The 114,098-nt window shown below is 48.3% G+C and carries 103 protein-coding genes and 1 tRNA gene (1 of these 104 cut by a window edge); 101 read left to right on the top strand and 3 right to left on the bottom strand.

Annotation, left to right across the window (positions count from 1 at the left end):
* The 28 genes from KIB08_RS01430 to KIB08_RS01295 form a co-directional block, all read left to right on the top strand.
* Window positions 1-2,858: efflux RND transporter permease subunit (locus tag KIB08_RS01430; RefSeq protein WP_303988614.1), on the top strand; the 2,858-nt coding region annotated here is incomplete at its 5' end.
* A 103-nt stretch (window positions 2,859-2,961) separates the two neighbouring features.
* Window positions 2,962-3,885: a manganese-dependent inorganic pyrophosphatase gene (locus KIB08_RS01425; protein WP_303988611.1), complete on the top strand. Its 924-nt coding sequence runs from the start codon at window positions 2,962-2,964 to the stop codon at window positions 3,883-3,885.
* A 39-nt stretch (window positions 3,886-3,924) separates the two neighbouring features.
* Complete coding sequence (gene pcrA, locus KIB08_RS01420) at window positions 3,925-6,126, top strand: DNA helicase PcrA (protein ID WP_303988608.1); 2,202 nt, start codon at window positions 3,925-3,927, stop codon at window positions 6,124-6,126.
* A gap of 3 nt (window positions 6,127-6,129) precedes the next feature.
* Window positions 6,130-8,142: an NAD-dependent DNA ligase LigA gene (ligA, locus tag KIB08_RS01415; protein WP_303988605.1), complete on the top strand. Its 2,013-nt coding sequence runs from the start codon at window positions 6,130-6,132 to the stop codon at window positions 8,140-8,142.
* A 61-nt stretch (window positions 8,143-8,203) separates the two neighbouring features.
* A complete protein-coding gene (gatC, locus tag KIB08_RS01410) occupies window positions 8,204-8,488 on the top strand; it encodes an Asp-tRNA(Asn)/Glu-tRNA(Gln) amidotransferase subunit GatC (RefSeq protein WP_024049166.1) in 285 nt (94 codons plus the stop codon).
* A gap of 15 nt (window positions 8,489-8,503) precedes the next feature.
* Complete coding sequence (gene gatA / locus KIB08_RS01405) at window positions 8,504-9,964, top strand: Asp-tRNA(Asn)/Glu-tRNA(Gln) amidotransferase subunit GatA (RefSeq protein WP_303988601.1); 1,461 nt, start codon at window positions 8,504-8,506, stop codon at window positions 9,962-9,964.
* Window positions 9,964-11,406 carry an Asp-tRNA(Asn)/Glu-tRNA(Gln) amidotransferase subunit GatB gene (gene gatB / locus KIB08_RS01400; protein ID WP_303988599.1) on the top strand — a complete coding sequence of 481 codons (1,443 nt, stop codon included), beginning with the start codon at window positions 9,964-9,966 and terminating at the stop codon, window positions 11,404-11,406. The genes gatA and gatB overlap by 1 nt, the downstream gene beginning before the upstream one ends.
* A gap of 3 nt (window positions 11,407-11,409) precedes the next feature.
* Entirely contained in the window at window positions 11,410-11,706 is a 297-nt protein-coding gene (locus KIB08_RS01395; RefSeq protein ID WP_303988596.1) for a hypothetical protein, read from the top strand.
* 107 nt (window positions 11,707-11,813) lie between these two features.
* On the top strand, window positions 11,814-12,533 hold the full coding sequence (locus KIB08_RS01390) for a segregation and condensation protein A (protein WP_303988594.1): 720 nt from the start codon (window positions 11,814-11,816) through the stop codon (window positions 12,531-12,533).
* A complete protein-coding gene (gene scpB / locus KIB08_RS01385) occupies window positions 12,505-13,038 on the top strand; it encodes an SMC-Scp complex subunit ScpB (RefSeq protein WP_303988592.1) in 534 nt (177 codons plus the stop codon). The genes KIB08_RS01390 and scpB overlap by 29 nt, the downstream gene beginning before the upstream one ends.
* Window positions 13,010-13,738: a pseudouridine synthase gene (locus tag KIB08_RS01380; protein WP_303988591.1), complete on the top strand. Its 729-nt coding sequence runs from the start codon at window positions 13,010-13,012 to the stop codon at window positions 13,736-13,738. Before scpB ends, KIB08_RS01380 begins: the two co-directional genes overlap by 29 nt.
* A complete protein-coding gene (locus tag KIB08_RS01375) occupies window positions 13,731-14,975 on the top strand; it encodes an NAD(P)/FAD-dependent oxidoreductase (protein WP_303988589.1) in 1,245 nt (414 codons plus the stop codon). Before KIB08_RS01380 ends, KIB08_RS01375 begins: the two co-directional genes overlap by 8 nt.
* Complete coding sequence (gene cmk / locus KIB08_RS01370) at window positions 14,972-15,649, top strand: (d)CMP kinase (RefSeq protein ID WP_303988587.1); 678 nt, start codon at window positions 14,972-14,974, stop codon at window positions 15,647-15,649. Before KIB08_RS01375 ends, cmk begins: the two co-directional genes overlap by 4 nt.
* Window positions 15,586-16,233 (top strand): lysophospholipid acyltransferase family protein, encoded by a 648-nt coding sequence (locus KIB08_RS01365; RefSeq protein WP_303988585.1) that lies wholly within the window; start codon window positions 15,586-15,588, stop codon window positions 16,231-16,233. Before cmk ends, KIB08_RS01365 begins: the two co-directional genes overlap by 64 nt.
* A 3-nt stretch (window positions 16,234-16,236) precedes the next feature.
* On the top strand, window positions 16,237-18,213 hold the full coding sequence (locus KIB08_RS01360) for a bifunctional 4-hydroxy-3-methylbut-2-enyl diphosphate reductase/30S ribosomal protein S1 (RefSeq protein WP_303988583.1): 1,977 nt from the start codon (window positions 16,237-16,239) through the stop codon (window positions 18,211-18,213).
* Window positions 18,214-18,295: 82 nt separating this feature from the next.
* Window positions 18,296-19,630, top strand: a complete 1,335-nt coding sequence (gene der, locus KIB08_RS01355) for a ribosome biogenesis GTPase Der (protein WP_303988581.1) — start codon at window positions 18,296-18,298, stop codon at window positions 19,628-19,630.
* A complete protein-coding gene (plsY, locus tag KIB08_RS01350; RefSeq protein WP_303988578.1) occupies window positions 19,627-20,235 on the top strand; it encodes a glycerol-3-phosphate 1-O-acyltransferase PlsY in 609 nt (202 codons plus the stop codon). The genes der and plsY overlap by 4 nt, the downstream gene beginning before the upstream one ends.
* Before the next feature lie 19 nt (window positions 20,236-20,254).
* Complete coding sequence (locus KIB08_RS01345) at window positions 20,255-21,265, top strand: NAD(P)H-dependent glycerol-3-phosphate dehydrogenase (protein WP_303988575.1); 1,011 nt, start codon at window positions 20,255-20,257, stop codon at window positions 21,263-21,265.
* Between the two features lie 45 nt (window positions 21,266-21,310).
* Complete coding sequence (gene rsmD, locus KIB08_RS01340) at window positions 21,311-21,865, top strand: 16S rRNA (guanine(966)-N(2))-methyltransferase RsmD (protein ID WP_034436513.1); 555 nt, start codon at window positions 21,311-21,313, stop codon at window positions 21,863-21,865.
* Window positions 21,866-21,869: 4 nt separating this feature from the next.
* The gene (gene coaD / locus KIB08_RS01335) at window positions 21,870-22,355 is read left to right on the top strand and encodes a pantetheine-phosphate adenylyltransferase (protein ID WP_303988571.1); all 486 of its coding nucleotides are present in this window, start codon (window positions 21,870-21,872) and stop codon (window positions 22,353-22,355) included.
* 13 nt (window positions 22,356-22,368) lie between these two features.
* Window positions 22,369-22,851, top strand: a complete 483-nt coding sequence (locus KIB08_RS01330; protein ID WP_303988568.1) for an ATPase — start codon at window positions 22,369-22,371, stop codon at window positions 22,849-22,851.
* Between the two features lie 119 nt (window positions 22,852-22,970).
* The gene (gene leuS, locus KIB08_RS01325) at window positions 22,971-25,439 is read left to right on the top strand and encodes a leucine--tRNA ligase (protein WP_303988566.1); all 2,469 of its coding nucleotides are present in this window, start codon (window positions 22,971-22,973) and stop codon (window positions 25,437-25,439) included.
* A gap of 117 nt (window positions 25,440-25,556) precedes the next feature.
* Window positions 25,557-26,042, top strand: coding sequence for a transcriptional regulator NrdR (nrdR, locus tag KIB08_RS01320; protein WP_303988564.1), 486 nt, complete (start codon window positions 25,557-25,559; stop codon window positions 26,040-26,042).
* Window positions 26,039-27,112, top strand: coding sequence for a dipeptidase (locus tag KIB08_RS01315; protein ID WP_303988562.1), 1,074 nt, complete (start codon window positions 26,039-26,041; stop codon window positions 27,110-27,112). The genes nrdR and KIB08_RS01315 overlap by 4 nt, the downstream gene beginning before the upstream one ends.
* Window positions 27,112-27,675 (top strand): D-sedoheptulose-7-phosphate isomerase, encoded by a 564-nt coding sequence (locus KIB08_RS01310; RefSeq protein WP_303988560.1) that lies wholly within the window; start codon window positions 27,112-27,114, stop codon window positions 27,673-27,675. Before KIB08_RS01315 ends, KIB08_RS01310 begins: the two co-directional genes overlap by 1 nt.
* A complete protein-coding gene (gene rfaE1 / locus KIB08_RS01305) occupies window positions 27,659-29,122 on the top strand; it encodes a D-glycero-beta-D-manno-heptose-7-phosphate kinase (protein ID WP_303988558.1) in 1,464 nt (487 codons plus the stop codon). Before KIB08_RS01310 ends, rfaE1 begins: the two co-directional genes overlap by 17 nt.
* Before the next feature lies 1 nt (window position 29,123).
* Window positions 29,124-29,639 carry a D-glycero-alpha-D-manno-heptose-1,7-bisphosphate 7-phosphatase gene (locus KIB08_RS01300; RefSeq protein ID WP_303988556.1) on the top strand — a complete coding sequence of 172 codons (516 nt, stop codon included), beginning with the start codon at window positions 29,124-29,126 and terminating at the stop codon, window positions 29,637-29,639.
* Window positions 29,630-30,670 (top strand): glycosyltransferase family 9 protein, encoded by a 1,041-nt coding sequence (locus KIB08_RS01295; protein ID WP_303988555.1) that lies wholly within the window; start codon window positions 29,630-29,632, stop codon window positions 30,668-30,670. The genes KIB08_RS01300 and KIB08_RS01295 overlap by 10 nt, the downstream gene beginning before the upstream one ends.
* 11 nt (window positions 30,671-30,681) lie before the next feature.
* Here KIB08_RS01295 and KIB08_RS01290 read toward each other — a convergent pair whose 3' ends face one another.
* Complete coding sequence (locus tag KIB08_RS01290) at window positions 30,682-32,043, bottom strand: MATE family efflux transporter (RefSeq protein ID WP_303988552.1); 1,362 nt, start codon at window positions 32,041-32,043, stop codon at window positions 30,682-30,684.
* A gap of 162 nt (window positions 32,044-32,205) precedes the next feature.
* On the opposite strand from KIB08_RS01290, the gene KIB08_RS01285 reads away from it, so the two are divergent.
* The 18 genes from KIB08_RS01285 to KIB08_RS01200 all read left to right on the top strand — a co-directional run bounded on the left by KIB08_RS01285 (window position 32,206) and on the right by KIB08_RS01200 (window position 52,116).
* The gene (locus KIB08_RS01285; RefSeq protein ID WP_303988551.1) at window positions 32,206-33,300 is read left to right on the top strand and encodes an efflux RND transporter periplasmic adaptor subunit; all 1,095 of its coding nucleotides are present in this window, start codon (window positions 32,206-32,208) and stop codon (window positions 33,298-33,300) included.
* Between the two features lie 8 nt (window positions 33,301-33,308).
* A complete protein-coding gene (locus KIB08_RS01280) occupies window positions 33,309-34,007 on the top strand; it encodes an ABC transporter ATP-binding protein (protein WP_303988549.1) in 699 nt (232 codons plus the stop codon).
* Between the two features lies 1 nt (window position 34,008).
* On the top strand, window positions 34,009-35,217 hold the full coding sequence (locus KIB08_RS01275; RefSeq protein WP_303988547.1) for an ABC transporter permease: 1,209 nt from the start codon (window positions 34,009-34,011) through the stop codon (window positions 35,215-35,217).
* Between the two features lie 12 nt (window positions 35,218-35,229).
* The gene (locus tag KIB08_RS01270) at window positions 35,230-35,670 is read left to right on the top strand and encodes a PaaI family thioesterase (RefSeq protein WP_303988544.1); all 441 of its coding nucleotides are present in this window, start codon (window positions 35,230-35,232) and stop codon (window positions 35,668-35,670) included.
* Window positions 35,663-36,094, top strand: coding sequence for a PaaI family thioesterase (locus tag KIB08_RS01265; RefSeq protein ID WP_303988542.1), 432 nt, complete (start codon window positions 35,663-35,665; stop codon window positions 36,092-36,094). The genes KIB08_RS01270 and KIB08_RS01265 overlap by 8 nt, the downstream gene beginning before the upstream one ends.
* Before the next feature lie 12 nt (window positions 36,095-36,106).
* Window positions 36,107-37,246 carry an acyl-CoA dehydrogenase family protein gene (locus KIB08_RS01260; RefSeq protein ID WP_303988540.1) on the top strand — a complete coding sequence of 380 codons (1,140 nt, stop codon included), beginning with the start codon at window positions 36,107-36,109 and terminating at the stop codon, window positions 37,244-37,246.
* Window positions 37,247-37,523: 277 nt separating this feature from the next.
* Window positions 37,524-38,546 (top strand): phenylalanine--tRNA ligase subunit alpha, encoded by a 1,023-nt coding sequence (gene pheS / locus KIB08_RS01255; protein ID WP_303988538.1) that lies wholly within the window; start codon window positions 37,524-37,526, stop codon window positions 38,544-38,546.
* An 11-nt stretch (window positions 38,547-38,557) separates the two neighbouring features.
* On the top strand, window positions 38,558-40,978 hold the full coding sequence (pheT, locus tag KIB08_RS01250) for a phenylalanine--tRNA ligase subunit beta (protein ID WP_303988536.1): 2,421 nt from the start codon (window positions 38,558-38,560) through the stop codon (window positions 40,976-40,978).
* A 141-nt stretch (window positions 40,979-41,119) separates the two neighbouring features.
* Window positions 41,120-41,956 carry an ATP-binding protein gene (locus KIB08_RS01245; protein WP_303988534.1) on the top strand — a complete coding sequence of 279 codons (837 nt, stop codon included), beginning with the start codon at window positions 41,120-41,122 and terminating at the stop codon, window positions 41,954-41,956.
* A 68-nt stretch (window positions 41,957-42,024) separates the two neighbouring features.
* Complete coding sequence (miaB, locus tag KIB08_RS01240) at window positions 42,025-43,317, top strand: tRNA (N6-isopentenyl adenosine(37)-C2)-methylthiotransferase MiaB (protein WP_438362032.1); 1,293 nt, start codon at window positions 42,025-42,027, stop codon at window positions 43,315-43,317.
* Window positions 43,292-45,892 (top strand): DNA mismatch repair protein MutS, encoded by a 2,601-nt coding sequence (gene mutS / locus KIB08_RS01235; protein ID WP_438362030.1) that lies wholly within the window; start codon window positions 43,292-43,294, stop codon window positions 45,890-45,892. The genes miaB and mutS overlap by 26 nt, the downstream gene beginning before the upstream one ends.
* Window position 45,893: 1 nt before the next feature.
* Window positions 45,894-47,810 carry a DNA mismatch repair endonuclease MutL gene (gene mutL, locus KIB08_RS01230; RefSeq protein ID WP_303988531.1) on the top strand — a complete coding sequence of 639 codons (1,917 nt, stop codon included), beginning with the start codon at window positions 45,894-45,896 and terminating at the stop codon, window positions 47,808-47,810.
* Complete coding sequence (locus KIB08_RS01225) at window positions 47,810-48,595, top strand: class I SAM-dependent methyltransferase (protein ID WP_303988529.1); 786 nt, start codon at window positions 47,810-47,812, stop codon at window positions 48,593-48,595. The genes mutL and KIB08_RS01225 overlap by 1 nt, the downstream gene beginning before the upstream one ends.
* Window positions 48,592-49,521 carry a tRNA (adenosine(37)-N6)-dimethylallyltransferase MiaA gene (miaA, locus tag KIB08_RS01220; protein ID WP_303988527.1) on the top strand — a complete coding sequence of 310 codons (930 nt, stop codon included), beginning with the start codon at window positions 48,592-48,594 and terminating at the stop codon, window positions 49,519-49,521. The genes KIB08_RS01225 and miaA overlap by 4 nt, the downstream gene beginning before the upstream one ends.
* Before the next feature lies 1 nt (window position 49,522).
* Window positions 49,523-49,732, top strand: a complete 210-nt coding sequence (gene hfq, locus KIB08_RS01215; protein WP_303988525.1) for an RNA chaperone Hfq — start codon at window positions 49,523-49,525, stop codon at window positions 49,730-49,732.
* Between the two features lie 20 nt (window positions 49,733-49,752).
* Window positions 49,753-50,979, top strand: a complete 1,227-nt coding sequence (locus KIB08_RS01210; protein WP_303988628.1) for an aminotransferase class I/II-fold pyridoxal phosphate-dependent enzyme — start codon at window positions 49,753-49,755, stop codon at window positions 50,977-50,979.
* Window positions 50,980-51,064: 85 nt separating this feature from the next.
* Window positions 51,065-51,141, top strand: a tRNA-Val gene (locus KIB08_RS01205).
* 72 nt (window positions 51,142-51,213) lie between these two features.
* A complete protein-coding gene (locus KIB08_RS01200) occupies window positions 51,214-52,116 on the top strand; it encodes an EamA family transporter (RefSeq protein ID WP_303988522.1) in 903 nt (300 codons plus the stop codon).
* On the opposite strand, the gene KIB08_RS01195 is transcribed toward KIB08_RS01200, so the two are convergent.
* Entirely contained in the window at window positions 52,097-53,335 is a 1,239-nt protein-coding gene (locus KIB08_RS01195) for an aminopeptidase (RefSeq protein WP_303988519.1), read from the bottom strand. The genes KIB08_RS01200 and KIB08_RS01195 overlap by 20 nt on opposite strands.
* A 70-nt stretch (window positions 53,336-53,405) precedes the next feature.
* Here KIB08_RS01195 and KIB08_RS01190 point away from each other — a divergent pair, with 70 nt between their 5' ends.
* The 22 genes from KIB08_RS01190 (at window position 53,406) to KIB08_RS01085 (ending at window position 80,509) form a co-directional block, all read left to right on the top strand.
* Window positions 53,406-53,957, top strand: a complete 552-nt coding sequence (locus KIB08_RS01190; protein ID WP_303988518.1) for a ComEA family DNA-binding protein — start codon at window positions 53,406-53,408, stop codon at window positions 53,955-53,957.
* Window positions 53,954-56,206 (top strand): ComEC/Rec2 family competence protein, encoded by a 2,253-nt coding sequence (locus KIB08_RS01185; protein ID WP_303988516.1) that lies wholly within the window; start codon window positions 53,954-53,956, stop codon window positions 56,204-56,206. Before KIB08_RS01190 ends, KIB08_RS01185 begins: the two co-directional genes overlap by 4 nt.
* A complete protein-coding gene (holA, locus tag KIB08_RS01180) occupies window positions 56,169-57,128 on the top strand; it encodes a DNA polymerase III subunit delta (RefSeq protein WP_303988514.1) in 960 nt (319 codons plus the stop codon). The genes KIB08_RS01185 and holA overlap by 38 nt, the downstream gene beginning before the upstream one ends.
* Window positions 57,125-58,543: a VanW family protein gene (locus KIB08_RS01175; protein ID WP_303988512.1), complete on the top strand. Its 1,419-nt coding sequence runs from the start codon at window positions 57,125-57,127 to the stop codon at window positions 58,541-58,543. The genes holA and KIB08_RS01175 overlap by 4 nt, the downstream gene beginning before the upstream one ends.
* A gap of 17 nt (window positions 58,544-58,560) precedes the next feature.
* On the top strand, window positions 58,561-62,142 hold the full coding sequence (locus KIB08_RS01170; RefSeq protein WP_303988509.1) for a PolC-type DNA polymerase III: 3,582 nt from the start codon (window positions 58,561-58,563) through the stop codon (window positions 62,140-62,142).
* 143 nt (window positions 62,143-62,285) lie between these two features.
* The gene (gene rpsB / locus KIB08_RS01165) at window positions 62,286-63,032 is read left to right on the top strand and encodes a 30S ribosomal protein S2 (protein ID WP_075938665.1); all 747 of its coding nucleotides are present in this window, start codon (window positions 62,286-62,288) and stop codon (window positions 63,030-63,032) included.
* A gap of 33 nt (window positions 63,033-63,065) precedes the next feature.
* A complete protein-coding gene (gene tsf, locus KIB08_RS01160; protein ID WP_075938666.1) occupies window positions 63,066-63,713 on the top strand; it encodes a translation elongation factor Ts in 648 nt (215 codons plus the stop codon).
* A gap of 54 nt (window positions 63,714-63,767) precedes the next feature.
* Window positions 63,768-64,499: a UMP kinase gene (pyrH, locus tag KIB08_RS01155; protein ID WP_303988504.1), complete on the top strand. Its 732-nt coding sequence runs from the start codon at window positions 63,768-63,770 to the stop codon at window positions 64,497-64,499.
* Entirely contained in the window at window positions 64,492-65,049 is a 558-nt protein-coding gene (frr, locus tag KIB08_RS01150; protein WP_303988503.1) for a ribosome recycling factor, read from the top strand. Before pyrH ends, frr begins: the two co-directional genes overlap by 8 nt.
* A complete protein-coding gene (locus tag KIB08_RS01145) occupies window positions 65,046-65,309 on the top strand; it encodes a hypothetical protein (protein ID WP_303988500.1) in 264 nt (87 codons plus the stop codon). Before frr ends, KIB08_RS01145 begins: the two co-directional genes overlap by 4 nt.
* On the top strand, window positions 65,293-66,012 hold the full coding sequence (locus KIB08_RS01140) for an isoprenyl transferase (RefSeq protein ID WP_303988498.1): 720 nt from the start codon (window positions 65,293-65,295) through the stop codon (window positions 66,010-66,012). Before KIB08_RS01145 ends, KIB08_RS01140 begins: the two co-directional genes overlap by 17 nt.
* 2 nt (window positions 66,013-66,014) lie before the next feature.
* Window positions 66,015-66,830 carry a phosphatidate cytidylyltransferase gene (locus KIB08_RS01135; RefSeq protein ID WP_303988496.1) on the top strand — a complete coding sequence of 272 codons (816 nt, stop codon included), beginning with the start codon at window positions 66,015-66,017 and terminating at the stop codon, window positions 66,828-66,830.
* Window positions 66,827-67,984, top strand: a complete 1,158-nt coding sequence (gene dxr / locus KIB08_RS01130; protein ID WP_303988495.1) for a 1-deoxy-D-xylulose-5-phosphate reductoisomerase — start codon at window positions 66,827-66,829, stop codon at window positions 67,982-67,984. Before KIB08_RS01135 ends, dxr begins: the two co-directional genes overlap by 4 nt.
* A gap of 12 nt (window positions 67,985-67,996) precedes the next feature.
* Window positions 67,997-69,034 carry an RIP metalloprotease RseP gene (gene rseP, locus KIB08_RS01125; RefSeq protein ID WP_303988494.1) on the top strand — a complete coding sequence of 346 codons (1,038 nt, stop codon included), beginning with the start codon at window positions 67,997-67,999 and terminating at the stop codon, window positions 69,032-69,034.
* Window positions 69,035-69,048: 14 nt separating this feature from the next.
* Window positions 69,049-70,122, top strand: a complete 1,074-nt coding sequence (gene ispG, locus KIB08_RS01120) for a flavodoxin-dependent (E)-4-hydroxy-3-methylbut-2-enyl-diphosphate synthase (protein ID WP_303988492.1) — start codon at window positions 69,049-69,051, stop codon at window positions 70,120-70,122.
* The gene (locus KIB08_RS01115; RefSeq protein ID WP_303988490.1) at window positions 70,119-71,834 is read left to right on the top strand and encodes a proline--tRNA ligase; all 1,716 of its coding nucleotides are present in this window, start codon (window positions 70,119-70,121) and stop codon (window positions 71,832-71,834) included. Before ispG ends, KIB08_RS01115 begins: the two co-directional genes overlap by 4 nt.
* Before the next feature lie 104 nt (window positions 71,835-71,938).
* On the top strand, window positions 71,939-74,320 hold the full coding sequence (locus KIB08_RS01110) for a DUF3656 domain-containing U32 family peptidase (protein WP_303988489.1): 2,382 nt from the start codon (window positions 71,939-71,941) through the stop codon (window positions 74,318-74,320).
* Window positions 74,320-76,671 (top strand): endonuclease MutS2, encoded by a 2,352-nt coding sequence (locus KIB08_RS01105; RefSeq protein WP_303988488.1) that lies wholly within the window; start codon window positions 74,320-74,322, stop codon window positions 76,669-76,671. Before KIB08_RS01110 ends, KIB08_RS01105 begins: the two co-directional genes overlap by 1 nt.
* A complete protein-coding gene (locus KIB08_RS01100) occupies window positions 76,668-77,621 on the top strand; it encodes an alpha/beta hydrolase fold domain-containing protein (RefSeq protein ID WP_273259752.1) in 954 nt (317 codons plus the stop codon). Before KIB08_RS01105 ends, KIB08_RS01100 begins: the two co-directional genes overlap by 4 nt.
* Before the next feature lie 10 nt (window positions 77,622-77,631).
* On the top strand, window positions 77,632-77,970 hold the full coding sequence (locus KIB08_RS01095; RefSeq protein ID WP_273259750.1) for a hypothetical protein: 339 nt from the start codon (window positions 77,632-77,634) through the stop codon (window positions 77,968-77,970).
* An 81-nt stretch (window positions 77,971-78,051) separates the two neighbouring features.
* Window positions 78,052-78,915, top strand: coding sequence for a DegV family protein (locus KIB08_RS01090; protein WP_273259748.1), 864 nt, complete (start codon window positions 78,052-78,054; stop codon window positions 78,913-78,915).
* Window positions 78,905-80,509, top strand: a complete 1,605-nt coding sequence (locus KIB08_RS01085; protein ID WP_273259746.1) for a DAK2 domain-containing protein — start codon at window positions 78,905-78,907, stop codon at window positions 80,507-80,509. Before KIB08_RS01090 ends, KIB08_RS01085 begins: the two co-directional genes overlap by 11 nt.
* 49 nt (window positions 80,510-80,558) lie before the next feature.
* Here KIB08_RS01085 and KIB08_RS01080 read toward each other — a convergent pair whose 3' ends face one another.
* Window positions 80,559-81,047 (bottom strand): S-adenosylmethionine decarboxylase family protein, encoded by a 489-nt coding sequence (locus tag KIB08_RS01080; protein ID WP_273259743.1) that lies wholly within the window; start codon window positions 81,045-81,047, stop codon window positions 80,559-80,561.
* A gap of 132 nt (window positions 81,048-81,179) precedes the next feature.
* On the opposite strand from KIB08_RS01080, the gene KIB08_RS01075 reads away from it, so the two are divergent.
* The 33 genes from KIB08_RS01075 to trkA all read left to right on the top strand — a co-directional run.
* Window positions 81,180-81,608, top strand: a complete 429-nt coding sequence (locus KIB08_RS01075) for a CtsR family transcriptional regulator (RefSeq protein WP_273259742.1) — start codon at window positions 81,180-81,182, stop codon at window positions 81,606-81,608.
* A gap of 14 nt (window positions 81,609-81,622) precedes the next feature.
* Window positions 81,623-82,153 carry a UvrB/UvrC motif-containing protein gene (locus KIB08_RS01070; RefSeq protein WP_273259857.1) on the top strand — a complete coding sequence of 177 codons (531 nt, stop codon included), beginning with the start codon at window positions 81,623-81,625 and terminating at the stop codon, window positions 82,151-82,153.
* Window positions 82,150-83,223 carry a protein arginine kinase gene (locus KIB08_RS01065; protein WP_273259741.1) on the top strand — a complete coding sequence of 358 codons (1,074 nt, stop codon included), beginning with the start codon at window positions 82,150-82,152 and terminating at the stop codon, window positions 83,221-83,223. Before KIB08_RS01070 ends, KIB08_RS01065 begins: the two co-directional genes overlap by 4 nt.
* Before the next feature lie 6 nt (window positions 83,224-83,229).
* Window positions 83,230-85,713 (top strand): ATP-dependent Clp protease ATP-binding subunit, encoded by a 2,484-nt coding sequence (locus KIB08_RS01060; protein ID WP_303988487.1) that lies wholly within the window; start codon window positions 83,230-83,232, stop codon window positions 85,711-85,713.
* Window positions 85,714-85,800: 87 nt separating this feature from the next.
* The gene (gene radA, locus KIB08_RS01055; protein ID WP_303988486.1) at window positions 85,801-87,159 is read left to right on the top strand and encodes a DNA repair protein RadA; all 1,359 of its coding nucleotides are present in this window, start codon (window positions 85,801-85,803) and stop codon (window positions 87,157-87,159) included.
* A 63-nt stretch (window positions 87,160-87,222) separates the two neighbouring features.
* Complete coding sequence (locus KIB08_RS01050) at window positions 87,223-88,344, top strand: PIN/TRAM domain-containing protein (protein WP_303988485.1); 1,122 nt, start codon at window positions 87,223-87,225, stop codon at window positions 88,342-88,344.
* Window positions 88,341-89,507, top strand: coding sequence for a 2-C-methyl-D-erythritol 4-phosphate cytidylyltransferase (ispD, locus tag KIB08_RS01045; RefSeq protein ID WP_303988484.1), 1,167 nt, complete (start codon window positions 88,341-88,343; stop codon window positions 89,505-89,507). The genes KIB08_RS01050 and ispD overlap by 4 nt, the downstream gene beginning before the upstream one ends.
* Window positions 89,508-90,956: a glutamate--tRNA ligase gene (gene gltX, locus KIB08_RS01040; RefSeq protein ID WP_303988482.1), complete on the top strand. Its 1,449-nt coding sequence runs from the start codon at window positions 89,508-89,510 to the stop codon at window positions 90,954-90,956. It begins immediately after the preceding gene.
* Window positions 90,957-91,148: 192 nt separating this feature from the next.
* Window positions 91,149-91,928, top strand: coding sequence for a basic amino acid ABC transporter substrate-binding protein (locus KIB08_RS01035; RefSeq protein WP_303988480.1), 780 nt, complete (start codon window positions 91,149-91,151; stop codon window positions 91,926-91,928).
* A 63-nt stretch (window positions 91,929-91,991) separates the two neighbouring features.
* Window positions 91,992-92,774, top strand: coding sequence for a basic amino acid ABC transporter substrate-binding protein (locus tag KIB08_RS01030; RefSeq protein WP_303988478.1), 783 nt, complete (start codon window positions 91,992-91,994; stop codon window positions 92,772-92,774).
* 143 nt (window positions 92,775-92,917) lie between these two features.
* Window positions 92,918-93,583 carry an amino acid ABC transporter permease gene (locus KIB08_RS01025; RefSeq protein WP_075938689.1) on the top strand — a complete coding sequence of 222 codons (666 nt, stop codon included), beginning with the start codon at window positions 92,918-92,920 and terminating at the stop codon, window positions 93,581-93,583.
* Window positions 93,570-94,289, top strand: a complete 720-nt coding sequence (locus KIB08_RS01020; RefSeq protein ID WP_303988475.1) for an amino acid ABC transporter ATP-binding protein — start codon at window positions 93,570-93,572, stop codon at window positions 94,287-94,289. Before KIB08_RS01025 ends, KIB08_RS01020 begins: the two co-directional genes overlap by 14 nt.
* A gap of 119 nt (window positions 94,290-94,408) precedes the next feature.
* Window positions 94,409-94,606: a cold shock domain-containing protein gene (locus tag KIB08_RS01015; RefSeq protein ID WP_075938691.1), complete on the top strand. Its 198-nt coding sequence runs from the start codon at window positions 94,409-94,411 to the stop codon at window positions 94,604-94,606.
* A gap of 133 nt (window positions 94,607-94,739) precedes the next feature.
* Window positions 94,740-95,291, top strand: a complete 552-nt coding sequence (gene hpf, locus KIB08_RS01010; RefSeq protein ID WP_303988472.1) for a ribosome hibernation-promoting factor, HPF/YfiA family — start codon at window positions 94,740-94,742, stop codon at window positions 95,289-95,291.
* Between the two features lie 117 nt (window positions 95,292-95,408).
* Window positions 95,409-97,862: a preprotein translocase subunit SecA gene (secA, locus tag KIB08_RS01005; RefSeq protein ID WP_438362029.1), complete on the top strand. Its 2,454-nt coding sequence runs from the start codon at window positions 95,409-95,411 to the stop codon at window positions 97,860-97,862.
* Window positions 97,863-97,877: 15 nt separating this feature from the next.
* Window positions 97,878-98,994 (top strand): peptide chain release factor 2 gene (prfB, locus tag KIB08_RS01000; protein WP_368487374.1). Its coding sequence is split into 2 segments (ribosomal slippage): window positions 97,878-97,946 and window positions 97,948-98,994, totalling 1,116 coding nucleotides; the frame shifts between segments, so codons are not numbered across the junction.
* Complete coding sequence (locus KIB08_RS00995) at window positions 98,991-99,677, top strand: LmeA family phospholipid-binding protein (protein WP_303988468.1); 687 nt, start codon at window positions 98,991-98,993, stop codon at window positions 99,675-99,677. Before prfB ends, KIB08_RS00995 begins: the two co-directional genes overlap by 4 nt.
* Window positions 99,678-99,686: 9 nt before the next feature.
* A complete protein-coding gene (locus tag KIB08_RS00990; protein ID WP_303988466.1) occupies window positions 99,687-101,717 on the top strand; it encodes a DUF5693 family protein in 2,031 nt (676 codons plus the stop codon).
* On the top strand, window positions 101,704-102,831 hold the full coding sequence (gene csaB, locus KIB08_RS00985) for a polysaccharide pyruvyl transferase CsaB (RefSeq protein ID WP_303988464.1): 1,128 nt from the start codon (window positions 101,704-101,706) through the stop codon (window positions 102,829-102,831). Before KIB08_RS00990 ends, csaB begins: the two co-directional genes overlap by 14 nt.
* Entirely contained in the window at window positions 102,803-103,636 is an 834-nt protein-coding gene (locus KIB08_RS00980; protein WP_303988462.1) for a transketolase, read from the top strand. The genes csaB and KIB08_RS00980 overlap by 29 nt, the downstream gene beginning before the upstream one ends.
* Window positions 103,636-104,577, top strand: coding sequence for a transketolase family protein (locus KIB08_RS00975; RefSeq protein WP_303988460.1), 942 nt, complete (start codon window positions 103,636-103,638; stop codon window positions 104,575-104,577). Before KIB08_RS00980 ends, KIB08_RS00975 begins: the two co-directional genes overlap by 1 nt.
* A complete protein-coding gene (gene ftsE, locus KIB08_RS00970) occupies window positions 104,577-105,257 on the top strand; it encodes a cell division ATP-binding protein FtsE (protein ID WP_303988458.1) in 681 nt (226 codons plus the stop codon). Before KIB08_RS00975 ends, ftsE begins: the two co-directional genes overlap by 1 nt.
* A complete protein-coding gene (ftsX, locus tag KIB08_RS00965; RefSeq protein WP_303988456.1) occupies window positions 105,247-106,134 on the top strand; it encodes a permease-like cell division protein FtsX in 888 nt (295 codons plus the stop codon). The genes ftsE and ftsX overlap by 11 nt, the downstream gene beginning before the upstream one ends.
* 3 nt (window positions 106,135-106,137) lie before the next feature.
* On the top strand, window positions 106,138-107,268 hold the full coding sequence (locus tag KIB08_RS00960) for a murein hydrolase activator EnvC family protein (RefSeq protein WP_303988454.1): 1,131 nt from the start codon (window positions 106,138-106,140) through the stop codon (window positions 107,266-107,268).
* Window positions 107,268-108,398 carry a S41 family peptidase gene (locus tag KIB08_RS00955; RefSeq protein ID WP_303988452.1) on the top strand — a complete coding sequence of 377 codons (1,131 nt, stop codon included), beginning with the start codon at window positions 107,268-107,270 and terminating at the stop codon, window positions 108,396-108,398. The genes KIB08_RS00960 and KIB08_RS00955 overlap by 1 nt, the downstream gene beginning before the upstream one ends.
* A gap of 113 nt (window positions 108,399-108,511) precedes the next feature.
* Entirely contained in the window at window positions 108,512-109,792 is a 1,281-nt protein-coding gene (gene obgE, locus KIB08_RS00950; RefSeq protein WP_303988450.1) for a GTPase ObgE, read from the top strand.
* Window positions 109,793-109,794: 2 nt separating this feature from the next.
* Window positions 109,795-110,091 carry a YhbY family RNA-binding protein gene (locus KIB08_RS00945; RefSeq protein WP_303988448.1) on the top strand — a complete coding sequence of 99 codons (297 nt, stop codon included), beginning with the start codon at window positions 109,795-109,797 and terminating at the stop codon, window positions 110,089-110,091.
* A 336-nt stretch (window positions 110,092-110,427) separates the two neighbouring features.
* Window positions 110,428-111,039, top strand: a complete 612-nt coding sequence (nadD, locus tag KIB08_RS00935) for a nicotinate-nucleotide adenylyltransferase (RefSeq protein ID WP_368487373.1) — start codon at window positions 110,428-110,430, stop codon at window positions 111,037-111,039.
* A complete protein-coding gene (gene yqeK / locus KIB08_RS00930) occupies window positions 111,029-111,616 on the top strand; it encodes a bis(5'-nucleosyl)-tetraphosphatase (symmetrical) YqeK (RefSeq protein ID WP_303988444.1) in 588 nt (195 codons plus the stop codon). The genes nadD and yqeK overlap by 11 nt, the downstream gene beginning before the upstream one ends.
* Complete coding sequence (locus KIB08_RS00925) at window positions 111,613-112,530, top strand: LCP family protein (protein ID WP_303988442.1); 918 nt, start codon at window positions 111,613-111,615, stop codon at window positions 112,528-112,530. The genes yqeK and KIB08_RS00925 overlap by 4 nt, the downstream gene beginning before the upstream one ends.
* Window positions 112,531-112,542: 12 nt before the next feature.
* On the top strand, window positions 112,543-112,896 hold the full coding sequence (gene rsfS / locus KIB08_RS00920; protein ID WP_303988440.1) for a ribosome silencing factor: 354 nt from the start codon (window positions 112,543-112,545) through the stop codon (window positions 112,894-112,896).
* Window positions 112,868-113,749 carry a CvfB family protein gene (locus KIB08_RS00915; RefSeq protein WP_303988438.1) on the top strand — a complete coding sequence of 294 codons (882 nt, stop codon included), beginning with the start codon at window positions 112,868-112,870 and terminating at the stop codon, window positions 113,747-113,749. The genes rsfS and KIB08_RS00915 overlap by 29 nt, the downstream gene beginning before the upstream one ends.
* Before the next feature lie 4 nt (window positions 113,750-113,753).
* Window positions 113,754-114,098 carry the start of a Trk system potassium transporter TrkA gene (gene trkA / locus KIB08_RS00910; RefSeq protein WP_303988437.1) on the top strand. The gene runs 993 nt beyond the window's last position, so 345 of the gene's 1,338 nt are visible here — the first part of the coding sequence; it begins with the start codon at window positions 113,754-113,756; its stop codon lies off the right edge, out of view.

Here is a 114,098-nt window from a genome sequence, read left to right as displayed (position 1 = left end):
CATTATCCGTTCAATTTGAAACGGGTACGGACGCCGACTTCGCTTCTGTCCAGGTGCAAAACCGCGTGGCGCAGGCGGAAGCTATGTTGCCGGATATCGTGCGGCAATTGGGCTTAAACGTCAGAAAATCAACGAGCGATATGGCTTTGGTCATCAATTTGACCAGTCCGAACGGCACCTATGATCCGACGTTCCTGAAGAATTATTTCAGTTTGAACTACATGGATACGTTGAAATCGATCCCGGGGGTCGGCAATGTTCAGGAGTTCGGCTCCGATTATGCGATGCGCGTATGGCTAAATCCGGCGCGCATGGCGCAATATAAAATTAACGCGAGCGATATCGCCGCGGCTGTACGGATGCAAAACCAGGAAGCGTCGGCCGGTTCCATCGGTTTAAATCCTTCGCCCGAAACCCAGCAGTTTCAATACCAGATTACGGTGGACGGGCGGTTGACGAATCCGCAGCAATTTGAAGAGATTGTACTCCGGTCAAACCCGGACGGCAGCGTGGTGCATTTGAAAGATGTAGCGCGCGTCGAACTCGATGCCGCGGATTATAACTTTATTGCTCGCGCGGACGGGAAACCTACCGCCGGCATTGCCTTTTCATTGACGAGTGACGCGAACGCGCTGGAAACGATCAATGCGATTAAGGCGGAACTGACTAAAGCGCAGGAAACGTTCCCCGATGACATGACCTATAATATCGTCATCGATAATACCGATTTCGTTTCGGCCTCTTTGGAAGCGGTATTGCATACCTTTGTGGAAGCGTTGATTTTAGTATTAATCATCGTCTATTTGTTCTTGCAGAACTGGCATTCGACGTTGATTCCGATGATTGCCGTGCCGGTATCGTTGCTGGGCACATTTGCCGCCTTTACCGTGTTAGGTTTTACGATTAATACGTTGACGCTTTTCGCGATGGTGCTTGCGATCGGCCTGGTTGTCGACGACGCGATCGTCGTCGTGGAAGCGGTCGAGTATGAAATGCGGTACAATCATAAATCGCCGCGGGAAGCAACCATTCTTGCAATGGAAAAAGTCCAAGGGCCGGTTATCGGCGTCGCGGTTGTTTTGATCGCAGTATTCGTGCCGGTTGCTTTTATGGGCGGCATTATGGGCGTGCTGTACAAGCAGTTCGCGTTGACGATTGCCGTTTCCGTCGGAATATCCGCCTTTGTCGCATTGACTTTGACGCCGGCGCTGTGCGCGATGTTGCTGACAGAAAATGACAACTTAAATAAAGAAACCTTCCATGATCGCTTTTTCCATGCCTTTAACGAGAAGTTTGAGCGACTCGTAGAATTGTACGGTAACGCGTTGGACGGTTTTGTACACAAGCTCGGCGTGGCTATTTTAAGTCTGGCGGCAGTGACGATCGTTGGTCTGTTCTTCTTCACGCAAATGCCGCGCGCATTCGTGCCGAATGAAGATAACGGCTATTTCATAACTTCGATATCACTTCCCGAGGGGGCTACCTCACAACGTGCCGATGCCGTCGTGCGAAAGTATATGGACTATATGATGCAACAGCCGGGCGTGGAACACGTTATGGGCGTTACCGGGTTTGATATATTGTCCGGCGGTTTGAAGCAAAACAGCAGTATAGCATTTGTCAAATTGAAACATTGGGATGAACGTACTACTCGTGAGCAGAGCGTTCAGGCGCTCGTCGGTAAAGCGTTCGGATTCGGCTTTCAAACGCCGGAAGCGAATGTGATCGCCATGAATCCGCCACCGGTTCCGGGCTTGGGGGCGACCGGCGGGTTTACGATGTACTTGCAAAATCGCAGCGGCGACAGTACGGAGAAAATGTTTGAAGTCGCGCAGCAATTTTTGGCCAAAGTCAATCAGCGACCCGAAATCGCATCGGCATATACGACGTTCCGTATGGACACGCCGGCGTACCACTTTAATGTAGATCGGGATAAAGCGGCGCGCTCCGGCGTTAACGTTGCTGATATCAATACGGCGCTTTCCATGTTCTACGGCGGCACGCAGATTAATGATTTCTCCGCGTTTGGTAAGAGTTACAAAGTCATCGCGCAGGCGGATCAGGAATTCCGAATGTCGCCGAATGCCAATCGTGAACTGACGGTACGTAATCAGCAAGGCGAGATGCTGCCGTTGAGTTCGTTTATTACGCCGGAACAACGCGGGTCGGTCGCTATTTTGACTCGCTATAATAATTTCCCGGCGATCAAAGTGGGCGGTAATGCGGCGAACGGCTACAGTTCCGGTCAAGCGCTCCAAGCGTTACAGGAAGTGGCGGCGGAAGTCTTGCCTTCCGGCTACGGGTTTGAATTTGCGGACCAGTCGGCGCAGGAAATTAAAGCGGGCAACCAAATGCTGTACGTCATGTCATTGGCACTGTTGTTCGTATTCCTTTCGCTGGCCGCTTTGTACGAAAGCTGGAAAATTCCGTTTTCCGTACTTCTTTCGGTACCGGCCGGATTCTTGGGTGTGGCTTTCTTCGGTTGGCTCTTTAACATCAACAATGACATTTACTTCCAAATCGGTCTGCTGACGATTATCGGGTTGGCCGCGAAAAACGCGATTTTGATCGTGGAATATGCCAAAATCCGTGTGGATCACGGTATGGATCACGTCAAAGCAGCCATCGAGGCCTCCAAAATTCGTTTGCGCCCGATCCTGATGACTTCATTGGCATTTATTTTGGGTTGTTTACCGTTGGCGCTTTCCACCGGCGCGGGCAGCGTTTCGCGCAGTGAAATGGGCACGACAGTCGTCTTCGGCATGTTGACGGCGACGGCGTTGGGAATCTTTATGATCCCGATGCTCTTCGTTGCGATTGAAAGCATCGGTAACGACAGCAAAAAAAGCAAGGAATAAGAAAAAAGAGCCGGTCATTTGACGGGCTCTTTTTCTGAATGCCAACGTGCTTCATGGTATAATAAATAGCAGAATATTTTAATTCAAATGATGAGGTGACAAAATGGCAGAAATGATTTTAGTGTCGGGGCATAAGAGTCCGGATACGGATACGATCTGTTCCGCATTGGTTTGCGCGCACTGGTTACGGGCGCAGGGGAAAGAAGCTAAAGCGATTCGCGCCGGCGAAATCAATAAAGAAACGGTATTTGCATTGGACTACTTCGGCAGCGAAGCGCCGGAGCTGTTGACGCGGGTAGAAGCCGGTCAGCCGATGTATTTAGTCGATCACAATGAAAGCAAACAAGCCGTAGACGGGATGACTGACGCGGATGTACAGGGATTGATTGACCACCATCGCCTCGGCGATTTCACGACGGATCAGCCGATTTTGATACGCATTGAACCGGTCGGTTGCACGGGAACGATTTTATATTCGCTCTATCAGCAGTGCGGTATTGAAATTCCGCGGCAAATGGCGGGTCTGATGCTGTCGGCGATTATTTCCGATACCCTGTTGTTCCGTTCGCCGACGTGCACGGAACGGGACCGCAAAGCCGTGCAAGAATTGGCGCAAATCGCCGACGTCGATTATGAAAAATACGGTATGGACATGCTCAAAGCCGGTGCCGATCTTTCCGACAAAACGGCAGCGGAATTGGTCCTGACCGATAAAAAAGAATTTGACGGCAAAAAAGGAACATTCAGTATTGCCCAGCTTTCCGTCATGGATACGCAACCGATTTTGGCGCAACGCGATGAGTTTTTACGCTTGCTGGAAGAAGATCGCGCCGCCCATAATTATGAGGCATCCTTTTTGATGGTCACGGATATTTTAGAGGAATCGACGGATCTGCTGTACACCAGTCAGGTGGAAACCGCGATCGAAGCGGCGTTTCAGGTCAAAGGCAACGCGCAAACATTGCATTTGCCGGGCGTGATGTCGCGTAAAAAACAGGTCGCTCCGCCACTGCTGGGGGCATTATAAAAAGGTTGCTCCGGCAACCTTTTTTTCTTGGGAGAACGGATGACAGATTACTTTACTTCATTGAACGACAAGCAGCGCGAAGGCGTGCAAACGATTCAAGGCCCGGTTCTGATCTTGGCGGGCGCCGGTTCGGGCAAAACCAAAGCCTTAACCAGTCGCATTGCGTACATGCTGGAGCAGGGGATTTCGCCGCAGGAAATTTTGGCGATTACCTTTACCAATAAAGCGGCGAAGGAAATGAAAGAGCGTGTGAAAAAATTAGTGGGAGCGTCAGCGGATCATATGTGGATCAGCACTTTCCACTCGTTTGGCGCGCGCTTTTTACGGCGCGAAATCGATGTCATACCGCCGTATACTCGCCAATTCACGATCTATGATGCGCAAGACAGCCAACAGGTCGTCAAAGGCATTTTAAAAGAGATGAACCTCGACGATAAGCAGTTTGCGTCCAATGCGCTACAAGCGCGCATTTCCAATGCGAAAAATAATTTGCAAAACGCGCGTGCGGCGCAAGAGGCGGCGGACGATTTCTTTGCGGAAAAAGCCGCTGAAGTTTACGCTCGCTATGAAGCGATATTGCAAGCCAACAATGCGTTGGATTTCGATGATCTGTTGCTGCTGCCGGCGGTTATTTTGCAACGTCATGCGGATGTGCGCAAGGCGTATCAGAACCGCTTTCGTTATATTTTGATCGATGAGTATCAGGATACCAACCACGCGCAATACGTTCTGACTCAAATGCTGGTCGGTCCCGAGCAAAATCTTTGCGTGGTCGGCGATGTGGACCAGAGTATTTACTCATGGCGCGGCGCCGATGTGCAGAATATTATTGATTTTCAGAGAGATTATCCGCGGGCGAAAGTGTTGAAGCTTGAGCAGAATTATCGCTCGACGCAGACGATTTTGAATGCGGCTAATCATGTCATTGAAAATAATGAGCACCGCCCCAGCAAAAATCTTTGGACGGATCAGGCGAATGGCGAGCCGATTTACTACTACGAAGCGGTTTCCGAAACGGACGAAGCGCAGTTTTGCGCCGGTGAAATGCAGCGTCTGGTGAGTGAAACTCCCGCGAAATACGGCGATATGGCGGTGTTGTACCGCACCAATGCGCAGTCGCGCGCTATGGAAGAAGCATTGGTACGACGCGGTATCGCCTATACCATTGTCGGCGGGACACGCTTTTACGATCGCCAGGAAATCAAAGATGTGTTGGCGTATTTAAAAGTGTTGCAAAATCCGCGCGACGATGTCAGCGTGGAACGCATTATCAATGTTCCCAAGCGCGGTATCGGCACCACTACGGTAAGCCGCGTTAAGGACGCCGCGCGGTTACAGGGCGTGTCATTGTTTGAAATGATTATGGCCGCGGACGGAATTGAGTCATTAAATGCCGGTACACGCAAAAAGCTGAACGCTTTCAGTGTTTTGATGTTGGAATTGATGAATACGGCGACGACCGAAAACGTTACCGACTTATTGGAAGCGGTGTTGGCGCATACCGAATTGATTACCAGTCTGTTGAATGATACGGATCCGCGAGCGCAAAGCCGCGTCGAGAACATCGGCGAATTGGTGTCCGTTGCCAAAACCTACGAAGATGAAACGGAAGAGCCCACGTTGCAAGGCTTTTTGGAACAGGTCGCGCTGGTAAATGACGTCGATACATTTGAAGAAAGTCGCGAAAAGGTTACCTTGATGACGTTGCACAGCGCCAAAGGTTTGGAATTTCCCATCGTCTTTTTGATCGGTATGGATGAAGGACTTTTCCCGCATGCGCGGACGCTTTTCGCGCCGGATGAACTGGAAGAAGAGCGGCGCTTATGCTACGTCGGGATCACGCGTGCGGAAAAAATTTTATATTTGACGCACGCCAGCTCTCGTACCGTGTTCGGCAGCACCAATCCGTACTTGGTGAGTCGTTTTGTCGGTGAAATCCCTGAAGATCTGGTGGAAAAGAAAGAAAATAAAAACCGTATCCGTTGGGGGCAGGCCGACCGGGCGAAACGAACCGGCCAACGTGTAGTCAGCAATGCTTCTGTCGGTGTCACCGCGCCGAAAGGCAAGGTTAACGCCCGCTATGACTGGCGGGTCGGCGATCGGGCGCGCCACACGAAGTGGGGGCTCGGTACGGTGGTGGAAGTGCGCGGTGAAGGCGAACGCATGCAATTAAAGTTAGAATTTCCGGGCCGGCAGGTGCGCCTGGTAATGGTAAAATTCGCGCCTTTAACAAAGGAGTAAGCCATGGTTGAGAAAACTGCCGCTGAACGCGCACGGGAATTGCGCGAAACGTTACAACACCACAGCTATTTATACTATGTGCTTGATCAGCCGGAAATCAGCGATTTTGAATTTGACAAATTGTATCGGGAATTGGTCGAATTGGAAACGGCGCATCCGGAATTGATTACGCCGGACTCACCGACACAACGCGTCGGTGCGGCACCGTCAGGGGCGTTTAGTAAAGTAACGCATCAGTTTCCCTTGTACAGTTTGGCTAACGCGTTTAGCGTTGGTGAGGTCGATGCGTTCGCTAAACGCATTCAGGAACGCTTAGGTAGCACTGCACAAGTAGAATACGTCACCGAGCTTAAAATTGACGGTCTGGCGATTAATCTGATTTATGAAAACGGCCATTTGACGCAGTGCGTAACGCGCGGTGACGGTGAAGTCGGTGAAGATGTTACCGCCAATGTAAAGACGATTCGTTCGTTGCCGTTGTTTATAAAAAATGCGCCGGCGCGATTGGACATTCGCGGGGAAGTATATATGCCGCGCCAGGCGTTTGTTGAGCTCAATGAAGCTCGTGATGAAAATGGGGAAGCGCCGTTTGCCAACTGTCGCAACGCGGCTGCGGGTTCGCTGCGTCAGCTGGATCCGCGCGTGACCGCGGCGCGCAAACTGGATTTCTTTGCATACGCCATCGGCAATGCGGAAGAAACCGGCATTACGTCACAACGTGAGTTATTGGAAACACTGCAAAAGTATCGTTTTTCCGTCAATCCGAACTATCACCTCTGGCATTCTGTGGGAGAGATCGGCGCGGAAATCGAGCGTTGGGAGACGGCGCGGCGAGATTTGGCGTACGATACCGACGGTTTGGTTATTAAGGTCAATGATTTCGCGCAGCAACGTGCTCTCGGGTACACGGCCAAAGCGCCGCGGTGGGCGATTGCATACAAGTATCCGCCGGAAGAAGCGAAAACCAAAGTGACGGATATCATCGTGACGCTCGGACGCACCGGCGTGCTGACACCGTCTGCGGATTTGGAACCGGTGTCGCTCGCGGGTACGGTGGTCCGTCGTGCGACTTTACACAACGCGGACTACATTGCGGAAAAGGATATTCGCGTCGGGGACACTGTTTTGATTCACAAAGCGGGAGAGATCATTCCCGAGGTTATTCGTGTCATTACCGAGGACCGTGACGGCAGTGAATCGGCGTTTTTGATGCCGCACCAATGTCCGGTATGCGGCAGTGACGTGACACGTATTCCCGGAGAGGTGGCGTACCGTTGCCAAAATCCGAGCTGTCCGGGGATTCTGCGGGAAAAATTAATTCATTTTGCGTCTCGCCAAGCGATGAATATGGACGGCGTCGGCCCCAAAGTGATTGACTTGTTGTTGGAGCACGACTTATTGCATGACGCGGCGGATTTATATACGTTGCGCGTGGAAGATCTCGTAGAGTTGCCACGGTTCGGAAAAAAGCGCGCGGAAAACCTGGTGAACGCGATTGCCGAAACCAAGGAACGCGGACTGGCGCGCTTACTGTTTGCACTCGGTATTCGCTATGTCGGCACGAAAGCGGCTCGCTTGCTTGCAGCCGCATATCCGACGTATGAAAAATTACAAACGGCGACACCGCAGGAATTGGCGACGGTGGACGGCATCGGGGAAACGATTGCCGAGAGTTTATATACGTATTTACAAATGCCGCAATCCATTGCATTTATTCATAAATTACAAGATCTCGGCGTAGTTACCGATGAAGAAGTAAGTGAACCGGCAGCGGACGGCATTTTTAGCGGTGAAAAAGTAGTTTTAACAGGAAAGCTGACCCGCTTTAATCGAACGCAAGCAGCGGATCTGATCGTTGCGCAGGGCGGTGAGGTGGCAAGCTCCGTCAGCAGTAAAACAACCCTGGTCGTGGCGGGGGAAGATGCCGGCAGCAAACTGGCAAAAGCGGAGAAACTCGGCATTACCATTTGGACGGAAGACGATTTTGAAAACGCCGTGGCGAAAATCGAACCGTGATTTTACCCGCGATACCAATAACAGCTATGCTATAATAAAGCCATTATGAGGAGGGAATGCCATGGAATTAACAGCGGCAGAAATGGTTAAGGTGGCGCACCTTGCGCGTTTGGAATGGGATCCGAAACGGGCGGCGACACTGGGACAGTCGTTGAATACGATTTTAACCTATATGGAAGAACTCAATGAATTGGACACGTCAAATGTTCCGCCGACTGTACATGCGGTGGAATTAACCAATGTGTGGCGGGAGGATGTTCCGCAACCGTCTCTGGATCATGAAAAGGCTTTGCAGAACGCTCCGGAACGTGACGGACGTTATTTCAAAGTACCGAAACTTATGTAGGGATGGAGGATTATTGTGAACGCGTGGACCATACATGAAAGTCATCGCCGTCTGCTTGCCAAAGAGATCTCGGCGGTGGAATTAACAAAACAGATTATTCAGCATAAAGAAAAGGTGGAGCCGGAAATTCACGCTTACCTGCACGATACGCATGAGCGTGCGCTGGCGACCGCCCAAAAAGTCGATGACAAAATTGCCGCCGGCGAAACGATTGCTCCTCTCGCGGGCGTTCCGGGCTCACTCAAAGACAATCTTTGCAGTGACGGTGAACCGGTCAGCGCCGCGTCAAAAATTTTGGAACATTTTATCGCGCCGTACAATGCGACGGTCGTTGAAAAATTACAGGCGCAAGATTATGTATCCCTCGGCAAATTGAACATGGACGAATTCGCGATGGGCAGCTCGACGGAAAACTCGGCCTACGGCCCTTCCAAAAATCCGTGGAATACGGAATGCGTGCCCGGCGGCTCCAGCGGCGGCAGCGCGGCAGCGGTAGCGGCACGTTCGGCATTGTGGGCATTGGGCTCGGACACCGGCGGATCGATTCGTCAGCCGGCTTCCTATTGCGGTTTGGTCGGTTTGAAGCCGACATACGGATTGGTTTCCCGCTATGGTCTGCTGGCATTTGCTTCTTCCCTCGATCAAATCGGACCGTTGACGCAGGATGTCACCGATTGCGCCATCGTCTTGAATGCGATTGCCGGACACGATCCGAAGGATTCGACGAGTATCGCAGGGGAGCGCCCCGACTATACAAACGCACTGCGAAGCGATGTCAAAGGTTTGCGCATCGGCGTACCGGCGGAATATTTTACGGACGGTATTAAACCGGAAGTGAAACAAGCGGTTGAAGATGCATTGAAGACGTATGAAGAATTGGGTGCGGAAATCGTTCCGGTTTCATTGCCGCGCGCTAAATATGCTATTTCCGCTTATTATATTGTGGCACCGGCGGAAGCCAGCTCCAACCTCGCCCGTTATGACGGCGTCGGTTTTGGGTTGCGCGTACCGGGCGAAAATTTGATTGAAATGTACAAAAAAACCCGTTCCGAAGGTTTCGGGGCGGAAGTGCAGCGCCGTATTATGCTCGGCACGTATGTATTGAGCGCCGGCTATTATGACGCCTATTATATGAAGGCGTTGAAAGTACGCACACTGATTAAAGAAGACTTTGCCAACGCGTTTTCCAAAGCGGATATTTTAGTTACGCCGACGGTGCCGGATACGGCATTCCGCTTCGGTGATAAAATCAATGATCCGCTGGCCATGTATATGGAAGACGTCTGCACGGTACCGGTTAATCTGGCGGGTATTCCGGCGCTCAGCATGAATTGCGGATTTGCCGACGGCATGCCGATCGGGATGCAGTTGATCGGCCCCAACTTGAGTGAAGAACGGCTCTTGCAAGCGGCCTATACATTTGAGCAGGCGCGGCCGGATACGCAAAAAGTAGCGGCTCTGGGAGAGGTGAAGTAATGAAGTACGAAAGTGTTATCGGCTTAGAAGTACATACCGAATTAAAAACGGCAACAAAAATTTTCTGCGGCTGTAAAACCACATTCGGCGCGGAACCGAACTCGAATGTGTGCCCGGTTTGCTTGGGCCTGCCGGGAGTGCTGCCGGTCCTCAATAAAAAAGTCGTCGACTTTGCTATTCGTGCCGGCTTGGCGTTGAACTGCAAAATCGCCAATTTCACGAAATTTGACCGTAAAAATTATTACTATCCCGATTTGCCGAAAAATTTCCAAACTTCGCAATACGATTTGCCGATTTGCGAACACGGCTATTTGGATATCGAATTGGACGGTGAAACACGCCGCATCGGCATTACCCGTATCCATATGGAAGAGGACGCGGGCAAACTGGTGCACAGCGGCACGACCATTACGGATTCCGATTCATCCAATGTCGACTACAACCGCACCGGTGTACCGTTGTTGGAAATCGTTTCGGAACCGGATCTGCGCAGCGGTGCCGAAGCTGCCGCGTATATGGAAAAACTCCGCTCGATTTTGGAATATATCGCGGTTTCCGATGTCAAGATGGAAGAGGGCAGCCTGCGTTGCGATGCCAACGTTTCCGTGCGCCCGGTAGGCGAAACCAAACTCGGCACTAAAGTGGAAATGAAAAACATCAACTCGATTCGCGGCGTGGCACGCAGTATCGAGTATGAAGCCCAACGCCAGGCGGAAGCCTTGGAAGACGGCGAAAAAATTGTACAGGAAACGCGTACCTGGGACGAAAGCAAAGGTACGACAGCCACGATGCGTGTCAAAGAAGAAGCGGACGATTATCGCTACTTCCCGGAACCGGACCTGGTGCCGTTCACGATTTCCGATGAATACATCGAAAGCGTTCGGCAGGCATTGCCGGAACTTCCGGATGCACGCAAAACCCGTTTAATGCAGGAACACGGACTTTCCGATTATGACGCGGGCATCATTACCCTTTCGCGCTCGATGGCGGAATATTTTGACGAACTCGTAGCCGCCGGTGCGGATGCGAAAGAAGGCGCGAACTGGCTGATGGGCGATTTTTCGATGCTGCTGAACGAAGCCGGTAAAACCCCGGCTACGGCGCCGGTTCGTCCGCAGGGACTCGCGGGCATGCTGGCCAAGATCGCTGACGGAACCATTTCCGGTAAAATCGCTAAAACTGTTTTCCGCGATATGTGGGAACAGGGTAAATCGGCGGATGAGATCATTGAAGCGAAAGGTTTGAAACAGATCTCCGATACCGGTGAATTAACGCAGTTGATTCATGACGTGGTCGCCGCTAACCCGCAATCGGTAGAAGATTATCGTGCGGGCAAGAAAAAAGCGATCGGCTTTTTAGTCGGCCAGATCATGAAAAAAACGAAAGGCCGCGCTAATCCGCAGGTAGTGAACCAGCTCTTGGTCAAAGAATTGCAGGAGTAAACTATGTGGCAGGAACAACATACAGAAAAAACAACCCGTGCGGATGAACCGCGCGTGATTAGCAAAAAAGAACGCGATGCCTTTCACGGCACGACCTTCGATGCCGAAGGAACCGCCGAAGATACGAAAAGCACACGCGTGATTGTACGACGTTGGGAAGATTTGCCGCTGCCTGTGAAACTGGCGGTGGCAGGAGCCGGTTTGTTGTTTGGTATGGTGTTTTTGGGGTTTAGCGGTATTTTTATTGTGATCGCACTTGTGGCGGCTGCTCTTTCATGGGTAGGCAGCTTTTGGCAGTAATAAAAACGGGCTTTGGCCCGTTTTTTTATTGCCACGATATCTCACAGCAGTTGGCGTCTCGACAATGGATCAGATATAATAAAGATTATGAGATAAGGGTGTGACCTATGGCAGTTAGTACGGTGCAATTTAATTTACCGGTGTTTAACGGACCGCTGGATTTATTATTGCACTTAATCCGCAAACAAAAAATTGATATTTACGATATCCCGATCCAAACGGTGACGGTGCAGTATATGGATTATTTAGCGCGCGCGGAAGCATTTAATTTGCAGTTGGGGACGGAATTTTTCCAAATGGCCGCAACGCTTTTAGCGATCAAGGCGCGCAGTTTGCTGCCCAAAGTACCTGCGGAAGAAGAGGAAGAAGATCCGCGGCAAGAACTTGCCGAGAGATTGATCGCATGGGAGCATATTCAAACGGTAAAAAGCGAAATTGAAACACGCTTGGCGGAGAATGCATTTTTTCTGGAAAAAGAGCCGACGCCCTTACAGGCTTCGGAGTATACGTTGCGCGTCAGTATGGAGCGATTAACCGGTGTTTGGCAGCGTTTAATCCAAAAGGAAGAGCCGGCAGAGGCGGATTGGCAACCGGTTCCGGAGTTGGATCCCAAGCCACTGCGAGAAGCATTTTTAAAAGCGATTCAACATGGCTCGGTGGATCTTATCCCATACTTTGAAAAACTGACCAATCGTTGGGAACAACTGACGTTGTTTTTAGAAGTTTTAGAAATGATTTGGCAGGGAACAATTACGGTGAAAGAACTCGGTATAGGCATTTATGTGGAGAGATTACGTCATGGCAACGGAACCACTCGCAGCACTTGAAGCGCTGCTCTTTATTGCCGGTGAACCGGTATCGACGACGCAAGTCGCAGAAGTGCTCAACGTCGGTACAAGTGAGGCGGTGAAACTTTGTCAGGAGCTTGCCGACCAATATGCCGCCCGATCGCAGTCAGGTCTGCTGGTACAGGAGACTGCGGGAGGTTGGCGGCTATGTACGCGACCGGAGTACGGTAAGCTGTTGGCCGAACGTTACGCGCCGCCGCTCTATTTGAGTAAAGCGGCGTTGGAAGTACTGGCCATTGTGGCGTTGCAAGCACCCGTGACGCGGCAGCAAATCGACGGCTTGCGTGGAGTTTCAAGCGAACGTACGCTGGCGAATTTACTGGAAAAGAATTTAATTATGGAGATCGGCCGCGCCGAATTGCCGGGACGACCGATTTTATATGATGTCACGCCGTATTTTAAGCGCAAAACAAATTGGCGGGACTATTATCAGAAGCAGGGAGTAAACGAAAACGATGAGAGAACGTCTTCAGAAATTGATTAGCCAAGCGGGGCTGGCATCCCGTCGGGCGGCCGAAACGATGATTACCGAAGGGCGAGTTAAAGTAAACGGTAAAGTGGTGACCGAACTGGGTCAAAAAGCGGATCTTACACGCGACACGATTATTGTCGACGGCAAAAAAATTGAACGGGAACCGCTGCAGTATTTCCTTTTTAATAAACCCAAAGGGGTCATCACTACTTTAAGCGATCCTGAGGGCCGGACGACGATATTGGAATATTTCAAAAAAGAAAAAGTCCGCTTGTATCCGGTCGGTCGATTGGATCTGAACACGGAGGGTTTACTGCTTTTGACCAATGACGGTGACCTGACCAACCGGTTAGAACATCCGTCGTCGGAAGTGGAAAAAGAATACGAAGTTAAAATCAAGGGCCGCGTGCCGGATAAAATGCTTACGGCATTTCGCGAAGGTGTGCCGCTGGAAGACGGCATCACCGCTCCCGCAAAAGTAAGCGAGGCCGTTTTTGATGTCAAGACAGGACTTTCGACCATTGTTCTCGCTATTCATGAAGGTCGGAATCGCCAAGTGCGCCGTATGTGCGAGCACTTTGGTTTTCGCGTGCATAACTTGAAACGCACACGGTATGCGACCCTGACTTTGCAAGGCGTCAAGCGCGGCAGCTATCGAGCGTTGACAGCCAATGAAATAAGCGATCTTAAAGCGCAGGTTACGCATGCGTAATGTTGTTGTGATCGGTGGCGGCTGCGCCGGGCAAATGGCGGCGTATGCAGCCCAAACGGCAGGCGCACGAGTGATTTTACTGGAAAAAATGCCGCAACTCGGTCTTAAAATGGGGATCACCGGCAAAGGACGCTGCAATCTGACGAATGCCGCGTCTATGGAGGAACTTATTCGCCAGACGCCGGGCAACGGTAAATTTTTATATAGCGCCTACCATACTTTTACAAATACGGATTTGCTTTCGTTACTTGCGTCATGGGGTGTAAAAACGAAGGTGGAACGAGGCGGCCGTGTGTTTCCCGAATCCGACTCTGCACAGGAAGTCCGTCGTGCGTTTCGTACGGCGCTCACCAAAGCGGGGGTGGAGGTTCATACGGAAGCATCTGTGCGCGAAATTCACCGAGAGGGTACTGCGTTTGAAGTGACAACCGCGGAACGTACTTGGCCGGCGGAAGCTGTGATTATGACGACCGGGGGCGCTTCGTATCCGCAAACCGGTTCCGACGGTAGCGGACATGAATTGGCGAAAGGATTGGGGCACACTTTAATACCGCTATGTCCTTCTCTGATTCCGCTTGTCTGTGAAGAAGCATGGTGCAAAGCATTGCAGGGACTTTCGTTGCGTAACGTCGAACTCACATTGCATATTGACGGTAAAGCGAAACAGACTTTGCGCGGCGAAATGCTTTTTACGCATTTTGGCGTATCGGGACCGATTGTCTTGCGTTTAAGTGATGCGGCTTCGCGGGCGTTGCAAAAAAACAAGAAAGCAACATTTTCTTTGAATGTAAAACCGGCTCTTACGTCCGAGGTATTGGATGCCAGACTCCGGCGAGATTTGGAAAAAAATCATTTACAGCAGATGAGCAATGCCTTGCGCGATTTATTGCCGCAGCGTTTGATTGCACCGATGTTGCAGGCAGCCGGGATTGAAAGTGACGTTAAGGCGGCGGAGCTTTCCCGCGCGGGACGGTTGCGCTTAGGTCACGCATTGCAAAATCTGTCGTTGACAGTGACGGGCACACGACCGTTGCGTGAAGCGATTGTAACAGCGGGGGGCATCAGCACCAAAGAAGTAAATCCCAAAACAATGGAATCGAAAATTGTGCCGGGCATTTATTTTGCCGGCGAGATCTTGGATGTTCATGCGTTTACGGGAGGATATAATTTACAGGCAGCGTTTTCTACCGGCTACCTTGCGGGCGTTAGCGCGGCAGGAAAGGAGTCGGAGCAATGAAAAAAATTGCGGTTGCGATTGATGGCCCCGCGGGGGCCGGCAAAAGTACGGTCGCTAAAGAGCTGGCGCAACGACTGGGATATGTATACCTGGACACCGGGGCAATGTACCGGGCACTGACTTGCGAATTACTGCATCGAGGTGTTCCGGTGGACCAGGAAGAAAAAGTCTGCTCCGTCGTCCGAAATTTAACGGTGGAATTAAAAAATGATCAGGAAGAACCGATAGTGACGGTGAATGATCGTGATGTGTCCGCTCATATCCGTCGTCCGGAGGTGTCGGCCCATGTTTCACAAGTCGCCGCATATGCTTGCGTGCGCCAACATTTAGTCAAAGAGCAGCAGCGCCTTGCCGAAAACGGCGGTATCGTCATGGACGGGCGCGATATCGGCACAGTGGTGTTACCGCGCGCCGAGCTGAAAGTGTTTTTGACGGCTTCCGTGGAAGAACGAGCCCGCCGGCGTTTGGTACAATGGAATGAAAACCACCCCGATGAGCCGCAGACACTGGCGCAAATCGTGCAAAATATTCAAGAACGCGATCGCAAGGATACGGAACGCGCCATTTCCCCCCTCAGACAAGCGGAAGATGCCGTTTTGCTGGACACCACTTGTTTAACGCGGGAAAAAACGATAGATACACTTATAGCCATGGTAAAGAAGGTGACGGAATGATTAAAAAGAGCCTCCACCTGCTTGCAAAAATTTTATTTATTTTTCTGGGCGGCGCGAAAATAATCGGACAGGAGAATGTACCGAAAGAAGGTGGGGTTATTATCGCGTCTAACCACAAAAGCAACTGGGATCCTCCACTCGTTTTTGCGGCCATGCCGAGGCAAGTGTATTTTTTGGCAAAAGAAGAATTGTTTCATAATTTCTTTATGCGTAAATTTTTAAATTCTTTAGAAATGGTTCCTTTGCATCGTGGCAAAGCGGATCGCGCGGCGATGCGACAATCATTTGCGATTATTCGGCGCGGTGAGTTGCTAGGGATTTTTCCCGAAGGAACGAGAATTCGGCATGAAGGTTTGGGTCCTTTCCACACCGGCATGGCCTCACTGGCGTTACGTCTCGGTGTGCCGATCGTTCCCGTGGCTGCGATTCATACCATGCATCCGTGGAGCAAATCGGTACCGGTGGTGGCCATTGGCAAACCGGTCATGGTGGAAAAAGATAAACCAACTCCCGAAAAAATTACAGAACTTAATAATTTGATTAGAGAAAGAATAGAAAAACTTTATGAAATGTATAAAGGTTGAGATATGAAGATTATTGTGGCGAAAAAACTGGGCTTTTGCTATGGTGTAAAACGCGCCATGCAAATCGCGGAAGACCTAAGTAAAACGGGGACTGACGCGGTCACTCTGGGGCCGATTATTCATAACAATCAAGTGGTGAAAGGACTACGTTCCAAGGGGATTGACTATGTCGAATCGCTTGATGACGTGCCTGGAGAAACGGTAATTATTCGTTCTCACGGAGTGGGCCCGGCGTGTTATAATAGAGCTAATGAAAAAAATTTAAAGATTATCGATGCGACCTGTCCGTACGTTGTACGGGCACAAAAAGAAGCCAATCGCTTAGTGAATGAAGGTAAGACGGTAATTATTTTCGGGGGAAAAAATCATCCGGAAGTCAAAAGCATTGCCGAATGGGCAATGGATCGCGCTATCGTTGCGGAAACGCCCGCCGATTTAGCCAACTTGCCGCACCTCTCTGAAGCAAGCGTTGTATCGCAAACTACGTTTTCGCAGGCCTTATTCCAAGAGATGCTTGCTCTCCTCAAAGATAAAGTGGATCATGTAGATGTCCATCGCACGATTTGCAATGTCACGGCGGAGCGGCAGAATGCGGTAGCGGAGTTGGCAGAGATAGCCGACGTAATCGTAGTCATTGGTGGCCGACACAGCGGTAATACACGCCGTCTGTACGAACTTGCCAAAGCAAACGGCACCCCGGCATACCATATTGAAACGGCTGCAGAATTACGCTCGTCATGGTTTCAAAGTGATTGGACGGTTGGCATCACAGCCGGTGCATCCACACCGGACTGGATAATCGAGGAGGTATTGTTGGCAATGGATGATATGAAAACAACTTTTGAAGAGATGGACATGAATTATGATTTTCACAAAGGAAGCATCGTAGAAGGCACGGTCGTTGATCTGACCGATGAAGAGGCCTATGTTTCGTTTGGTTACAAAACGGAAGCGGTGCTCCAAGCGCGTGAATATTCATTTCCGGCTCCGGAATCCATGAAGGATGTACTGGCGGTCGGCGATACAGTCAAAGCGCAAATCACCAATGCGGTGAAAGAAGATGGTACGATCTACATCTCCAAAATCAAATTGGATCGTTTGGCGGACTGGGATATCGTCGAACAGGCATTGGCTAACGATGAACCTGTAGAAGTCGAAGGTATTGAAGCGATTAAAGCAGGCCTTCTCGTCCAGATTAAATCGTTACGCGGTTTTATTCCGCTTTCCCAGGGAGATCTGCGTTTCGTACGCTCGCTCTCGTTCCTTGTCGGTACAAAATTCCAGGCGAAAGTACTGGAAGTGGACCGTTTGAAAAACCGTTTGGTTTTGAGCCGTAAAGCGATGCTCGAAATTCATCGCGAAACGGAAATGGAAAACATGAAAGAAGCGTACGAACAGGGCACGCAACTTACCGGTATCGTGAAAAAAATCATGCCGTACGGCGCGTTTATTGACGTTAACGGCATTGAAGGTTTACTGCATATTTCCGATGTAGCCTGGAACAAAATCGACAAAGTCGAAGACGTTTTGGAACCGAACCAGGAAGTGGACGTTATCATCAAATCGTTTGATCCGGAAAAACAGCGTATTTCTTTCAGCCGCAAAGATACCTTGCCGGATCCGTGGATGGATGACATTCAAAATTATGCAGTCGGTGATACCGTTGTCGGGAAAGTCGTAAAATTGATTGATTTCGGTGCGATTGTAGAATTGACTGACGGCTTGACCGGTTTGCTGCACATCAGCGAAATTACCAAAGATCGCAGCAAAAAAGTGGGCGATGTATTAGCAGACGGCGACATGGTCGAAGTGCAGATCATCGGCATTAATAAATCCCGCAAACGCATCAGCTTCAGCCTGATCCAGGTACAGGAGCATGCGGAAGGTGTGACGGAAGAAATGCCGGCGGATGAAGCTCCGGTGCACGATGTTGCTGAAGCCGAAGAGGTTACGGCGGACGCGACGTCTGACGAAGAATAAAACCGTCAGCGAGGCAAAGAAAAAGCAAAAATGCGGGGGGACGGTTCGCTGTTTCCCGCATTTTTTATTGAAGGAGTAAGCTATGGACAAGCCGCTAGTGGCGGTGGTCGGACGGCCGAATGTCGGCAAGTCGACGTTATTCAACGCTATTATTAACAAACGCATTTCCATCGTCGAAGATGTTCCCGGTGTCACTCGCGATCGCATTTATTTTGATGCGGAGTGGCTCGGCACACAGTTTACACTGATTGATACGGGCGGTATTGAGTTTTTGGTGCCGGAAGAAGACCATATCAGCGTTGGTACCAAAGCGCAGGCTCAGCTTGCGATTTTGGAAGCCGACGTGATCGTACTCGTCTGTGACGGGCGCGTCGGTGTCACGGCGGATGATGAACAGGTCGCCCATTTACTACGAGATGCCGGTAAACCGATAGTGCTTGCGGTCAATAAAATCGACAGTCCTGCGCAGGAAATGAATGTTTATGAGTTTTATTCTTTGGGACTGGGTGATCCGCATGCGATTTCCGCTTCCAATCTGCTGGGACTGGGAGACTTATTAGACGATGTAGTGAAGCATTTTCCGCAGCGCGAAATCGATCCGCATGAAGATGAACTTGTGCATGTGGCGCTGGTCGGTCGTCCGAATGTCGGCAAGTCTTCCCTTACCAATGCGCTGCTCGGAGAAGAACGTGTGCTGGTGAGTGATGTGCCCGGTACGACACGAGATTCGATTGATACGCATTGGAAATACCATGGCGAGGAATTTGTGCTGATTGATACCGCCGGAATGCGTCGTAAGGCAAAAATTGATTTGCCGGTGGAGCATTACAGTGTCATTCGTTCGCTGCGTTCGATCGATCGTGCCGACGTAGTCGTACTGGTTTTGGATGCGACACAAGGGGTCACTGAGCAGGACACCAAAATTGCGGGCTATGCGCATGAAGCCGGTAAAGGCATGATCATCCTTGTCAACAAATGGGACTTGATCGAAAAAGACAGCAAGTCTACCGAAACATACGCGGAAGATATTCGGCGTGAATTGGCCTTTTTGCAATATGCACCGATTGTGTATGTCTCAGCTCTTACCAAACAACGAATCCATCGTTTGGGAGAGCTGATTCAATTCGTTTCAGAACAGCAAACACGCCGCGTTTCGACAGGGGTTCTGAATGAAGTTTTAACGGACGCAAAATTGATGAATCCGCCGCCGATGAAGTATGGTAAGGAAATCAAGCTGTACTATATGACACAAGTGGGAGTTAAACCGCCGACCTTTGTGCTTTTCTGTAACTACGCGCAATACGTTCATTTCTCGTACGTGCGGTTTTTGGAAAATCGTTTGCGTGAGTCGTTCGGATTTGAAGGTACGCCGATTCGATTGGTTTTACGCGGTAAACGCGATGGTGATGATGAGTGATTAATTATTTGCTTTGCGTTATGGGAGCATATTTGCTGGGGTCGATTCCCAGCGGTTTGTGGCTCGGCAAACTGCTTTGCGGTACCGACTTACGTCGGCACGGCAGTCATAATATCGGCGCAACCAACGCTTATCGCACGTTGGGAGCGCGTATGGGGATTGCCGTTTTTGTCGCGGATTTTCTAAAGGGCGTAGCGGCGACATCGTTAGGTGGAAACGATCCGATACTGCTTGCGCTTTGTGCGGCAGCGGCGATTGTCGGTCATTGCTTTTCCGTGTTTTTGGGATTTCGCGGCGGCCGCGGCGTGGCGACCGGCTTTGGGGTCATGTGTTGCCTGTCGCTACCAGTAGCCGTTGCGGCGGCTGCCGTTTGGGCGATTTTGGTCTTTACGACACGGTTAGTATCCTTGGCGTCTATTGTCGCGGCGTTGACCGTACCGATCCTTTTATGGTGGTGGCAGGCTCCGTCGGCATTCTTGATTTTTGCGACTTTGGGCGTCATTGCTATCATCTTTCAACATCGTGCCAATATCGGGCGATTACTGCAGGGCAAAGAGAAACGAATTGAACGCGCAAAAGTAAAACGTCGGCGTAAAACAAAATAAGATAATCTGAGGTGATATTGTGCAGATAGCCATGATAGGTGCAGGTGCATGGGGCATTGCGATGGCCAGATCGCTTGTCGAAGTGCATCCGAACGTATGCTTATATGCACGAAACGCTGAAACGGTCGCGGAAATGACGAAAACTCGTCAACACGCGGCATATTTACCGGGTGTGTTGCTTCCAAATCAAGTGAAAATTACCGCGGATTTGGAAGCAGCTGTGACGAATGCGGACGTGGTCGTGTTGGCGACGCCGTCGAAAGCGATCGGGACAATGGCGGAAGCGATTCGTCCATGGCTCCTTGAAAATGCATTGGTCATTTCGGCGGCGAAAGGTTTGTCGCCGAGCGGGGGACGCTTATCGGAAGATATTAGAGTCGCATTGGCCGGCGTCACGGAGGAGATCGCCGTGATTTCAGGTCCGAATCATGCGGAAGAAGTCGGGCGTTTGTTGCCGGCGGCCACCGTGGTCGCTGCTGCTCGCAAAGAAACCGCTATGCGGGCGCAGGATGTCTATATGTTGCCGCATTTGCGCGCGTATTACAGCACCGATATAGTTGGTGTAGAATACGGTGGCGCATTAAAGAATATTATTGCACTCGCTGCCGGCGCGGTCGATGGCGTCGGTTACGGGGACAATACACGTGCGACTTTGATTACTCGCGGCTTAGCGGAAATCGTACGCTATGCAGCGCATTTCGGAGCACGCAATGAAACCTTGTTTGGGCTTTCCGGTATGGGCGATCTGATCGTAACCTGTACGAGTAAACATAGCCGCAATCATGAAGCGGGCAGAGCATTAGCGCAAGGCTTGACGGAAACGCAGATCACACAGGGAACAAAAAAAGTGGTGGAAGGCATCCGAAGCACTCATATCGTATATCCTGTGGCGCAGCGGGAAGGTATTGAAATGCCGATTACCGAGCAGGTATATCGAGTGCTTTCCGGAGAAAGTTTATTGCAAAACGCATTGCAAAACCTGATGACACGGGCAAAAAAAGAAGAGCACCAGGAGCCTGTTATTTTGTAATTTGAAAATACCAATGTTATAATACAATGTAACTATCGAGGGTATATGAGAATCATTGGTGGTACTAGACGCGGACATAAATTGGCGGCGCCGAAGGGGATGGCGACGCGCCCGACACAAGATCGGGTGCGCGAAGCGATCTTCAATACGCTGGCCAATATAGGTTTACTGGAAACACGCGTGCTTGATTTATATGCGGGCACCGGCGCCATGGCGCTGGAAGCGTTAAGTCGCGGCGCGGAATTTGCTTGCGCCGTAGATGAAAAAACTGCTGCGGTGATTCGTCAAAACGCGGAGGTTTGCGACTTTTCTTCACAGATCGAAGTACGTGAACAACGCGTCGAATCGGCATTGGCGAACTTGCCGCAGAATCAACCGTTTGACTATGTTTTTCTCGATCCGCCGTACCAACGCGGTTTGGTGGAACCTGTACTGCGGGAATTGCTCCGTGCGCGATTCGTGCAGCCTACCAGCGTAGTTGTTGTTGAACAGGCACGGGAAGAAAACTTGGAGATACCTAAAGGTTATCGGCTCTGGCGGCAGAAACATTACGGCGGTACTATGGTGACCTATTTGGTGGTAGAAAGGGAAGAAGGATAATTGCGTGCGAGTGGGAATCTGCCCGGGCAGTTTTGATCCGGTCACAAAAGGCCATGTGGACATTTTTGAACGCAGTGCACAATTGGTCGACAAACTGGTTGTTGCGGTCTTTGTGAATCCCGGCAAGAAACCGATGTTTTCGATGGAAGAACGGGTAGCTTTGCTGAAAGAAGCAACGACTCATATTCCGAACGTAGAAGTGGATGCGTTCTCCGGCTTACTCAATGATTACGTGCGTCAACGTGACTCGCGCTTAATCATTCGCGGGTTGCGAGCATTCAGTGACTTTGAATATGAATTCCAGCGGGCGTTATTATTGAAAGATCAGGATCCGGAAATTGAAACGGTTTTTATGATGACGCGCGGTGAATATTCGTTCATCAGCTCTTCGGGAATCAAAGAGTTGATCATGTTTCGCGGTGACGTGGGGCGGTTGGTACCGCCATGTGTATTAACCGCACTGGAAGAAAAATTGGCGGTTGCCAAATAAAGGAGTGGTATTCATGGATACACGCAAATTGCTGGAAGAGCTTGATTATGTAGTAATGAATGGTAGAGAAGTTCCGTTAACAAACAAACGTCTTGTCGATCAGGACGAGGTGGCGCGCATCATTGACGCGATCAACAGCTCGTTGCCCAATGAATTGGAGAACGCCAAGCGTATCGTTGCCGATAAAGAACGTGTGATGATGGATGCACAAAAACAGGCGGAAACGATTATTGCGCAGGCCAAAGATTATATCGCTAAAATCACGGAAGAAAGCGAGCTTGTGAAAAATGCCCAAGAGCGCGCCAATGAAATTATCGCGAATGCGAACCAAACCGCGGACACTATGCAGCAAAACGCTCTTGAGTATGCGACCGATGTTTTGAAATATGTCGAAGAGAACATGGAAGGAACGCTTGATTCGTTGCGTAAAAATCGGGAAAGCCTTATGCAACAGCAACCGCAACAAGGGACAGAAGATACCTTACCGCGGAAATAACAGGGCGGAAAAAAGAGCTTGCCGAAAGCTCTTTTTTTGTATATTTTTATTGGCGTAAACGTTCATTAAAATATATAATAAGTAATTAATAAACTGAGAAATGAACGGGAGGAAATTCCATGAACGATAAGTACAATCCTGCAGAGATTGAGAAAAAGTGGCAGGATATATGGTATGCAACGGATGCCTTTCATACGCATGCCGATGCGGAAAAAGAAAAATATTATGTGCTCGAAATGTTTCCTTATCCGTCGGGAAATTTGCACATGGGACATGTACGTAACTACGCGATCGGTGATGTGATTGCTCGTTTCATGACGATGCGCGGGTACAATGTGCTCCATCCGATGGGCTGGGATGCGTTTGGCATGCCGGCCGAAAATGCGGCGATCCAGCGCAACATTCATCCGGCAAAGTGGACATACAGCAACATTGAAAACATGAAAAAGCAGCAAAACAAATTGGGGCTTTCCTATGACTGGGACCGGGAGGTCACGACTTGCAGCGAGGACTACTATCGGTTTACGCAGGAGCTGTTTTTACTCTTCATGGACCGCGGCCTTTCGTATAAAAAAGAAGCGAAAGTCAACTGGTGTGAACATTGCGGTACCGTACTGGCGAATGAACAGGTAGTGGACGGCTGCTGCTGGCGGTGTGATACGCCGGTAATAAAGAAAAATCTTTCGCAATGGTTCTTAAAAATTACTTCGTACGCGGATCGTCTGTTGAATGATCTGGAACTCCTTAAGGGCTGGCCGGAACGCGTTAAAACGATGCAAAAAAATTGGATCGGGCGCAGCGAAGGTACCGAATTTAAATTCGGCGTGAAAGAGTTGCCGGAGGAAACCATCTCCGTATATACCACACGTGTCGATACCGTGTACGGTGTTTCCTACGTAGTTTTAGCACCGGAACATCCGTTAGTCGAGAAAATTATTGAAGGCAAAAAAGAAGCTGATGCCGTTCGCCAATTCGTCGAAGAAATGCGAAACGTCAACGAGCTCGACCGTACTTCGGAAGATGTCGAAAAAGTCGGCCTTTTTACCGGCGGTTATGCGATTCATCCCTTAACCGGTGAAGAGGTGCCGATTTGGGTGGCCAATTATGTATTAGTGGACTACGGTACCGGTGCTGTGATGGGTGTACCGGGGCATGATGAACGCGACTTTCTCTTTGCCCGCAAATATAATTTGCTGGTACATGTTGTCATAAGCGAAGATACATCGGATAGAATACCTGAAAAACTTGATGATGCTTATACGGAAGACGGTATTTTGATCAACAGCGGCGAATTTAACGGTCTAACCAGTGCGGAAGCTCGTCGCAAGATTACGGAAAAAATGCAGGAACAAGGAATCGGCGAAGCCCATGTCAACTACCGGTTGCGTGATTGGTTGATCTCCCGTCAACGGTATTGGGGCGTGCCGATTCCGGTCGTTTACTGCCCGCATTGCGGCATGGTGCCCGTACCCAAGGAAGATTTGCCGGTACGCTTGCCGACCGATGTAGATTTCAATAGTAAGGCGGCAGTATCTCCGCTGGAAACGAATGAAGAATTTTTGTTTACGGCGTGTCCTAAGTGTGGCGAAAAAGCTCGTCGCGAAACCGATACGATGGATACGTTTATTGACTCTTCGTGGTATTTCCTGCGCTATACGGATCCGCAAAACGATCAGGAACCGTTCAGTAAAGATAAGGCCAATTACTGGATGAATGTCGATCAGTATATCGGCGGCATTGAACATGCGATCTTGCATCTTTTATACTCCCGCTTCTTTACGAAAGTACTGCACGATGCCGGTATGACGGAAGCGGTTGAACCCTTTGATAAATTACTGACGCAGGGCATGGTGCTGAAAGACGGCAGTAAAATGTCCAAGTCGAAAGGCAATGTGGTTTCGCCGGAAGAATTGGTCGCTCAGTACGGTGCCGATACGGCACGGCTTTTTACTCTTTTTGCCGCTCCGCCGGAACGTGATTTGGAATGGAGCGATCGCGGTGTGGAAGGAGCGTTCCGCTTTTTGAATCGCGTTTGGCGCATTGTGGGACGTTACCTGGAAATGCCGACGCAAAAGCGCGAATTGACTTCCGAAGATAAAGATTTACGTCATGAAACCCATCGGGTACTCCAAAAAGTGACAAACGATTTGGACGGTCGTTACAATTTCAATACTGCCATCAGCGCGATCATGGAATTGGTAAATGCTTTGCATGATTACGCTGAGCGAGCCAATGATATTCCTGACAGTTTACGCCGTGAAGTACTGCGCGATTTGGTGATTTTGTTGGCACCGTTCACACCGCATATCGCGGAAGAGCTGTGGCAGGCACTGGGCGAGCAGGAAAAGAGCGTACATGAGGCCTCGTGGCCGGAAGTGGACCCGACGGCACTGGTGGTGGATGAAGTGGAACTTGCCGTGCAAGTGAATGGCAAGGTTCGCGCCACCATTCAGGTGGGAGTGGCCGCTACGAAAGAAGAAATCGAAGCAAAAGCACTCGCTCATGAGAGGGTGCAAGAATTTATCGACGGCAAAGCGATTCGCAAAGTGATCGTTGTGCCGCAAAAAATTGTTAATATCGTGGTTTAAAAAATAGCGGCAGGAACTATACCTGCCGCTATTTTTGGTACGCATGCTATAATAAATACGATATCTGGACATTCATTATCGAAACATCGATCCCATATGGGTAAAGGGGGAAGCCAAATGAAATGCCCATTTTGTAAATATGCTGATACAAAAGTAACCGACTCGCGGGTGACGGACGATGGAAATGCCATTCGTCGGCGACGGGAATGCTTGTCCTGTCATCGCCGCTTTACCACTTATGAACTGGTCGAAGAAGCGCCGCTGATGGTGATTAAGCGTGACGGGCATCGAGAAATGTTTGACGGTGACAAACTGTTACGCGGATTGATGCGTGCTTGTGAAAAACGGGAAGTCAGTGTGGAACAAATAAAAGAATTGGTGGCTTCTGTGGAGCGGGAACTGCGCAATCGCCTGGTGCAGGAAATTTCCTCGGAAGAACTGGGTGAAGTGGTTCTGGCGAAGTTGAGCGATCTAGATCCGGTAGCGTACATTCGTTTCGCGTCTGTTTATCGTCGGTTCAGTGGCTTGAAGGATTTTATGGCGGAACTGGAAACGTTGATGGCCAAAGAGAAACAAAAGCAAAAAGGAGTTGAGTCGAAATGATCATCGATTTGCATTGTGATACATTGATGAAGCTGTTGGACGTACCTGCCGGCGGCGATTTGCGTAAGAATGTTTGGAATATCGACTTGGAGAAGCTGCAAAAGTCAAATTATTTACTGCAGGACTTTGCGATTTTTGTAGATCTGGAAGAACATCCCGATGCGTATGTTCGTTATGGTGAAATGCGGGATACGTTTTTGGCGAACATCGAAAAATATGGTGATAAAGTACGCCGGGTTCGTACGCTTGCAGACCTGGAAGCCTGCCGTCGTGATCACATCATCGGCGCATTGCTTTCCGTAGAAGAAGGCGGGGTTTTCGGCGGTGACTTGCAAAAACTGAAAAAGGCGTTTATTGAGGACGGCGTGCGACTGGTCACATTGACTTGGAACTATGAAAATGAATTGGCATTTCCGAACGGGACAGAAGGTAAAGACAAAGGGCTCAAAGCACGTGGCTGGGAATTTGTCGAGTGGATGCAAGAAAACGGTATGATCGTCGATACGAGCCATTTGAACGATCAAGGTACGAGAGAATTGTTGGAACGCGCCGAAAAACCTGTGATGGCTTCCCATTCTAATGCGCGCGCCGTTTTTTCGCATCCTCGTAATTTGCCCGATGATTTATTACGTGCGTTCGGGGAAAAAGGCGGTGTGATCGGTTTAAACTTCTCGCGAAATTTCGTCGGTTCCAAACCGATTACAGATCCTTCCGAATTGAACAATCCGAAATTACTTTTGGCGCCGTTGACGACAGAAGAATATCATCAGGTGGCGATCGGCGAACGACCGATTCCGGCACCTCAATTGGATACGCCGCTATTGGTTTCCAAGGCGGCGGATATTGCTCGCCATGCTCGATATATCGCTGACATGGCAGGAATCGAAACGGTCGCGTTGGGAACCGATTTTGACGGCATCCAGCCTTACCTTGAAATTCATGACGCCTCCGAAATGGATAAATTGTTTACAGCACTAGAAAAAGAAGGATTCTCCGCGGACGACATTGACCATATCAGTCACAAAAATGCCATGCGCTTCTTTAACGACACACTGCCGGCAGGTAAATAATGGATATCGCCAATGCACTTCATGAGCATATAGAAGTCGCCCGGATTTATCAGGAGCATGCCAATGAAATAGCACAAAGCGGAGAAATCATTTGCCATGCTTTGCAGCGCGGGCGGAAGATTTTATTTTGCGGCAACGGCGGTTCGGCGGCGGATGCGCAACACTTGGCGGCTGAACTGATTGTGCGTTACCACGATGAACGTTGTGCGTTGCCGGCGATCGCATTAACAACGGACACTTCGATTTTGACTGCCGCCGCGAACGACTACGGTTACGGAGAAGTGTTTGCCCGTCAAGTAGCGGCGCTGGGGCAAAAGGGAGATGTATTGGTGGCGATTTCCACGAGCGGCCACAGCCCTAATGTACTGAAAGCAATCGAGATCGCACGAATCAACGGGCTTAAAATTATCGGTTTAACGGGGGCCAACGGTAACGAAATGGATACATGCTGTGACTTGGTGCTGCATGTGCCGAGCGATGTGACAGCCCGTGTGCAGGAGATGCATATTTTAACGGGACATATTTGGTGTGAAATGGTGGATGAATATGCGCACGAATGTTGAGCGTTTCTTCCACTCATTACATACTTTGCGCATTGTTGTGGTCGGTGATGTCATGTTGGATCGCTACCTATTCGGTCAGGTAGCACGCATTTCGCCCGAGGCACCGGTGCCGGTGCATCGTATCGAAAAAACGGAACGACGTTTGGGCGGTGCCGCCAACGTCGCTGCCAACTTGCGCGGATTGGGTTGTCCGGTACGCTTGATCAGTGCAGTCGGTGATGATAGCGCGGCTGATGAATTTCGTGAGGTCTTGCGTGCGAACGACATCGACGACAGAGGCATATTGACAGATGTCGCCTTACAGACGACGACAAAAACCCGCGTGATCGGTGTACAACAACAAATGCTGCGGATCGATCAGGAACGGATTCAAGATATTTCGGAACATACCGTTTCTCGCATTTGTGAGCAAGTGGCAAAGGAAGTAGAAAAAGGTTGCGCGGTCTTAGTGATTTCCGACTACGGTAAAGGAATTTGCACGGAATCACTTTGTCAAAAAGTAATTCAAATCGGACGCGATGCGCAAGTACCGGTTCTGGTAGATCCGAAACAGGCGGATTGGTCTCGTTACCGCAATGCTACACTTGTAACGCCGAACCTGAAAGAATTAAGTGAAGCCTGCGGAACAACGATTGCGAATCACGAACGCGAAGTAAAAGCAGCGGCGCTTGCCCTGATGAAAAAGTCGGGTGTGCAGCAAGTGGCCGTCACGCGTTCTGCCAAAGGCATTCTTTGGGTGGATAATGAATCGCACAGTTTTCAGCATCCGGCTTTGGCGCGGGAAGTGTATGACGTTTCCGGGGCGGGTGATACGGTAGTAGCCGTGCTTTCTGCGGCGATAGGAGCTCAGTTGCCGCGGCGTTTTGCGCTGCATTTGGCGAACTGTGCCGCCGGCGTAGTAGTCGGCAAAGTGGGTACGTATGCGATTTCGCAATCGGAACTGGCAGTCTCGTTGAGTGATAATATCCATCAGGATGCCGCCGTATTGAAACTGCCCGAGCTTGCGCAGGTAGTTAAAGCATGGCGTGAGGCGGGGGATACCATCGTCTTTACCAACGGCTGCTTTGATTTGATTCACCGCGGACATTTGACGTATTTGGAAGCGGCGGCGGAATTGGGAGACCATTTGATCGTCGGCGTCAATTCCGATGTTTCGATACGACGTTTAAAAGGAAGTTTGCGGCCGATTGTTTCCGAAGCGGATAGGGCGTACCACTTAGCGGCATTGCGTGCGGTGGACGCCGTAGTTGTTTTTGACGAGGATACTCCCTATGAGCTGATCCGGGAGATTCGTCCGGACGTATTGGTCAAAGGCGGAGACTACTCGCCGGATGACGTCGTCGGCAAAGAATTTGCCGGACGCGTACAAATAATTCCTTTTGTAGACGGATACTCCACAACGAAACTTATTACTACTATTACCAGTCGAAATAAAGGAGTTCATTAAATTGTCACAACGAGCAATATTTTTAGACCGCGACGGAGTGATTAATGTTGATCACGGCTATGTGAGTCGGCCGGACGAAGTTGAATTTATTCCCGGAGCGCGGGAAATGATTGCCGAACTGAGCCGACAGGGCTGGCTGATTTTTGTTGTGACGAATCAAAGCGGTGTAGCGCGCGGCATGTACACGGAAGAGGACGTGCAGGCATTGCACCGCTGGCTGAACGAAGAGTTTGCCAAAGCGGGCGGAAAAGTGACGGAGTTTTTCTATTGTCCGCATCTTTTACATGCCAAAGTAAAAAAATATGACGTGGATTGCGTTTGCCGTAAACCGCGGCCGGGCATGATTATTCAAGCGCTCAGTAAGCACCGTATCGCAAGAGAAGACGCGTTTTTAATCGGTGACAGTGAACGGGACGTGGCGGCGGCCGAACGTGCGGGGATTCGGGGGTTTTTATTTACCGGTGGTAATGTGCAGGAATTTATGCATGAATGTGTACGGGATCTTCAATGGAATTAAACTTGCCACAAGCACGTATCTTAATTATCAAAATGAGTTCGCTCGGTGATATTATTTGCGCATTGCCGGCGCTGTTTGCGTTGCGCAAAAAGTATCCTCGCGCTCATATTACTTGGGCAGTTCATCGTGCATTTAAAGATGTCTTGCCGGGCGCTCCTTATTTAGACGATAAAGTTGTGATTGACCGGAATCGTCTTCGCCAGCCTTCCTATTGGCGTGAATTACATAGGGAATTACACGAACGCTCATTTGATCTGGTATTGGATTTGCAGATGCTTGCTAAGAGTGCTTTGGTGGCTCGGTTGAGCGGCGCTAAAGCGCGCTATGGATATTGGGAAGCGCGCGAAGGAAGCGGACTGGTAAGCCAGCCGATTGTCGGCGCTCATCAATATGGTCATATCACGGAACGTTTATTGGACGTGGTAGAATATTTTGGAGCGGATATTGACCGGATTGCGTATCCTTTGTGTGACATCAGCGATGCCGAAGTCACGTTGCGGCAAAAGTTACAGGCTTTAGGCGTGACCGATGAATATATTGTGATTGCGCCGAGCAGTCGCGGTGCGGGAAAAGATTGGCCGGAAACATCCTGGCGGGAACTGATCGGTCAGATGACAGCTGACGGGCGGCATGTAGTCATTGCCGGCAGCGCCGCTGATACGCCGCTGGCGCAACGCTTGATGGCAGGTGACCGAGCGAAAAGAACAGTAGATCTGACAGGACAAACGAGTTTGCGTGAACTGCTGGCGCTGGAGAAGCATGCGCGCATGCATATTTCCGGCGATACGGGCCCACTTCATATTGCCAACGCATACGGCACATCCATTATCGGTTTATATGGTCCGACGCGTCCGGAACGCAGCGGTCCGTTTCGCAATCCTCAGGGAGATTATGTGACGGCGCAACATGCGCAAGATGCCGACTTGCAGATTAAAAAAAATCGCAATATTGCGATGAGTTCTATCCCGCTAGAAGATGTGATTACATTATATCGGCAGAAAATAAAAAAAGAACAAAAAAAGAGACCGTAACGGTCTCTTTTTTAATGAGCGGTTTTAATTTTATGCCGGTTGCGATTGAGATAGATAAGGCGTGCATTGTAGGCGACAGAGACAGCAAGCAAGCCGCAAATAATACCGATCCAATAACCGTAAGGGCCTAAATTTGTATAGTGCGATAGGATAATGCCCAGGGTCAGACCGATACACCAATAGCATAACAATGAAACTATAAATACGAAACGCACGTCTTTATAACCGCGCAGTGCTCCTTGAATCGGTACGCCGGTAGCATCTGCAAAGGTAAACATCAACGCATACACCATAAAACCGGCGTTAAGTGCAATCATTTGCGGGTCATTGGTATAAAGACCGGCAATTGAATTGAAGTTGAAGAAGGCGAGAATAAATAAAATAGCCGCCACACTAATCGTAAAACCTTGCGCCATGCGGGCATACCGTAAGGCGAAGTCGAAGCGTTGGGCACCAAGTTCAAACCCGCATAAAATCGTAGCAGCAATACCGGCGGACAGTGGGAGTGAGTACAGTACATTGGAAAAATTGTTAGCGGCATTATGAGCGGCAATAATTTGTGTACCATAGCTCGTGATTAGAAGCCCGACGATGGAAAACAAGGAAATTTCCAAAAAGTTGGCACCGCCGATCGGTAAGCCGATTTTCAGCTGCTCCCGCCACCTTGCGAAATGAAGACCTTCCCATTCCTTGAAAATGCGATAATGGGAAAAGGGGGGCAAAAAAAGCATAACCAAGAAAAAGAGAAAGCAGTTCACACTGTTGGAAATGGCAATCGCCAGTCCCGCTCCGGCACCTCCCAACGAGGGAATACTGCCATAGCCGTCAATAAACACATAGTTCAAAATAATATTCAGGAAAAATCCTGTAGTCATAATCGAAAGGGAAATACGAGTATACCCGTGAGCATCCACCACATTGCGTAACGTAACAGAAATAAAAGAGGGAATAATTCCGTAGGCAATAAATGTTAAGAAACCCTGTGTAACCTTGCGTACAGCGGGCTCGAGTCCTAAGTTATCAAGAATCAAGGGAAGGAGAAAACTTCCCATGCAAATGGTTACCAGGCCGACAGTCAGAGAAAGGTAGATTCCTTGACGTACAATGGAAGGAATATTTGTCGGCTGATTGGCGCCCAAAAGCTGGGAAATAATCGGCGTAAGTCCCATGAAAAGACCGATCGAAGTCATTAACACCGGCACCCATAAATTTACGCCGACCGCCGCTCCGGCAAGATCCACAGTACTATGCCGTCCGGCTACCGTAGCGGCAAAAAAGCCGCCGGCTACAAGGGATAATTGAGTTAAGAAAAGCGGTATCCAAATAGAAAAAAATTGCCGCCACATTTGGCGGGGTTGGTCAAGATGTTGCATGATGCCTCCTTTGAGTAGAAATATTATATCATAAACAGCACCGATTTTATTATGTAAGGGGACGATACTACGAACCTGTTATCGCTAATATAAAGATCGTACTATGCTATAATAAAAGAACAAAAGAGGCATCTATGTGACTTCGATAAAGCGAGGGAAATAATGAATCGAAACGAATTTTGGCAGACTCATAAACGGAAAATTGTTTGGGGATTGCTTTTTTTATTGCTTGTATTGACCGGGCTTTGGTGGTGGACACATCGGACGGCGGAAAGTAAAGAGTCCTATGTGTTGGGGCAGGTCACCACAGGTTCAATTGCCAGCTCGATTGATGCGACAGGCGCGATCGAACCGGTTAATGAAGTAAAGCTGAGCGCCAACATTTCGGGTACGTTAACGCAGGTGCTTGTGAAAGAAAATCAGAAGGTCCATGAAGGCGACGTGCTGGCGGTCATTTCTGCAAAGTCGGCGGAAAGTCAGTTAAGTCAGGCGGAAAGCATTTTAGCCAATAAACGAAGCCTTTACGACCGATATCGGCAATTGTATTCCGAGGGAGCGATTTCCTATCAGCAATTGGCGGATGCGCAAATGAACTATGAAACAGCGCAGGCGACCTACAATAAAGCGCAATCGGACATATCTGACACGACGATTGTCGCGCCGATGGACGGCATTGTGATCGGGGAGCCGATGAAAGCAGGTGAAACGGTAGCGCAGGGCTTGTCTAATCAGATGATCATTGCGAAAATCGCTGATCTTTCTTCTATGCGGATTCGTCTTTTAGTGGATGAAACTGATATCGGCCAGGTCCGGGCGGGACAAAATGTAACATTTACGGTTGACGCTTATCCGAATCGGAAATTCCACGGGCATGTGACGGATATTTCCCGTACGCCGGCTTCGAGCGGAAACTCCTCCGGTGCAGCGGTTATTTACTATACGGTATATGTGGCGATTAGCAGTGATGAAATCAGTGCTTTGTATCCGTCCATGACAGCACGTGCGATCATTGATGCGCAAACGAAAGATCATGTCGTGTTGGTACCGATTACGGCGCTACGCAGCGATGTGAACGGCCAATATGTATATAAAAAAGCGGGCGATAAGCTGGAAAAAACACCGGTGGTGATCGGTATTGTTACAGATACTCAGGCGGAAGTTATTTCCGGCCTTAACGCCGATGATACCATTGTGACCAGCGGTAGTGTCAGCGAGGATAAAGCGGGCAATTCGGCAACGCATCATCCGCGAATTTAGGTGAAATGATGAGTGTGCCTGTAATAGCGTTGAAAGATATCGTTAAAAATTATCGCTTAGGAAAAGAGGAAGTACCTGTACTGAAAGGGATATCTCTTTCCGTAGAGCGCGGTGAATTTTTGTCGATCATGGGACCTTCAGGTTCGGGCAAGTCAACCTTGATGAATATTCTGGGATGCTTGGATCGTCCGACTTCCGGCTCGTATGAATTGGACGGCGAAGAGGTCGCGCAATTATCGGATGATCGATTGGCGCAAACGCGTAATCAAAAAATCGGGTTTGTATTTCAAAGTTTTAACCTGCTTGCCAAGTTATCCACTTTGGAAAACGTAAAATTGCCGATGATTTATGCGGGAACGCCGGAACCGGAGCGAACCGAGTATGCACGCAAATTATTAACGCAACTTGGCCTGGGCGAACGTCTGCATCATCTGCCGACGGAACTTTCCGGAGGCCAACGACAGCGCGTCGCTATTGCGCGAGCCTTGGTCAATCATCCTGCGATTATTATGGCGGATGAGCCGACGGGCAACTTGGACAGTAAATCCGGTGCGGAAGTTATGGAAATCTTTACGGAGCTTCATCGTCAAGGTCGGACGATTCTGCTGGTTACCCATGAGGCGGATATTGCCGCTTATGCGCAATCCCATATCGTGTTGCGCGACGGGGGCGTGACGCAGGAATGGATGGTAGCCGACGATGCGTAGTATGTTTTGGGAAAATTTACAAATCGCGTGGCAGGCTTTAATCAGTAATAAAATGCGCTCCCTTTTGACGATGCTGGGGATTATCATCGGGGTGGCTTCCGTGATTGCGCTGGTCTCGATCGGCCAAGGCGTCCAAAAAGATACGGAAGATCGGTTTTCGCAACTCGGCTCCAATCTCCTGATTGTTATACCGGGAGCACCGCGAACACCGGGATTGCGACCGGTCGCAGGGAGTCTGGAAACGCTGCACTATAATGATTACGTGGCGATTACGTTGTTGCCTAATGTCAAAGATGCCTCGCCAATGGTGCAGGGGTCGTATGTAGTAGTGGCCGGCAACAAAAACTGGACGACAAAGGTTATCGGCGTTACCGCATCCTACCGTAATGTCAGGGACGCGGAAATTGAGGAAGGTCGCTACTGGACGGAAAAAGAATACAAATCGCGTGCGCGCGTAGTGTTACTCGGGAAGACGGTCGCAAAAAATCTGTTCGGCGATGCTAATCCGATCGGCAGTAAAATTCGTGTAAAAAACGACCCGTATGTGGTGATTGGAACTCTTGCGGAAAAGGGTGCATCGGGAGGGAATGATGCGGATAATTGCATTTTAGCGCCGTTCAGCACCGTACAGGAACGGTTGCTCGGCATCACTTATGTGCAAACGATCAGCGTCGCCTCCGCATCCGGCGATACGATGTCGCAAGTGGAAGCGGACATTACGAATCTTTTGCGGATCCGACATAAGATTTTGCCCAATCGCGAAGATGATTTTACGGTGGAAAATATGGCAGACGTTTTAGAAACCGTACAGCAAACCATGCAAACGCTTACCCTCTTCTTGGGTGCGATTGCGGCGATTTCGCTGTTAGTCGGCGGTATTGGAATCATGAATATTATGCTGGTATCAGTAACGGAACGTACTCGTGAAATCGGAATACGTAAAGCTCTCGGTGCGACGTATCGGATGATTATTACGCAGTTTTTGATTGAGTCGATTACGATCAGTCTGGTAGGCGGCACGATCGGTGTCATCGTCGGCATCTTAGGGGCGCACGCGATGGCCTCCTTAGTCAACGTTTCCGCGGCCATTTCTCCTTGGCCGATTTTGGGATCATTTGCGTTTTCGGTAGCCATCGGTTTGCTGTTCGGTTTGTATCCGGCCCGTAAAGCGGCACGCTTGAACCCGATCGATGCGCTACATTATGAATAGGTGGAGTCGCTAATGATAACGGATCAGGAACAACAAAAAATTATGGAAATGGTGTTACTGAATCCTTTTGATCGCCTGATGAATTATGAAGTGGTGACGATGGAACCGGGACACTTGGTAATGAAAACAATAGCGCAGCGCGAAATTGTGGAAAACTCCTACCAGTCGACACATGGCGGTTTTCTTTTCGGCTTGGCCGATACCTATATGGGAGCAGCCTGTTTTGCACACGGCAAATCAGTCACGACTATGGGACTTCGTATTTCGTATATTCGCCCTGTCGCTTTGGATTCGACAGTGACGGGAACGGCAGAGGTTATTCATAACGGACGCAATACGATGCGGACGGTTTGCGATTTTCGCGATGAAAGAGGTCGGCTCTTAGCTCATTGTGAAGGAACATTTTATGTGATGGGGAAAGCCTTATGGATGATGGAGGAGAAAAATGATTGATCCTTCGTTGGAAAATTTTTATCAACGCGCCAAAAGTGAAGACCCTTATTTTCAGTTTATGAAAATTGAAGTAGTGGATCTCTTTCCGGGGAAAACTCATTTTAAACTGTTTATCGAACCGGATTTCCACACTAATCGCCGCGGAATTGCACATGGAGCGCCGTTGGCTACGATGAGTGACGCCTGCATGGGGTGGGCATCTCGGGCGCTCGGCTACCATGTCGTCACGATTGATTTGGATATTTCGTATATTCGTCCCGTTCCGGAAAATACATGGGTGCACGGCTACGGTGAAATTATCCACCACGGCAAAAAGACATTGATCGGGGAAGTTAAATTTTACGATGACAACAAAAGATTAATGCTTTCGGGGAAAGGCACGTATTGGATCGTGCACACGATTGATATCGCGCACGATATTTGAGGGGGGAAAACAATGGACTTTACAATCACTGCCGAACAGCAGGAATTATTGGATCTGGTACAGGAAATTGTAACGAAAGAAATCGCACCGCGTGCACTGGAAATGGATAAAGACGGTGTGGTGCCGGATGAACTCTGGAAAATTTTGAAGCAGACCGGTCTGACCTCACTCGGCGTACCGAAAGAATACGGCGGCATCGGTTTGGATGCCATGACGTTGGCGCTTATTTTTGAAAAAATCGCACAAGGCTGCGCGGGTATTGCGACGGCGTGCGCGGCGAATATGCTGGCCATGCTGCCGGTGGCTTTCGGTGGCACACCCGAGCAGATGCAAGCTTTTTGTGACGTGATTTTAGGCGGAGGGATGGCCGCGTTTGCCCTGACGGAACCGAATGCCGGGTCGGATGCGTCGGCGATTGCAACACGCGCGAAAAAAACGGAAGGCGGCTACATTTTAAACGGTACGAAGCATTTTATTACCAATGGCCCGATTGCCGATGTGGTAGTGGTCTTTGCCAATGCCAATCCGGCTCGCGGCGTCCGCGGGTTGACGGCATTCATTGTGCCGACAGATACGGACGGCTTCAGTGTGGGGAAAGTGGAAGATAAAATGGGCATTCGTGCATCCGCTACTTCGGAATTGGTACTGACGGACTGCTTTGTACCCGAGTCGGCGCGGCTGGGGCGTGAGGGCAGCGGTTTCAAATGGGCGATGCGGACGTTGGATGCATCGCGTCCGTTTGTCGGTGCGATCTCCGTCGGTATTGCAGAAGCGGCATTGCAAGCCGCAGGGAAATACGCGCACACGCGTGTGCAGTTCGGCAATAAATTGATTGCGCTGCAGATGGTACAGCAGATGTTGGCCGATATGGCAATGGCCACGGAAGCATCCCGCTTGCTGGTGTGGAAAGCGGCCGCCGGTCAAATGGACGGCGCGAGAAACGCCGGCGTTATCGCGTCTATGGCGAAGTGTTTTGCGTCCGATACGGCGATGAAAGTGAGCACAGATGCCGTTCAGATTATGGGCGGCGCCGGTTACTCCAAAGAAGCGCCGTTAGAAAAATATATGCGTGATGCCAAAGTCATGCAAATTTTTGAAGGCAGCAATCAGGTACAACGAGGCATTATCGCCGGCGGTCTCAAGTTTACATAAGCGACTTGCGGAATCAAAGTTAACTTGTTATACTATCTTTAATTTCACATTGGATGCTAGGAACGAAAGGTGTATGGAATATTCGCACTTCAGGGAGCCGATTTCATGACTGGAAAAGTCGGCGTGTGAAACCATACAGTTCATTCGGGAGCAGTTTGCTGATAACGTAGGCAAAACGTATTTCTGCGATAAAGATTTCGAGTACTTATTTGGGTGGTACCGCGGAAGAGACTTTCGCCCCAGGCGAGGGTCTTTTTGTGTTTTCAGGAGGGTTGTTATGAAAGAGGAAATGCAGGAACTGCAACGGCGTGCGTTGGAAGAAATCGCAGCCGCTGCGAACGAATCGGAGTTACAAAAAATCCGAGTAGCGTTCTTAGGTAAAAAAGGGGAACTGACTGCGATATTGCGCGGCATGAAGGATCTGACTGCTGAAGAGCGGCCGGTCGTGGGAGCGCTCGCTAACGAAGTGCGCGGCCTTTTGCAAAAAAACCTGAGCGAGAAGCAGGATGAACTGGCACAAAAAGCACTGAGTGAACGGTTGGCGGCGGAAAAAATTGATATTACATTACCGGGACGTCGACCGCTGCAGGGACATTTGCATCCATTGACGCAGATCAATCGTCGCATTCAGGATATTTTTATGAAGATGGGGTATACGATTGCGCAAGGTCCGGAAATCGAAGATGATTTTTATAACTTTCAAAGTCTGAATTTCCCCAAAGATCATCCGGCGCGTGATATGCAAGATTCGTTTTATATCAATGATTCGATTCTTTTACGTACGCATACGTCGCCGGTTCAGGCGCGCACGATGCAGTCACAGGAACCGAACACGCCGATTCGTATTATTGCGCCCGGCAAAGTATATCGTTCCGACTATGATGCGACGCATTCACCGGTGTTCCATCAGGTCGAAGGACTCTTGCTTGATCAGGGAATTACGTTTTCCGACTTGAAGGGAACAATTGAACATTTTGGCCGGGAAATTTTCGGTACAGATACCAAGGTGCGCTTTCGTGCCAGCTATTTCCCGTTTACGGAACCGAGCGCGGAAGTCGATATTTCGTTCCGCAAACGCCACAGTAAAGGCGGCACGGTGGATACGTCCGAAGAATGGTTGGAAATTCTCGGTTGCGGGATGGTGCACCCGAACGTATTGCGTTTAAACGGTTACGATCCGGAAAAAATCAGCGGTTTTGCGTTCGGTATGGGTGTGGAACGAATTGCCATGCTGGTGTACGGAATTGACGATTTACGTTTATTTTATGATAATGATGTGCGCTTCTTGGCGCAGTTTTAGGAGGGAAATATATGCTGGCATCGTTAACCTGGCTGCGCCACTATGTCACGATTGAGGGAGATCCGGAAGAGCTCGCCGAAACACTGACTATGGCAGGTATTCCGGTGGAAAAAGTACATGTCCCCGGCAAAGATATTAAAAATGTCGTTACGGGTAAAATTCTTTCAGTTGATCCGCATCCCAATGCAGACAAACTCGTTGTCTGCCAAGTGGATGTAGGAACGGAAACGTTGCAGATTTGCACCGGGGCAAAGAATGTGCGTCCGGGTCAAATTGTACCGGTAGCGCAACCGAACTCATATTTACCGGGTGGTATTCACATTAAAACATCGAAATTACGCGGTGTACCTTCGTTCGGCATGATGTGTTCGGCAAATGAATTGGGCTTCGATTTGAGCCTGTTATCCGGCGCACGCGCTGACGGTATTTTTATCTTGCCGAATGATATTCCGGTGGGTCATGATATCCATGAGTTTTTAGGTCTCGATGATGTGATTTTCGAGTTTGAACTTACACCGAATCGAGCGGATTGTTTCAGCATGGTGGGATTGGCTCGTGAATTTGCGGCGTTGTTCAACAGTCAATTGAGCCTGCCGACCATTCAAGTGAACGAGTCCGGTACGGCGATTACGGAAGACGCAAAAGTGACGCTTGCCGCCACCGATCTTTGCGAACGTTTTTCGACGCGACTTTTGCGCAATGTGAAAATTGCGCCTTCGCCGGAATGGCTGCAGGATGCGCTGCGCAGTGCGAATATTCGCAGCATCAATAATGTTGTCGATGTGACGAATTTTGTCATGTTGGAGCAAGGGCAGCCGTTGCATGCGTACGACTATGATACGCTTGCGGGACACGAATTAATTTGTCGCCGTGCATTGCAAGGCGAATTGTTAGTGACCTTGGACGATAAAGAACGAACCTTAGCAGAGGATCAGTTGGTCATTGCCGACCGAGACGGTGCGGTCGGACTTGCCGGTATTATGGGCGGACAACGCACGGAAGTGACCGACCAAACAACGACCGTATTGTTGGAGGCCGCCACATTCAACGGCGCGACCATTCGTCGCACCGCGCGTAAACACGGTCTGCGTTCGGAAGCGTCGGGACGTTTTGAACGCGGTATTGATCCCGATATTACGACACTTGCTTTAGATCGAGCCGCGCAGCTGCTGCAGGAAATGGGCGCCTGCGAAGTGGCCCCGGGGTATCTTGATGTGTATCCCGAACCGCAACCGACGCGCACACTCACCGTTACGGTAGAGGAAATTAACCGGGCAATCGGGATTACGTTGGAACGGGCTGAAATTATCGATATCTTGAAACGCCTTTATTTTGACATCACCGAACAGGGTGAAGCACTGTTCTTAACTGTTCCGAGCTGGCGCGGTGACGTAGCGGAACTGGCTGATATTGTTGAAGAAGTGGCGCGTCTCTACGGCTATGATAAAATTCCGAATACATTACCGCTCGGGCGCCAAACCAGTGGTCGTCAAAGCGATGAGCACGCAGCGATCGAAACTATTCGTGATATCCTGGTACAAGCCGGTCTTTCCGAGACGGTTACCTTCAGTTTCATGGCACCGCAAGATTTGAAAGCATTGGGGTTGGCAGAATCAGACAGCCGCTATCAGGCGGTTTCCGTATTAAATCCGATTACCGATGATTTCCCGCAAATGCGGACTACACTTGTACCGAGTCTGTTGCAGGCGGTCAAGCGCAATCTTGCCGTGAAAAATGAAAACTTGGCGCTGTTTGAAGCGGCATCCGTGTATTTGCCGAAAGAATTACCGCTTGCCGAATTACCGGAAGAAAAACCGTTTGTCACGGGGGTTCTTTGCGGTAGCACAGGGGTTGCACGTTGGCCGCAGGCACAGCATGCCTACGATTTTTATGATGTCAAAGGTTTGATGGAAACGGTTCTTTCCCGACTGGGCGTCACCGATTACCGTTGGGATGTAGCGGAAGACGCAATTTACCATCCGGGGAAGGCGGCCGCCGCGCTGCGTGACGGCAAAGTTTTGCTGTCTTGCGGTGAATTGCATCCCGTTGCCCAAAAAGGGTACGGCTTGAAACTGACAATGTATATATTCACAGTGGATATCGAAGCATTGTTGCCGTACATTGCGACAATACCGGAATACCAAAGCTTGCCGAAGTATCCGACGCTGGATCGGGATCTGGCCATTTTAGTTCCGGAAGGTGTCACGCATTCGACTTTGGTTGATGTCATGCAACGACAGGGCGAAGCGATTCTTGAATCGGTCGAACTGTTTGATCGTTACAGCGGTGATCAGGTGCCGAGCGGTTTTGTCAGCATGGCCTATGCGCTGCATTTCCGCGCGCCGGATCGCACCTTGCAGGATCACGAGGTGGATGAACGAATTCAACGGATTGTCCAACGGTTAAAAGCATTTAATTGCAGCTTACGTTAATAAAAAAGCCTGCCGAACTCGGCAGGCTTTTTTATTGTCAGCACAGTTTCCCACAGACACTTAATCCATATCGGCCATATAGAAAGAGTTAAATGGGTATATGGTATAATAAAATATCAATCCAAAAAGGAATGGTGCGAGATGAAAGTAATCGCATTTGTGGGTCCGAGCGGCACAGGGAAAAGCTATCGGGCATCAGTGGTCGCACATGAAAGCGGTATTGACTGCATCATTGATGACGGTATTTTAATTTATCAAAATCGATTGGCCGCCGGATTTTCCGCTAAAAAAGAAGAGAGTCGTTTGAAGGCGGTTCGTCGTGCTATTTTCCAAGATCCCGTGCAGGTCGCCTCGGTGCAAAATGCGTTGGCAAAGATCAATCCGAAGAAGCTTCTGATTTTAGGAACTTCGGAACGCATGGTGGATAAAATTACACTGGCGCTTGGTCTGCCTAAGCCGAGCCGTTACATTCATATTGAACAGGTAGCGACCCGTGAGGAGATTGCGCGCGCCAACGAATCCCGTTTAAAAGAAGGAAAACATATTATTCCCTTGCCCACAATGGAATTGCGCCCTCATTTTCGCGGGTACTTAATCGATCCGTTGAAGTCTTTTTTTCGGCGCGATAAAAACAAAAAAGCCCAGGGGCCGGATGAAAAGTCGGTGGTTCGACCGATTTTCAGTTATTACGGCAAACTCGTATTCAGTGACGCGGTAATCATCGCTTTGTTGAACCGTGCGGTAGAAGTGACGCGCGGTGCCATTTCGGCGCATGATGTTAAAATTACGAAAATGCAGGAAAATACAAACGGTTTAGGATTGGAGTTTTCGCTGGTCATGGCCTTTAATCATGATCCGAAACGATTGATTCAGCGTTTGCAGAAGGCCATTCGTCATGAAATTGAGTATACGACGGGAATGTCGGTGCAGATGTTGAAAATATCGATTCGCGATATGGTTAATGTGCAGCGCCGGTAAACATCCCGTGTTTTGAGAAGGAGAACACATTGAAAGGAACGTACCATATTATTACTTACGGTTGTCAAATGAACGAAAGTGATTCAGAACGCTTGTCGGGACAACTGGAAGAATTGCAATACCAACCTACAGACAACATGCAGGAGGCAGACGTCATCGTCATCAATACCTGCTGCGTGCGAGAAAGCGCAGAAAATAAGGTTTACGGGAAAATTGGCGAATTGAAACATCTTAAAGCCAAGAATCCGAATCTTGTCATCGGCATTACCGGCTGTATGGCGCAGAAAAATAAGGAAGCGTTATTTGAACGTGCTCCGCATATTGATTTCGTCTTCGGGCCGTACAATATTCACCATTTAAAAGAATTATTGCAAAGCGGTAAAGCGGTCGCCTCGCATACGCTCAAAACGCAAATGCGCGGCGCTGATATTACAGATTTTACGGATCTGCATGCCGTTCGTAAAAGCAATGTTTTTGCCTGGGTGCCGATCATGCAGGGATGTAACAAGTTTTGCACCTATTGCATCGTGCCGTATGTACGCGGTCGCGAATGGAGTCGTCCGATCGAGTCCGTTGTCAAAGAAGTACGGGAACTTGCCACTGCAGGCTATAAAGAAATCACGCTCTTGGGACAAAATGTGAATGCCTATGGTCTTGATTTTAAAGACGGTACGGATTTTTCGGATTTGCTTCGCGAAGTGGATAAAATCGATGGCATTGAACGCGTCCGGTATATGACATCGCATCCTCGTGACATGACGAGGGAGATGATCGATACGATTGCGCAGAGTCGGCACGTGGTCACCCAAATGCACTTGCCGGTACAATCCGGTTCGGATGCTGTATTGAAAGGGATGAACCGCGGTTATACGGTAGAGCATTATTGCAAATTGGTGGATTATATCCGCAAAGTAATGCCCGATGTGGTACTGACGACCGATCTGATCGTAGGGTTTCCCGGCGAGACGGAAGAAATGCATCGGGAAACGCTGGAGCTGCTGAAAAAGATCCGTTATGACTTGGCGTACACCTTTCTATACTCGCCGCGCTCGGGAACACCCGCTGCCAAAATGGCGGGACAGGTTCCAAAAGATGTCATGAAACGGCGCTTACAGGAACTCATGAGTATCCAAAACGAGATCAGCTTAGAGCGCAACGAAACGATGGTCGGTAAAACATATGAAGTAATCGTGGAAGGGCCGACTAAAAATAATCCGAAGATGTGGTTCGGTCGTACGAGCGGTAACAAAATGATTATTTTTGCACCGCGCGCAACGACTATGATCGGTGAGACAACACAAGTGAAAGTAGACCACGCGCAGACGTGGCTTTTGCGTGGCGAATTGGCAGAAAGGAACTGACATGGCGGCCAAACTGACGCCGATGATGGCGCAGTATCAAGCAATCAAAAAAGAGCATCCGGATGAAATTCTGTTTTTCCGTTTGGGCGATTTTTATGAAATGTTCTTTGATGATGCCTTGCTGGCTTCCCGTGAGCTGGAATTAACCTTGACGGGACGGGCGGCGGGGAATAAAGAGCGTGCACCGATGTGCGGTGTACCGTTTCATTCGGCGGAGAGCTATATTTATCGTCTGGTGCAAAAAGGTTATCGCGTAGCTATCTGTGATCAGCTGCAGGATCCGAGTGAAACCAAGGGCCTTGTCGAGCGCGGCGTTACCAAAGTTATCACGCCGGGGACGGTTCTTTTGGACAGCTCACTGGCGAACGGTACCCGCAATTATTTGGCGTACTTGTATCAAAAAGAAGCACAAATCGTGTTGGTGCTTGCTGAAGTTTCGACCGGAGAATGCCGTTGGGGATTATTTACGGATAACGAAAAGCATGAACTGTTCGACGCATTGAGTATTTATGCGCCGACTGAACTGATTATCGAAGCGTCGGACGAATGTAATTTAAGTATCGAAAATTATGCTAAGTCGCGTCTTGGGGCAATGCTGATTTTGACCGCGGAAGAACTGGAAATGCCGCTACCGAAACTGACCGGGGCAACCGACTTCGGCGGTTTGGCGCTTGCGGAATTGCCGGCAGAGTCAGCGGTTCGCGAAGCATTGGCGCAGTTGTTTTACTATTTGGCAAAAACGTTGCAGCAATCGGCTAAACAGGTTACATTACTGTTGCCGTTGCGTGAAGAAGCGCAAATGACGCTTGATCATCGGACGTTACGTCATTTGGAAGTCTTACAGAATATGCAGGACGGAAGCATTCGCGGTACCCTCTATGCGCTTTTAAAGCAGACGCAAACGGCCATGGGCGCTCGCCTGTTACAGCGCTGGTTGGAAGCGCCGCTACTCTCGGATACGGAAATTCTGGCGCGGCAGGAAGCGGTGGCGGATTTTCTTAAAAACGCGCGCCAAGCGGATACATTAGGAAATATACTGGGGCGTATTTATGATTTTGAGCGGATCGTCACTAAGGTGGAGATCGGAACGGCGACGCCGAAAGATCTTCTGGCGGTACGGGATTCGTTAGCGGAACTGGTGCCGTTAAAGGAGCTTTTGCAAGAATTCAATGCACCTATGCTGCAAACGTTGAACCGCGATGTGGCGATGCACACGGATGTGTATACACTGCTGACGGAGGCTATCGCGCCTGACGCGGGTTTGCAACGTAACGGTGATTATATCAAAGACGGTTTTTCGCCGCGGCTGGACGAATTACGTTCGTTGGTCCATGACAGTCGCAGCTGGATCGCCAATTTGGAAGCGGCGGAAAAAGCTAAATCGGAACTTAAGTTAAAAATCGGCTTCAACAATGTGTTCGGTTATTATTTCGAAGTGCCTCGTTCCCAAGCGGAACGGGTACCGGAGTATTTTGTACGGAAGCAGACGTTGGCGAACGCCGAACGCTATATTACGCCGGAACTGAAAGAGTTTGAAGTCAAAGTACTGTCGGCACAAGCGGAAATGGACAAGCTGGAAGCACAGCTGTTTACGCAGGTGCTAGCGGATCTGCGACCGGCGCTTGCGGACCTGCAAAAAACGGCTCGTACTCTTGCCCTTATCGATGCGCTGCTGGCACTTGCCGTGGCCGCGCATAAATATCGTTGGGTACAGCCGGCATTAAATCGTCAGAATCGGATTGAAATCCGCGACGGTATGCATCCGATGTTGGCCGCCGCGCAAAAAGATACATTTGTTCCGAATGACACTGTTTTACGTCATGAGGACTGTGAAACCATGCTGATCACCGGACCGAATATGGCCGGTAAATCGACGTATATGCGACAAGTCGCATTGCTGTTGCTGATGGCGCAGATCGGTTCGTTCATCCCGGTGCGCACTGCAGATATTTGTCCGGTCAGCCGCATTTTTACGCGCATCGGTGCGACAGATGATATTTCCAGCGGTCAAAGTACATTTATGGTGGAGATGAATGAAGTCGCCGATATTTTACAGGCGGCGGATGCCAATTCCCTCATTTTGCTCGATGAAGTCGGTCGAGGTACGAGCACCTATGACGGCTTAAGTATCGCGCGCGCGACTGTTGAATTTATTGCGGAAAAAATCGGCGCGTTTACGTTATTTGCAACGCACTATCATGAGTTAACGGAAGTTGCGGATGTTTATCCGCACATTCAAAACTTTACGGTTTCCGTCAAAGAGCGTCGCGGAGACGTGCAGTTTCTGCGACGCATTATTCCCGGGAAAGCCGATAAAAGTTACGGTATTCATGTCGCCAAACTGGCGGGCTTACCGACGAGTGTGTTGCAAAGGGCACAGACGCTGCTGGCGGAACTTGAAAACACGGCTTCCGCTGCCCCTGTGGAAGCGGAGCGAGTTCCGGCAATGGACATTTTCGCCGACGGCATTTGGGATGAATTGGCAGGTTTAGATGTTTTCAGCATGACGCCGATGGAAGCAATGGAAACGTTATTCCGATTAAATAAGGAAGCCAAAGCGAGAAAGGGATTGTAATATGGCGCAAATACATATTCTCGATGCCGTTACCGTAAATCAAATTGCCGCCGGGGAAGTCGTTGAGCGACCGGCTTCGGTAGCCAAAGAATTGATTGAAAACGCCTTGGATGCGAATGCTGCACATATTGAAATCGAAATTGCGGAAGGTGGCGCTCGCTACCTGCGTGTGACGGATGACGGCAACGGTATGACGGCGGAAGATGCAGCCCTTGCATTTGTACGCCACGCGACGAGTAAAATTCAAAAAGCGGCCGATATCTTCGCGATCAGCTCGATGGGGTTTCGCGGTGAAGCCTTGGCAAGTATCGCGTCCGTCGCCAAGGTGACGTTGGTCACGCGTACGCAAGAGGCGGAAATCGGACAGGAAATTCGCATCGAAGGCGGCGAGTTAATTTCCTCGCAAACGATCGGAGCGCCGGTAGGCACGACACTTGAAGTGCGAGATTTATTTTACAATACGCCCGCGCGACAAAAGTTTTTGAAAACGGAACGTACGGAAAGCAGTCGGATTAATACATTGGTAGGCAAATTGGCCTTAGCGCATCCGCAAATCGCGATTCGCTTGATCAATAACGGTCGTACCGTGATTGATACGCCCGGCAACGGAGATATGTTAGATACATTTGCATCCTTATTCGGAACGGATCTTGCGAATGCCATGTTGCCGGTGGAGTATCAAACCGAGACCGACAGCGTGACCGGTTATATCGCTAAACCGGCTGTACTGAAGAGCAGTCGCCAATGGCAAACGTGGATTGTCAATGGTCGCATCGTGGAAAGCCCCGCTTTGAGTCGGGCACTCGACAATGCGTATCATTCATTGTTGCCGAAACGCGGCTACCCGCCGGCCGTGATTCGCGTGCTGATTTCTCCCGCGGATGTCGACGTAAATATTCATCCGCAAAAGCGGGAAGTCAAATTCAGTGATGAGCAGGCGGTATTCCGTGCGGTATATCATGCGGTTTTAAATGCGTTGACGAGTGTTGATGATGCGGCCACAGTGGCAACAGAAGTGACACAGGCACCGCTTGGTATGCAACGCCATACCGCTGCACTGCAAGGCGAATCCGCACCGGCACAAAATGAATTTACGCTAGCGGATAAGAAAACGGATTTTGAGCTCCGGCAAGGGGTGTTGGAGCCGACGGTACGTCTGCCGAATGCCGTTACGAAACCGAGCTCATCAGGCGCTCCGGCCGCTTCAACACAGACGGCAACGTCTTACGCACCGCCGCGTTGGAGCGTCGCGGAAGAAAATACGTTCAGCGAATACATGGCGAAAGTACAGCAAGATGATACCTCCGACGAAGAAGAACGCATTTTATTTACACCGCAGGAAGATGCAGAGGCTGCACTTGTCCCACTGGGGCAGATCGCGAACTGTTTTATCGTTTGCCAAAAAGGCGAAGAACTCTACATCATTGACCAGCATGCGGCGCATGAAAGAGTACGCTACGATCGTTTGGCACAGGCGACTGAAGGGATTCCTGCGCAAACCTTACTGGTGCCGCAACTCTTGCAACTCGATGCCGAAGATGTTCAAGCATTGCTCACTCATGAGGAGCAGTTGCACGCACTGGGATTTCAATTTGAGCAGGCCGGACCGCAATTGTTGCGCTTAGTAGCAGCTCCTGCCGATGCCGTCGGTACCGAACAGGAACGCATGCTGAGTGAAATCAGTTTGGCGCTGCAGGCGGATACGCCGCCGACAGCCGAACAGTTACGCCATCGCGTATTGGCATATGCTTCCTGCCGCGGAGCGATCAAAGCGGGGCATGCATTGAATATTCGTCAGATGCGGGAATTAATTCGTGATTTGCTCGCGACGAAACGCCCATTTGTTTGCCCGCACGGCCGACCGGTTATGGTTCGATTTACCGCCGCCGATTTGGCAAAATTGTTTCGGCGTTCCTGATGATGATATGGGGGATTACGACCGGCTATAAGCCGACCAACGAGCAACGCATGCAGGCACAGGAGTTGGCGTCCGAGTGGCAACTTCCTTACGTGGAGCGAGGCCATGCATCATTGCGTCGTTTGGCGGAACGAACACGGATTTCCCATTGGCTTGTGCAATTGCAGCGGGGATTAGTCGCAACGGATGGAAAGACACGGCTGGAATTTCATTTGCAAATGGCAAAGCTACGTGCGCTGAATTGGGAACGTAAGCGCCAAGATCATTTTGCCGACCTTTTGTACGAGGCTTCTCCCAAACGTTTTTTAGATGCCACATTCGGTCGAGGCAGCGACGCGATTATGGCCGCGTATACCTTGCCTGAGAACGTGGAAATCATTGCGCTTGAAAAGTCATTTCCGGTGTATGCAGTGGGCAGAGACGGTTTGCGTTCCATGCAAGTTCCCGAATCACCGGCATTGACGGCAGCGTTGCGACGGATTCATTTGCTCCATGCTGACGTAAGCGACTATCTTAAAAAACAACCGGATAACCGCTTTGATGTCATTTATTTTGACTTCATGTTTCATCATACGGTGAGCCAAACGAATAACTTGGCTGAATTGCGCACATTTGCCGCGCAAACAGGGCTGGATGAATTACTCTGGGAAGAAGCAAAGCGAGTTGCTAAAAAACGTATTATTGTTAAAAACAGGCCGTTCGCGAGCTGGTTTAAGACGCATCCGCCGACGTTTTTACGCGGCGGTACGTATAGTCGAGTGGTTTACGGGGTATGGGACTTATGAAACAACGCCTGGTAGTTATTATGGGGCCGACGGGGGCGGGTAAAACAGAAGTGTCATTGCATCTTGCCGAAATGTTCAATGGGGAAATTATTTCGGCGGATGCGTTTCAAGTGTACCGCGGCCTGGACATCGGTACAGCGAAAGCAAAACCCGCTGAACAGAAACGTGTCGTACATCATCTGCTGGACATTAAAGAGGTCACTGATAACTATACGGTGGCCGAATTTTGTGAGCGTGCCAGGGTACTGATCACGGATATTGCCGCGCGGGGGAAAACCCCTTTTTTGGTCGGTGGTACCGGTCTGTATGTACAAGCATTGCTTGAAGGTTATATATTCCCTGACATCGGACCGGTTCGGGAATGGACGCAGCGCTACAATGAAATGTATCGCACGCAAGGGTTGGAACGATTACGCGAGGAAATGCGGCAACGTTCTCCGGAATATTTTGCGACACGGACGGTAGGCGATCCGCAACGATTGATTCGCGCCCTTTCCGTACTTGCGGCGGGAGGCAGTTACGAAGCGACAAAGCAAAGCGATGAGCCATTGTATACCGGACCGATATTTGCGCTGGTACCGCCGCGTGAGATATTGTATGAGCGTATCAATGCCCGTGTTGAAAAAATGTTTGCCGAGGGTTTGGAAAACGAGGCGCGTTGGCTTTGGCAAAAGCATGAAGGTAGTATAAGCCAAGCGGGGAAAGGGATAGGGTACCGTGAATGGCCGGCATACTTTGCGGGGGCGCAGACACGTGAAGAAACGCTTGCTTTGATACAGCTTCATACGCGGCGTTTTGCCAAACGGCAAATGACCTGGTTGCGCCGAATGCCATACATAACGTACATAGATCCGTGCGTATACCCGAGCGCGCAAGCACTCGCTGATGCCATGCAACAAATCATTAAAAACAACTGGGAGACGTGAAATGACAAATAAAATAAATTTACAGGATGCTTTTCTTGATACCTTAAAAAAGGCGAAGGCCACAGTTAATATTTATCTTTTGAACGGGGTTAAACTGCAGGGAATTGTCAAAGATTATGATAATTTCACAGTATTACTTAAAAGTCAGGAAAAAGAACAGCTGATTTACAAGCATGCCATTTCTACGATTCAAGAAGGGGAAAAAGAGTGAACGATTCACAATCATCTGCAATTACGCTTAAGGAGATCGAAACGCAGGCTTTACTCACATGTCGGGAAGCGTTTGCGCGCTATGATGAAGTCGCGGTAAAAAATACCGAGAAAATCTTAACGGCATTTCGTGAATGCCAATTATCCGCATTTCATTTTCAAGGAACGACAGGTTATGGTTATGACGATGTCGGTAGGGAAACCTTGGAAAAGGTATTTGCGCATGTTTTTCGTGCGGAAAAAGCGCTGGTCCGTCCACACTTTGTTTCAGGAACACATGCCTTGGCGACAGTCTTGTTGGCGTTACTTAACCATGGAGACGAAATGGTCTGCGCGATGGGAACCCCTTATGACACGATGCAAACGGTTATCGGGCTTACCGGTAATGCGCCGGGAAATCTGCGAGAGCGTGGCGTAACATATTATGAAGTTGCTACGAAAGACGGTCGCTGCGATCTTACCGCGTTAGCGAATGCGGTAGGACCCAAAACGCGTCTGGTATTGATCCAACGCTCGCGTGGTTATGCGGAACGAAAAGCATTGACAATTACTGAAATAGCCGAAATCATTCGTGTCATCAAAGCGAAAAATCCGCAGACGATTTGTTTTGTCGACAATTGCTACGGAGAGTTTACCGCCACGCAAGAACCGATCGAAATCGGCGCTGATATTGCAGCCGGCTCTCTGATCAAAAATGCCGGTGGCGGGATCGCTCCGACAGGAAGTTATGTCGTCGGTCGTGCCGATCTGGTCGAAGCCACGGCGCATCAACTGACGGCGCCCGGTTTGGGCGATGAGATGGGTTCGTATACGCCGGGGTATCGACTCTTTTTTGAAGGCCTTTTTATGGCGCCGCATGTAGTCGGACAAGCATTACGCGCCGCCGAATTTGCTGCCGCCGTATTTCATCGTTTGGGTTTCAAAAGCGAACCGCAATTAGGCACGGAGCGCAGTGATCTTATTCAAACGATCGAATTAGGCACGGAAAAAGCATTATGCGGGTTCTGCGAGGGTTTACAGGCATGGTCGCCTGTCGATGGTTATGTTCGTCCGGTTCCGGGAGAGTTACCGGGGTATGCCGATCCGATTATCATGGCCTGCGGCGCATTCACGCAAGGGTCATCCATTGAACTTTCCGCTGACGGTCCGTTGCGCGCACCGTATACAGTGTATTTGCAAGGCGGTTTGGTATTTGAACACTCGCGTTTGGCTATTATGGGTGCAGCCGCCAAAGTGCTTGAGCAATAAAAATCAAAAATCCCATCCTTTCGATGGGATTTTACTTTTACTTGACAATGATATCTTCTCTCGGGTAAAATAAACAAAATTACTCGGGGCTATAGCTCAGTTGGTTAGAGTGCTACGTTGACATCGTAGAGGTCACTGGTTCGAATCCAGTTAGCCCCACCACTTTACACCGTCAGGGTGCTTTTTTTTTCGTTTAAATTTTTACATATGCGAAGTATCGCGGAAAGGATCCATATGGCAAAATGGGCAGTTGCAGTTGCTGCGCTTTTTTGGGCAATCAGCGGCGTAGTAGCTCAACAATTGTTTGCTTCCACGACGATTCAGGCACCGGCCTTAACCACGATTCGAATGACACTTAGCGGGATTTTATTTTTGCTGATTTTTTTTGTAACGAGCTCCAAGCAGAGAAAACTCGCTTCACGCACTCGCAAATTTTATCTGCTGGAAATGCCGTTGTTCGGAGTGCTGGGTATTTTCGGCATGCAGTATACGTACTTTCAAGCGATTCAGCAAGGTAGCGCGGTAGTGGCAACTGTATTGCAAAATTCCGCGCCGGTGTTGTTACTCTTCTGGGCGATTTGGCGCACCAAGTCTTGGCCGAATCTGACCGATGTGTTGGCGACCACAGGAGCAGTCATCGGCGTTGTGCTGCTGGTGACGGGCGGCGATGTGACTAAATTCCTCGTTTCGCCGATAGCTATTTTCTGGGGGATTTTATCCGCCTTTGCCGCCGCATTTTACATCCTTTTCCCGCTTTCGTTACTGCGGCGCTTTCCCGCACCCTATTTATTGGGCGTGGGGATGTTGTACGGCAGCATGTTCAGCTATTGGATTACACCGGCGACTGATTGGTCTATATTCTTTCATTCGCAAGTTCTGCCCATGCTTTTATACATCGTGGTAGGCGGAACGGTAATTCCATTTTTTTTGTTTCTCTATGCGTTACGCACGTTGCCGCCGACCACAGTCAGTGTGCTTACCTGTCTGGAACCCTTTGGCGCAGTTGTTTTTTCAGTGCTCTTTTTGGGGATGTCATTCGGTTGGGGAGAAATCATCGGCGTTATTTGCGTCATGAGCGCGGTGCTTTTACTTACTTTCAGTAAAGAACCGCGCGAGCCTACGCAAAGTTCGGACTGAAATTGCCGTCATGGAAGATTTCTACTTCGCGACCGTCTTTTGTGCGTCCGATAATGGTAAGGTCAGAACTTCCTATCATAAAATCCACATGAATCATCGAGCGGTTTAAGCCGGCGGCGGTCAATTCGTCGTCGGTTTTTGTTTTGCCTTCGGTGATGCAAGTCGGATAGGCCGCACCCAATGCCAAATGACAGGAGGCGTTTTCGTCAATTAACGTTTCATAGAACGAATAGGGAATTTGCGCAATGGGTGAATCTTTTGGTACGAGTGCGACTTCGCCTAAAAAGCGCGCGCCTTCATCCGATGCAAGCAGTTGATCGATGGACTCCTTGCCTTTCGATGCTTCCGCGTGCACTACTTTGCCGTCGACGAAATCAAGCTCCAATCCTTCGACCGTTTGGTTGTAAACGACTAATGGGCGAGTGCCGGTGACGTGACCTGTCATGCGGCGAAAATCCGGGGCGGTAAAGATTTCTTCCGTGGGGATATTGGCGGCGAACGGAACCGCGCGGCCGCTTTTTTCATTGCCGCCTTGCCATATATGCGTATCCGGCAAGCCAATCACGAAATCCGTGCCGTTTTTGCTCATGTAGTGCAATGTGTCCAGTCGTAACGCATCTAATAATCGACGACGTCTGTGCAACGTATCTAAATGATTTTGCCACGCCGCCAACGCATCTTCGTTTTGAATACGGGAAACATAAAAAATGGCATCCCATAGCTTTTCCAAAGCTATTACCGGCGTTTCGGCCGGAAATAGAAGTGCTGCCCAAGTGGGGGTTGCAACGGCCGCTACCAGCCACTGCACTTGCGAGTTCATAATGGCTTGTGAGTAAAACTGAAATATTTTGTTTTTGGCCTGCTGGAACGCGTTAATTCGTGTCGTGGGTACTTCTTTGAAAAGCGGCGAATCGCAACTTACTAAAGAGATAATAGCTCGATTTTCCGCCAAATATTCTTGCGCCTTGGTGACTTGTGAAGGACGAATATACAACAGCGAATCTTCCTGCGCGCACTGCAGACGTCGCGCGAAAACGCTACCGGACTGCCAATCGACCTGTACATCGCCGGCACCATGCGCGTAAGCGGCATTTACCAAAACGGTGACAAATTCATGCGCTTCCACCGGTGCATTAATAAGTAACGGTTGCTCGGGCTGCAAGTTCACGCCGTATTGTAAAAGAACATCCGCATACGATTTTGCAAGTTTTTGATCCATGATTCATTGCTCCTTTGTATGACTGGGTATATAATCAAACCGTATAAAATAAGAGAAAGAAGGATTAACGGTGCATTTTTCTCGACCCGTCACTCACGCACTGTTGGTAGGTGCCTTATCGCTTTCGTTTTTAGGAATATTATACTATTTTCTGGCAGAAGATTCCCAACCGGAGCCGATGCCTATGACAGCCGCTTCGGTAGCTTCCCCTGTCGAAGAAAATATGTTGGTTTACGTAGCCGGAGCAGTGGAACAGCCTGGCGTGTACCGGTTGCCGCTCGGCAGTCGAGTTAAAGATGCGGTACAGGCGGCCGGGAATTTATTACCGTATGCCGATGCGGAAGCGGTCAACTTGGCGGCGAAGTTGCGTGATGGTGAGCAAATCAGCGTGCCGTTCAACTTTAATCCGCCGGAAGGGCAACTCGGCATCAGGTATGTGAATATTAACACCGCGAATTTGGCAGAACTGACTACGCTTCCGGGCGTGGGTGAGGCAACTGCGCAAAAAATTTTAGACTATCGACGGGAACATGGTCTGTTTCGTCAATTAACGGACTTGGAAGAAGTCAAAGGAATCGGTGAAGGAAAATTCAAAGAGCTGCGTCGTCATATTACCATTTGATCTGGCATTATGGCGCGTTGCTGTTTGCATCGGCAGTCGCGCTTGGGATCACGTTAAATACTACGTATTCGTTACTTGTCTACGGAATTTTATTGATTGCAGTCGGCGCACTTACCGCTTTTGGTTTTCTGAAGTCGGAAAAAGCGGAGCGTAAGTGGCTGCTTTTAATTTTATTCAGCGGTTTACTTGCAGGCGGGGCAGGATTTCATTGGCAAGAAAAGCAATCAGCGGATCTTGCCTTTTTTGTATACAACGAAACCGGTACATACCACGTCACTGTGGAAAGGGAAGCGCAGGTTTTTGCCGACGGGGATAAAGTAACATATCGGTATCCGGTGGCGCTAAAAATGTTTTCCTATCCGGATGGTGTCACAAGGAGTGTCAAAGGGAAAGCGTATCTTTATTTGGACAGCGCGCAGTATGAACCGTATTCCGTCGGTACCGTGTTGCAAGTTGCGGCGAAATTAAAACCGTTTCGCTATTATCAAAATCCCGGACAAAAAACACTTTATTATCGGCATCGCACAGAACAAATGCTGGGCAATTTATACGTTCCGCTTAAGGCCCGAGTTAATATTGCAGGCATGGATAAAGGCTATTACTTTTTGTCTTTGGCGCAACACCTGCGCGAGACGACGCGGACATTTTTTGCGCAGGCGCTGCCGAAGACGACCGCGGCGTTGGCGTTTGCCTTATTGTGGGGTGGTTATGATGGCCTTTCGTCCGAACTGATTAATGCGTTTGCCGACTCCGGTATTATTCATATTTTATCTGTTTCCGGTTCTCATATTGCGCTTTTGTTCGGTCTCCTTTGGTGGCTCGGCAGGTGTCTTCGCGCACCTGCATCGCTTACATATGGCGCCGCTTTTTTATTGGTTTTTGCCTATGCATTTATCACCGGTTGGCAACCGCCTGTGGTGCGCTCGTTTTGGATGGGGGCAGCGGCATTTGGGGGAATATTGCTTCGACGCGACGTGGATGCGACCCATTGGCTAGGTTTGGTAAGCTCCCTGATGCTGCTGTATCAGCCGCTACTTTTATATGATGTGAGTTTTCAACTTTCATTTGGCGCCACATTGGGATTGATAACTTTTTATGGCCATTGTACGCAACTGTGCCGTACACTTTTGCATGTACCGTTACGTCTGGCGCAAGGGATCGCGGTTACCGTTGCCGCAAATATTTTTTTGTTGCCGTTGCTGTTATATTATTTTCAGGCATTGCCGCTTTATGCAGTACTGACAAATATTGTCGTCGCGCCGTTGTTGGAAATCATTATTGCGGTAGAATTGGCGGCGGTCATTCTGCATTTCGCCTGGACGTTACCGGCATTGGGACTCTTGCGAATCGTCCATTATGGTCTGGCTATTTCGGTTGCACTGATTCAAGCTGTGGCTGATTTACCGTTGGCACAATTACGATTTCGCGCGTTAAGTGTCGTTGAAACTGCTCTCTATTTCGTCGGCTTGGAAATAGTAGTTATGTGTTTTAAGTCTAAGGATGCGCGGTTGAAATATCCGGTATTAGTGTTTTTAGTCGTTTGCCTTGGGGTGGGGTTGTATAGGATTACGCAAAATGGACAAACGCGCATTTTAGTTCCGGACGTCGGTCAAGTGGGGGTCGTTTGTCTGGAAACGGGGGAACGACGGGTTTTATATATCAAGGAAAGCCGCTTTGCTCGACAAGATTATCCCCAGGCGCTGACCCGTGCGTTAAATTTTTACGGTATTTTTACTGTAGATGACTGTATTTATGTGACACCGCGTGAAAATACAGCAGAACCGTTTCCCGCGCATCGCTATCTGCGGGCACAGGAAATTTCCGATGGCAAAGATACGCATGTTATGTCAACGGTGGATACTTTTATTCAATATCCCGGCTTGGTTGCCAATCAAAATGGAGCGGTACTGGTTATGTCGGGAGGATCGGCGTTGGTACAATTACAAAATGAAAAATCCTTGGCGCTGCCAAGTACGACGAATTTACTTGTGATAGCGAATGCGCAAAGTGCGAGGACAATATTGGCACAACAGCATCCGCAACTGGCTATCACAGTGCCCGATGGGAACTTTAGCGGTAGTGAAGGTACGGCGGACGGCAGCGAGGAGTTTCGCGCGAAAGGTATATCTGTGTATAATAATGAAGAGACAGGAATGATAGTCGCATCATTACATGGTCATACGTGGCACATCGAAACGGAGATAAAAACGGATGCAGAAGGACCGAATTTACCTTTTTCACGGTACTGATATACCGGCTGTTTATGCCCGCAAGCAACAAGCCGGAAACGGTACTGCAGAAACCGTGGAACAGGGTAAAGAACACAGTACGACCGCGGAAATCGTGCAGCAAATCAATCAACCGTCGCTCTTTACCGAAGTGCGTCGGTTTGAATTTGTTAATCCTTTGTTTTTGACACAAAAGGATGAATCGATTCCGGCGAAGGAATTTCTGCAGGCATTGGAAAATGTACCGGCGGAAACGCGTGTTTTTTTTATTTTGGAAGGTAAACCGGACCGTCGATTAAGCTTGGTAAAAAAAATTTTGCCGCTGGCGCAAGTATCGATGTCAGAATTTATTCCGGGATGGAAAGTAAGCGCCGCTTTTGATAGTGTCTTGCGCGCCCAAGACCGAGGATTAAGTCGTGCTGCGCGCCAGTACTTGCAAGCGGTGGCGGAAAGCTGGGAGAATATATCGTCCGTTTTTATCACTACAGAAGCGCAAAAATGGCAGCTAATGACGGATCAAAAAGAGATCCCGCTCGAAGTGGTACAGGAGTCGTTACCTTCGTACCTGCAACGGCAGGTGTTCCGGTTTTGGGATGATTTGGTGGATCAACGTAAACGATCTGTTCTGGAAGCCGTTCCGCATTTATTTGATGGCATAGATGAAACCTTGAAAAATACCGGCTTTCTGGCTTCGCAACTGCGTCTTTGCTTGGGGATTTATGAATTGGAACATGCCGGTTTTGCGACGAGAGATATGGCACGAGAATTGCAAGTTAAAAATCAATGGCGCTGGAAAAATGTTTACGCCGCAGCGCAGAAACTGAACTATGAGCAGTGCGCTACGCTGTTGCTGGCATTATATCGCACGCAATGGCGACAACGTAACGGTTATGATGTTTCGTGGCGAGAACTGTTTAGTGAATATTTACGAGGAACGTTATGAAGAAGAATGCAAGGATTGCCATCTGCGTAGCGGCAGGAATTATTCTTACATTGTTGTTTTTGCCTTTGTTTGTCAACGGGACAAGCGGTGTCGTCCGCGGAGTCAAGCTGCAGGATCAGGATGTGTCAGGTTGGCAAGCGGAAGGACTGCAACGCTATTTGGCAGAGCAAAACAACAAATATGAAGATGCGGCGCTGAATTTGACCTATCAAACCTACACTTGGTCGATTCCGATGCGCGACCTGAAACTTGCCATAAATGCAGAGACAACAGCGGCTGCTGTCAGCAGCTACGGTCGTACCGGTTCATGGTTTCGGCAATGGTGGGAGCAGTGGCAAAGCTACCTGAACCCGATTCAAATGAATTGCACGGTCGCTTATGACACGGCACATTTAAATGAAATTCTGAAGGCCAAAGTGGATGAGCTGGCAGCGCCGCCGCACAACGCTGCTGTATCTTTGAATGAAGCTGGGGACATTGTGATTGAAACGGAAAAACCGCGACTGATATTGGATTATGCGCAAGTCGCCAAAGCGGCTGAGGAAAAAATAAATGCGCAGGACTTTTCTCCTTTAATGTTGCAACCCAGCCAAGTGGATTTGCCGACGTTGTGCAAGGAGCAGTTGGCGTCGATCAACACGGTTTTGGGTGAATATACTACTTATTACGGCGGTGATGAAAACCGCAGCGCCAACATTTATAAAGGAAGCGCTGCCATTTCCGGGGCTTTGTTGGCGCCTGGTGAAACCTTCTCGTTCAATGACACGACCGGCTTACGTACATATGAGGCCGGTTATTTATCGGCGCCTGTTTTTATTAATGGAGAACTGGTTCCCGACGCCGGCGGCGGTATTTGCCAAGTCAGCACGACCATGTTTAATGCGGTCCTTTTGGCGGGGCTTGACGTGGTGCAGCGCACACCGCATTTTGCACCGGTCGGTTACACGGAAATCGGGCGGGACGCGACCGTAGCGGATAATTCCATTGATTTTATATGGGTCAACTCAGCGAAGTCACCGGTGTATGTTATGGCGACAGCCGGCGGCGGTGCGATTAATGTGAAAATTTTGGGAAATAGTGATGATCGTCCTGCGGGAGTCGCGATCACAACAGAACCGGCAAAAGTTTTACCGCATGAGAAAAAAGAAATTGTGGTAAATGATCAGAAAGAGGATGTTGTAGAAGAGAAAGGTCATGACGGCTACTCTGTCGTAGTGCATCGTCGTGTCAGCTGGAGTGACGGACGGGCACTTACGGACACATTTTATTCCGTATACGACCCGGTTACGACGATCACAAAGCTGTCGCCGCAGGAGGCGCAAAAACGCGCGGCATTACTGGCGAAAGCTAAGACGGAACATAAACAGGGAAAAGATCGTGAAGCATCCGAAGCGAAAAATAAAATTCAGACGTAAGGGGGTACCGATAGGCATTGCGAAAGTATAAATTTGTTCCTCGAAAACCGGCAACATTTAAAGAATTAGTTGTCGACATCCATGGAAAAACTTGGGAAATCACAAAGACAGCGGACTTTACGCCGCAAAAAATAAATGAATTTGTACCGCCGGCCGTGACGCTAAAAGTAGACGGTGAAACAGTCACGCTTACGGTGCTTCCCGGTTCGACTGACGAAAATAGCGCGGCTCCGGCGAGCAAAGTGGCGCCGGCTTCATTTGCACAGGAAAATGGGGCCTCACAAGAAGAGATAACCTCAGAACTGACGTCGACAGAAGCGGCGGCGCCCGAACCGGAAACCAAGGGTAGCGATGCGACACCGTCCGTAAGCACGACGGATATGGTAAGCAATTGGCAAAGTTTGCTGTATGATGATCGATTTTTGCAGGCGCGTGCCCAAGTTAAAGCCGGCGGTGATCCGGAGCTTTTGATCGGCAAGCGCAAAATCAAAGCGACACCGCTTGCGATGCGGGAAATTCACGAAGAGATGGCCACTGTTATCGTTGAAGGGGATGTTGTATCGGCTGAAGTTCGCGAATTGCGGACAGGTCGCAAACTGCTTAAATTAAAAATGGCCGATGACACGAACGGTCTGGCGGCGCAGTATTTTTTTGAAAAAGGAGAGGATACTTCCTGTTTGGAAAAAAACCTTTGCCGCGGCAAACGTGTACGGGCACGCGGCGAAGTGCGCCAGGATAAATATTCGGGCGGTTTGGTTATGCAACTTTCCAATTTGATGCTGGTACCGACCGAAATGTGCAGTCATGCAGATGACCATCCGACACCGCGCGTCGAACTGCACCTCCACACTAAAATGAGTACGGACGCGCTGATTGATGTGGACCGTCTGTTGACCACGGTAAAAGAATGGAATCACCCCGCGGTCGCCATTACCGATCATGGTGTTGTCCAATCATTCCCTATAGTGCAGGCATTGGCGGCGGAAAAAGGTGTCAAAGTCATTTACGGGATGGAAGGCTACCTGATTGAAGATATCCCGGCGGATATTACGCGCGATCAGCAAAAATATACCCATATTATTTTATTGGCGAAAAATCGCGTCGGTTTGCAAAACTTGTACCGACTGGTTTCGCTTTCGCATTTACGGTATTTCAAAAAACGACCGCTCATTCCGCGAGCGATTTTAGATGAAAACCGCGAAGGATTAATCGTCGGTTCTGCCTGCGTTGCGGGGGAACTGTTCCGTGCCGTTTTGGACGATTTGCCGCGCTCGGAGCAACTGCGAATTGCCAGTTACTATGATTATTTGGAAATTCAGCCGATCGGGGACAATCGTTTTCTCTTACAGGATGATCGCTATCCCGACATAAAAACGGATCGCGATTTGCAGAAGCTGAATGAAGTTATAGTCAGTCTGGGGGAAGAGCTGAATTTACCGGTCTGTGCAACTTGCGATTCGCATTATTTGTTTGATGAAGATAAAATCTATCGCGAGATTTTACTCAGCAAATGGGGTAAATCCGGTGAGCCCGAACAATTGCCGGACCTTTATTTGCGTACGACGGAAGAAATGCTGGAAGAATTTTCTTATCTGGGCGAGACGAAAGCATTTGAAGTCGTCGTCAGTAATACCCGTGGGGTAAGCGAACTGGTGGAAGATTTTGCGCCGCTTCCTGCTGACGGAAAATTATATTCACCCCAGATCAGCGGCTCGGACACCGAGCTCGAACGCATGTGCTATGCAAAAGCAAAACGCCTTTACGGCGACCCTTTGCCGGAGATCATAGAAGAACGATTGAAAAGTGAACTCGAGGCGATCATCGGCAACGGTTTCGGTGTGTTGTATTACATCGCGCATAAGTTGGTAGCCCACTCTTTAGGAGACGGTTACCTGGTCGGCTCACGCGGTTCAGTCGGCTCCTCCTTTGTGGCAACCATGGCGGATATTACGGAAGTAAATCCGTTGCCGCCGCATTATTTGTGTCCGCAATGTCAATATAGCGAATTTATCACGGACGGATCCGTAGGTGGCGGATTCGATCTTGCGGATAAAGCATGTCCCAAATGTGGCGCGGCATTGCACAAAGACGGTCACAACATTCCGTTTGCCGTATTCTTGGGGTTCGAAGGGGATAAGGTACCGGATATTGATTTGAACTTTTCCGGTGATTATCAGCCGCAAGCGCATAAATATACGGAAGAATTATTCGGACGCGATAATGTGTTTCGCGCCGGAACAATCAGCGGAATTCAAGATCGCACCGCCTTCGGCTATGTTAAAAAGTACGCGGAGCAAAGGCAATTGGTGACAAATGATATCTACGCGGAGAGTTTGCTGACCGGTATTACCAAAGTCAAAAACACTACCGGCCAGCATCCGGGCGGTATTATGGTCTGTCCCCGCGATATGGATATTTTGGCATTTACGCCGATCCAGCATCCGGCTAACAAAAAAGAGTCAGGCATCATCACGACTCATTTCGACTACCATTCCATTGAAGGACGTATGGTCAAACTCGATATTCTGGGGCATGATGATCCGACCGTCATTCGTATTTTGGAAGATTTGACGGGCATCAAACCATCGGAAATTCCCTTTGATGATCCCGCCACCATCAGTCTCTTTTCTTCGACGGAAGCGCTGGGGCTGACACCGGAGCAATTAAATGGAGATACCGTCGGGACGCTGGGGATTCCGGAATACGGCACGCAATTCGTACGCCAGATGCTGGAAGATACGCACCCGCAAAACTTCAGTGAATTGGTTCGTATCAGCGGCTTTTCTCATGGCACGGATGTGTGGCTTAATAATGCCAAGGATTTGATTACGGCCGGCGAAGTCAAGCTGGAAGATGCGATTTCGACCCGTGATGACGTGATGAACTATTTAATTCAGCACGGTGTGGCACCCAAAATTGCGTTCAACGTCATGGAAAATGTTCGGAAAGGACGCGGTCTCGAAAAGAAAAATAAACAGGGGCAACCTGTCAGCAAAAACGAAGAAGCTCTGCGCAAAGAAAAGATTCCGGAATGGTTCATCAATTCCTGCAAAAAAATCTCGTATCTTTTTCCACGGGCGCACGCAGTGGCATATGTCATGATGGCATTTCGTATTGCCTGGTTTAAAATTTATCATCCGCTGGCGTTTTATGCAGCATACTTTACCGTACGTGCGCGCGGTTCTTTTGACGGCAAGGCGATCTTGCCGGGGTTGGCGAGCCAAGAAAAAATGTGGAAATATATTCAGGCCAAAGGCCGCGACGCCAGTGCGGTAGAAAAGGATTCCGCTACGAATATTGAAGTGGCGATGGAAATGGCTCAACGCGGTTTCCGTTTTAAACCTATCGATCTTGCCCGTTCCCACGTGCGCGATTTTGTGGTGGAAGATGGGATGTTGTTGCCGCCGCTTTCCTGCGTACCGGGACTTGGCGAAACTGTGGCGGAAGAAATTGTGACGGCACGTGAAAACGGCCCCTTTACTTCAAAAGAGGATTTACGCAAACGCGGTAAGGTCAGCCAGACGATTGTTGAAACACTAACGGAAATGGGAGCCTTGGAAGGAATGCCAGATGAAGAACAATTAAATTTATTTGGTTAATCCCACACTTGCGGGCTTACCGTAAGCTGTGATATACTTGTACAGGTCAAAATACGCACGCCGATGGATTCAGACAGCTGTGTCCGGATAACCGGGCCCTGTCGGAGAGGAAGCGGCGGAGGTAAAAAACAGGAGGTAGTAAAATGTCAGTAGTATCTATGAAACAATTGTTGGAAGCCGGTGTTCATTTTGGACACCAAACTCGTCGTTGGAACCCGAAAATGGCACGTTTCATTTTCACGGAACGCAACGGCATCTACATTATCGATCTGCAGCAGACCGTTAAAAAAGTAGACGAAGCGTATGATTTCCTTCGTGACTTGGCGGCATCGGGTAAGTCGGTATTGTTCGTCGGGACGAAAAAACAGGCCCAGAATACTATTCAGGAAGAAGCGGAACGCTGCAACCAGTTCTACGTAAAAGAACGCTGGCTGGGCGGCATGCTGACCAACTTCAAAACGATCCAATTGCGCATCAAACGTTTGCAGGAACTGAAGGCAATGGAAGAAGACGGTCGCTTCGATCTCTTACCGAAAAAAGAGGTCATCGGTTTGCGTCGCGAAATGAGCAAACTCGAAAAATATCTCAACGGTATTAAAGATATGAAAGGATTGCCGGGAGCGCTCGTAGTTATTGATCCGAAGAAAGAGCAGATCGCGGTAGCGGAAGCACGGAAGCTTAATATTCCGATTATTGCTACAGTTGATACCAACTGCGATCCGGATGAAATTGATTTTCCGATTCCGGCGAATGATGATGCGATTCGCGCCGTAAAATTGTTGGTCGGAAAAATGGCGGATGCCGTTTTGGAAGGCCGTCAAGGCGAGCAGGATGAAGTAGCGGAAGCGGAAGAAAGTGCTGAAGAAGCTACAGAAGAAACAGCGGAATAAATTACGACAAGCATATAAGGAGGGACTGCCTGAATGATTACAGCAAGCTTGGTAAAAGAATTACGCGAGAAAACAGGCGTGGGTATGATGGATTGTAAGCGCGCCTTGGTGGAAACGGACGGCGATCTCGAAAAAGCGGTGGACTATCTTCGTGAGAAAGGTCTTTCCAAGGCCGCCAAAAAAGCGGACCGCGTAACGGCGGAAGGTTTGGTAGCATCCTACATTCACGGAAACGGTCGTATCGGGGTTTTGGTGGAAGTCAACTGCGAAACGGACTTCGTAGCTCGTTCGGAAGATTTCCAGCAACTCGTTAAAGATGTCGCAATGCAGATTGCGGCGACGAATCCGCGCTATCTCACGCGAGAAGACGTTCCTCAGGAAGCGATTGATCATGAACGAGAAGTACTTCGTCAGCAAGCCCTGAACGAAGGAAAACCGGAAGCGATCGTTGATAAAATGACCGAAGGTCGACTGGAAAAGTTCTATCGCGAAAACGTTTTATTGGAACAGGAATTCGTTAAAGATACGGACAAATCGGTACAGCAAATGATCACCGAAATGATCGCGAAAATCGGTGAAAATATCAGTGTTCGTCGATTCACACGTTATCAGCTCGGCGAAGGAATTGAAAAACGGCAAGACGACTTCGCATCCGAAGTAATGGCCACGATGAATCAATAAGAGAACACACATGTGTGTTCTCTTATTTTCTAGGTGCAGATGCGGAGGTTTGTTATGGAAGCAAGGAAGTATCGTCGAATTGTATTAAAGGTAAGCGGAGAAGCCCTTGCGGGCGAAGCGGGTCACGGCATTGATCCGATTGTCACCGAATCGATTTCCAAGGAAATTGCTGCGGTTGCGGACAGCGGCGTGGAGGTTGCAGTGGTCTGCGGCGGCGGAAACATTTGGCGCGGTATTTCCGGCAGCGCCCAGGGCATGGATCGTGCATCAGCGGACTATATGGGCATGCTTGCAACCGTGATCAACGGCCTGGCACTGCAGGAAGCGTTGGAACAGATCGGTGCGTCCACACGTGTGCAGACGGCGATTGAGATGCGTCAGGTAGCGGAGCCGTACATTCGTCGACGGGCGATTCGTCACTTGGAAAAAGGCAGAATTGTCATTTTTGCCGGCGGCACGGGCAATCCCTTTTTCTCTACCGATACAACCGCCGCTTTACGTGCGGCGGAAATTGAAGCGGACGCTATTATGATGGCAAAACGCGGTACGGATGGCGTATATGATGCGGATCCGCAAACCAACCCCGACGCAAAAATGTTTGACTCGCTGACATATTTTGAAGTCATGCGTCGACAATTGGGTGTGATGGACAACACGGCGATTACTCTGTGCATGAATAATCATATTCCGATTATTGTATTTAATATTGACACCCCGGGCAATATTTTAAAAGCAAGCATGGGGGAACGGATTGGTACGTATATTGGAGGCGACGAAAATGTTTGATGAAATCATGCTGGACTTGGAAACGCGTATGGATAAAGCGATTGAAAACTTGCAGTTTGAATTTGGTACCATTCGTACCGGTCGCGCCAATACAAGTCTTTTGGAAAACATTATGGTGGACTATTATGGTGTTCCGACTCCGGTTACTCAAGTTTCGTCAGTTTCCATTCCGGAACCACGCATGCTGTTGATTCAGCCGTGGGATAAAAGCATGCTCGGAGCTATTGAAAAAGTGGTCCAAATGTCGGACTTGGGCTTGGTGCCTAATAACGACGGTTCGCAAATTCGCCTGAACATTCCGCAATTGACCGAAGAACGTCGTAAAGAGTTAGTTAAATTGGTGCATAAGCGCACGGAAGAAGCACGGGTTGCAGTTCGCAACGTGCGTCGTGACGGTAACGAGCAATTAAAACGCGAAGAAAAGAAAGACGGCGTATCGGAAGACCAGGTAAAAGTGGCCACTGACGATGTGCAGAAATTGACCGATAAAAAGATGAAAGAAATCGATCGACTGGTAGAAGCGAAGGAAAAGGAAGTGCTCGAAGTTTGAGTACTGCTATTTCTACGCAGTGGCTGGGCAGACCTCTTGGTGAAGTGGCAGATGCGCTGCACGAAAGAGGTCTGCTTTATTCATTTTCAGAAACGGAAAAAGACAGCCGCCATTATATCGTTGCTCTGCAACATCAATACGTCGTACGAGTATGCATAGATAATCAGTCGATCGTCACTTGTGCCAAACAAGTTTATAGTGATGAGGTAAATGCATACATTAGCAAGCAATATGGGGAACAATATGTCGTCAAAGCCTAATTCATTGCCGGCTCACGTAGCCATTATTTTGGATGGCAACGGACGCTGGGCGAAAATGCGTGGACAACTTCGGCGAATGGGGCACAAAGCAGGCGCTCAAAATGTTAAAACGATTGTCCGTGCAGCTTCGGATCAGGGTATAAAAACACTTACTTTATATGCTTTTTCTACGGAGAATTGGCGGCGCTCTACTACGGAAGTCGCTTTGCTGATGCGCCTGTTCAGCTGGTATTTAGAACATTATATTGATGAGTTAAACGAGCACAATGTACAAGCGCATGTCATCGGCGACAGAGAACGATTAAGCGCCGACTTAATTGCGAAAATAGAACGTTTTGAAACGGCAACGGAAAAAAATACCGGCTTAGTTTTAAATATCGCACTCAATTACGGGGGCCGTGAAGAAATTTTGCAGGCGGCACGCCGATATGCGGATGACTTTGCGCAAAAAAAAATATCGACATTGACGGAGGAACAATTCCAGCGCTACTTGTATCCGTCCGCGATGGCGGATGTGGATTTATTAATTCGTACCGGCGGCGATCAACGCATCAGCAATTTTCTTTTATGGCAGATTTCATATGCGGAACTTTACTTTACCGATACTCTGTGGCCGGATTTTTCACCGCAGGATTTAGCGCTCGCGATCGCTTCCTTTGCAGGCCGTGAACGACGGTTTGGGGGCTTGCAGGGAGAGGAGTAAATATGTTACGAACACGCGTTATTACAGCACTTATCGGTGCCGCCGCTTTTCTCCTGTTTATCTATTGGGGCGGGATTTGGTTGGCGTTGCCGGTATGGGGCTTAGCTTTTTTAGCATTATTGGAATATAAACATATTTTGCAACAACGGCAAATTTATGCATCGGCTATCGTGATGACTATTGTCATGACGTTGATGATTATCGGTGCAGAGACTGTCGGCGGTATCTTTTTATTGATTCTTTTGCCGGCGATTTTACCATGTCTGTTCCTCGTAGCATTTTGTTTACGACGTGCGCCAGACTTTTTATCGCTGTTTTTCACTATTGGCGGCGTGTTGTACATCGGTGTCGGTTTCAGCACCTTGCTTTTGTTGCGTAGCGCGTCGTTTTTGCATGGAGCGGCATTCGGCTCCGGCACTTTTTGGGTCTGGTTTGCGCTTTTGGGAACGTGGATGAGCGACACGGGTGCTTATTTTGCCGGCAAACGATTTGGAACCAAAGCGGTGGTTCCGCAAATCAGCCCGCATAAAACGCTTGAAGGTTTTATCGGCGGTGCCCTTTTTACAATAGTGGGATTGCTCATATATGCGTACGCCGGTCAAGTACCGCTTTCGCTTGCACTCGGTTTAGCTATGGCGGTAGCGATGGTCGCGCCGGCAGGAGATCTTTTTGAATCGCTTTTGAAGCGCTACGTAAATGTTAAGGATTCGGGACATATATTGCCGGGGCACGGCGGTATTTTGGACCGTTTTGACAGCCTTTTATTCGTTACACCGGTGTTGTACTCGCTGCTTTTATTTTTTATAGGTGACTTATGAAAAAAATTGCGGTATTGGGAAGTACCGGATCGATAGGTACGCAAGCTTTAGAAGTTATTCGTGAGCATTCGGATAAATTGCAGGCCACCGTATTGGTGGCTCATCGTAACACTGATTTATTGCGGCAGCAGATCGAGGAGTTTCATCCTGAACTGGTTGCGGTAACGGATAGGGAAGCCGGGAAGCAGCTGCGAGCTACTTATACCGGTCCGACAAAAATTATTGTCGGACCGGAAGCGTTAACAGCAGCTGCTGCGGCAGCTAATGCCGAAATCGTTTTGGTAGCCATTTCGGGCGCTATTGGGATCGCGCCTACGTTAGCTGCGATTGATGCACACAAAGTTATTGCTCTTGCGAATAAGGAAACGATGGTAGCCGCCGGCGATCTGGTTAACCGCAAAGCAGTAGAGGCAGATGTTACCATTTATCCTGTAGACAGTGAACATAGCGCGATTTTTCAATGTTTACAGGCAGTTCCCAAAGACGCGTTGGCAAATGTCATATTGACGGCTTCGGGAGGACCTTTCCGTGGCTATAGTGCGGCGCAACTTGCCAATGTAACCGTTGCCGATTGTTTAAAGCATCCGACATGGCAGATGGGACAAAAAATAACGATTGATTCCGCGTCCTTATTTAATAAGGGGTTGGAAGTTATCGAAGCCCATCATTTATTTGCCGTCGACTATGATAAAATAGAAGTTGTTGTACATCCGCAGAGTATTGTTCACTCGATGATTCGTTTGCGGGATGGCGGTGTGCTTGCTCAGCTGGGTGTTCCGGATATGAAATTGCCGATTCAGCTGGCGTTTTCGTATCCCGAGCGATGGACGATCAATAATTCTCCGCTGGATTGGGATACGGAGCGTACACTGGAATTTGAGCCGCCGGCAACAGATGTTTTTCGCTCCCTGCCGCTGGCGTATCAGGCAGGGCACATGGGCCAATCGGCGACATTAGTTTATAACGCGGCCAATGAAGAAGCAGTGAAGGCGTTTATTGCAGGTAAAATTTCGTTTACAGATCTTTTTACCGTGACGGAAGAAATGGTCGTAACTCATACGCCGACACCATTGCGTGATTGGCAAGACATTGTGGCGGCAGATCGGGCCATTCGCAAGCGAGTGACGGGATTTATTGCGACATTATCGAAATAACGGAGGAATACTTTGCTGACTATTATCGCGACCATTTTTGTATTTGGCGTGATTGTTCTTGTGCATGAGTGGGGACACTTTATTACGGCTAAATTGACAGGCATGCGAGTGGATGAGTTTGCGGTCGGTTTCGGCAGCAAGTTGTGGTCAAAGCGTGTGGGAGAAACAACGTACTCTTTACGATCTGTTCCTCTCGGGGGATTTAATCGTATTGCAGGCATGACGGAAGAGCAGGTCGAGGAGGATCAAGTCGATCCGCGTCGCGCCTTCGTATATAAACCGGCTTGGAAACGTTTCATCGTGATCGTGGCCGGTGCAGCTATGAACTTTATTCTGGCCATTATTTTGATCAGTGGTCTGTTTAGCGCGTACGGCGTTTCTACACCGAGTGATGAACCGATCATCGGTGAAGTTCTTACACAGGCGCCTGCATCAAGTCATCAATTAGCGCTCGGCGATCGCATTGTAGCGATTCAGGGGGAGCCAATCCGGCAATGGAATGAGATTTCTCCCCATATGCAAAAATGGGGCGGACAAGTGGTTACGTTACGAGTTGAACGTAACCATGAACCGCTGACGTTACAAGTGATCCCCGGAAGCGATAACGGACGTGTAGTACTCGGTATCCTTCCCGTCATTGAAACGCGGCCGGTAGGCTTGTTCGAATCCGTTCAGTACGGTGCAGAACGTTCATGGAACTTAACAGCGCAGATGTGGAAAGGCATCGGTCAGCTGATTACCGGGAAAGTTTCCGGCAGCGAATTGGCAGGACCTGTCGGTATAGCGCAAATGGCAGGAAACATTGCGCGTACCGGGTTTGCCAATTTATTGATGTTTACCGCCGTATTGAGCCTTAACTTGGGCCTGCTTAATTTATTGCCCGTGCCTCTGTTGGATGGTGGCCATTTATTGCTGATTGTGGTAGAGGGTATTATCGGTAAAAAATTACCACCAAAATACCTGTACTATATTCAGATGACGGGACTGTTTCTTTTGGGCGCACTTTTTATTTATGCGACGAGTAACGATATCTTACGATTTTTGAAATGACATGAAGTGATAGGATGACACGAAGAAAAACAAGACAAATTCATATAGGACAAGTAGCGATCGGCGGGGATGCACCGGTATCTATTCAATCGATGTCGACGTTCACCCCGACGGACATCACAGAGGCGGTAAAGCAAATCAATGAACTTGCGGATGCCGGTTGTGACATTGTGCGTTTGGCGGTGCCGAATCGGGCGAGCGCGCTCGCGTTGAAGCAGGTCAAAGCGCAAACCGGCGTGCCGTTGGTAGCCGATATTCACTTTGATTACCGCTTGGCCCTGGATGCAATTGACAGCGGCGTTGACGGTTTGCGGATAAACCCCGGCAATATCGGCAGCATGGAAAATGTGTTGAAAGTAGTCGAGAAAGCCAAACCGAAACGAATTCCTATTCGTATCGGTATTAACGCGGGCTCATTGCCGGAGCATATTTTGAAATCCTACGGTGGCCATCCGACCGCACAGGGAATGGTAGCTTCTGCGTTGGAACATATTCGGATATTGGAGCAGGCCGATTATCGTGAAATGAAAATTTCACTGAAATCCACGGATGTTCCTATGATGGTGGAAGCGTATCGAACGCTTGCCGATCAATGCGATTATCCGCTCCATTTGGGCGTGACGGAAGCCGGGACGGTGATGCGAGGCAGTATTAAGTCGGCGATGGGGATTGGTGCTCTTTTGCTTGACGGTATCGGCGACACGATTCGTGTGTCATTGACAGCCGATCCCGTAGAAGAAGTAAAGGTTGCGAAAATGATTTTACAGGCAGCCGGTTATTCTACGTATGGGGCGGTCATGATTTCATGCCCGACCTGCGGGCGTTGTCAAGTCGACTTAATTCAGATGGCAGCGGAAGTCGAAAAACGTCTGGAAGGTATTAAAACGCCGTTGCGTGTAGCCGTCATGGGGTGCGTCGTCAACGGTCCTGGGGAGGCTCGCGAAGCGGACTTCGGAATTGCCGGCGGCAACGGTCAAGGCGTTTTGTTCCGAAAAGGCAAAGTGTTGCGTACTGTTTCTGAGGATGATTTAGTCGACGAACTGATGAAAGAAATTAATCAATATCTAGCGGAGGAGAAAAAGGTATGAGAGCATCTCAATTATATAGTCCCACGTTACGTGAAATGCCGGCAGATGCGGAGGTAATGAGTCACAAACTGATGTTGCGTGCGGGGTTTATCCGTAAACTCAGCGCAGGTTTATATACATTTTTGCCGCTGGCTTGGCGCACGTTGCGTAAAATTGAAACGATCGTGCGAGAGGAAATGGATGCTATCGGTTCGCAGGAAATTATGATGCCGATTATTCAGCCGGCAGAAATTTGGCAGGAATCGGGACGCTGGGGTGCCTACGGTGAAGAGATGTTCCGTCTTCAAGATCGGCATCAGCGGGAGTTTTGCCTCGGACCGACGCATGAAGAGATGATAACCACGCTGGTCAAAATGGATGTTTCTTCGTACAAACAATTACCGCTTACTTTGTATCAAATTCAAAATAAATATCGCGATGAAGTTCGGCCTCGTTTCGGATTAATGCGAAGCCGCGAATTTATTATGAAAGACGGCTATTCGTTTGATGCTGACCCGGCAGGCATGAAAGTCAGCTATCAAAAGATGTATGATGCGTATAGTCGCATTTTTACACGTTGCGGATTGGATTTTCGACCGGTAGAGGCGGACTCGGGGGCCATCGGCGGCAGCGGCTCACATGAATTTATGGCTTTTGCCAAGTCCGGCGAAGCGGCTGTTGTACGTTGTCATGATTGTGATTATGCGGCAAATATCGAAGTCGCATGTCCGCAAACACTGGATATTGAAAGCGAAGCAGCCGGCGTAGAGCTCGAAAAAGTGGCGACACCCAATCAGAAAACCATCGAGGCATTGTGTCAATTTTTACAAATTGATGCTGCACAAACGATTAAAGTCGTTATGTATCAGGCAGAAAAGAAATTGGTCATGGCCGTTGTTCCGGGCGCGGCAGAAGTCAATGATGTGCGCGTGGCTGGATTGGTTGGCGCTATCGAGTTGCCGCTTGCTGGCGATGAAGAGTTACAGGCTCTTGGCCTTGTTCCGGGGTATCTGAGCCCGATCGGTTTGACTCCGTCGGATGATTTGGAAATCATCGTAGATCCGAAAGTTATGCAAATGACAGATGCTGTCAGCGGTGCCAACGAAACCGACATGCATTTCCGACATGTTATTCCGCAAAGGGATTTCCCCGATGTGCGCGTGGAAACGATTCGTCTGATTACAGATGAAGATGCGTGCCCGAAATGCGGCGGTCATATTACCATTGATCGAGGTATTGAAGTCGGTCAGGTATTTCAGTTGGGCACAAAGTACAGCGAGTCGCTGAACGCCATGTTCCTGGATCAAAACGGCAAGTCGCACCCCTTTTATATGGGCTGTTACGGTATCGGTGTATCGCGGACGATGGCGGCGACAATTGAGCAAAGTTATGACGACGATGGGATTATTTGGCCGGTTGCGATTGCGCCGTATCAGGTGGTCGTCGTAGCAGCTAACAGCAAAAATGAAGAACAGCAACAGGCGGCGGAACAATTATATAATGAGTTGACCCAGGCGGGCATCGAAACGGTCTTTGATGATCGTAAAGAACGCGCAGGTATCAAATTCAAAGATGCCGACTTGATCGGTTATCCGGTTCGTGTGACCGTCGGGAAAACATTTGTTGAAGACGGTGAAGTAGAAATCAAGGTTCGTCGGAGTGGTGAAATCACGAAAGTGAAGTCTGACAAAGCTTTGTCAAGAGTGCAAGACTTGTTGGCGTCACTGGCATAAAGGCACAAATAAAAAAGAGTCGACGCATCGACTCTTTTTTATTTGCAGCGCTGACGGCCGGGTTAAAGACCTATGTTATAATAAAGACTTGAAGAGGTGAAATAATGGAATTATTAGCGCCAGCAGGGTCGCTGGCACATTTAAAAACGGCGGTTGCTGCCGGCGCTGATGCAGTATACCTCGGCGGGAAAGCATTCAGCGCGCGCCAAAGTGCAGTGAATTTTGATTACGAAGAGCTGCGGGAAGCGGTGACGTTGTGCCATTTACATGATGTGGCCGTTTATGTGACGGTCAATATATTGGTGGCGGATGCGGAGACGGAGAATTTTAAACATTTTATCCGTGAGCTTGCGGAGCTTTCAGTGGACGCCGTTATCGTACAGGATATCGGTGTTGCCCAAATCATTCGTCGCGCAGCGCCGTTGCTTGCTATTCACGGCAGTACGCAAATGTCGGTAAGTGATCTTGCCGGTGTGGAATTTTTAGCAAAGGAAGGTTTTACGCGAGTTGTTTTAGCGCGCGAACTTTCCCTGGCGGAAATTCAAGAGATTACAGAGCAGGCTTCGATTGAGATTGAAATATTTATTCATGGTGCGCTATGTGTATCGTACTCCGGTCAATGCCTGATGAGCAGCTTTATCGGTGGCCGCAGCGGTAATCGCGGCGCATGTGCGCAGCCTTGCCGGATGCCGTATGACTTGGTGGATGCGTCCGGCGGACGTAAGAATCCTGCGGCGGAACAATATGTATTAAGTCCCAAGGATATGATTTCAACGGATGTTATTGCGGAACTTGTGCAAACTAAAGTAGCCTCGCTTAAAATCGAAGGACGAATGAAGCAAATTCCCTACGTATATACTACGGTGAAAACATATCGGCAACTGATCGACGGTGAAATCAATGCGCAGGCCGCGCAAACTATGTTAGCTAAAAGTTTTAATCGCGGTTTTACAAAAGCGTATTGGTACGACTCCGTCGGTCGTGATTATTTAACACGTTTTGCACCGAACTATCATGGCGAACCGATCGGTATTCTTACCAAAATTGATAAAACGAAGGAATTGGCAGTGTTTGCGATGTCGCATATTCCGGCGAACGCAAACGGTGTCTATAAATATATCGCTAAAGACGGTGGTTTATGTTATGTCGCCGGTAAAGATGTAACGTATCAATCTGGGAAAAAAGAGTTGCACTTCCACTATGCCGAATTTCCAAAGGAAGACACAAAACTTTATTGGCAATCTTCGGATCAGCCGGCAAATGTTACAGCGGATATCGTCGCCATTCCTACCTATTGGGATGTGCATGCCGTTGTCGGTGAACCGCTGCGGATGAAGGTTCGTACAGAAGAAGGCATTGCAGTTGAAATTGTAAGTGATTTCAACGTACCGATGGCGCGCACACAGCCGACAGATCTGAATCTTGTAAAAACGCAACTTTCTCGTTTGGGCAACACCGCTTTTATACTGGCGGGTGTGACCTTAACGGAAGGCCATTTTATGCTGCCTAAAAGTGTTTTGAATCATGTGCGTACGCAAGCACAGACAGCATTAACAGAAGCTATTTTACAAACCTATAAAGAACGTCATTTTCAGGCGGTACCGACGGTTTACGACAGAGTAAAACCGCATGTGCTACCATCGCTCAAAAGTGTAGCAGTACGAGCACGAACGCTTGCAGAAGTGGAAACGGCATTAACGGAAAAAGCCAACGAAATTATTTTTGGCGGCGATATATTTACCGGCGAAACGTATACCACGCAAGATTATGCTCAAGTAGTAATGCGTTCGCGACAACATCATGCTCGCGTAGGTCTGGCTATGCCGCGTCTGACGCGACAAAAAGAAGCCGCTGAAGTTGACCGCATGCTTCAAGATATGGCTGCTGCACAACCGGATTTTATTTTGATTCACGCGTACAGTGATGCGCAACGATTGGCAGAGTTCGCACCGCAGATGCCCTTTTATGTAGCGCCGACGCTGAATGTGTTTAATCAGGAATCGTTGCGCTTTTGGCAACAACATGGTGCGAGCGCCATCTTTCTTTCACAGGAGCTTACATTGGCACAAATTCGTGGAATTCTACGCCAATACGACGGCTCATTGGGGGTATACGCCTGCGGTCGCACCGAATTAATGGTGACCGAAAATAATTTGTATAGCGCCTATGGAGACGAAAAAGGTACAGATCATGGAGTACGGGATTGGTCATTGCGGGATCGATTGGGAAAAGAATTTCCCTTGCAGACGGATCAGTTCGGGCGCATGCATATTTTTAATTCAGTGCCTACAGATATGGCGCCAGCGCTCGTCCGTCTCTCGCAATACGGTGTACACAAAGTGGTCATAGATGCGGCAGTGCTTTCACAAAATGAGTTGGCGCAAGCGGTCAAAATTTACGCGGCGCTATGGTTACAAGGCGCCGAGTTTACGAATGGAGTGTTCCCGCAGGCAACGCGCGGACATTTGCAACGAGGGATTATGTAATGGAACGTAAGACGTTAGAGGCCTTAGATTACGGAAAAATTCAAGAACGGTTACGAGAACGTTGCGCATCGAACGGTGCCAAGGAATGGGCGCTGCAATGGTATCCCAGCAGTGATCCGAGAGAGGTTGAACGACGCTTAGCCGAAACAGCGGAGGCATTACTGCTGATTCAAAATGCACAGGCACCGCATTTCGGAGGCTTGCGGATGATTCGTCAGCCACTGGAACGAGCGCAGAAAAAAGGGATCTTAACGGTGGAAGAAGTGCTGGCGATTCGCTCGTCACTGGAAGCCTATCAAGAAATTCGCGACCGCTTTATGGCGGCGCAGGAAACGCCTCGTTTGACAGCGCTTGCGGCAGAGATTGAGCCGCAGCCGCAACTTTTGGCACAGCTTGAGACGATGTTTGATGAACGTGGACGGATGCGCGACACCGCAAGTCCTAAGTTGAATCAATTGCGTCGTACTCAGGAACGGTTGCAGGAACGCGTGAAACATTCACTGGAAGCAATGATCCAGGATCGTACCACTACTAAATATTTACAGGAAGCGTTGGTCACACAGCGCAATGAGCGCTATGTTGTACCGGTTAAAGCGGAGTATAAATATGCGGTACCGGGGATTGTGCATGATCGTTCCGCAACCGGGCAAACGCTTTACATTGAACCGCTCGTTTCCGTAGAATTAAATAATGATTTGCAAGAAGCAGCTTTGGCGGAGCATACGGAGATTGTGCGGCTAATGACAGTGCTTTCCGAACAGGTGGCCCGGGTCGCGCAACCGTTGATGCATACAGAAAAATGTACCACAGAGCTGGATTTCATTTTGGCACGAGGCTACCTTGCGGCGGAGGATCACGGACGGTCAGCGCAACCTGCCGCTGATGCTGAAATTATTTTAGAGTCCGTTCGCCATCCGCTTTTATCCCAACAAAGTGCAGTACCCATCACTGTTGAAATCGGTAAAGGGTATTCGATTTTGGTGGTAACCGGATCGAATACCGGCGGCAAGACGGTTGCCCTAAAGACGGTGGGTCTGGTAGCGGCGATGAATCAAGCGGGACTTTTTATCCCTGTTGCGGGACGTGCAGTTTTACCTATATTCCAAAATATTTGGGTGGCGATCGGCGACGAACAAAATATGGCGGAAAATCTGTCCACGTTTTCCGGACACATGAGCCGTCTGATTCAAATTATGAAAGATGCAGGCAGTAACGATCTGGTGTTGTTGGATGAGTTGGGATCAGGAACGGATCCTGTGGAAGGTGCGGCACTTGCGATTGCGATTTTGGAGTACTTCCATCGCTTGGGGTCACTCGCCATGGTAACTACGCATTACAGTGAATTAAAGCAGTACGTTTATACGCATCCCGGCATGGAAAATGCGCATGTTGAATTTGATGATGAGACACTTACACCCACATACCGTTTGCAGATCGGTATCGCAGGGAACAGTCAGGCGCTCAATATTACAAAACGTCTTGGCATGATTCCTGAAGTATTGGCTCGCGCGCAGGAATTGAAACAAGCTTCCGCGTATTATGAAATGGAAAAGGTACTCGAAGAACTGAATCATAAACGCCGCGAACTTTCCCGTATGGAGGAAGACTTGCAAACGCGGCTTGCCAAAGCGGAAAAATCGCATGCCAAATGGAATGAAAGCAACCAGGAATTGCAACGTAAAAAGCAAGCCATTCTGCAGAAAGCACGTGATGATGCGCGGCAATTAAAGCGTGAGCTTAAAGTAAATGCCGAACAAATCATTAAAGATTTGAAACGCAGCGCTAAAGAGGCAAAAGATAAACAGCAGGCGGTCGTTGATGAGAAGCGGCAAGCGATTGACCGTTTGTCTATACCGAGCGCGAATGAACGAACAAAAATCCCGCTTCGCAAGATCGAAATCGGGCAAGCGGTGTATGTAGATACGTTGGAAAAGGTAGGCACTGTGATTGATATCCAGGGGAAACAGTTCAAAGTTGATTTAGCCGGTCTGCCGATTACGGTGGCGGCCAGAAATTTATTTTACCCGTTACCGCAAGAAGCAAAGCCAAAGGAAGTAAAAACAAAAGAACGGATTCGCAACACGACAGTAGCTCCGAAAATGCGTATGGCGGCGCAAAGCATTAATCTGATCGGAGAGACGGTGGCGGATGCCGAACCGCAAGTAGCCGCTTTTTTGGATGCGGCGATGCTGGCAGGTTTGACCTCGGTGGAAATTATTCATGGGAAAGGTACCGGCGCATTACGCAAAGGGATTCACGCGCAATTACGCAAAATTCCTTATGTAAAATCCTTTTCATTTGCACCGGCAGTGTCCGGTGGCAGCGGCGTGACAGTGGTGACACTCGGATGAATAACGTAGCGGAAAGTTCGCGCAGTCGAGCGGTCAAATGGTTGTTACGCTTAAGCGGTGTGAAGGCATTGACGGAATGGACTGACGGGGATATCCTGAGTTGGATTATCAAGCGACAGTTGGTGTGGGATGCCACCGTACCGCATTGGCTAACACAACGCCACGAAGTAAGCGATACGACAAAGGACGGCATTCGTACTGTCCGTATTGCGGCATCAAGAGAAAATAACAAACAGTATTTGTACTATGTACATGGCGGCGGCTTTCTAATGGAGATGTATTTCCTGTACTGGCTTTTCGCCGATCGAATCACGTCGTCATTGGGGGCGGAACTCGCCCTGCCGATTTATCCGCTATTGCCGGAAGCAAATATGGAAGCAGGTTTTCAGGCGGTTCTCGCTTCCTATCAACGCTGGTATAAAACAATTCCCAAGGAGGCCAGGATCCATATCATAGCGGATTCGTCGGGCTGCTCGTTAGCGTTACGATTAGCGCAGGAAACTGTTGCAAGCGGCGTACCGGCTCCGGAAAATTTAATTTTGATCTCGCCTTGGGTGGATATGAACGTATCGGATAAACGCCTCGATATCTATGAACAGGATGATCCTTTTATATCCGTGGAAGCATTACGTGAATGTGCCGCGATGGCGGTGCCCAATCAAGATTACGATGACCCGCGGTATAGTCCCTTATACGGAAATTTGTCAGGTATCGGGCGATTGAGTGTTTTCACAGGAACAGCGGATACGCTGTATCCGAATGCATTGGCATTACGAAATCAAGCTACATTAGCGCATGTACCGATCAATTATTACGAACATAATGGAATGTTCCACATTTATCCTCACTTTCTCGTGGCAGAGGGGCGACAGGCATTTGCAATGATAAAAAAAATCATTACGGGCAAAGCCCCCGATCCGCAAGGTCGCGGATTTACAATTATACGCTAAGGAGACAATTATGTTGAATAGTACAGAAAAGATGGTAGATGTAGGCGGTTTTCCGATTCCTGAGGATCAGGCGGAACAGTTTTGCGAAATGCGCGAAGCAATGGCAACAGCAGCTACGGAAGTATTAAAAAGCTTTTGCACAAAGGTGGAGCGTAAAAATCTGGATGAAGTGCTGGGGGAAGGCGTTATCGGTTATTTTGCTGACGGTGACGAGGTGCATGTTTCGCTGGACCCCTTTGAAGTGCCGGCCATGCGTGTTGCGCATGAACGCGGTAAGCTGTTGGAATACATTCTGGCAGCTAACGGAATTCCCGTCGAATATTATGAACAACATCTTCGCAGAGTGTAAAAGTTGTTGCGAAATACATAATAATGTACAATAATAAGGAAAACGCCCAAAGAGCGTTACGAGAAAGTGAAGGAGATGCGCATGATTCATATTATTTGTGACACCACCGCATGCTTAAATGATGAATTTGTGGCTCGTCATGACAATCTGCATATGATCCCCCTGTATATTTCACTTGGGGGCGGTGAAACTGTGAATGACAACAGTATCAGTACGAAAGAAGTTTTTGAAAGCTATGAAGCTACAAAAATTCAGCCGTTGACCAGTCAGCCGTCTATTGGCGAATGGATGCAAATTTTTAATTCGATTCCTGAAGAGGATCCAATCATCATTATCACGATTAGCAAGATCGTCAGCGGTACCGCGCAGACGGCCCGGGTCGCAGCGAAGCAATCGAAGCGGAAACAAATTGCAGTGATCGACTCGCATTCTACCAATGGCGGCATGCAGATTTTGGTGGAAGAAGCGCTAGCCATGATCGCAGAAGGTAAAGATTTCGACACTATTGTGGCGCAACTGCATGAAAATATTGCTAATTCGATTACAATGTTTGTGCCCACCGATTTAAAATATTTGCAACGTGGCGGTCGTATCGGCAAAGTCGCAAGTTTAGTCGGTTCGATTTTACAAATCCGTCCTATTCTTTACCTCGAGTCGGATGCAATTGGTATACTTGACAAAGTACGCACGACAAAAAGGGCGATGCAAAAAATGAAAGAAAAAGCGATGTCTCGTCCTATAAAACGTCTTCACGTCGCCACTGTTTTAGCGGATGAACTGGGACGCCAATTCAAGAGAGAATTGGAAAGCGAACTTCCTGATGTCACTATTACTCATTCGGAAGGATCGCCGGTCCTAGGGGCACACTTAGGACCGCAAGTGGTCAGTTTAATGTTGGAATGGGAACATGAAGACGGTACCGAGGAGGACACGCATGTACAGTGAAATTGACGGCACACATTATAAACAAATGCTGATTGGCGCTTATCAGGCATTTAAAGAGAATTATGAAAAGATCAATGAATTAAATGTATTTCCCGTTCCGGATGGTGATACCGGTACCAATATGCTGAACACATTACGTTCGATGTACAGCATGATTGTCAATAATGACAGTGAATTTATCGGAGTCATTGCGGAAACGGCAGCCACCGGTGCTATCATGGGTGCGCGCGGCAACTCGGGGGTCATTTTATCGCAAATTATCCAGGGTTTGGCGAAAGGTCTGCGCGGTAAAAAACAGGCGTCTTCTCGTCAGCTGGGAAAAGCATTTCAATATGGGATTTTATATGCGTATCGTTCGGTCGTAAAGCCGGTCGAAGGTACCATTTTGACAGTCGCGCGAGGCATTGCGAAGGGAACTCGTGACGTAACTCGTACCGAGCGTGATTTCAGCAACGTTTTGCGTAAAGCGATTCAAAGCGGTCAGGAAGCATTGGCACAGACGCCTGAACAATTACCGATTTTAAAAGAGGCGAATGTGGTGGACGCGGGTGGACAAGGCCTATTGCTGTTCTTGGAAGGATGTCTGGCCGGATTGACAGGCGAAGTAAGCATTACTCAGGAACAGGTACCGGCCACCGTAAAAAAACTGCAAGTGAAAGGTGAAACGTTCTCGATCGATTATCCGTATTGTACCGAATTTATTCTCCAACCGGCTAAAGTCAAAGGGGCAGAGGCGCGGAAAGTACTGGAGGCATGGGGCGAATCGATGGTTGTTGCCGAAGGCACCAACCTGTTAAAAGTTCATATTCACACACAACGTCCGGGTCGGGTATTGGATATGGCAGCAGATTGGGGCACATTGCATGATATCAAAGTGGATAACATGATGGACCAATTTGAACGAAATAAAAATATCGCTCGCAGCACCGAGAAAAAGGCGCTAGGCTTATTAGCGGTAGTATCCGGCGACGGCTGGGAAAAAATTATGAAAAATATGCAGGCCGAAGTATTGAGCGGCGGGCAAACCATGAATCCTTCCGTCCAGGAAATTATGCAAGCGCTGGACTCTCTTTACGCGGATAATTATATTATTTTGCCGAATAATAAAAACATCATTCTTGCCGCTAAACAGGCGCAAAAAATTCTTGGCGAAAAATTGCAAATTGTACCGACTGCAAATCCTGCGGAGGGTGCTGCGGTAGCTATGCAATATGATCCGAATAGTGACGTAACAAGCAATGTAGAACGCATGTGCGAAGAGCTTGAACACATCCGTGCGGCAGGCATTACGCAAGCGGTGCGCGACAGCACGGTAGACGGTGTCCAAATTACCAAAGATGACTATATGGGCATTATTTCCGGCGAACGTGTGATTACCGCCGCCGAACTTTCCGATGTGCTGGCCGGCGTGTTGGAAAAGTTGGTGAGTATGCAGCCGGATGCCGAATTGGTTACACTTTATTACGGCGCCGATCTGGATGAAACTCAGGCCAATGAATTATTGGCCCAAGCCCAAGCGAAACATACGAATATCGATTTGGAATTACAATATGGCGGTCAAGCGTTGTATCCGTTCTTTATTTCGATTGAGTAAAAACAAGAGTAATAAAAAAGACCAACCTTGGTTGGTCTTTTTTATTACTCTACTTTTCATCATCACTACGATGAGGTCGAAAGACGTTCAGAACCTTGTCGCGTGTTTTTTTTATTTGCGCACCGGTAGTTTTGACACGCCGCCATTGTGTTGTATGTGATTTTGTTTTCGGTTTCATATCTCGATTGGGATCAACCTTGCCGCGCTTGATGCTGGTTGCACGAATTTTGTCCGGCCGGAATTGACGCCGGAATATTTTCATCGTTTGCGTAGGATTTGCATCTGTACGGAATGTGAAGACATCCACCGCAACGTATCCCAAGTTGGGGTAGGAATGCAGACAGACGTGACTGTCTTTGCCGATTGCAATCACAACGAGCGCTTCATCATATTTATGTACATGGGTATCATATAAATCTAAATCGAGATATGCCATCGCCGTGTGGATGGTATCCAGTAAGTCGGGAAAATTATCGACCAGCGAAACTCGGCAGCCATAGCAGTCAATCAGAATATGTTTGCCTAGAGATAGCCCCATATATTCACCTGCTTTCTATGTTTCTATTATAGCAAACATAATAAAGATAAAAAACAGTTGCAAAAAGTCAAAAGGTCAGTTATAATGACTATAAAGACAAAAAGTCAATAACTATGTAGGTGAGGTGATTCTATGGGCAAGATGGTAGCCGATCGAATTGAGCGGTTTATTATGCGGCGATTTTTAGAAGAAGAAACACAGGAAATTATATTACAACGCAAAGAGATTGCAAATGCATTGGATTGTGCGCCGTCGCAGATCAGTTATGTATTAAGTACGCGCTTTTCTCCGGAAAAGGGTTTTAGCGTGGAATCACGCCGCGGCTTGGGAGGTTTTATTCGAATCACAGTTATTCGCCCGCCAGTCGGAGAAGATGATGCCGGGCTGACGATCGCTGATATCGATAAAGGATTATATAATTTATTGCAGGAAGCGGTGATCACCCGCCGGGAAGCGCAAATTTTACATGAAGCATTTGTGACGATTTGGCAAGAAACCGAAGGTAATATGCGAATGCATCTCATGTTGCAATTACAGAAACGAATTAATCAACTTTTTTAGGGAGAGGGTGAGTGATGATGCAGTGCGATCGTTGCCATAAGAATGAAGCTGTTTTGCATGTCACCCAAGTTCATAACGGACATAAAGAAGAGCGACATCTTTGCGAAAAATGTGCGCAAGCGACAGGAGAGCTGCCGCAATGGACACAGAGCCCGTTTGATTTATGGGATACCGATTTTTTCAAAAATTTGGTAAATCCGCAACAAGGTCGACCGGAGCAGGCACAATGTTGTCCGCAGTGCGGCTTGACGTGGGCGGAATTTAATGAACGCGGACGTCTTGGCTGCGCCCGGTGTTACGAAGTTTTTGCCGATTCTTTATTGCCTTTATTGCAGCGGTTGCAGGGAGCGACGAACCATGTCGGTAAAGTGCCTTCAAGAGGGTCCGGTGTTTTTACTACCAATCATCAGATTAAGCGGTTGCAGCAGCAACTGGATACTGCGCTGGAAAAAGAAGAATATGAAGAGGCGGCACGCCTGCGCGATGAAATCTACGCGTTGCAACATGAGCCGCCAACAAAAAAGACGGAGGAGGGGCAGAAATGAATATTCAAAATGTTTTGATGAGCCCCGCTCAGCCGTGGTTTCAAGGAAGCCACCCAGATAGTGATGTCGTGCTTTCCAGCCGAGTTCGTTTAGCGCGTAATATTGCCAATATTCAATTTCCGAACATGGCCAACGAAAGTGAATTGATGGCCGTGGAAATGGCAGCCAATGAGGCCAAGCAATCGCTTAGCGAAGAGTATCAAGAAGAGATGACGTACATAAAAATGTCAGATCTGGATCGTGTCGACCGTGAAATCTTGCTGGAAAAGCATTTAGTGAGCCCGCAACTGATTTCCGTGCCGGCACATCGCGGTATCGTAATCAATGAAACGGCCGATATAACGTTTATGGTCAATGAAGAAGATCATTTTCGGTTACAAATGTTAGCCGGTGGATTACAGCTGGAATCATTGTGGGAAAAAGCCAACCGTGCAGACGACGCGTTGGAAAGCAAAATAAACTTTGCGTTTGCAGATAAATGGGGCTATCTGACGGCATGCCCAACCAATGTCGGTACCGGGATGCGGGCCTCGGTTATGGTGCATGTGCCGGCATTAGTCAGGACTAAAAAAATCAAGCGGATTATTCAGGGTATTTTGAAGTTCAGTTATTCTGTGCGCGGAATTTACGGTGAAGGGTCGGAGATGCTGGGAGATATTTTGCAAATCTCTAACCAGGTCACACTGGGAATCCGCGAAGCAGAAATTGTAGAAAATTTAACGAACCTGACTCATCAGCTGGTAAAAGAAGAAACGGCGGCGCGGGAAGAGTTGCGTCACACACAGATGGTGGAACTGCGCGATGAAATTTGGCGCGCGTACGGCATTTTACGATATGCTCGAAAACTATCGGGACACGAAGCCTTGACATTATTAAGCACTGTGGAATTGGGGCGCATCTTGGGGTGGCTGCCGCATATTCCTGAAAATTTATTTCGCGAGATGATGGTTACGACACGTCCGGGTTTTCTCAGCCGCTATGCCAACACGGCAACACTTAATGAAACGGAACGTGATCGCTGGCGAGCAGCCGTCGTTCGCGAAACATTAGACAACAAAGTAAAGGAGTGAAAATCTATGAACAATAAATTAACGGAGAGCGCAAAAGCAGCACTGACCTATGCGCAAGAAACCGCGATGGAAGCGGGGTCAGATGTCGTCGGTACGGAACACATCCTATTGGGGATAGCCTCACAGCCGAAAAGCATCGGCGGTAAAGTGTTAAATGAAGTCGGCTTTACGCTTGAAAAAGGTCGTTCCATGTTGCTTGGGAATCGTTCGGCAAATCCGTCTTCAGATATCGGCATGAGTCCGCGCACTAAACGTGTCTTGCAAAGTGCAGTTGGGGAAGCAGCTCGTTTAGGACAAAATTATATCGGTACTGAGCATTTACTTTTGGGTATTCTGCGTGACAGTGGCGGTATCGCGGTACGGATGTTGCAGGAACTTGGTATTGGCGGTCGAGAGCTGACCCAAGCATTTCAGAAATATCTCGGCACGGAAACGGATCAGGAAGCCGGCGACACCAATTCGGATTTGGGTGACTTGGGTGAGTATGCACGCGATTTAAATAAAATGGCGGAAGAAGGCAAAATCGATCCCGTCATCGGTCGTGAAAAAGAAATTGAGCGAGTGATTCAAATTTTGAGCCGTCGCACAAAAAACAATCCGGTGCTGATCGGTGAGCCGGGAGTAGGTAAAACAGCAATTGCGGAAGGCCTTGCGCAACGCATTGTGTCAGGCAATGTGCCCGAAATTTTGAGAAATCGTAAAATTATTTCGCTGAACATGTCATCGGCGGTCGCGGGTACTAAATACCGTGGGGAGTTTGAAGAACGCTTGAAAAAAATTATTGACGAAGTACGTAAACATGAAGAGTGGATTTTATTTATTGATGAATTACATACCTTAATCGGTGCGGGTAAGACGGAAGGTGCTATGGATGCGGCCAATATTATGAAGCCGGCTTTAGCGCGCGGAGAATTGCAATGTATCGGTGCGACTACGTTGGACGAGTATAAAAAACATATCGAAAAAGACGCTGCTTTGGAACGTCGTTTCCAGCCGGTTTTAGTCGGTGAACCGACTGAAGAAGATGCGGAACAGATTTTATTAGGATTACGGGATCGCTATGAAGGGTTCCATAAAGCTAAAATTACAGATGAAGCGATTCATGCCGCAGTCCAACTTTCGTCTCGCTATATCGCGGATCGCTTCTTACCGGATAAGGCCATCGACGTAATGGATGAAGCAGCGGCCAAAGTACGCATTGCGGCCGCGGCTACACCTCCCGACATTAAATCGAAAGAAGAAGAGCTTAATAAGGTATTGAAAGAAAAGGAAGAAGCAGTAACTTCGCAGGAATATGAACGTGCCGCTCAATTGCGCGATCGCGAACACGAGTTGCAGGATGAGTTGAATAAAATTAAATCCGGCTGGAATAAAGGGGATGCCGATAATTTGGTCGTCAACAAGTCGGATATTGAAGAAGTCGTCGCAAGCTGGACCGGTATTCCGTTAAAACAAATGCAGCAGGAAGAAACCGAACGATTGCTGCATTTGGAAGAAGATTTACATGCGCGTGTTGTAGGTCAGGAGGATGCTGTACAGGCGGTTGCGAAAGCTATTCGTCGTGCCCGCGCCGGCTTGAAAGATCCGAAACGGCCGATCGGTTCCTTCCTGTTCCTCGGACCGACCGGTGTCGGTAAAACCGAACTGGCACGCACATTGGCAGAAAATCTGTTCGGGGACGAGAATTCCTTGATTCGTTTGGATATGTCCGAGTATATGGAAAAACATACTGTTTCCCGTCTTGTCGGGGCACCTCCCGGTTACGTCGGTTATGAAGAAGGTGGTCAGCTGACAGATGCGGTACGTCGTCGTCCGTATAGTGTTATTTTGCTGGACGAAGTGGAAAAAGCGCACGCCGATTTCTTCAACATCCTTTTACAGGTATTGGACGACGGGCGGCTGACGGACAGTCAGGGACGTACTGTCGATTTTCGTAATACCGTAATTATTATGACCAGTAATTTGGGTTCACGGCACTTACAGAATGATTCTGCGGAAATGGGCTTTTTGGTAGGAAAAAATAACGATACCTCAAGCGAACGAATTGCCAAAACGTCACGTAAAGAAATCATGGACGAAGTAAAACGCTTTTTCCGTCCGGAATTTTTAAATCGAATTGATGATATCATTATTTTCCACCCGCTGGAAAAAAAGGACTTGGAACATATCATCGATATTATGTTGACAAAGATGAACCGTCGCCTGAGCGAACAGAAAATGACGGTCGAAGTAACGCCGGCGGCCAAGGATTTTCTGATTACAAAAGGCAGCGATACTCAATATGGAGCACGACCGCTGAAGCGAGCTATTCGGAAATTCATCGAAGATCCGATTGCCGAACAGATTTTAGCCGGGAATTTGAAGCTGGGCGGTACCGTTGTAGCAGATAAAAATGATGATGATACATTGCGATTTACATCGAAACCAGTAATGAAAAACAGCTCGGATGCGGAAACGTCGGATAGACATTCCGAGAGTGCAGAAGAATAATGAAAAGCCGGTAGATTTTCTACCGGCTTTTGCTATTTCAACCACACGTCGGCTATGCTAGACTAAAGGGAAGAAAAGAGGAATGTAATGGCGAAAAATAAAACTGTATTTTATTGCACGGAATGCGGCGCGCAAACGTTGCGTTGGAGCGGTCAATGCATGCAATGCGGTGCGTGGAATACGCTTGAGGAGCGCGTAGTGAGTGCGAAAACTTCGCATACTGTGAAGGCGACCTCGGACACGCGTGCATTGCGGTTCAGTGAAGTTAATGCCGATGCGACTCGACGTTGGCCGATCGGTGATCGTGAATGGGACAGGACGTTAGGGGGCGGCATTGTCCCGGGAAGCCTGATCCTACTCGGCGGAGATCCGGGCGTCGGTAAATCCACACTGATTTTGCAAGTAGCCGCTGTTCTTGCGGAAAGTCACTCCGTTTTATACGCCAGTGGTGAAGAGTCTGCGTCCCAAGTGTTACTGCGGGCACAGCGTTTGGGTATACCCACGGACAATTGCTACCTTCTTTCCATGACTGATTTGGAACAGGTACTGGCCGAAGCAAAACGGCTGGAGACCGATGTTCTTGTTATTGATTCCATTCAAACAATGCAGATGTCGGATGCTGACGGCATAGTGGGCAGTGTCAGCCAAGTCAAAGAATGTACGCAGGCACTGTTGCATTTCGCAAAAGAGACCGGTACGGCGGTTATTATTATCGGTCATGTCACCAAGGAGGGGAATATTGCCGGACCGCGCCTTTTGGAGCATATGGTCGATACGGTCTTGTATTTGGAAGGAGAAGCAGGGCATCCGTTGCGTGTTTTACGTGCTGCCAAAAACCGTTTCGGAGATACCGCGGAAAGCGGTGTGTTCAGTATGCAAACAGACGGCCTTGCCGCGGTCAGCGATTTGTCACGCATGTTGCTCGCCGATCGTAGTGAAGCGCAAATCGGCACGGTGGTATTTGCCGGCTTGGAAGGGATCCGTCCGCTGCTCGCCGAGGTACAGGCATTGACCAATCCTACTGCGTTTGGATATGCAAAACGTACGGCTGTAGGATATGATCAAAACCGATTAACGGTGCTGTTGGCCGTTCTTGCGAAACACGCGGGAGTCGGCGTGGCTGAGCAGGATGTGTATGTCAATGTCGCAGGTGGTTTGCGTATTACCGAGCCGGCAATTGATTTGGCCGTGGCATTGGCGATTTTCTCCGTGTTGTACAGTAGCCCGGTTTCCCCGCAAACAGCGGCGATTGGTGAGGTTGGTTTAACCGGGGATGTCAGGCGGGTGCCGCAAATCGAAAAGCGCTTGCAGGAACTTTCTAAAATGGGTTTTAAAACAGTTTATCTGCCGGCAGCAAATTATACGGCATTAAAAGAAACCCCGGATCATTTACAATTAGTTCCGTTAAAGCATTTACGAGAATTACGGCAGAGTATTTTAAAATAATCTTGATTTGTAGTCATAATATCGCTGTGCTATGATAATATTTATGCGGAAGGTGGTGAAACTATGATCGAAAAGCTACTGCGCTTTTTGTTTATTGGACTTTTTATTATTCTTGGCGTAGTACTTGCCAATCAACTTCACCCGTATTTAGCGGATTCGGCATTCTTCGGGATGGCATTTTGGCAGTGGGGAGTTTTCGGCGTCACATTGCTTTGGTTGTGCACCATCCTTTTGGGGGCACTTCTAGGATACGTTGTCGGTAATGTAGCCGCTCCGTATTTGTTCCGAAAATTGCGCGCGTTTACCGCTTGGGGCGAACGTACGATTACCGGGATTTCCTTGCTTGACTTGGTTTTGGGGATTCTCGGACTTTTTCTCGGTCTTATTATTGCGAATTTGCTTGGCTTAGCATTTAACAATTTACCGCTGATAGGACCGTATATTCCGATTGTGCTGAGCATTGTTTTGGGATACATGGGAATTTATTTAGCAATCGGACAAAAAAATCAGCTTAGCGCTATTATTGCCAATTGGCGTCAGGGGCGGGATAAAGAACCGAAAGAAGCAAATTCCGGTCCTTACGGCAAGATTTTGGACACCAGCGTGATTATTGATGGACGTATTGCCGATATCGCAAAGACAGGATTTTTGGAAGGACCGTTGATTGTACCTGTCTTCGTATTAGAAGAATTGCAATATATTGCCGATTCCTCAGATGTCCTAAAGCGTAATCGCGGTCGCCGCGGACTCGATATTTTAAACGAGATGCAAAAGCGCAAAATTATTGAAGTCAAAATTGTGACGGAGGACTTTGATGAACAAACGGAAGTGGACGCAAAATTAATTCAACTCGGCTTGGCGCATAGGGCAACCGTGATAACAAATGATTACAATTTAAATAAAGTAGCGGAATTGCAAGGCGTTCACGTTTTAAACATTAACGACCTGGCGAACGCTGTCAAACCCGTCGTCATTCCCGGAGAGCAACTTCTTGTGCAAATCGTCAAGCAGGGCAAAGAAGAGGGTCAAGGGGTGGCCTATTTGGATGACGGCACGATGATTGTTATCGAAAATGGCAAATCGCAAATCGGCAATAATGTTTTTGTGATAGTTACCTCGGTATTGCAAACTTCAGCAGGGAAAATGATTTTTGCTCGATATGAAGCGCAGCAAGGAGGATCATGACAAGTATTATCGTAGTGGCCGCGGGGAGCGGTCGACGCGTTGGTGCCGATTGCAACAAACTACTGTTGCCGGTAGGCGGTCGCCCTCTTTTGGCGTATACGCTTTTGGCTGTCAGCAACGCCCAATGCTGTGATGAAATTGTTATTGCAGTACATGCGGGTGAAGAAGATATCGTTCAAAACCTGGTGAATGATTTATTACCGGATGTTTCCGTAACCCTGGTTACCGGGCGGGATACACGGCAGGAATCGGTGCAGGCGGCTCTGGAAGCCGTCGATCCGTCGGCGGAATTTATTTTAATCCATGACGGTGCACGTCCTTATGTCACACCGGAAGATATTGATGCGGTAGCAGCGGCTCTCAGTAGTGCCAATGGAGCACTGTTGGTGCAATCGGTACAAGACACTGTTAAGCACAAGGATTCGCAAACACGCCGCATTACGACGATCCCGAGAGACGATATTTATTTGGCACTCACACCGCAAGGATTTCGGCGTGAAACGCTTTATAGGATGTATCGGCAAGAACAATCCGTCCTTCAAAAAGCGACGGATGATGCGAGTTTGTTGGAGTTGATGGGAGAAAATCCTGTATTGGTGGTAGCACAATCGCCAAATAAAAAAATTACGACGTGGAAAGATTATCTTTCGTTTCAAGAGTTCGTTGCGCAATCGGGGATTGTTCGCATCGGTAGCGGGTATGATATTCATCGCACTAAACCGGGGAATGCAGTAACACTTTGCGGTGTGACCATTCCGGCGCCGTTTGCGTTGGAAGGCCATTCGGATGCCGACTGTGCTTTGCATGCATTGACGGATGCGCTGTTAGCGGCAGCGGGTAAGCCGGATATAGGGACGTATTTCTCCGATACCGATGAACAGTATCGTGGAGTCCGGAGTGGTATACTGTTGCGGAGAGTTGTGCAGGAACTGCTTGCGGACGGATTTCTCCTGCAAAATGTAACGATTACTATCATTGCGCAAGCACCCAAATTACAGAAATATATTTCCGATTGTATCGCAACACTTGCTCAATTATTATGTTTACCTGATACACGCATTGCCGTGCACGCGACAACCCATGAAAAATTGGGACCGATCGGCGAGCAGAAGGGAATAGCGGCAATGGCCAGTGCCACTATTATAGAAAGGATGAGACAGTAAATGACAGAACCAGTACGTGTGCGTTTTGCGCCCAGCCCGACCGGTCCGTTTCATATTGGCGGAGCGCGTTCGGCATTATTTAATTGGTTATTGGCGAAGAACACCAACGGAAGCCTTATTTTGCGTATCGAGGATACGGATTTAGAACGTTCGACACGGGAGTCAGAAGAGAATATCAAAGCAGCACTACGTTGGTTAGGAATTACCTGGGATGAAGGCGTCGATGTCGGCGGTCCGGAAGAACCATATCGTCAAAGTGAACGTTTGGACATCTATCGCCGGTATACAGAACAGCTGTTAAAAGAGGGTAAAGCATATCGTTGTTACTGCACCGCCGAGGAACTGGAAGCTTCTCGGCAAAAGCAGCTTGACGAAGGTAAAACGCCGATCTACGATGGTCATTGTGCCCATTTAACCCCTGAACAGGAAGAAACGTATAAAAAAGAAGGACGCGTACCTACGATTCGTTTACGTTGCCCGCAAAATGAAACACTTGCTTTTGAGGATTTAGTACGTGGTCACGTCAGTTTTGAATCCAACGGCGTTGGTGACTTTATCATTGTTAAATCTGACGGTATGCCGGTTTACAACTATGGTGTCGTGATCGATGATGCTCGTATGCAGATCACGCATGTTATTCGCGCTGAAGAGCACTTGTCCAATACGCCGCGTCAGCTGGTGATTTATCGCGCACTTGGGTTTAAAGAGCCGAAGTTTGGCCATATTTCTTTGATCCTCGGCAAGGATCACAAGAAAATGAGTAAACGCCACGGTGCGACGGCGGTAGAGCAGTACAAAAATATGGGCTACCTGCCGGAAGCGATCATCAACTTCTTAGCCTTATTGGGTTGGTCGAGTGCCGAGGAAAAAGAAATCTATTCGGTGGAAGAATTGATTCAACAATTTTCTATGGATCATGTTTCGAAAAATCCGGCAGTATTCGATATTGATAAGCTGAACTGGATCAATTTCCATTATATGCAAAACCTGTCTACGGATGAGTTGGTGGATATATTGTTGCCGCAATTGCAAAAAGCGGGATTTATTTCGGCAGATGCCGGCGTGGAGGATCGCGCTAAGATTGCCGAGATCGGTGAACTTTATCGAAAACATCTGTCTTATGGTGAACAGATCATCGAACTTGCGCGTCCTTTGTATGAAGCGGCGCCGGAACTGACAGAAGAAATGCAGGGGATACTTGCGCAGGATACCAGCAAGACCGTTTTGGAAGCGTATCGTGCGAAGTTGGAAAATGCGCCGGAAGATACGGCTGAATATTACAAAGCTGCGATTAAAGAAGTACAAAAAGAAATCGGCATTAAAGGCAAAGACCTTTACATGCCGTTGCGAATTGCTCTGATCGGTGCAATGCATGGTCCGGATATTGGTGGACTCGTGCACAGTATGGGTAAAGCGGAAGCGATGTCCCGACTTTTGCAAAAGCAATGATAGCAAGCTATCTGGCTGAAAAGAAAAACACGGTGAGTACCCACCGTGTTTTTCTTTTGTAAAAAACTTGACTTAAAATACACAACTATGTATAATTATAAAAAATATTTCAAGGGTGGTGAATTTCGTTTTAGAGATCAGGAGAGCCAATAGTATATTTTATTTAACGAAGGCGATAAAGGAGTGAGAGTTATGAAACAATGGTGGAAATGGATAGCTCTGTGTATAGCTGTATTAGCAGTGGCCGGTTGCGGTGGGACAAAATCGGATGCGCCACAGTCCACTACATGGAAAGTGGGAACCAATGCAACGTTCGTACCGTTTGAATACACTGACGATTCGCATCAATTGAACGGTTTTGATATTGAATTGTTTAATGCAATCGCTAAAAAAGCGGGCATGCAGGTAGAATACAAAAATATTTCATTTGACAGTTTGATTCCTGCTTTGGGAACGCAACAAATTGATGCTGCGGTTTCAGGGATGACGATTACTAAAGCCCGTACCGAAAAAGTAGACTTTAGCTTCCCTTATTATCAATCCGGTTTGGGTGTATTGACGAAAGACGGAACAGCAGTGGCGGATCTTTCCGAATTGAGCGGGAAGAAAGTAGCGGTGCAATTGGGGACGACGGCGGCGGAAAAAACGTCTGAAATTTCCAATCTTGAAATACGGACGTTTGATAACAATTCCGAATCATTACTTGAACTTACGAAAGGCGGCGTAGATGCGGTGATCGCTGATTTGCCGGTGCTGCAATACTATCTGACAACAAAAAAAGACAGTGTAGCTAAACTAAGCGTGATTGAAAGCAAGGAGCCGGAATATTTCGGTATCGCAGTAAAAAAAGGTAATAAAGAAGTGAAAGATAAAATTAATGCAGCGCTGCAGGAACTTAAAAAAGACGGTACCTTGGATGCTCTGTATCAAAAATATTTCAACCAGGACGCACCGGTCATGCCGGAGAAGTAAACTTGAAATTTTAAGAACGATTACGTAAAATAAATATATTAGAAGAAGGGGAGTGTGAACGGAATGGCAAAAAAATGGACACAATTGTTAATGCTGGTTATTTGCTCGTTGGCGTTGTTGATCTCCGGTTGCGGCGGTAACGATGCGGATAAGGGTGGCGCAGCAGGTGGAGACAAGGTATTACGGGTAGGTGCGGAAACGACATTCCCGCCATTTGAATTCGCGGATGAGAAAGGCAATTACAGCGGATTTGATTTGGATTTGATCCATGCGATTGCGGCGGATCTCGGTTACAAAGTCGAATTTAAGAGCATGGGCTTTGATGCGTTGATTCCGGCGTTGAACAGTAAGCAGATTGATGTTATTATTTCAGCGATGTCGATTACAGATGAACGTAAAAATGTCGTTTTATTCAGTGATCCGTACTACAAATCCGGCGTTGCGATTGTCACCAATAAAGCGAACCAGGATATTCAAGGTAAAGCGGATCTTGAAGGTAAAACCATTGCTTGTCAAATCGGCAATACCGGTTCGATGTTGGCCTCGGAAATTCCGAATGCCAAGGTGATTAATTTTGATGGGGCCAATCAGGCATTTCTGCAGTTGAAAAATGGCGGTGCCGATGCGGTTATGATCGACTTACCGGTAGCACAGGATTACATGAAGAAAGATGCGGATAAAGCGTTTCAAATCATGGGGGACGTTTTGGAAGCGGAAGATTACGGTATTGCGGTTAGCAAAGACAATCAAGAATTGATGAAAAAAATCAACGCTTCGCTCAAGAAACTCAAGGATAATGGTGAATATCAAAAAATTTATGAAAAATGGTTTGGTACGCAGAAATAACTATACGTTAGTAAAAGAACCGTCTGCCAGCAGACGGTTCTTTTTTGAATTAAATAAGAGCACGAGACATGAATAAATCCCATTGACTTTGTATAAAAATGCAAATATAATAAGACCTATCAAATATTAAGAAAGGTGAGATCATGAGCTTTAACTTCCAATTAATTGGGGACTCGTTGCCCTTGCTTTTAGCAGGTGCCCTGGTAACTATTGAAATCACAGCCTTAGCCGTCGGCATCGGCTTTTTTATCGGTTTGTGCGTGGGCATCGCGCGCCTGTCGAATATCAAACCCTTAAAATATTTAGCGATTATTTATGCCGATACGATTCGCGGAACGCCGCTTCTGGTGCAAATCTTTTTGATTTATTTTGCTCTACCGCTTTTAATCCACCAGCAGATTAATCCCTTTGCCGCCGCCGTTATTGCGTGCAGTATCAATAGTGGCGCGTATGTCTCGGAGATTTTCCGGGCGGGTATTCAGGGGATCGATGCCGGTCAAATGGAAGCGGCCCGGTCGTTGGGGCTTACGTGGTGGCAAAGCATGCGCCTGATTATTTTACCGCAGGCGTTCAGCAAGATTCTGCCGCCGCTCGGGAATGAATTCATTGCCATGCTCAAGGATACATCATTGGTATCGGTTATCGGCTTTGAAGAATTGACTCGTCGCGGCCAGTTGATTATTGCCAAAACATACGGTTCTTTCGAAATTTGGACCACGGTTGCGATTATTTATTTAATCATGACAGTCTCCATTACACAGCTGGTGGCTTTCTTGGAGAGGAGAAATACGATTCATGATAAACGTTAACCATTTGTATAAAGATTTCGGTTCGTTGAAGGTGCTGAAAGACGTTACTTTTTCTGTTGCAGAAAAGGAAGTGGTCGTTATTATCGGTCCTTCCGGATCGGGTAAGAGTACCGTTCTGCGTTGCATCAATTATTTGGAAACACCGACATCGGGCTCCATCATAGTGGATGGCTTAGATCTTTCCAATAAAGCGAACTTAAATGATGTTCGGAAAGAAGTCGGGATGGTTTTCCAACGGTTTAATTTGTTCCCGCATAAAACGGTACTGGAAAATATTATTTTAGCGCCGATGCAGGTGCGCAGAATAAGTCGTGATGAAGCGGTCGAAAATGCGCGTAAATTACTGCAAAAAGTCGGTCTCGCCGATAAAGAAGATGCCTATCCTGAACAGTTGTCCGGCGGCCAGCAGCAACGTGTCGCGATCGCTCGTGCATTGGCGATGAAGCCGAAAGCACTTTTGTTTGATGAACCGACTTCCGCGTTGGATCCTGAAATGGTTCGTGAAGTATTGGATGTCATGAAAAAGCTCGCTTTGGAAGGCATGACGATGGTTGTGGTCACTCATGAAATGGGATTTGCTCGCGAGGTTGGTGATCGCGTGATTTTCATGGATGACGGTATGCTCATTGAAGAAGGAACGCCGGAGCAGATTTTTACTGCACCGCAAGAAAAGCGTACGCAGTCCTTTTTGTCTAAAATTTTATAAAATAAATTTAAACATGCAACATCATCATTAAAAATAAATTGACAATTTGCATTGCATTATGCTACCATATCAAAAGTAACCGCATGTGCGGTAGTTGTTTTTTGTCAGGAGGAATTGGCATGCAAGGTAAAGTAAAATGGTTCAGCGCTGAAAAAGGCTACGGCTTCATCGAACGTGAAGATGGTGGCGACGTATTTGTACACTTCTCCGCGATTCAGGAAGATGGCTACAAAAGCCTCAGCGAAGGTCAAGAAGTAGAATTCGACATTGTCGAAGGACCGCGTGGACCGCAAGCTGCGAACGTTTATAAACGTTAAGATTTTCTTTTCCAATATAAACATCAATAAACACATCCCTAGGGATGTGTTTTTCGTTATAAAAAAGGATAATGCGTGTCAACGGCGAATATATTATCAAGCAAGAAAAAAAGCTATGCAGGGAGGAAATCATATGAAATTATCAGTTCGCGGTAAAAGTATGGATGTAACGCCTGCTTTACAGCAGTATGTTGAAAAGCATACGGACAAGATTCAACGCTATTTCGACAAAGAGATTTCTTTGCATGTTCTTTTGTCGGTCACTAAAAATACCCAAAAAGCAGAAGCGACGATGCAGGTAGACGGCATTTTCATTCGTGCCGTGGAAAAATCGCAAGACATGTACAAGTCCATTGATATCGTTTTTGACAAATTGGAACGTCAAATTCATAAATACAAAACGCGTTTAGCCAAGCGTTTCAAAGGTCGTCAGGTCTTGAATGATAGGATTCTTGCACCGACTGCTCCGGCAGACGCTCATGGAGCCGAGCCGGAAGGCGAATCGTTCGAAGTCGTTAGACATAAAAGTTTCGGCATGAAACCGATGTCGACGGAAGAAGCGATTTTGCAGATGCACCTTTTGGATCATAATTTCTTTATTTTTAAAAATGAGGAAACAGATCTGATTTCTGTTATTTACAAACGTGATGACGGAAAATACGGAGTGATTGAAACGAAAAAATAAAAAATATCAAAAAAGGAGGGGTTATAACCCCTCCTTTTTTGACTACAAAATGGCCATCTGATACAATAAATTAGATATATCCCGAGATAGAGGGAAAATGATCAAAGGGAGTGGGAATTGGTGTTTAGCTTTTTAGAAAAACTGTTTGGCGGCTCACAAAACAGCCAACTGAATAAAATGCGCAGTACAGTGGCCGATATCAATGCCATGGAGGACAGCATCAAGCAGTTGAGTGATGCGTCTTTGACAGCCAAAACGGATGAGTTTAAGCGCCGTCTTAATAACGGCGAAACATTGGATGATATTTTACCGGAAGCGTTTGCCGTTGTGCGCGAAGCTTCGCGTCGCGTATTGGGCATGCGCCATTTCGACGTACAACTTTTAGGCGGCATGGTCCTTCACAGCGGTAATATCGCCGAAATGAAAACGGGCGAAGGTAAGACGCTGGTTGCAACATTGCCGGTGTACCTGAATGCACTAACCGGTAAAGGCGTGCATGTTATTACCGTTAATGACTACCTGGCTAAACGTGACAGCGAATGGATGGGGAAACTTTACCACGCATTAGGCCTTTCTGTTGGTTTGATCGTCCATGATCTGGATTTTGCGCAACGCAAACAAGCATACGCGGCCGATATTACCTATGGCACTAACAACGAGTTCGGATTTGATTATCTCCGTGATAACATGGTTATTCATGCCGAACAAATGGTGCAACGCCCGTTGCACTACTGTATCGTTGACGAAGTGGACAGTATTTTGATCGATGAAGCGCGTACGCCGCTCATTATTTCCGGCCCCGGTGAGCGCTCTACGGATCACTACTACACGATGGCGAAAGTGGTACCGAAGCTGATCAAAGACGAAGACTATACGATCGACGAAAAAGCGAAAACCATTGCGCCGACCGAGCAGGGCATCGCCAAAGTCGAAAAAATGCTGAATGTGGAGAACCTCTACGATTCGGAAAACCTTGAATACAACCATTTACTCGTACAGGCATTGCGTGCCCATGCGATGATGGTTCGCGATAAAGACTACGTGGTGAAAGACGGAGAAGTCGTTATTGTCGATGAATTCACAGGTCGCTTAATGTTCGGTCGTCGCTATTCGGACGGTTTGCACCAGGCGATTGAGGCGAAAGAAGGACTGAAAGTTGAGCGCGAAAGTCAGACACTGGCTGCGATTACTTTCCAAAATTACTTCCGTATGTATGACAAACTTGCCGGTATGACCGGTACCGCAAAAACGGAAGAACAGGAATTCATCAAAATCTACGGTCTGGAAGTATTTGTCATTCCGCCGAATAAGCAAATTCAGCGTGTTGATATGGCGGATGTGATTTATAAAACCAAAACCGCCAAATATCGTGCGGTTATTAACGAAATTCAGAAACGCTACGCGAACGGACAGCCGTTATTGGTCGGCACAACGTCGATTGCGCAGTCGGAAGAACTCAGTCATATGCTCAAAAAGCTGGGAATTCCGCATAATGTTTTGAACGCCAAATTCCATGAAAAGGAAGCGGAAATTGTTGCACAAGCCGGGCAAAAAGGACAGGTCACGATTGCCACTAATATGGCCGGGCGCGGTACCGATATCGTTTTGGGTGAAGGAGTGCCGGAATTAGGCGGTTTACATATTATCGGTACGGAGCGTCATGAAAGTCGCCGTATCGATAACCAGCTGCGCGGTCGTTCCGGCCGCCAGGGCGATCCCGGGTCTACTCAATTCTTCCTTTCGCTGGAAGATGACTTGATGCGCATCTTCGGCTCCGACAGCATTTCCAAAATCATGGATAAGATGGGAATGGAAGAAAACGAAGAAATTCAGAGCAGTCTGGTTACAAAATCTATCGAAAAAGCCCAGAAAAAAGTAGAAAATCGTAACTTTAATATCCGTAAATACATCCTTGAATACGACGATGTCATGAACCAGCAGCGTGAAGTACTGTATGATCAACGCCGCCGAATTTTAATGGGCGAAGATTTGAAAGAGCAAATCCTGTCTATGACTGATCGCATCATTTTAGATGCGATGAATCAATTCGCGGATGAAAAATTGTACCCGGAAGAATGGGACTTCCCGGGGATGCTTAAGTACTTGGAAAGCTATTATCTTGCACCGGGACAAATTACGCTGGCACAGATTGAAGATTTAAGCCGTCAGGATATTCTGGATTTACTCTTGGATACCGCGCACCGTATGTACGAAGAACGCGAAAAACAAATCGGTTCGGAAAACATGCGTGAGCTGGAAAAAGCGATTCTGCTCAAGGTGGTTGATGCGAAATGGATGGATCACCTCGATGCCATGGATATGCTTAAAGAGGGGATCGGCTTGCGTTCCTACGGACAAAAGAATCCGTTGGTCGAATACAAGTTCGAAGCCTACGAAATGTTCCAGGAAATGATGCAGTCGATTCAGGAAACGGTTGTCATGTATCTGTACCATATTCAGATCACGTTTATGCAACCTGTGGAAACTGAAGATCATCTGCAACACGCGACATCGCACTTCGGCGATGAACCGGCTCCAATTGAACCGGTGGAAAAGAAATTACAAAAATAAGGATGTGATGCCCACATGCTGGAAGATTTAAAACAGCCGTTGGAAAGTTTGAGAGAGAGAATCATAGAAATCAGGGATTCACTTTGACCTGCCTACATTAAAGGAAAGATTGGTCAATTACGATATAAAGATGAGTGATCCGAACTTCTGGAATGATGCCGACAATGCGAAAAAGGTCTCCAAAGAAGCAACGGATTTAAAAGATACGATCGAAACGTATGAATCGCTTTCGGAACGCATCAAAGAAGTGGAACAACTTTGGCAGTTGGCACTCGCGGAGGAAGACGACTCGCTAGAAGGGGAAATTCAAAACGAATTGGATGAGCTTTCCGCCATCGTAGAGGCCAAAGAGATCGAGCTGATGCTGTCGGGCGAATATGACGGCAATAACGCGATTTTGACGTTGCATGCAGGAGCCGGAGGTACCGAAGCACAGGACTGGACACAAATGCTGTTGCGGATGTTCACCCGTTGGGGCGAGCAGCATCACTTTAAAGTGGAATTGGCCGATATTTTGCCCGGTGATGATGCCGGTGTAAAAAGTGCGACCGTCACTTTTGAGGGTAAAAATGCATACGGCATGTTGCGCGCGGAAAAAGGAGTACATCGCTTGGTGCGCATTTCACCGTTTGACGCAGCAGCACGGAGACATACCTCGTTTTCCGCGGTCGATGTCATGCCGGAAATTGCTGATGATGTAGTTGTCGATATTAATATGGACGAAGTTCGTGTGGATTATTTTCGCGCCAGCGGCGCAGGTGGTCAGCACGTCAACAAAACGAGTTCCGCCGTGCGAATGACACACTTGCCTACCGGCATTGTGGTGCAATGCCAAAATGAACGTTCCCAGATGCAGAACCGTGAGCAGGCCATGCGCTTCTTACGGGCGAAACTGTTTGAATTGGAATTGGAAAAACGCGAACAGTTGCGGAAAGATATTGGCGGTTCGCATGAAGCTATTGAATGGGGCAGCCAGATTCGTTCCTATGTATTCCATCCGTATACGATGGTAAAAGATCATCGTACCGGTGTAGAAACCGGTAATGTGCAAGCGGTCATGGATGGCGATTTAGATCCGTTCATTGAAGGTTATTTAAAACAGAAAATGAAGAAATCTGAGGCGAAACCATGAAAAAATTTTTCCTGCTTATCATCATTCTGCTCTTAATCGTTTTTGGGGTAGGGTGGTTTGCGTTACCGAAGATGGTAGAAAACGGTTTGGAAAGCTATCTGGCGGAAAAAGTGCCGTCGGAAAAAATGGAAGTGAAAATGGATTTACAGAATCCGTTATTGCTTTTGGCGGGAACGGTGAGCCATATTCGTGCTGACGGCTCGCGGGTAGCGTTAGATCCGTTGACGTATGATCGCTTGACGATTGATTTACACAACGTCAAATTTAACATGCGGAAATTGCTCGCTGACCACCGTTTTGAACCGGAATCTATAGGCGGCGGTACACTGGGGGCGACATTGACGGCAGCGGATCTGCAAACTTACCTGCAGGGGCATGTCGATAATATCGACAATTTACAAGTGAAAATTGATGATCGCCAAATCAACGTTACCGGTAATGTTGACTTGGCCGGATTATTATCCGGTACGGTTCTTGTTTCGGGTGAACCGCTTTTATATGACAATGTTCTGCAAATTCGTCCGACCGATTTGAAATTTAATAATATGGGCTTTGCCGGTGTTACGACTAATTTTATGAAACCGATTAAGGTGTATGATTTCCGTGACTTCCCATGGCCTGTTACAGCGAATAAAGTAGAACTCAGCAATCACAGCGTCGTTATGACGGCGTTGGTTCGTTAGGATGGACCGATGTTTGATTATTTGAAAAAGAATGCGATTTTTATAGTGTTGTTGGGGATTGCATTTATAGCTGCAGGTGCCGTTAATTGGCAACGAATGACCGTTGAAAACGCCAATCGCAGTGTGGAAATGGTCTATGATTACGGACATGTCACGGAACTTGCAGCAAGCGAAGGAAAAACTGTAGACGAGGCGCTTGCCCTGTTTCGCAAGGCAGGCGTCACGTCTTTTGCCGTTTATGACGCTACCGTTGAAAAACTTATCAACAACGGTTATGTACAGATCTCATCCCAACTTTCAACAGAGGATAAAATGCGCTTGGGCATGGCTTCGGATTCTGTCGTTATGACGGCGACCGAAAAAACCGGAGCCAATGAACGTTTGCAGGAAGCAAGCGAAGACTTGGCTTTACGACTGCCTCAAGGCGCAGTGACGAAAGCCACCACATCGGACGGAAAATTCATGCTGGGAATTAAGGCGATTGACGAAAAGGCTCTCCATCAAATGAGTCTCGGCATTTCGGCTGCTGAAATAAAAGACATTCAGAGCCGTGGGTTCGGCGTAGTTGTACGACCAACGAATTATACCGCTATGACTAAGGCGAAGGCGGATCATTTCCTGACACGCTTGGATGCAAATGAACCTGTGCGCGCTATTATTTTTGTCGGCCAGGAAGCATTCGGATACCCTGGCCAGATGGATTATATCGGCGAAGGACTAAAGGCGCGCGGCATTCCGGTGGCGTTGCTGGAATCGCCGACACAGTTGCAATTTGAAAAGCAGCTGGGCGCCGTGGATATGGTGAAACACCTGGACTATTATGGTGTGCGCGCCTATAGTATGTTTCGCGATGAACTGGTGAAATTGAGCGCGGAGGAGGCTTCGCAGCGTCATTTCATCAGCGACACGGAACGTAATATTCGATTAAATTTGTTTTCCACGTATAAACGACCGATTCCCGGCAAAACTCTTTTAGAGTCGGACACGAGCTACATCGCTTTAACGGCTGAAAAACTGCAGGCGCACGGTTACACACTCGGTAAGGCAAGCGTCATGCCTCATTTTCATGAAAGTCGCGCTTTACAGTTGCTCGTATTATTGGGTGTGGGCGCATTAACCGGAGCCGCATTTTGTGCATTGACCGGAGCTCGCCGAAAAATCGGTTATGGGCTGGCACTGCTTACGTTTATCGGCTTAGGGACTTTGCTTTTTACCCACTGGCAAATTCTTGCTCGTCAGGTAGCAGGCTTGTTGATTGCGGTGACTACGCCGACGGTAGCCATGTACGGTGTTTTCCGTTATTGGCGGCAAGTCGATTGGCACGAAATGGAATCGCGTTGGAGTTTATTCGGGAAAGCGATTGTGCAATTGGCGCTTGTCAGTCTGTTTTCTCTTCTTGGTGGCTGGCTTTTAAGTGCAATATTAGCGGCGACGCCTTTCTTTATGGAAATGGAAATTTTCCGCGGCGTTAAAGCGGCATTTTTATTGCCGGTTATATGTGTAGCTATTTTATATGTACGCATTTTCCCGACGTTTCGCAGTCACGCGTATGAGAATTGGCAAGATTTTCCTGATTTCGCTGCTCGGTTTTTACACCTGCCGGTACGCGTAGGAACCTTGATGTTGGCCGGATTTATCGGCATTGCAGGACTGATTTTCATTGGTCGCAGCGGCCATGAAGAAGGAGTACCGGTATCGCAGTTGGAAATTTCATTACGACGTTTCTTGGAATCAACGCTTGCGGTGCGTCCACGGTCAAAAGAATTCTTGATCGGACATCCGGCCTTTTTGCTTGTACCTCTTGCTTTGGCGAAACGTTGGCCGCAGTGGTTGCACTTTTTATTGGTCATCGCTGCGGGTATTGGCCAAGCTTCGATAGTAGAAACGTTTGCACATATGCGCTCCCCGTTATGGATGAGTACGTTACGGGGTGTAAATGGTGTATTGATTGGTATCTTGGTAGGGGTTATTGTGATTCTCGGAACTTATGTGTTAAGTGCATTGAACGGATACAGGAGTCGGGCGAATGAAGAGGCCTAGAATCCTGATATCCGGTTATTACGGATTTGGAAACGCCGGCGACGAAGCGATGCTGACGGCTATTTTGGGCGCATTGTATGAACGTGAACCCAACGCAATAGTGACCGCTATCTCCGGTAACCCTGCACAAACACGCGAAACGCATGGTGTACGCGCCATTTCCCGTTTGGCAATGCCTCAAATTTTGCGCGAAGTAAGTCGTTGTGATTTACTGATCAGCGGCGGTGGGAGCTTGCTGCAAGATGTAACGAGCAAACGTAGCTTGTATTATTATCTGGGCATTATTCGTTTGGCACTTTGGTGTAAAAAGCCGGTGTTTTTATATGCACAGGGGATCGGACCGTTATTCCGACCGGCGGCTCGCAACACGGTGAGAGATGTTTTGAATCGTACTCAAGCGATTACGGTTCGCGACGAAGGCTCGCAAGCACTTTTGACCGAGCTGGGTGTTACAACCCCACCGATTGCCGTGACAGCGGACGCCGTGTTGGCGATGCATCCGGGGGATCCTGATATCGGCCGCATGTTAATGCGACGGTACGGTGTTTCCGGCATTGCACCGAAAATCGGCGTGTCGGTGCGTGAATGGCCCGGAAACGGTCAGTATAAGCATAAACTTGTACAAGCCTGCGATGAACTGCAGCACCGGACAGAAGGCCAGATCATTTTTGTACCGATGCAATACCCGGAAGATAAAGCGGCGGCCGAAGATATTGCAAGTGCCATGCAGAAGCCGGCGGTTGTTTTGGACGAAGCATATACCACCGCAGAACTCATGGGAATTATCGGCGCCCTGGATGTGTTAGTAGGTATTCGTTTGCATGCGCTGATTTTTGCCGCTTTAATGGGTGTACCTTCGGTAGGAATTTCGTATGACCCGAAAGTGGATCGTTTTTTGGAAAGCGTTGGCGAAAAAGCTATTGCAACCATTGACACTGTGGATGTCGATGCATTGGTAGAACTTACTTTGAAACGTTTACAGGCAGGTGTTTCCGATACGGAGCGTAAACAAATAGCGATCTTGCGCTCCCGCTCGGAAGCGACAGCGGACTACGCACTCCGGTTATTGGGAAGGGAGAAGCATAATGACAGCACTCACAGAGAAACAATTTAGCGAGGTCACAGCCTTTGCCCGGCAAATGCGTCGTGATATTTTAAAAATGGTGACAGACGCGAAAAGTGGGCATCCCGGCGGATCATTATCAATTACTGATTTGCTGGCATTGCTTTATAACGTGGAGATGAATATCGATCCGATGGATTCGCATCGTCCGAATCGTGACCGTTTGGTGCTTTCCAAAGGCCATGCTGCACCAGGTTTGTACGCGGCATTGGCGGGCAAGGGCTTTTTTGCTAAAGACGAACTTTGGCATTTACGTAAAATTGATGCTATGCTGCAAGGCCATCCGGACATGAAACATACACCGGGGGTGGAAATGACGACAGGCTCTCTTGGACAGGGATTCAGTGCGGCATGCGGTATGGCCTTGAATGCAAAACTTGAAAATGACGCGTATCATACGTTTGTTATTGTAGGTGACGGCGAATCGCAGGAAGGTCAAGTATGGGAAGCTGCAATGTTTGCAGGCCATTATAAACTGGATACCTTGACGGCGTTTGTCGACTTTAACGGATTGCAAATCGACGGTAAAATTACTGATGTTATGTCGCCGTTACCATTGCCGGAAAAATTCTGCGCCTTTAATTGGCATACTATTGAAGTGGACGGCCATGATATCAATGCGCTGCACGAAGCAATTACCGAAGCGCGAGAAACAAAGAACATGCCGACTGCTATTATTATGAAAACCGTAAAAGGCAAAGGAATTCGTGAAATGGAGAATCAGGCAGGTTGGCATGGCAAAGCTCCATCGCTCGAACAATACAACTTGTATATAAAAGAATTGGAGGATGAATAATGGCCAAAGCAACGCGTGATGCATACGGCGAAATCCTGAAAGAATTGGGGGCCGAGAATCCAAAGATTGTTGTTTTGGATGCTGATTTATCTTCGTCTACCAAAACAGCGGAATTTAAAAAAGTCTTTCCCGAACGACATTTTAACTGTGGTATTGCCGAGCAAAACATGATGGGGGTTGCCGCAGGTTTTGCGACAACGGGAAAAATTCCCTTTGCTTCGACGTTTGCTGTATTCGGCGCCGGTCGTGCCTACGAACAAATCCGAAATTCTATTTGCTATCCTAAACTCAACGTTAAAATTGCGGTGACGCATTCCGGTCTGACTGTCGGTGAAGACGGAGCGACGCACCAGATGCTCGAAGACATTTCGCTGATGCGTACACTGCCGAATATGACGGTAACCGTTCCGGCGGATGCCTCCGAAACGAAGGCTATTATTCGTTGGGCCGCTGACTATGAAGGTCCGGTTTATATTCGTATGGGCCGTGCCAAAGTGGAGGATGTTATGCCCGAAGGCTGTACGTTTACACCGGGCAAAGCGACATTATTGCGTAATGGCGCCGATGTAACGCTTATGGCGTGCGGTGTAATGGTGGCGCCGGCATTAGAGGCAGCGGAAATTCTTGATGCGGAAGGGATTTCAGCACGAGTCGTCAATATGAGCAGCATTAAACCAATTGATGTGTCGGCCATCCATGAAGCGGTCAAGATGACCGGCGCGATTGTTTCTTGTGAAGAACACAATATGATTGGCGGTTTAGGTGCGGCGATTGCCGAGGTGCTGGTTCAATCTGCACCGGCGCCCATGGAAATGGTCGGTACTGAAGATACTTTCGGGGAGTCCGGAACACCGGATGCGTTGTTGGAGAAGTACGGTTTGACAGCAGCACATATTGTACTAGCCTCGAAACGTGTTATCAGTCGAAAGAGCAGAGTATAATGATTCGCTTTGAAAATGTGAGCAAGCGGTACGGTAATAATACCGCATTGCGAAATTTAAATTTACATATTGAAAAAGGTGAATTTGTCTTTCTCGTCGGACCGAGTGGGGCGGGGAAATCTACTTTTATTAAGCTGCTTTCGCATGAAACCGTGCCGGACGAAGGTAAAGTTTTCGTCGACGGGATTGAAGTTAATCGCTTAAAAAAGAGTAAGATCCCGTACCTGCGCCGTAAACTCGGGATCGTTTTTCAGGACTTCCGCCTTTTGCCGAACAAAACGGCATTTGAAAATGTCGCTTTTGCTTTAGAAGTTATGGAAGTTTCGCGCACTGAAATTAAGCAGAAAGTACATAACGCGTTGGAGCTTGTCAATTTGACAGCCAAAGCCAACCAATTACCCGCCAATTTGTCGGGGGGCGAACAACAACGCGTAGCGATTGCCCGTGCACTGGTTAATCGCCCGGTTGTCTTAATCGCCGACGAACCGACAGGAAACTTGGATCCGGCCACAGCACAAACCATTATGCAGTTGTTTAATCACATCAATCATCTTGGTACCACGATCATCATGGTGACGCATGCGAAAGAGCTCGTTAATAGTATGCATAAACGTGTTCTGACGATTGAAAACGGAGAGATTGTGCGTGATGTACAGAAAGGGGCTTACGATGAAAATTAGAACCTTTTTGTACTTTCTCAAAGAAGCGTTTCGTTCGTTCTTTCGTAACGGCTGGATGACAATCGCTTCGATTTTGACAGTGACCTTATCCCTGTTTATTTTAGGCATGTTCATGACTACAGTCTGGAATTTAAATCACGCTGCTTCTTACCTGGAAAATCAGGTTGAGCTAAGTGTGTACTTAAAAGACGGACTGACGTCAGAGCAGATTCATGCAGTGGAACAGAAAATTAAAAGCGTTCCTCAGACCAAGTCCGTAGCTTTTGTAAATAAGGATCAGGCACTCGCGGAATTTAAAGATCGCTTGGGCGATCAAAGTTACTTGCTGGATTCCTTAAATGGCAATCCGTTGCCATCTTCCTTTACGGTCGTTTACGAAACACCGGAAGGAGTCCATCACGGTGCAGAATTATTTGTGAACTATCCAGAAGTGGAAAGCGTTCAATACGGACAGGAAACAATTGAAAAATTATTCCAATTCACGCAGATTGTCAGAATCGCTGGGATGATTTTGATTGTCTTCCTGGCCTTTGCTACGATTTTTATCGTTTCCAATACGATTCGTTTGACCGTTTACGCGCGACGTAAAGAAATAGAAATTATGAAATACGTCGGCGCTACGAACGGATTTATTCGTTGGCCGTTTCTTTTGGAGGGTATGATTCTCGGTACAATAGGCGCCATTTTTGCAGGCATTTTCTTGTGGCAATTGTACGTATGGGCGCTGCGGGAATTAGTTGCCAATGGATTTGCATTTTTGCCCTTGATTCCGGTATATCCTTTTATTGCGCAAGTGGCAGCCATTTTACTTGTGGCCGGTATTTTGATCGGCGTTGTCGGCAGCGCGATTTCGGTGCACAAGTACATGAAGGTATAGCTTATGAGACGATGGAAAAAAGGAGTAGCATGGCTTCTAATATGGGCGTTCTGTCAAGGGTTTGCAGTACCGTCGTTGGCAGAAAACTTAGAAGATGAGCTTTCTGATGTGCAATCACAAATGAATGAAGCACAGCACCGTAAAGAACTTGCTGAGGAGCAAATCGGTTCTGTTTCCGAACTGTTGCGTCAGATTCAAAGTGAGCTGGATGTGGCTTTGAATGAGTTGCATGCAATAGAGGTGCAGCAATCGCAAGTCAATGCCCAAATTCAACAAACTGAAGTGGAACTCGCTGCTGCGCAAAAGCGATTGGACGAACGTGAACGGATTTTAAATAAACGCTTGCGTGACGTATATATGCACGGCAAGCTGAATTATTTAGAAGTTATTTTAGGTGCGAAAAACTTTACCGATTTTGCCAATCGCTTGGAATTTTTAAAACGAATCGTTTCGGCCGATCTGAATTTGATTGCGGAAATTCGCGCCGAACGTGAGCTTATTTTGCAGAAAAAACAGCAGTTGGAAGCACAACGTCAGCAGTTGGCACAACTGCAAGCCGAAGCGGAAGCAAAGAAGACCGTTGTCGAAAATAAAAAACAGGATCAACTGATCGTCTTAGCACGCTTACAAGATGAAAAGGCATTAGCAGAAGCGTCTTACGCGGAATTACAAGCTACCAGTCAGGATATCGAAGCACGCATTAGAGCACGGCAACAACAAGGTGCCAGTGCCGGACAGGTTGTGCATGGCAGTGGTGTTTTCGTTTGGCCGACAAGCGGTCCTATCACATCACCGTTCGGTTATCGTATTCACCCGATTTTCGGCACGCAGATTTATCATTCGGGCATCGATATCGGAGTCGATACCGGCACGCCTATTGTAGCAGCGGATAGCGGTGTTGTCATTGAAGCGGACTGGCTCGGCGGTTACGGCTATGCCGTTGTTATTGATCATGGGAATGGTTTGAGTACTTTGTACGGACATAACTCCGAGCTGGCGGTTTCGCCGGGGCAGAGTGTGCAACAGGGACAAGTTATAGCATATGCCGGTTCTACCGGTTATTCGACTGGACCGCATTGCCATTTTGAAGTGCGTGTTAACGGCTCGCCTGTAGACCCGATGGGATATCTCTGATGAAACAACCATGGAATTTTAAATACCTGGTACGTGCAGTAGTGACGGGAACTATTTTTGTTATTTTGGTTTTATTGGCAACATCCTATCTTCTGTTTGGCAGTGTTGAAGATGGCGTGCGATTTGCGCGTGTGTTGCTTACGGTACGGCATGATTACGTCCATCGCCCCGATCCGGAGCAATTGACTGACGGGGCTATTGGCGGCCTAGTACAAAGCTTGAATGATCCATACTCCTATTATTTGCCGGCGGGTGACTTTGCCCGTTTTACGAAATCCATAGAAGGCAAGTTTGTGGGTGTAGGCATCATTCTGACAACCGACAGCGAGTTTCCCCGCATCGTTCAGGTTTTGCCCGGCGGAAGCGCAGAAGCAGCGGATATTCCGGTAAACGGATATATTGTTGCTGTAGATGGGGAAACCACCAAGGGAATGCCATTGCCTAAAACGGTTGAAAAAATCACCGGCCCCGCGAATACGCAGGTAACGATTACGGTACGCAGTGATAACGGAGACCGAGATTTTACGCTGCAACGTAAAGAGTTTTCTGTTCCGACGGTAACGCATGAGATGATGGCGGAGCAGATTGGCTATTTACGCATCGGTCAGTTTACGGAACATACCCCGGAGGAAGTAAACCGGGCGCTGACGGAATTAAAATATCAGGGTATGCAGCGTCTGATCTTGGATTTACGCAAGAATCCGGGAGGCTCGTTGGCAGCCGTAACAGCGGTGGCGGATCATTTTGTGTCGCAGGGGGAATTGGTACGAATTGTGCCGCGCTCCGGCAAAACCGAGGTTATCAAAGTGAACGGCAGCAATGAGCGCGTGCCTCTTGTGGTTTTAATTGATCATGACAGTGCGAGCGCCAGTGAGATTTTAGCAGCAGCGATTCGGGATCACCAAACCGGTATTTTGATGGGTACGACAACGTATGGGAAAGGAACCGTACAAAGCGTACTGCCGGTCTCCGGTGAGACGGGACTGCGCTTGACGATTGCAGAATATTACAGTCCGAATGGAAGCAGCATTAACGGATATGGTGTTACGCCTGACATCGATTTGGGAGCGGAAGCGGATACACCACAAGCACTGCAGACAGCTATTGAAGAAGTCAAAAAAATCAAATAGAGGCGATAGATGCCTCTATTTGATTTTTTTGAATGAATTATGTAACATGAGATTAATTTAGCAGAAACTATTACATTAAGCGCTTTGTGCGCTTTGAAGAGAGGCGGAACAAGATGTTTATCGACCGCGCAAGAATTTTAATAGAATCAGGTTCCGGCGGGAACGGGATGAGCAGTTTCCGTCGTGAAAAGTATGTACCCAAGGGCGGTCCGAGTGGTGGCGATGGCGGGCACGGCGGTGCCGTTATTTTACGTGCGACGCGCAACATGAACACGTTAATTGATTTTCGCTATCGCAGGATCTTTAAAGCGAAACCGGGCGAAAACGGACAATCAAGCAATAAATTCGGGAAAGATGCCAATGATTTATACATTGATGTTCCCTTGGGAACATCTGTGTATGATGATGAGAGTGACAAGTTACTGGCCGACTTAGTAGCGGACGGCGAAGAGTATGTTGCACTTAAAGGCGGTCGCGGTGGCCGCGGAAATGCGCGCTTTGCCACCAGTGCCAATCGGGCACCGAAATTTGCGGAGCAGGGGGAGCCGGGGCAGGAACGTTGGTTACGCTTGGAATTAAAAGTGTTAGCCGATGTGGGAATTATCGGGTATCCGAGCGTAGGCAAATCTTCGCTGATTCGCAAAGTATCCGCCGCTAAACCGGAAGTGGCTGCGTATCCGTTTACTACACTTACGCCGAGTTTAGGTGTAGTCCGTTTGGACGAAGAGAGACAATTCGTGATGGCAGATATCCCCGGCCTCATCGAAGGTGCCAGTAAAGGTGTCGGCTTAGGACATCAGTTCTTACGTCACGTGGAGCGCAGTAAAGTGTTGTTGCACATGGTGGATGTCACCGGTTCCGAAGGGCGAGATCCATTGGAAGATGTTGAAATTATCAACACCGAACTGGCATTGTATAGTGACCTGTTGCCACAGAAGCGCCAATTAATTGTTGCGAATAAAATAGATGTTTTGTCTGATATTGAGGCGCTGAGGACGTTTACTAAAATACAAACAGAAAAAGGGCGAGAAGTCTTTCCCATTTCCACTGTGACCGGTGAAGGGATTCCCGCACTGCTGCAGCGGACCTGGGAGGTTTTGCAAGAGGTAGCAATGGAATCGCAGGAAGAGCCGGCTGTCATTGATGAAGCGATATATGATGAAACGCCGCAACCGGATTTTACGTTGACGCGTGGCGATGATGCCGCTTATGAATTACATGGCCGTCGGATCAAACGACTGGTTGGCATGACAAACTTTGATGACGATTATTCCGTTCTTCGTTTTCAAAAAATTTGGCGCTATATGGAACTTGATGAATTTTTGCGTGAGCAGGGTGTGAAACAAGGCGATACAGTTCGCATCGGAGAAGTCGAATTTACCTTTGAGGAGTAATTATGTTAACAAATCGACAGAAGAAGTTTTTACAAAAATTGGCGATGAATATGGATCCGGTGGTGCAAATCGGCAAAAACGGTTTAGAAGATACAGTGATCGAGAGTGCGCGCAAGGCCATTACCAAGCGCGAATTAATCAAAGTTAAAATTCATCAGAATTCACCGGCGGAAAAAGATGCCACAATGAATACGTTAGCATCTGTGTTGCATGCTGAAACAGTACAACAGATCGGCGGTATAGGTGTATTTTTTCGCGCGAAAGAAAAAGATTCTAAGATTGAGTTGCCGGAGTCGTGAACAGCGACTTTCCAGCCTGTAAACGTGCGGTAGTGTATGCTAATGTTTACACTCGTTTTGCTGACGATTTTGAATTTGATCTAGGGGCGGAGATTGGGAGCAGTACACAAACATTGCATACACGCAGTCCTATGGGGTTGCAAGCTTTAGCACATACAAGTATTGTCTTTTCAGTACAGGACAAATAAGACGATGATGTTACACAAATGGAAAATTTGCTGGAAGTACCATTTCAAAACTGAAAAAGGTCGTCATGATGCAAAAGAATACATACTACTCATAGTTTTTTTGGTACTGTTGATCGTAATTCTCGGGATAGGAAGATAGCTTATGACAATGCCGCAACGAATTGGAATTTTCGGTGGGACATTTAATCCCATTCACCTTGGCCATCTGGTAATAGCGGAAGCGGCCTGGCAAGAATATGATTTGGACAAAGTGGTATTTGTTCCGGCTTCGCATCCACCGCATAAACAACAAAATTTAGATGTCGCACCGGATGAATTTCGATATGAGATGGTGCGCTTGGCGATCGCAGATAACCCGCATTTTGCCATTTCTGATGTCGAGTTACAGCGGGAAGGACTGTCTTATACGGTAGATACATTGCGATATTTTCACACGCAATATCCTTCCGGTACGGAATTCTATTTTATTGTTGGTACGGATACACTGGAACAATTGCCGACTTGGAAGTACATAGATGAATTGATTGAATTATGCCATTTTGTGAGCGCGTTGCGGCCTCATTACCAGGTCAACCGGGAGCATCTTACCGAACGCTTTGGGGATTTGGCGCAAACGCGTATCCATTATTTGGCAACGCCACAATTGGAAATCTCCGCGACAGATTTGCGCAGGCGTCTTTGCACAGGGCAGTCCGTACGTTATTTAATACCGGACGCTGTACGTTGCCGGCTGACAGAAAAGAGAGTTTATGACTGTTAAAACTGTTTCTACCAAAGAACTTCGCAAAAAAATGAAAGAATTGCTTTCCGAAAAGCGATATTGTCACTCACTGGGAGTTGCTCATACGGCAAGTGTTTTGGCGCAACAATTTGGCGGCGATCCCGAACAGGCGGAGCGCTGTGGCTTGGTTCATGATTGTGCGAAAGAAATGTCACTTACAGAAATGCATGAGTTGTTGGCGGATCAAAAGCAACAAATTTCGCCGATGATGTGGCATATGCGCAGTTTGTTGCACGGCCTTGCCGGGGCTGTATACGCTCAAAATAACTTCGGTTTTACGGACCCTGTAGAACTTGCCGCTATTGCGTATCATACTACGGGACGGGTGGCAATGAGCCGTCTTGAATTACTTATATTTGTAGCCGATTATATTGAGCCGATGCGTGAATATAGCGGTGTGGAACAGATCCGTGCCCTCGCCAAAACCGATTTGCACAAAGCTGCCTTGGCCGGCATTGATTCGACTATTCGTCATCTATTGAATTTGGGGCAGGAAATTTATGTGCCGACAGTAGATGTGCGTAATTATTTAATAAGGGAAACGCAGCAAGCATGAATGACGAAAGAATAAAGATGCCGAAACGGCGACGTAAGAAACGCAGAGGCTGGCTTTCACGGTTAAAATGGATAGTCATGTTGTTGTGCTTTTTGCTTTTGATCGGTACTGTATATTGGTTCGTACAACAAAAAACACATGACAACGGCACCAAAGAATTGGTACAGGGAACGGCAGATACACCGATTTATATCTTGGCAACGGGAATTGATCAAAGTGAGCCGCAAACAGCTGATACCATTATGCTTATTGCCGTTAACTTTCAAAAACAAACAGCAGCTGCGATTTCACTTTTGCCAAATATGGGATCACCGACCGAAGACGGACACGTGCCGCTTTTAAAGGATTCGTATAGGGTTGGCGGGATCGTTGCATTAAAAGAGCAGGTAGAGCGCTCATTTCAGATTTTTATTCCTTACTATGTGGTAGTTGACGAATCGCACTTTGCATCTTGGCTTGATACGCGTGGTCCAGTGTCACTGTATGTAGAAAAAAACATGGAATACGACGATGGCATGACCACACCTATTCGTTTAGCACAAGGTTACCAGGAGCTTGACGGTAATCAAGCGATTGCTTACTTACGGTATCGCGACTCTATTGCTGATGAACTGGGGCGTGTTCAACGTCAACAACGATTTTTGAAAGCATATCTTTCACAACTGCAAAAACAATATAGTTGGGTAAACTACATGTATACATATTTTGGGTGGGATCATTTTACGAGTAATATTTCAGCAGGCGACGGAGCGAAACTGGTATATGAATTGACGAAAATACCACCTGAAAATGTTGCTTTTTACATCGTACCGGGGGAGTCGCAAACGGCTGGAGAAGTTCATTACTGGCAAATAGATCCGATCGGTAGTCAAACGTTGATTGGTAAGACCTTGACTACGAATATGGCAAATTAGGAAGGGGAAAATATGGAAATTAAGCAGCTAACGGAACAGGTTGTATCCTTATTGGAAAGTAAAAAAGGTAAACAGATCAAAGTTTTAAATATGGACGGTATTACTACGCTGGCGGATTATTTTATTTTGGTGAATGCAGGAAACAAAAAGCATTCACAGGCATTGGCTGACGAAGTGACTAAGCTGTTAGCAGATAATAATGTAGAGCTTTTACGAGAAAACGGATACCGTGAGGGAACCTGGATTTTGCAGGACTTCGGATCGCTTATCGTCCATATCTTTGTGCCGGAAGAACGCACTTACTATGACTTGGACACAATGTGGGGAGACGCCAAAATTGAACAGCAAATCAGCGGCGACCAATAACGTAACGTTAAAAGAAAATACGCTTGTCACTCTTAGGGTCGCACGTACCGGTGAAATGGGAGCCTTTTTGGATGCCGGCACCGGAAATACTTCGGATGATATTCTGCTGCATCATGATCAACAAACCACATCGGTCGAAACGGGAGATCTTGTGGATGTTTTTCTGTACCATGATCCCAAAGGCAGATTGACAGCGAGCATGCGTTTACCGCGTATTCAACCGGGGCAAATTGCATATGCTGAAGTAATTCAACGCACACGCTTTGGTGCCTTCGTTGACTTAGGGACTGAGCGCGGTATCTTTTTACCATTTGCCGAAATGAAAGGGAATCTTCACGAAGGTGATCGCGTTTGGGTCCGTCTTTACGAAGATAAATCCGGCCGACTGGCGGTGAGCATGGATGTAGGTTTAGCCATGCAATCCATTGCCAAACCCAGTGAGGGCATTGAGCGTGGCGATGAAGTAACGGCGGCGATTTATAATATTACCGCAGACGGAGCATTGGGAATCACGCCGCAAAAATATTTGGTTTTTGTTCATCGTGATGAATGGGATCATACGATTTTGGTAGGAGAAATGGTCAAGGCACGGGTTACATTCGTGCGCGCGGACGGTCGTTTGAATGCATCGCTACGTGCACAAAAAGAAACCGCAATAGCCACGGATGCAGCCACGATCCTTGCTTATTTGGAAGCACGTGGCGGTGTAATGCCGTATACAGACAAAAGCGATCCAACGGTCATTCGTCGTCAATTTAACCTCAGTAAAAGTGCGTTCAAACGCGCACTTGGGCATTTAATGAAACAAGAAAAAATTACCCAAGACAATGTGCAGACACGATTAGTGGAGTAGAATTATGAAGATTGTGATTATCGGTGCCGGCAAAGTAGGATACACGCTTGCCCAGCGCTTATCGGAAGAAGATCATGATGTCATCCTGATAGATGAAAATTCCGAGCGGATTGATTTGATTCGCAGCTATCTGGAAGCTATGCTGATGGTAGGTAACGGAGCCAATCCCGGTCTGCTTATGGACATCGGCATGGAAGATACGGAACTTTTCGTCGCTGTGACTGATCGTGACGAAGTAAATCTTTTATCCTGCTACATTGCCAAGCAGTTGGGGGCGACGCAAACCATTGCGCGTGTCCGTGCCAAAGAATACATCTTGCAAAATAATAATCCGGCGTTAGCATCGCTC

This window comes from Negativicoccus succinicivorans, assembly GCF_018372215.1.
Lineage (GTDB): Bacteria > Bacillota > Negativicutes > Veillonellales > Negativicoccaceae > Negativicoccus.
Note: the sequence above shows the minus strand (reverse complement) of the source record. Positions and strands in the feature narration are given on the sequence as shown.

Coding starts and splice junctions, on each gene's coding strand:
- leuS (WP_303988566.1), top strand. CDS start 22,971: ATGAACGATAAGTACAATCCTGCAGAGATTGAGAAAAAGTGGCAGGAT.
- KIB08_RS01085 (WP_273259746.1), top strand. CDS start 78,905: ATGTACAGTGAAATTGACGGCACACATTATAAACAAATGCTGATTGGC.
- ftsE (WP_303988458.1), top strand. CDS start 104,577: ATGATTCGCTTTGAAAATGTGAGCAAGCGGTACGGTAATAATACCGCA.
- KIB08_RS01290 (WP_303988552.1), bottom strand. CDS start 32,043: ATGCAACATCTTGACCAACCCCGCCAAATGTGGCGGCAATTTTTTTCT.
- der (WP_303988581.1), top strand. CDS start 18,296: ATGGACAAGCCGCTAGTGGCGGTGGTCGGACGGCCGAATGTCGGCAAG.
- KIB08_RS01070 (WP_273259857.1), top strand. CDS start 81,623: ATGATGCAGTGCGATCGTTGCCATAAGAATGAAGCTGTTTTGCATGTC.
- csaB (WP_303988464.1), top strand. CDS start 101,704: ATGAAGAGGCCTAGAATCCTGATATCCGGTTATTACGGATTTGGAAAC.
- KIB08_RS01175 (WP_303988512.1), top strand. CDS start 57,125: ATGAAGAAGAATGCAAGGATTGCCATCTGCGTAGCGGCAGGAATTATT.
- KIB08_RS01265 (WP_303988542.1), top strand. CDS start 35,663: ATGATTGATCCTTCGTTGGAAAATTTTTATCAACGCGCCAAAAGTGAA.
- KIB08_RS01315 (WP_303988562.1), top strand. CDS start 26,039: ATGATCATCGATTTGCATTGTGATACATTGATGAAGCTGTTGGACGTA.
- KIB08_RS00955 (WP_303988452.1), top strand. CDS start 107,268: ATGAAACAACCATGGAATTTTAAATACCTGGTACGTGCAGTAGTGACG.
- cmk (WP_303988587.1), top strand. CDS start 14,972: ATGAAAAAAATTGCGGTTGCGATTGATGGCCCCGCGGGGGCCGGCAAA.
- obgE (WP_303988450.1), top strand. CDS start 108,512: ATGTTTATCGACCGCGCAAGAATTTTAATAGAATCAGGTTCCGGCGGG.
- KIB08_RS01330 (WP_303988568.1), top strand. CDS start 22,369: ATGGATACACGCAAATTGCTGGAAGAGCTTGATTATGTAGTAATGAAT.
- KIB08_RS01060 (WP_303988487.1), top strand. CDS start 83,230: ATGAACAATAAATTAACGGAGAGCGCAAAAGCAGCACTGACCTATGCG.
- KIB08_RS01195 (WP_303988519.1), bottom strand. CDS start 53,335: ATGGATCAAAAACTTGCAAAATCGTATGCGGATGTTCTTTTACAATAC.
- KIB08_RS01050 (WP_303988485.1), top strand. CDS start 87,223: ATGATCGAAAAGCTACTGCGCTTTTTGTTTATTGGACTTTTTATTATT.
- KIB08_RS00925 (WP_303988442.1), top strand. CDS start 111,613: ATGAATGACGAAAGAATAAAGATGCCGAAACGGCGACGTAAGAAACGC.
- KIB08_RS01310 (WP_303988560.1), top strand. CDS start 27,112: ATGGATATCGCCAATGCACTTCATGAGCATATAGAAGTCGCCCGGATT.
- KIB08_RS01100 (WP_273259752.1), top strand. CDS start 76,668: ATGAATAACGTAGCGGAAAGTTCGCGCAGTCGAGCGGTCAAATGGTTG.
- holA (WP_303988514.1), top strand. CDS start 56,169: ATGCAGAAGGACCGAATTTACCTTTTTCACGGTACTGATATACCGGCT.
- KIB08_RS01425 (WP_303988611.1), top strand. CDS start 2,962: ATGGCAGAAATGATTTTAGTGTCGGGGCATAAGAGTCCGGATACGGAT.
- KIB08_RS01035 (WP_303988480.1), top strand. CDS start 91,149: ATGAAACAATGGTGGAAATGGATAGCTCTGTGTATAGCTGTATTAGCA.
- nadD (WP_368487373.1), top strand. CDS start 110,428: ATGCCGCAACGAATTGGAATTTTCGGTGGGACATTTAATCCCATTCAC.
- miaA (WP_303988527.1), top strand. CDS start 48,592: ATGAAACAACGCCTGGTAGTTATTATGGGGCCGACGGGGGCGGGTAAA.
- KIB08_RS01225 (WP_303988529.1), top strand. CDS start 47,810: ATGATGATATGGGGGATTACGACCGGCTATAAGCCGACCAACGAGCAA.
- KIB08_RS00960 (WP_303988454.1), top strand. CDS start 106,138: ATGAGACGATGGAAAAAAGGAGTAGCATGGCTTCTAATATGGGCGTTC.
- KIB08_RS01295 (WP_303988555.1), top strand. CDS start 29,630: ATGGAATTAAACTTGCCACAAGCACGTATCTTAATTATCAAAATGAGT.
- KIB08_RS00975 (WP_303988460.1), top strand. CDS start 103,636: ATGGCCAAAGCAACGCGTGATGCATACGGCGAAATCCTGAAAGAATTG.
- KIB08_RS01280 (WP_303988549.1), top strand. CDS start 33,309: ATGAGTGTGCCTGTAATAGCGTTGAAAGATATCGTTAAAAATTATCGC.
- pheT (WP_303988536.1), top strand. CDS start 38,558: ATGCTGGCATCGTTAACCTGGCTGCGCCACTATGTCACGATTGAGGGA.
- KIB08_RS01025 (WP_075938689.1), top strand. CDS start 92,918: ATGAGCTTTAACTTCCAATTAATTGGGGACTCGTTGCCCTTGCTTTTA.
- frr (WP_303988503.1), top strand. CDS start 64,492: ATGTTTGATGAAATCATGCTGGACTTGGAAACGCGTATGGATAAAGCG.
- dxr (WP_303988495.1), top strand. CDS start 66,827: ATGAAAAAAATTGCGGTATTGGGAAGTACCGGATCGATAGGTACGCAA.
- KIB08_RS01395 (WP_303988596.1), top strand. CDS start 11,410: ATGTGGCAGGAACAACATACAGAAAAAACAACCCGTGCGGATGAACCG.
- gltX (WP_303988482.1), top strand. CDS start 89,508: ATGACAGAACCAGTACGTGTGCGTTTTGCGCCCAGCCCGACCGGTCCG.
- KIB08_RS00945 (WP_303988448.1), top strand. CDS start 109,795: ATGTTAACAAATCGACAGAAGAAGTTTTTACAAAAATTGGCGATGAAT.
- KIB08_RS01135 (WP_303988496.1), top strand. CDS start 66,015: ATGTTACGAACACGCGTTATTACAGCACTTATCGGTGCCGCCGCTTTT.
- KIB08_RS01065 (WP_273259741.1), top strand. CDS start 82,150: ATGAATATTCAAAATGTTTTGATGAGCCCCGCTCAGCCGTGGTTTCAA.
- hfq (WP_303988525.1), top strand. CDS start 49,523: ATGACAAATAAAATAAATTTACAGGATGCTTTTCTTGATACCTTAAAA.
- KIB08_RS00995 (WP_303988468.1), top strand. CDS start 98,991: ATGAAAAAATTTTTCCTGCTTATCATCATTCTGCTCTTAATCGTTTTT.
- KIB08_RS01285 (WP_303988551.1), top strand. CDS start 32,206: ATGAATCGAAACGAATTTTGGCAGACTCATAAACGGAAAATTGTTTGG.
- KIB08_RS01375 (WP_303988589.1), top strand. CDS start 13,731: ATGCGTAATGTTGTTGTGATCGGTGGCGGCTGCGCCGGGCAAATGGCG.
- KIB08_RS01080 (WP_273259743.1), bottom strand. CDS start 81,047: ATGGGGCTATCTCTAGGCAAACATATTCTGATTGACTGCTATGGCTGC.
- radA (WP_303988486.1), top strand. CDS start 85,801: ATGGCGAAAAATAAAACTGTATTTTATTGCACGGAATGCGGCGCGCAA.
- mutL (WP_303988531.1), top strand. CDS start 45,894: ATGGCGCAAATACATATTCTCGATGCCGTTACCGTAAATCAAATTGCC.
- KIB08_RS01115 (WP_303988490.1), top strand. CDS start 70,119: ATGAGAGCATCTCAATTATATAGTCCCACGTTACGTGAAATGCCGGCA.
- rfaE1 (WP_303988558.1), top strand. CDS start 27,659: ATGCGCACGAATGTTGAGCGTTTCTTCCACTCATTACATACTTTGCGC.
- nrdR (WP_303988564.1), top strand. CDS start 25,557: ATGAAATGCCCATTTTGTAAATATGCTGATACAAAAGTAACCGACTCG.
- ligA (WP_303988605.1), top strand. CDS start 6,130: ATGGTTGAGAAAACTGCCGCTGAACGCGCACGGGAATTGCGCGAAACG.
- gatC (WP_024049166.1), top strand. CDS start 8,204: ATGGAATTAACAGCGGCAGAAATGGTTAAGGTGGCGCACCTTGCGCGT.
- KIB08_RS01360 (WP_303988583.1), top strand. CDS start 16,237: ATGAAGATTATTGTGGCGAAAAAACTGGGCTTTTGCTATGGTGTAAAA.
- ispG (WP_303988492.1), top strand. CDS start 69,049: ATGACACGAAGAAAAACAAGACAAATTCATATAGGACAAGTAGCGATC.
- KIB08_RS00980 (WP_303988462.1), top strand. CDS start 102,803: ATGACAGCACTCACAGAGAAACAATTTAGCGAGGTCACAGCCTTTGCC.
- pheS (WP_303988538.1), top strand. CDS start 37,524: ATGAAAGAGGAAATGCAGGAACTGCAACGGCGTGCGTTGGAAGAAATC.
- pyrH (WP_303988504.1), top strand. CDS start 63,768: ATGGAAGCAAGGAAGTATCGTCGAATTGTATTAAAGGTAAGCGGAGAA.
- KIB08_RS01095 (WP_273259750.1), top strand. CDS start 77,632: ATGTTGAATAGTACAGAAAAGATGGTAGATGTAGGCGGTTTTCCGATT.
- scpB (WP_303988592.1), top strand. CDS start 12,505: ATGGCAACGGAACCACTCGCAGCACTTGAAGCGCTGCTCTTTATTGCC.
- KIB08_RS01110 (WP_303988489.1), top strand. CDS start 71,939: ATGGAATTATTAGCGCCAGCAGGGTCGCTGGCACATTTAAAAACGGCG.
- KIB08_RS01390 (WP_303988594.1), top strand. CDS start 11,814: ATGGCAGTTAGTACGGTGCAATTTAATTTACCGGTGTTTAACGGACCG.
- KIB08_RS01090 (WP_273259748.1), top strand. CDS start 78,052: ATGATTCATATTATTTGTGACACCACCGCATGCTTAAATGATGAATTT.
- yqeK (WP_303988444.1), top strand. CDS start 111,029: ATGACTGTTAAAACTGTTTCTACCAAAGAACTTCGCAAAAAAATGAAA.
- ispD (WP_303988484.1), top strand. CDS start 88,341: ATGACAAGTATTATCGTAGTGGCCGCGGGGAGCGGTCGACGCGTTGGT.
- KIB08_RS01200 (WP_303988522.1), top strand. CDS start 51,214: ATGGCAAAATGGGCAGTTGCAGTTGCTGCGCTTTTTTGGGCAATCAGC.
- KIB08_RS01270 (WP_303988544.1), top strand. CDS start 35,230: ATGATAACGGATCAGGAACAACAAAAAATTATGGAAATGGTGTTACTG.
- ftsX (WP_303988456.1), top strand. CDS start 105,247: ATGAAAATTAGAACCTTTTTGTACTTTCTCAAAGAAGCGTTTCGTTCG.
- tsf (WP_075938666.1), top strand. CDS start 63,066: ATGATTACAGCAAGCTTGGTAAAAGAATTACGCGAGAAAACAGGCGTG.
- rsfS (WP_303988440.1), top strand. CDS start 112,543: ATGGAAATTAAGCAGCTAACGGAACAGGTTGTATCCTTATTGGAAAGT.
- KIB08_RS01105 (WP_303988488.1), top strand. CDS start 74,320: ATGGAACGTAAGACGTTAGAGGCCTTAGATTACGGAAAAATTCAAGAA.
- miaB (WP_438362032.1), top strand. CDS start 42,025: ATGAACGAAAGTGATTCAGAACGCTTGTCGGGACAACTGGAAGAATTG.
- KIB08_RS01030 (WP_303988478.1), top strand. CDS start 91,992: ATGGCAAAAAAATGGACACAATTGTTAATGCTGGTTATTTGCTCGTTG.
- KIB08_RS01140 (WP_303988498.1), top strand. CDS start 65,293: ATGTCGTCAAAGCCTAATTCATTGCCGGCTCACGTAGCCATTATTTTG.
- pcrA (WP_303988608.1), top strand. CDS start 3,925: ATGACAGATTACTTTACTTCATTGAACGACAAGCAGCGCGAAGGCGTG.
- KIB08_RS01275 (WP_303988547.1), top strand. CDS start 34,009: ATGTTTTGGGAAAATTTACAAATCGCGTGGCAGGCTTTAATCAGTAAT.
- KIB08_RS01260 (WP_303988540.1), top strand. CDS start 36,107: ATGGACTTTACAATCACTGCCGAACAGCAGGAATTATTGGATCTGGTA.
- hpf (WP_303988472.1), top strand. CDS start 94,740: ATGAAATTATCAGTTCGCGGTAAAAGTATGGATGTAACGCCTGCTTTA.
- KIB08_RS01020 (WP_303988475.1), top strand. CDS start 93,570: ATGATAAACGTTAACCATTTGTATAAAGATTTCGGTTCGTTGAAGGTG.
- rpsB (WP_075938665.1), top strand. CDS start 62,286: ATGTCAGTAGTATCTATGAAACAATTGTTGGAAGCCGGTGTTCATTTT.
- KIB08_RS01015 (WP_075938691.1), top strand. CDS start 94,409: ATGCAAGGTAAAGTAAAATGGTTCAGCGCTGAAAAAGGCTACGGCTTC.
- KIB08_RS00990 (WP_303988466.1), top strand. CDS start 99,687: ATGTTTGATTATTTGAAAAAGAATGCGATTTTTATAGTGTTGTTGGGG.
- KIB08_RS01380 (WP_303988591.1), top strand. CDS start 13,010: ATGAGAGAACGTCTTCAGAAATTGATTAGCCAAGCGGGGCTGGCATCC.
- rsmD (WP_034436513.1), top strand. CDS start 21,311: ATGAGAATCATTGGTGGTACTAGACGCGGACATAAATTGGCGGCGCCG.
- gatB (WP_303988599.1), top strand. CDS start 9,964: ATGAAGTACGAAAGTGTTATCGGCTTAGAAGTACATACCGAATTAAAA.
- KIB08_RS01245 (WP_303988534.1), top strand. CDS start 41,120: ATGAAAGTAATCGCATTTGTGGGTCCGAGCGGCACAGGGAAAAGCTAT.
- KIB08_RS01075 (WP_273259742.1), top strand. CDS start 81,180: ATGGGCAAGATGGTAGCCGATCGAATTGAGCGGTTTATTATGCGGCGA.